The organism is Gellertiella sp. DMC107, from assembly GCF_056313605.1.
This window is the reverse complement of the sequence record NZ_JBQUZZ010000001.1, coordinates 340,702-454,195: the sequence shown is the minus strand read 5'-3', so window position 1 is coordinate 454,195 and position 113,494 is coordinate 340,702. Positions and strand designations below refer to the sequence as shown.

Annotated in this window: 102 protein-coding genes and 1 other RNA gene (2 of these 103 running past the window's edge); 66 read left to right on the top strand and 37 right to left on the bottom strand. The window is 62.4% G+C overall.

What is annotated here, in order from left to right; genetic code table 11:
- On the top strand, nucleotides 1–405 hold the 3' portion of the coding sequence (locus ACT54B_RS02045) for a heme-degrading domain-containing protein (protein WP_476042500.1). Its footprint begins 93 nt before the window's first position; the window shows 405 of its 498 coding nt (coding positions 94–498); its start codon lies off the left edge, out of view; it ends in the stop codon at nucleotides 403–405.
- A 9-nt stretch (nucleotides 406–414) separates the two neighbouring features.
- Here the strand turns inward: ACT54B_RS02045 and ACT54B_RS02040 are convergent, their stop codons facing one another.
- Nucleotides 415–1,656, bottom strand: a complete 1,242-nt coding sequence (locus tag ACT54B_RS02040) for an AGE family epimerase/isomerase (RefSeq protein WP_476042498.1) — start codon at nucleotides 1,654–1,656, stop codon at nucleotides 415–417.
- A 191-nt stretch (nucleotides 1,657–1,847) separates the two neighbouring features.
- Here ACT54B_RS02040 and ACT54B_RS02035 point away from each other — a divergent pair, with 191 nt between their 5' ends.
- Nucleotides 1,848–2,258 carry an ACT domain-containing protein gene (locus tag ACT54B_RS02035; protein WP_476042496.1) on the top strand — a complete coding sequence of 137 codons (411 nt, stop codon included), beginning with the start codon at nucleotides 1,848–1,850 and terminating at the stop codon, nucleotides 2,256–2,258.
- A 6-nt stretch (nucleotides 2,259–2,264) separates the two neighbouring features.
- Here ACT54B_RS02035 and ACT54B_RS02030 read toward each other — a convergent pair whose 3' ends face one another.
- The gene (locus tag ACT54B_RS02030) at nucleotides 2,265–4,262 is read right to left on the bottom strand and encodes a CocE/NonD family hydrolase (RefSeq protein ID WP_476042495.1); all 1,998 of its coding nucleotides are present in this window, start codon (nucleotides 4,260–4,262) and stop codon (nucleotides 2,265–2,267) included.
- 244 nt (nucleotides 4,263–4,506) lie between these two features.
- On the opposite strand from ACT54B_RS02030, the gene ACT54B_RS02025 reads away from it, so the two are divergent.
- Nucleotides 4,507–6,117: a SulP family inorganic anion transporter gene (locus ACT54B_RS02025; RefSeq protein ID WP_476042493.1), complete on the top strand. Its 1,611-nt coding sequence runs from the start codon at nucleotides 4,507–4,509 to the stop codon at nucleotides 6,115–6,117.
- Between the two features lie 213 nt (nucleotides 6,118–6,330).
- Nucleotides 6,331–7,794, top strand: coding sequence for a methyl-accepting chemotaxis protein (locus ACT54B_RS02020; RefSeq protein ID WP_476042491.1), 1,464 nt, complete (start codon nucleotides 6,331–6,333; stop codon nucleotides 7,792–7,794).
- Between the two features lie 91 nt (nucleotides 7,795–7,885).
- On the opposite strand, the gene ACT54B_RS02015 is transcribed toward ACT54B_RS02020, so the two are convergent.
- From ACT54B_RS02015 to bcoG, 5 genes are all read right to left on the bottom strand, one after another.
- Nucleotides 7,886–8,671, bottom strand: a complete 786-nt coding sequence (locus ACT54B_RS02015; RefSeq protein WP_476042489.1) for a carnitinyl-CoA dehydratase — start codon at nucleotides 8,669–8,671, stop codon at nucleotides 7,886–7,888.
- A complete protein-coding gene (locus ACT54B_RS02010) occupies nucleotides 8,668–10,734 on the bottom strand; it encodes an acetate--CoA ligase family protein (protein WP_476042488.1) in 2,067 nt (688 codons plus the stop codon). Before ACT54B_RS02010 ends, ACT54B_RS02015 begins: the two co-directional genes overlap by 4 nt.
- 7 nt (nucleotides 10,735–10,741) lie before the next feature.
- Nucleotides 10,742–11,902, bottom strand: a complete 1,161-nt coding sequence (locus ACT54B_RS02005; protein WP_476042486.1) for an acyl-CoA dehydrogenase family protein — start codon at nucleotides 11,900–11,902, stop codon at nucleotides 10,742–10,744.
- A 202-nt stretch (nucleotides 11,903–12,104) separates the two neighbouring features.
- Nucleotides 12,105–13,598, bottom strand: a complete 1,494-nt coding sequence (locus ACT54B_RS02000; protein ID WP_476042485.1) for a carnitine 3-dehydrogenase — start codon at nucleotides 13,596–13,598, stop codon at nucleotides 12,105–12,107.
- 271 nt (nucleotides 13,599–13,869) lie between these two features.
- The gene (gene bcoG, locus ACT54B_RS01995; protein WP_476042484.1) at nucleotides 13,870–14,772 is read right to left on the bottom strand and encodes a 3-dehydrocarnitine:acetyl-CoA trimethylamine transferase BcoG; all 903 of its coding nucleotides are present in this window, start codon (nucleotides 14,770–14,772) and stop codon (nucleotides 13,870–13,872) included.
- A 114-nt stretch (nucleotides 14,773–14,886) separates the two neighbouring features.
- On the opposite strand from bcoG, the gene ACT54B_RS01990 reads away from it, so the two are divergent.
- The gene (locus ACT54B_RS01990; protein ID WP_476042482.1) at nucleotides 14,887–15,858 is read left to right on the top strand and encodes a GlxA family transcriptional regulator; all 972 of its coding nucleotides are present in this window, start codon (nucleotides 14,887–14,889) and stop codon (nucleotides 15,856–15,858) included.
- An 8-nt stretch (nucleotides 15,859–15,866) separates the two neighbouring features.
- On the opposite strand, the gene ACT54B_RS01985 is transcribed toward ACT54B_RS01990, so the two are convergent.
- The 5 genes from ACT54B_RS01985 to ACT54B_RS01965 form a co-directional block, all read right to left on the bottom strand.
- Complete coding sequence (locus tag ACT54B_RS01985) at nucleotides 15,867–16,928, bottom strand: ABC transporter ATP-binding protein (protein ID WP_476042481.1); 1,062 nt, start codon at nucleotides 16,926–16,928, stop codon at nucleotides 15,867–15,869.
- Nucleotides 16,929–16,949: 21 nt separating this feature from the next.
- On the bottom strand, nucleotides 16,950–17,759 hold the full coding sequence (locus ACT54B_RS01980) for an ABC transporter permease (protein ID WP_476042479.1): 810 nt from the start codon (nucleotides 17,757–17,759) through the stop codon (nucleotides 16,950–16,952).
- The gene (locus tag ACT54B_RS01975; protein ID WP_476042478.1) at nucleotides 17,756–18,634 is read right to left on the bottom strand and encodes an ABC transporter permease; all 879 of its coding nucleotides are present in this window, start codon (nucleotides 18,632–18,634) and stop codon (nucleotides 17,756–17,758) included. The genes ACT54B_RS01980 and ACT54B_RS01975 overlap by 4 nt, the downstream gene beginning before the upstream one ends.
- Before the next feature lie 71 nt (nucleotides 18,635–18,705).
- Nucleotides 18,706–19,809, bottom strand: a complete 1,104-nt coding sequence (locus ACT54B_RS01970) for an ABC transporter substrate-binding protein (protein ID WP_476042476.1) — start codon at nucleotides 19,807–19,809, stop codon at nucleotides 18,706–18,708.
- 173 nt (nucleotides 19,810–19,982) lie between these two features.
- Nucleotides 19,983–20,855 (bottom strand): MurR/RpiR family transcriptional regulator, encoded by an 873-nt coding sequence (locus tag ACT54B_RS01965; protein ID WP_476042475.1) that lies wholly within the window; start codon nucleotides 20,853–20,855, stop codon nucleotides 19,983–19,985.
- Nucleotides 20,856–21,041: 186 nt separating this feature from the next.
- On the opposite strand from ACT54B_RS01965, the gene ACT54B_RS01960 reads away from it, so the two are divergent.
- The 9 genes from ACT54B_RS01960 (at nucleotide 21,042) to ACT54B_RS01920 (ending at nucleotide 30,351) form a co-directional block, all read left to right on the top strand.
- Nucleotides 21,042–21,809, top strand: coding sequence for an N-formylglutamate amidohydrolase (locus ACT54B_RS01960; protein ID WP_476042473.1), 768 nt, complete (start codon nucleotides 21,042–21,044; stop codon nucleotides 21,807–21,809).
- A 119-nt stretch (nucleotides 21,810–21,928) separates the two neighbouring features.
- Complete coding sequence (locus ACT54B_RS01955; protein ID WP_476042471.1) at nucleotides 21,929–23,464, top strand: amino acid permease; 1,536 nt, start codon at nucleotides 21,929–21,931, stop codon at nucleotides 23,462–23,464.
- A 165-nt stretch (nucleotides 23,465–23,629) separates the two neighbouring features.
- Nucleotides 23,630–24,994 (top strand): glutamine synthetase family protein, encoded by a 1,365-nt coding sequence (locus tag ACT54B_RS01950; protein ID WP_476042469.1) that lies wholly within the window; start codon nucleotides 23,630–23,632, stop codon nucleotides 24,992–24,994.
- Nucleotides 24,995–25,192: 198 nt separating this feature from the next.
- On the top strand, nucleotides 25,193–26,575 hold the full coding sequence (locus ACT54B_RS01945) for an aldehyde dehydrogenase family protein (RefSeq protein WP_476042467.1): 1,383 nt from the start codon (nucleotides 25,193–25,195) through the stop codon (nucleotides 26,573–26,575).
- The gene (locus tag ACT54B_RS01940) at nucleotides 26,575–27,720 is read left to right on the top strand and encodes an iron-containing alcohol dehydrogenase (protein ID WP_476042465.1); all 1,146 of its coding nucleotides are present in this window, start codon (nucleotides 26,575–26,577) and stop codon (nucleotides 27,718–27,720) included. Before ACT54B_RS01945 ends, ACT54B_RS01940 begins: the two co-directional genes overlap by 1 nt.
- A gap of 223 nt (nucleotides 27,721–27,943) precedes the next feature.
- Nucleotides 27,944–28,663, top strand: a complete 720-nt coding sequence (locus ACT54B_RS01935) for an AAA family ATPase (RefSeq protein WP_476042463.1) — start codon at nucleotides 27,944–27,946, stop codon at nucleotides 28,661–28,663.
- Between the two features lie 171 nt (nucleotides 28,664–28,834).
- Nucleotides 28,835–29,686: a 3,4-dihydroxyphenylacetate 2,3-dioxygenase gene (hpaD, locus tag ACT54B_RS01930; protein ID WP_476042461.1), complete on the top strand. Its 852-nt coding sequence runs from the start codon at nucleotides 28,835–28,837 to the stop codon at nucleotides 29,684–29,686.
- Between the two features lie 57 nt (nucleotides 29,687–29,743).
- Nucleotides 29,744–30,046 (top strand): type II toxin-antitoxin system RelE/ParE family toxin, encoded by a 303-nt coding sequence (locus ACT54B_RS01925; protein ID WP_476042459.1) that lies wholly within the window; start codon nucleotides 29,744–29,746, stop codon nucleotides 30,044–30,046.
- Nucleotides 30,043–30,351: an addiction module antidote protein gene (locus ACT54B_RS01920; protein ID WP_476042458.1), complete on the top strand. Its 309-nt coding sequence runs from the start codon at nucleotides 30,043–30,045 to the stop codon at nucleotides 30,349–30,351. The genes ACT54B_RS01925 and ACT54B_RS01920 overlap by 4 nt, the downstream gene beginning before the upstream one ends.
- Nucleotides 30,352–30,368: 17 nt before the next feature.
- Here ACT54B_RS01920 and ACT54B_RS01915 read toward each other — a convergent pair whose 3' ends face one another.
- Nucleotides 30,369–31,724 (bottom strand): L,D-transpeptidase, encoded by a 1,356-nt coding sequence (locus ACT54B_RS01915; RefSeq protein WP_476042457.1) that lies wholly within the window; start codon nucleotides 31,722–31,724, stop codon nucleotides 30,369–30,371.
- Nucleotides 31,725–31,924: 200 nt separating this feature from the next.
- On the opposite strand from ACT54B_RS01915, the gene ACT54B_RS01910 reads away from it, so the two are divergent.
- The 4 genes from ACT54B_RS01910 to ACT54B_RS01895 all read left to right on the top strand — a co-directional run bounded on the left by ACT54B_RS01910 (nucleotide 31,925) and on the right by ACT54B_RS01895 (nucleotide 34,072).
- Nucleotides 31,925–32,395, top strand: coding sequence for a MarR family winged helix-turn-helix transcriptional regulator (locus ACT54B_RS01910; protein WP_476042455.1), 471 nt, complete (start codon nucleotides 31,925–31,927; stop codon nucleotides 32,393–32,395).
- A 25-nt stretch (nucleotides 32,396–32,420) separates the two neighbouring features.
- Entirely contained in the window at nucleotides 32,421–33,254 is an 834-nt protein-coding gene (locus ACT54B_RS01905) for a DUF4432 family protein (RefSeq protein WP_476042453.1), read from the top strand.
- Nucleotides 33,255–33,361: 107 nt separating this feature from the next.
- Nucleotides 33,362–33,700 carry a protein tyrosine phosphatase family protein gene (locus tag ACT54B_RS01900; RefSeq protein WP_476042452.1) on the top strand — a complete coding sequence of 113 codons (339 nt, stop codon included), beginning with the start codon at nucleotides 33,362–33,364 and terminating at the stop codon, nucleotides 33,698–33,700.
- A gap of 30 nt (nucleotides 33,701–33,730) precedes the next feature.
- Nucleotides 33,731–34,072 (top strand): RidA family protein, encoded by a 342-nt coding sequence (locus ACT54B_RS01895; RefSeq protein ID WP_476042450.1) that lies wholly within the window; start codon nucleotides 33,731–33,733, stop codon nucleotides 34,070–34,072.
- Between the two features lie 78 nt (nucleotides 34,073–34,150).
- Here the strand turns inward: ACT54B_RS01895 and ACT54B_RS01890 are convergent, their stop codons facing one another.
- Nucleotides 34,151–35,704: a helicase HerA-like C-terminal domain-containing protein gene (locus ACT54B_RS01890; RefSeq protein ID WP_476043468.1), complete on the bottom strand. Its 1,554-nt coding sequence runs from the start codon at nucleotides 35,702–35,704 to the stop codon at nucleotides 34,151–34,153.
- Between the two features lie 244 nt (nucleotides 35,705–35,948).
- Between ACT54B_RS01890 and ACT54B_RS01885 the strand changes: the two genes are divergently transcribed.
- Entirely contained in the window at nucleotides 35,949–36,326 is a 378-nt protein-coding gene (locus ACT54B_RS01885) for a hypothetical protein (protein WP_476042448.1), read from the top strand.
- A gap of 5 nt (nucleotides 36,327–36,331) precedes the next feature.
- Here the strand turns inward: ACT54B_RS01885 and tam are convergent, their stop codons facing one another.
- The 5 genes from tam to ACT54B_RS01860 all read right to left on the bottom strand — a co-directional run bounded on the left by tam (nucleotide 36,332) and on the right by ACT54B_RS01860 (nucleotide 40,594).
- Complete coding sequence (gene tam / locus ACT54B_RS01880; protein ID WP_476042447.1) at nucleotides 36,332–37,150, bottom strand: trans-aconitate 2-methyltransferase; 819 nt, start codon at nucleotides 37,148–37,150, stop codon at nucleotides 36,332–36,334.
- Nucleotides 37,151–37,155: 5 nt separating this feature from the next.
- Nucleotides 37,156–37,830 (bottom strand): haloacid dehalogenase type II, encoded by a 675-nt coding sequence (locus tag ACT54B_RS01875; RefSeq protein ID WP_476042445.1) that lies wholly within the window; start codon nucleotides 37,828–37,830, stop codon nucleotides 37,156–37,158.
- Nucleotides 37,831–37,890: 60 nt separating this feature from the next.
- Nucleotides 37,891–38,985 carry a hypothetical protein gene (locus ACT54B_RS01870; protein ID WP_476042444.1) on the bottom strand — a complete coding sequence of 365 codons (1,095 nt, stop codon included), beginning with the start codon at nucleotides 38,983–38,985 and terminating at the stop codon, nucleotides 37,891–37,893.
- Between the two features lie 98 nt (nucleotides 38,986–39,083).
- Nucleotides 39,084–40,124: a zinc-dependent alcohol dehydrogenase family protein gene (locus tag ACT54B_RS01865; RefSeq protein WP_476042443.1), complete on the bottom strand. Its 1,041-nt coding sequence runs from the start codon at nucleotides 40,122–40,124 to the stop codon at nucleotides 39,084–39,086.
- 134 nt (nucleotides 40,125–40,258) lie between these two features.
- A complete protein-coding gene (locus ACT54B_RS01860; RefSeq protein WP_476042442.1) occupies nucleotides 40,259–40,594 on the bottom strand; it encodes a hypothetical protein in 336 nt (111 codons plus the stop codon).
- 233 nt (nucleotides 40,595–40,827) lie between these two features.
- On the opposite strand from ACT54B_RS01860, the gene ACT54B_RS01855 reads away from it, so the two are divergent.
- From ACT54B_RS01855 to ACT54B_RS01835, 5 genes are all read left to right on the top strand, one after another.
- Nucleotides 40,828–41,430 (top strand): superoxide dismutase, encoded by a 603-nt coding sequence (locus tag ACT54B_RS01855; RefSeq protein WP_476042440.1) that lies wholly within the window; start codon nucleotides 40,828–40,830, stop codon nucleotides 41,428–41,430.
- Between the two features lie 205 nt (nucleotides 41,431–41,635).
- Entirely contained in the window at nucleotides 41,636–42,280 is a 645-nt protein-coding gene (locus ACT54B_RS01850) for a LysE family translocator (RefSeq protein WP_476042439.1), read from the top strand.
- A gap of 91 nt (nucleotides 42,281–42,371) precedes the next feature.
- On the top strand, nucleotides 42,372–43,640 hold the full coding sequence (locus ACT54B_RS01845; protein ID WP_476042437.1) for a TCR/Tet family MFS transporter: 1,269 nt from the start codon (nucleotides 42,372–42,374) through the stop codon (nucleotides 43,638–43,640).
- Between the two features lie 136 nt (nucleotides 43,641–43,776).
- On the top strand, nucleotides 43,777–44,220 hold the full coding sequence (locus ACT54B_RS01840; RefSeq protein WP_476042435.1) for a c-type cytochrome: 444 nt from the start codon (nucleotides 43,777–43,779) through the stop codon (nucleotides 44,218–44,220).
- A gap of 70 nt (nucleotides 44,221–44,290) precedes the next feature.
- On the top strand, nucleotides 44,291–45,205 hold the full coding sequence (locus ACT54B_RS01835) for a c-type cytochrome (RefSeq protein WP_476042433.1): 915 nt from the start codon (nucleotides 44,291–44,293) through the stop codon (nucleotides 45,203–45,205).
- Here ACT54B_RS01835 and ACT54B_RS01830 read toward each other — a convergent pair.
- Both ACT54B_RS01830 and ACT54B_RS01825 read right to left on the bottom strand, forming a co-directional pair.
- Entirely contained in the window at nucleotides 45,186–45,776 is a 591-nt protein-coding gene (locus ACT54B_RS01830) for a DJ-1/PfpI family protein (protein ID WP_476042431.1), read from the bottom strand. The two genes, ACT54B_RS01835 and ACT54B_RS01830, sit on opposite strands and share 20 nt — an antisense overlap.
- Nucleotides 45,777–45,793: 17 nt before the next feature.
- Nucleotides 45,794–46,279 (bottom strand): N-acetyltransferase family protein, encoded by a 486-nt coding sequence (locus ACT54B_RS01825; protein ID WP_476042429.1) that lies wholly within the window; start codon nucleotides 46,277–46,279, stop codon nucleotides 45,794–45,796.
- 282 nt (nucleotides 46,280–46,561) lie between these two features.
- Here ACT54B_RS01825 and ACT54B_RS01820 point away from each other — a divergent pair, with 282 nt between their 5' ends.
- Entirely contained in the window at nucleotides 46,562–46,978 is a 417-nt protein-coding gene (locus tag ACT54B_RS01820; protein ID WP_476042427.1) for a hypothetical protein, read from the top strand.
- Between the two features lie 53 nt (nucleotides 46,979–47,031).
- On the opposite strand, the gene ACT54B_RS01815 is transcribed toward ACT54B_RS01820, so the two are convergent.
- Complete coding sequence (locus ACT54B_RS01815) at nucleotides 47,032–47,340, bottom strand: hypothetical protein (protein ID WP_476042425.1); 309 nt, start codon at nucleotides 47,338–47,340, stop codon at nucleotides 47,032–47,034.
- 324 nt (nucleotides 47,341–47,664) lie between these two features.
- Here ACT54B_RS01815 and ACT54B_RS01810 point away from each other — a divergent pair, with 324 nt between their 5' ends.
- A complete protein-coding gene (locus ACT54B_RS01810; protein WP_476042423.1) occupies nucleotides 47,665–51,972 on the top strand; it encodes a beta strand repeat-containing protein in 4,308 nt (1,435 codons plus the stop codon).
- A 48-nt stretch (nucleotides 51,973–52,020) separates the two neighbouring features.
- Here the strand turns inward: ACT54B_RS01810 and ACT54B_RS01805 are convergent, their stop codons facing one another.
- A complete protein-coding gene (locus tag ACT54B_RS01805; RefSeq protein WP_476042421.1) occupies nucleotides 52,021–54,114 on the bottom strand; it encodes a S9 family peptidase in 2,094 nt (697 codons plus the stop codon).
- Between the two features lie 166 nt (nucleotides 54,115–54,280).
- Between ACT54B_RS01805 and ACT54B_RS01800 the strand changes: the two genes are divergently transcribed.
- A complete protein-coding gene (locus ACT54B_RS01800) occupies nucleotides 54,281–54,895 on the top strand; it encodes a LuxR C-terminal-related transcriptional regulator (RefSeq protein ID WP_476042419.1) in 615 nt (204 codons plus the stop codon).
- On the opposite strand, the gene ACT54B_RS01795 is transcribed toward ACT54B_RS01800, so the two are convergent.
- Complete coding sequence (locus ACT54B_RS01795; RefSeq protein WP_476042418.1) at nucleotides 54,887–56,686, bottom strand: ATP-binding response regulator; 1,800 nt, start codon at nucleotides 56,684–56,686, stop codon at nucleotides 54,887–54,889. The genes ACT54B_RS01800 and ACT54B_RS01795 overlap by 9 nt on opposite strands.
- A gap of 189 nt (nucleotides 56,687–56,875) precedes the next feature.
- Here ACT54B_RS01795 and ACT54B_RS01790 point away from each other — a divergent pair, with 189 nt between their 5' ends.
- Both ACT54B_RS01790 and ACT54B_RS01785 read left to right on the top strand, forming a co-directional pair.
- Nucleotides 56,876–57,211: an ArsR/SmtB family transcription factor gene (locus ACT54B_RS01790; protein ID WP_476042416.1), complete on the top strand. Its 336-nt coding sequence runs from the start codon at nucleotides 56,876–56,878 to the stop codon at nucleotides 57,209–57,211.
- A gap of 6 nt (nucleotides 57,212–57,217) precedes the next feature.
- On the top strand, nucleotides 57,218–57,697 hold the full coding sequence (locus ACT54B_RS01785; RefSeq protein WP_476042415.1) for an SRPBCC family protein: 480 nt from the start codon (nucleotides 57,218–57,220) through the stop codon (nucleotides 57,695–57,697).
- A gap of 30 nt (nucleotides 57,698–57,727) precedes the next feature.
- On the opposite strand, the gene ACT54B_RS01780 is transcribed toward ACT54B_RS01785, so the two are convergent.
- The gene (locus ACT54B_RS01780) at nucleotides 57,728–57,988 is read right to left on the bottom strand and encodes a hypothetical protein (RefSeq protein ID WP_476042413.1); all 261 of its coding nucleotides are present in this window, start codon (nucleotides 57,986–57,988) and stop codon (nucleotides 57,728–57,730) included.
- 93 nt (nucleotides 57,989–58,081) lie between these two features.
- Between ACT54B_RS01780 and ACT54B_RS01775 the strand changes: the two genes are divergently transcribed.
- Nucleotides 58,082–58,435 carry a hypothetical protein gene (locus tag ACT54B_RS01775; RefSeq protein ID WP_476042412.1) on the top strand — a complete coding sequence of 118 codons (354 nt, stop codon included), beginning with the start codon at nucleotides 58,082–58,084 and terminating at the stop codon, nucleotides 58,433–58,435.
- Nucleotides 58,436–58,478: 43 nt separating this feature from the next.
- Nucleotides 58,479–60,278 carry a cation:proton antiporter domain-containing protein gene (locus ACT54B_RS01770; RefSeq protein WP_476042410.1) on the top strand — a complete coding sequence of 600 codons (1,800 nt, stop codon included), beginning with the start codon at nucleotides 58,479–58,481 and terminating at the stop codon, nucleotides 60,276–60,278.
- A 76-nt stretch (nucleotides 60,279–60,354) separates the two neighbouring features.
- On the opposite strand, the gene ACT54B_RS01765 is transcribed toward ACT54B_RS01770, so the two are convergent.
- On the bottom strand, nucleotides 60,355–60,672 hold the full coding sequence (locus tag ACT54B_RS01765) for a TraR/DksA family transcriptional regulator (protein ID WP_476042408.1): 318 nt from the start codon (nucleotides 60,670–60,672) through the stop codon (nucleotides 60,355–60,357).
- A 62-nt stretch (nucleotides 60,673–60,734) separates the two neighbouring features.
- Nucleotides 60,735–61,151, bottom strand: a complete 417-nt coding sequence (locus ACT54B_RS01760; protein WP_476042406.1) for a universal stress protein — start codon at nucleotides 61,149–61,151, stop codon at nucleotides 60,735–60,737.
- Between the two features lie 220 nt (nucleotides 61,152–61,371).
- Here ACT54B_RS01760 and ACT54B_RS01755 point away from each other — a divergent pair, with 220 nt between their 5' ends.
- Nucleotides 61,372–62,241, top strand: coding sequence for a VOC family protein (locus ACT54B_RS01755; RefSeq protein ID WP_476042405.1), 870 nt, complete (start codon nucleotides 61,372–61,374; stop codon nucleotides 62,239–62,241).
- 21 nt (nucleotides 62,242–62,262) lie between these two features.
- Here the strand turns inward: ACT54B_RS01755 and ACT54B_RS01750 are convergent, their stop codons facing one another.
- The gene (locus ACT54B_RS01750) at nucleotides 62,263–62,925 is read right to left on the bottom strand and encodes a polysaccharide deacetylase family protein (protein ID WP_476042402.1); all 663 of its coding nucleotides are present in this window, start codon (nucleotides 62,923–62,925) and stop codon (nucleotides 62,263–62,265) included.
- 354 nt (nucleotides 62,926–63,279) lie between these two features.
- On the opposite strand from ACT54B_RS01750, the gene ACT54B_RS01745 reads away from it, so the two are divergent.
- From ACT54B_RS01745 to msrB, 3 genes are all read left to right on the top strand, one after another.
- Entirely contained in the window at nucleotides 63,280–63,783 is a 504-nt protein-coding gene (locus ACT54B_RS01745; protein ID WP_476042400.1) for an N-acetyltransferase family protein, read from the top strand.
- A gap of 167 nt (nucleotides 63,784–63,950) precedes the next feature.
- Nucleotides 63,951–65,288: an acetyl-CoA hydrolase/transferase family protein gene (locus tag ACT54B_RS01740; RefSeq protein ID WP_476042399.1), complete on the top strand. Its 1,338-nt coding sequence runs from the start codon at nucleotides 63,951–63,953 to the stop codon at nucleotides 65,286–65,288.
- Between the two features lie 98 nt (nucleotides 65,289–65,386).
- Nucleotides 65,387–65,788: a peptide-methionine (R)-S-oxide reductase MsrB gene (gene msrB, locus ACT54B_RS01735; RefSeq protein WP_476042397.1), complete on the top strand. Its 402-nt coding sequence runs from the start codon at nucleotides 65,387–65,389 to the stop codon at nucleotides 65,786–65,788.
- A 56-nt stretch (nucleotides 65,789–65,844) separates the two neighbouring features.
- On the opposite strand, the gene ACT54B_RS01730 is transcribed toward msrB, so the two are convergent.
- The 3 genes from ACT54B_RS01730 to ACT54B_RS01720 all read right to left on the bottom strand — a co-directional run bounded on the left by ACT54B_RS01730 (nucleotide 65,845) and on the right by ACT54B_RS01720 (nucleotide 69,611).
- Nucleotides 65,845–67,500: a thiamine pyrophosphate-binding protein gene (locus ACT54B_RS01730; protein ID WP_476042396.1), complete on the bottom strand. Its 1,656-nt coding sequence runs from the start codon at nucleotides 67,498–67,500 to the stop codon at nucleotides 65,845–65,847.
- 170 nt (nucleotides 67,501–67,670) lie between these two features.
- Nucleotides 67,671–68,645 carry a DMT family transporter gene (locus ACT54B_RS01725; protein WP_476042394.1) on the bottom strand — a complete coding sequence of 325 codons (975 nt, stop codon included), beginning with the start codon at nucleotides 68,643–68,645 and terminating at the stop codon, nucleotides 67,671–67,673.
- A gap of 39 nt (nucleotides 68,646–68,684) precedes the next feature.
- Nucleotides 68,685–69,611, bottom strand: a complete 927-nt coding sequence (locus ACT54B_RS01720; RefSeq protein ID WP_476042392.1) for an alpha/beta fold hydrolase — start codon at nucleotides 69,609–69,611, stop codon at nucleotides 68,685–68,687.
- Between the two features lie 199 nt (nucleotides 69,612–69,810).
- Between ACT54B_RS01720 and ettA the strand changes: the two genes are divergently transcribed.
- From ettA to metF, 3 genes are all read left to right on the top strand, one after another.
- Nucleotides 69,811–71,460, top strand: coding sequence for an energy-dependent translational throttle protein EttA (ettA, locus tag ACT54B_RS01715; protein ID WP_476042391.1), 1,650 nt, complete (start codon nucleotides 69,811–69,813; stop codon nucleotides 71,458–71,460).
- 230 nt (nucleotides 71,461–71,690) lie between these two features.
- Nucleotides 71,691–72,716, top strand: a complete 1,026-nt coding sequence (locus ACT54B_RS01710; protein ID WP_476042389.1) for an ArsR/SmtB family transcription factor — start codon at nucleotides 71,691–71,693, stop codon at nucleotides 72,714–72,716.
- Between the two features lies 1 nt (nucleotide 72,717).
- A complete protein-coding gene (gene metF, locus ACT54B_RS01705) occupies nucleotides 72,718–73,626 on the top strand; it encodes a methylenetetrahydrofolate reductase [NAD(P)H] (RefSeq protein WP_476042388.1) in 909 nt (302 codons plus the stop codon).
- A gap of 503 nt (nucleotides 73,627–74,129) precedes the next feature.
- Here metF and ACT54B_RS01700 read toward each other — a convergent pair.
- The 3 genes from ACT54B_RS01700 to ACT54B_RS01690 form a co-directional block, all read right to left on the bottom strand.
- Nucleotides 74,130–75,065, bottom strand: coding sequence for a DMT family transporter (locus tag ACT54B_RS01700; RefSeq protein ID WP_476042386.1), 936 nt, complete (start codon nucleotides 75,063–75,065; stop codon nucleotides 74,130–74,132).
- 224 nt (nucleotides 75,066–75,289) lie between these two features.
- Entirely contained in the window at nucleotides 75,290–76,468 is a 1,179-nt protein-coding gene (locus ACT54B_RS01695; protein WP_476043467.1) for a lytic murein transglycosylase, read from the bottom strand.
- Nucleotides 76,469–76,637: 169 nt separating this feature from the next.
- Nucleotides 76,638–77,420 carry a glycoside hydrolase family 25 protein gene (locus tag ACT54B_RS01690; protein WP_476042385.1) on the bottom strand — a complete coding sequence of 261 codons (783 nt, stop codon included), beginning with the start codon at nucleotides 77,418–77,420 and terminating at the stop codon, nucleotides 76,638–76,640.
- 316 nt (nucleotides 77,421–77,736) lie between these two features.
- Between ACT54B_RS01690 and ACT54B_RS01685 the strand changes: the two genes are divergently transcribed.
- Both ACT54B_RS01685 and ACT54B_RS01680 read left to right on the top strand, forming a co-directional pair.
- Nucleotides 77,737–79,308 carry a putative bifunctional diguanylate cyclase/phosphodiesterase gene (locus ACT54B_RS01685; RefSeq protein WP_476042384.1) on the top strand — a complete coding sequence of 524 codons (1,572 nt, stop codon included), beginning with the start codon at nucleotides 77,737–77,739 and terminating at the stop codon, nucleotides 79,306–79,308.
- A gap of 88 nt (nucleotides 79,309–79,396) precedes the next feature.
- On the top strand, nucleotides 79,397–80,770 hold the full coding sequence (locus tag ACT54B_RS01680; RefSeq protein ID WP_476042383.1) for a serine hydrolase domain-containing protein: 1,374 nt from the start codon (nucleotides 79,397–79,399) through the stop codon (nucleotides 80,768–80,770).
- Between the two features lie 72 nt (nucleotides 80,771–80,842).
- Here the strand turns inward: ACT54B_RS01680 and ACT54B_RS01675 are convergent, their stop codons facing one another.
- The 3 genes from ACT54B_RS01675 to ACT54B_RS01665 form a co-directional block, all read right to left on the bottom strand.
- Complete coding sequence (locus ACT54B_RS01675) at nucleotides 80,843–81,937, bottom strand: transglycosylase SLT domain-containing protein (protein WP_476042382.1); 1,095 nt, start codon at nucleotides 81,935–81,937, stop codon at nucleotides 80,843–80,845.
- Between the two features lie 114 nt (nucleotides 81,938–82,051).
- Nucleotides 82,052–82,684 carry a hypothetical protein gene (locus ACT54B_RS01670; protein WP_476042380.1) on the bottom strand — a complete coding sequence of 211 codons (633 nt, stop codon included), beginning with the start codon at nucleotides 82,682–82,684 and terminating at the stop codon, nucleotides 82,052–82,054.
- Nucleotides 82,685–82,746: 62 nt separating this feature from the next.
- Complete coding sequence (locus ACT54B_RS01665; protein ID WP_476042379.1) at nucleotides 82,747–83,958, bottom strand: pyrophosphate--fructose-6-phosphate 1-phosphotransferase; 1,212 nt, start codon at nucleotides 83,956–83,958, stop codon at nucleotides 82,747–82,749.
- Nucleotides 83,959–84,344: 386 nt separating this feature from the next.
- Between ACT54B_RS01665 and ACT54B_RS01660 the strand changes: the two genes are divergently transcribed.
- From ACT54B_RS01660 to ligA, 26 genes are all read left to right on the top strand, one after another.
- Nucleotides 84,345–85,055, top strand: a complete 711-nt coding sequence (locus tag ACT54B_RS01660) for a TerB family tellurite resistance protein (protein WP_476042377.1) — start codon at nucleotides 84,345–84,347, stop codon at nucleotides 85,053–85,055.
- A complete protein-coding gene (locus ACT54B_RS01655; RefSeq protein ID WP_476042376.1) occupies nucleotides 85,052–85,819 on the top strand; it encodes an N-acetylmuramoyl-L-alanine amidase in 768 nt (255 codons plus the stop codon). The genes ACT54B_RS01660 and ACT54B_RS01655 overlap by 4 nt, the downstream gene beginning before the upstream one ends.
- 268 nt (nucleotides 85,820–86,087) lie before the next feature.
- Nucleotides 86,088–86,621 (top strand): lytic transglycosylase domain-containing protein, encoded by a 534-nt coding sequence (locus tag ACT54B_RS01650; RefSeq protein WP_476042374.1) that lies wholly within the window; start codon nucleotides 86,088–86,090, stop codon nucleotides 86,619–86,621.
- Nucleotides 86,622–86,671: 50 nt separating this feature from the next.
- An RNA gene (gene rnpB / locus ACT54B_RS01645) (RNase P RNA component class A) lies at nucleotides 86,672–87,096 on the top strand.
- A 422-nt stretch (nucleotides 87,097–87,518) separates the two neighbouring features.
- A complete protein-coding gene (mraZ, locus tag ACT54B_RS01640; RefSeq protein WP_476043465.1) occupies nucleotides 87,519–87,959 on the top strand; it encodes a division/cell wall cluster transcriptional repressor MraZ in 441 nt (146 codons plus the stop codon).
- Nucleotides 87,960–87,973: 14 nt separating this feature from the next.
- Entirely contained in the window at nucleotides 87,974–88,999 is a 1,026-nt protein-coding gene (gene rsmH / locus ACT54B_RS01635) for a 16S rRNA (cytosine(1402)-N(4))-methyltransferase RsmH (RefSeq protein ID WP_476042372.1), read from the top strand.
- A 2-nt stretch (nucleotides 89,000–89,001) separates the two neighbouring features.
- Nucleotides 89,002–89,520, top strand: a complete 519-nt coding sequence (ftsL, locus tag ACT54B_RS01630; RefSeq protein WP_476042370.1) for a cell division protein FtsL — start codon at nucleotides 89,002–89,004, stop codon at nucleotides 89,518–89,520.
- Complete coding sequence (locus ACT54B_RS01625) at nucleotides 89,520–91,253, top strand: peptidoglycan D,D-transpeptidase FtsI family protein (RefSeq protein ID WP_476042368.1); 1,734 nt, start codon at nucleotides 89,520–89,522, stop codon at nucleotides 91,251–91,253. The genes ftsL and ACT54B_RS01625 overlap by 1 nt, the downstream gene beginning before the upstream one ends.
- 80 nt (nucleotides 91,254–91,333) lie before the next feature.
- Nucleotides 91,334–92,794, top strand: coding sequence for a UDP-N-acetylmuramoyl-L-alanyl-D-glutamate--2,6-diaminopimelate ligase (locus ACT54B_RS01620; RefSeq protein WP_476043463.1), 1,461 nt, complete (start codon nucleotides 91,334–91,336; stop codon nucleotides 92,792–92,794).
- Nucleotides 92,791–94,224, top strand: a complete 1,434-nt coding sequence (locus ACT54B_RS01615) for a UDP-N-acetylmuramoylalanyl-D-glutamyl-2,6-diaminopimelate--D-alanyl-D-alanine ligase (protein ID WP_476042366.1) — start codon at nucleotides 92,791–92,793, stop codon at nucleotides 94,222–94,224. Before ACT54B_RS01620 ends, ACT54B_RS01615 begins: the two co-directional genes overlap by 4 nt.
- A 14-nt stretch (nucleotides 94,225–94,238) precedes the next feature.
- The gene (gene mraY, locus ACT54B_RS01610; RefSeq protein ID WP_476042364.1) at nucleotides 94,239–95,339 is read left to right on the top strand and encodes a phospho-N-acetylmuramoyl-pentapeptide-transferase; all 1,101 of its coding nucleotides are present in this window, start codon (nucleotides 94,239–94,241) and stop codon (nucleotides 95,337–95,339) included.
- A gap of 4 nt (nucleotides 95,340–95,343) precedes the next feature.
- Nucleotides 95,344–96,738, top strand: a complete 1,395-nt coding sequence (gene murD, locus ACT54B_RS01605) for a UDP-N-acetylmuramoyl-L-alanine--D-glutamate ligase (protein WP_476042363.1) — start codon at nucleotides 95,344–95,346, stop codon at nucleotides 96,736–96,738.
- Between the two features lie 14 nt (nucleotides 96,739–96,752).
- A complete protein-coding gene (gene ftsW / locus ACT54B_RS01600) occupies nucleotides 96,753–97,907 on the top strand; it encodes a putative lipid II flippase FtsW (protein WP_476042361.1) in 1,155 nt (384 codons plus the stop codon).
- Nucleotides 97,908–97,919: 12 nt separating this feature from the next.
- Nucleotides 97,920–99,044 carry an undecaprenyldiphospho-muramoylpentapeptide beta-N-acetylglucosaminyltransferase gene (gene murG / locus ACT54B_RS01595; protein ID WP_476042360.1) on the top strand — a complete coding sequence of 375 codons (1,125 nt, stop codon included), beginning with the start codon at nucleotides 97,920–97,922 and terminating at the stop codon, nucleotides 99,042–99,044.
- A complete protein-coding gene (gene murC, locus ACT54B_RS01590) occupies nucleotides 99,041–100,456 on the top strand; it encodes a UDP-N-acetylmuramate--L-alanine ligase (protein ID WP_476042358.1) in 1,416 nt (471 codons plus the stop codon). The genes murG and murC overlap by 4 nt, the downstream gene beginning before the upstream one ends.
- Nucleotides 100,453–101,415: a UDP-N-acetylmuramate dehydrogenase gene (gene murB / locus ACT54B_RS01585; RefSeq protein ID WP_476042356.1), complete on the top strand. Its 963-nt coding sequence runs from the start codon at nucleotides 100,453–100,455 to the stop codon at nucleotides 101,413–101,415. The genes murC and murB overlap by 4 nt, the downstream gene beginning before the upstream one ends.
- A gap of 143 nt (nucleotides 101,416–101,558) precedes the next feature.
- Complete coding sequence (locus tag ACT54B_RS01580; protein WP_476042354.1) at nucleotides 101,559–102,428, top strand: calcium-binding protein; 870 nt, start codon at nucleotides 101,559–101,561, stop codon at nucleotides 102,426–102,428.
- 190 nt (nucleotides 102,429–102,618) lie between these two features.
- Complete coding sequence (locus tag ACT54B_RS01575) at nucleotides 102,619–103,506, top strand: calcium-binding protein (RefSeq protein WP_476042353.1); 888 nt, start codon at nucleotides 102,619–102,621, stop codon at nucleotides 103,504–103,506.
- A gap of 581 nt (nucleotides 103,507–104,087) precedes the next feature.
- Nucleotides 104,088–105,014: a D-alanine--D-alanine ligase gene (locus ACT54B_RS01570; protein WP_476042352.1), complete on the top strand. Its 927-nt coding sequence runs from the start codon at nucleotides 104,088–104,090 to the stop codon at nucleotides 105,012–105,014.
- A 71-nt stretch (nucleotides 105,015–105,085) separates the two neighbouring features.
- Nucleotides 105,086–105,934, top strand: a complete 849-nt coding sequence (locus ACT54B_RS01565) for a cell division protein FtsQ/DivIB (protein WP_476043461.1) — start codon at nucleotides 105,086–105,088, stop codon at nucleotides 105,932–105,934.
- Nucleotides 105,931–107,262 (top strand): cell division protein FtsA, encoded by a 1,332-nt coding sequence (ftsA, locus tag ACT54B_RS01560; protein ID WP_476042350.1) that lies wholly within the window; start codon nucleotides 105,931–105,933, stop codon nucleotides 107,260–107,262. Before ACT54B_RS01565 ends, ftsA begins: the two co-directional genes overlap by 4 nt.
- A 56-nt stretch (nucleotides 107,263–107,318) precedes the next feature.
- Nucleotides 107,319–109,136, top strand: a complete 1,818-nt coding sequence (gene ftsZ, locus ACT54B_RS01555; protein WP_476042348.1) for a cell division protein FtsZ — start codon at nucleotides 107,319–107,321, stop codon at nucleotides 109,134–109,136.
- A 283-nt stretch (nucleotides 109,137–109,419) separates the two neighbouring features.
- The gene (gene lpxC / locus ACT54B_RS01550; RefSeq protein WP_476042346.1) at nucleotides 109,420–110,376 is read left to right on the top strand and encodes a UDP-3-O-acyl-N-acetylglucosamine deacetylase; all 957 of its coding nucleotides are present in this window, start codon (nucleotides 109,420–109,422) and stop codon (nucleotides 110,374–110,376) included.
- 212 nt (nucleotides 110,377–110,588) lie between these two features.
- The gene (locus ACT54B_RS01545; RefSeq protein ID WP_476042345.1) at nucleotides 110,589–111,434 is read left to right on the top strand and encodes an outer membrane protein assembly factor BamD; all 846 of its coding nucleotides are present in this window, start codon (nucleotides 110,589–110,591) and stop codon (nucleotides 111,432–111,434) included.
- Between the two features lie 11 nt (nucleotides 111,435–111,445).
- Nucleotides 111,446–113,119: a DNA repair protein RecN gene (gene recN, locus ACT54B_RS01540; protein ID WP_476042343.1), complete on the top strand. Its 1,674-nt coding sequence runs from the start codon at nucleotides 111,446–111,448 to the stop codon at nucleotides 113,117–113,119.
- Nucleotides 113,120–113,450: 331 nt separating this feature from the next.
- Nucleotides 113,451–113,494: the start of an NAD-dependent DNA ligase LigA gene (ligA, locus tag ACT54B_RS01535; protein WP_476042341.1), read on the top strand. It continues 2,128 nt past the right edge of the window; the window shows 44 of its 2,172 coding nt (coding positions 1–44); it begins with the start codon at nucleotides 113,451–113,453; its stop codon lies beyond the right edge, outside the window.

The following is a 113,494-nucleotide window of genomic DNA, read 5'->3' as shown; positions in this document are numbered from 1 at the left end:
TCGCTGCTGCAGAAAATGGCTTCCAGCCGCAAACTCGGCGTGGTGATCGACATCACGCTGCATTCCATGCCGGCTTTCTATGCGGCGCTGCCCGGTACGAGCGCCGATAATGCCAACTGGGTCCGGCGCAAGCGCAATCTGGTCCTGCGGTTCCTCACGAGCAGCTATGCGGTTGGGCTGCAATTGCAGCGGCAGGGCCAGTCGGTCGAGCAGAAATGGGGGCTTTCGCCGGCGGATTTCGCCCCGCATGGCGGCAGCTTTCCCATCCATGTGCGCAAGACGGGCGTGATCGGCGCGATCACGGTTTCCGGCTTGCCGCAACGGGAGGATCATGCGCTCGTGGTCGAGGCGCTGGCCATTTACCTCAAAGAGGATCCACTGGATTTCCGCATGCCGGAACCGTGAGGCTAAGCCTCAGGCCCGGTTTTCCTGCAGGATGACCCGGGTAAGGCTGCCTTCGGCGGGATAGAGCGGGATCAGGCAGGCCTGAAGGGCGTGGTAGATATCTGCCTTGCCGGTGAAGAGCGTGTATTCGGGTTTCAGATCGGCACTCAGTTGCTCGTGCCAGCCACCCTTTTCGTTGTCGATGAAGGAACCGGCAATGCGGTTCCAGATCCGGCGGTAGCTCTGCTCATGGAAGTCACCGGGGAAATGCGCATTGAGGAAGGCGGCTGCGCCGGCCCCTTCGCACAGTGGCCACCACAGTTTCGCCGGACGGGATGGGCGGTTTTCCCAATCGAGCGTGTAGTAGAAGCCGCCATGATCCCGGTCCCAGCCCAGCGACATGGACTGGAAAAACAAGGCCCGTGCCGCCTCGGCCATCCAGTCGCGATCCTTGCCCGTCAGCGCCCATAATTGCAGCAGCAGGCGAGCCCATTCCAACGAATGGCCCGGCGTCGTGCCGGAGGGACGGAACATCTCATGGCCGCTATAGGCTTCCTCCACCTGCCAGTTTTCGGTAAAGTGTTCGGGAAGGCGATAGCCGCACGCCTGGGCGTGGCAGCGGATGATCAGCTCCGCGATGCGTTCGGCCTTGGACAGATAGTCCCGCTCACCGGTGGCCTCGTAGGCGGCCATGAGGGCTTCCGTCAGATGCATGTTGGAGTTCTGGCCGCGATAGGGCCCCAGAGGACCCCAGTCGCTGGTGAACTCTTCCGCAATCGCGCCATGCGCCTCTTCCCAGAACCGGGTGTTCAGGATTTCCGTCACATCCGCCAGCATGGAGGTCGCAAGCGGATGGCCCACGAGGCTGGCCGAGGAGGCCGCGAGCAACACGAAGGCGTGGCCATAGCCCTGCTTCGTCGTATCCGCGGGGCCGCTTCCCCCGATTGCCCAGTGATAGCCGCCGGCGACCGGATCGCGGTGGCGGTTCCAGATGGTCGCCATGCCATGATCGATCATGTCCTGATGGCCCGGACGGCCCATCAATTCACCGATGACCGAGCAGTGGACCATGCGGGCGCTCATGTGGACGCCGCAGGTCGCCGACGGGTCACGCTTGACTTCGCCCTGCGCATCGCATTCGAAAAAACCTCCGGACGGATTGATTGTCCGGGCACCGAAGAAGGTCCACAGGCGCGCCGCCTGCTCCATCAGCCAGGCGCGGTGCGCGTGACGGCTGGCCCAGGGCAAGGTATCGGACATCGGCTCAGACATGGGTTGCTCCTCCTTGGATCACAGCAAGATGTAATCGATTGAAGAGGGCGTTTGAAGTGGGATATGAAGGGCGGACGCACTGCTTCACAATTTGATTCAGCCCGTTTGCGAATTGATTCCGGATAATCCCGTAAATATCTGATCTGGCGAAGAAACTAACTGGGTGATCGGTCGTGGAGCGGAGTGGTGTCGTGGGCGGAGAAACCGATCTAGCGAATCTTCTCAAGGGAATGCGCCCGGTTCTTCAGGACGGGGTTTTCGTCTTTGCCTGTCTCGGAGACGGCGAGGAAATCGCGCTCTTGCCGCGCCTGCAGCCGCTTGCCCAGTTCCGGGAAGTCGAAGGGCTGACAGTCGTGGTCGCCCGGGGTCGGGCCGAAGCCGCCGGCCTGTCGACGTCCGGCCCGATGCGCCAGATCACGCTGACCGTGCATTCGGCCCTTGAGGCGGTCGGTCTGACAGCCGCCTTCTCGGCCGCGCTGACCGAGGCCGGCATCAGTGCCAACGTGATGGCTGGCTTCTATCATGACCATATCTTCGTCCCGGAGCGGGATGCGGAGCGCGCGCTGGCCGTGCTGCTCGGCCTGTCCTCCGCCACCCCGTGAACCGGATCACATGAAATCGCGGGCGATCTTCTTTTCCCAGGACTTCTCGTATACCTGCTTGTCATCCTCGAAGGCGGTCACGCGGGCTGACATCAGCCAGTCAGTGGCGGTGGCGCGCAGGGAGGCCCGGCATTCGGTCCGCACCGACCAACCCGGTCGCCGGGCTTCCGTCGTCCAGTGGCAGTTGCCGGATGCAGACAGCGGATCATCGGGGGCAATCGCCCAGGTTTCGCGTCGGCATTCCCGGGTCGCCAGACCGGTTTGCGGGTGTTCGTTGAGGCCGGTATCTTCCAGAATGCGATATTCGGTGCGGTTGCGGGTGAGATCCCGATAGACGCCCCGCTGCGTGGCTGAGGGCGTGCGGCTGATGTATTTGGGCAGAGGATCGGGATTATCCGGCTCCTTCACCGTAATGCGCCGATGGCTGCCGAGGAGCGGAAGACCGATGCTCAGGGAGCCCTGGTCGAATGTAAGGCCCGGATCGGACGGCGGCGGCAGGATCATCGGCCAGTAGGCGCTGGATAGGGACAGGCGGATGCGGTGACCGCGGCGGAAGCGATAGCCGCAGGCATCCAGCACCATTCGCACCTCGACGAATTCGCCATTCGGCATGGTCTCCGGCTTTGCACTGGACGCGCGATGTGCGAGGTTCAGCACACCGAAGCTCACCCGGGTCGCGGTGCCGTCCGGATGGATGTCGACGATCCGTGCCGCCACGTTGGCGAGGCCCGATTTGGTGGAAACCCGGAAAGTCAGCACAGGCTCACCCAGATAATCCGCGTCTTCTTCCAGCTCCGGCGTTTCGAAGACGAGCGAGCCGGCATCGTCCAGCCGCTGGTCGCCCGCCATTTCGGCGTCGGGCTTCAGCGTGAAGAATTCGCCGGACATGGTGCCGGTATCGAGCGGAGACTTCAGAAAGACCGGTCGTTCCGCATTGCCAAGGGCCGGGCCTTCGCTCAGCCGGCCGTTGCTGTCGATATGGAGGAGCTGCAGGTCCGGCTTCGACCAGCTGTCCTTGGAAATCCAGAAACCCGGATCGGCGTCACGCCGTACCGCAGGTTTCGGGCCATCGAGAATATAGGCGCGCATTTGCGGCCAGTGCTCAACCCCCGTCTGCTCGCCCCGCAGCCACCGATTCCACCAGGCAATTGCCTCGCCATGAAAATCAGCGCGCGGCTTCGGATAGGCGAAGTGCGGATATTTGTGGACCCAGGGACCAATGAGGGCCTTTGCCTTCGAGCCCAGCCCCTCGATCGCCTTGATGGGCGTGTTGCGGTAGCCATCTGCCCAGCCGGCAATCACCAGCGTGGGGATCTCGATCTTTTCAAAGGCTTCGCAGACGGATCCGTGTTCCCAGAAACTGTCGCGGCGCTGGTGCTGCAACCATTCTTCCAGAAAGAAGGGTTCGTTCTGCAGGCGATGCAGCCACATGTCGCGCCAGCTATCGCCGACCAGAGCCGGGTCCGGCGAGCGGGATTGATAGGCCAGCATGGTGGCGGCCCAGGAAAGCTGTGCCGACAGATGGCAGCCGTTCTTGTAGTGAATGTCGTCGTTATAGCGGTCGACGGTCGAAGCGATGGATATGATGGCCTTGAGAGCTGGCGGGCGCATCGCGGCGACCTGGAGGCTGTTGAAGCCACCCCAGGAAATTCCCATCATCCCCACCGACCCGTTGCACCAGGGGCGAGCGGCGATCCAGGCGATCAGTTCGCAGGCATTGGCAAGCTCCAGCGGGGTATATTCGCCATCGATCACCCCTTCGCTCTCTCCCGAGCCACGAATATCCACACGCACGCCGGCAATGCCGGCGGCGGCGAAGACGGGATAGGTGGATTCGTCCCGCGGCGCGGTTCCGTCGCGCTTTCGATAGGGCAGGAACTCGAAGACGGCGGGAACCGGATGATCCTCCGCATCGTCGGGCAGCCAGATCCGGGCGGAGAGGCGTGTTCCGTCGGCCAGTGTAATCCACTGATTTTCGATGACTGAAAAGGGGCGATTGCTCATGCGTGGCCTTTATGCGCAGCTTTTAAAACGTCCCGCATTCAATCCATGGCTCGTCTCGATAGCAAGCCTTCCGGTCTTCTGTTGCAGGGGATTTTCAGCGAAATGCACAGTCTCGAACGGGTCCTTCGGGCAAAAGGCGTGCCGCACGGGGCGGTGCGGCTTTTCAACGAGGGCCGGATGGACTTTGCCCTGTTTTTCCGCCCCCCATTGACAGCGGGGCGGGAAAGGCGGTCATGGATTTTTCATGACACTCGATCTGCCCAGAAACCTGATCGCCGGCGCCTCGATCGCCGGATTGATGCTGCCGGAAGCCGTGGCCTATGCCGGCATAGCGGGACTTGAGCCCGCCCACGCCGTCATCGCCGGTATTGCGGGCGCCCTTGCCTATGCGGTCGTCGGGCAAAGCCGCTACGCCATCGTCGCGCCGACCTCTTCCTCGGCGGCCATTCTCGCGGCGACCCTCGCTGCGGTTCCCGGGGGATTGTCGGCCAAGGTGGGCATGACCGTCTGGCTGGTGGCGATCACAGGCCTTCTCTTTCTGGCGGCCGCGCTCCTGCGGCTCGGCAGTCTCAGCGGCTTCATCTCCCGCCCGGTCCTGAAAGGATTTTCCTTCGGCCTTGCCCTGACGATCATCCTTCATCAGTTGCCGGAACTCTTCGGAATCCGGGCCGAGGGTTCCAACCCCGCACGGTTTCTGGCGGATCTCTTCACGAAGTTGCCCTCTGCCCATGCCCTGACCCTGTGCATCGGCTCGCTGGCGCTTCTCACTCTCCTGTCGTTGCGCCGCCTGCCACGGGTACCCGGCCCGCTTCTGGTGCTGGTCACGGGTGCGGTGCTCGGCGTTGCGGTGGATCTGCCGGCTGCGGGGGTGGCGGTCACCGGAGCCATCGCGCTCGATTTCGGACCGCCGGAAGCGCCCCTCCTGTCATGGAGTGCCATCTCCGAGCTCGCGCAATATGCCGTGCCGCTCGTGCTGATCCTGTTTGCCGAATCCTGGGGAACAGTCCGATCTCTGGCCCTGAGAACAGGCGACCCTGTTTCGGCGAACCGGGAGCTCGCTGCCTTTGCCACGGCCAATCTGGCCAGCGCCGCCTTTGGCGGAATGCCGGTCGGGGCGGGATTTTCCGCGGGGCAGGCAGCGCAGGCCGCCGGCGTCAGCAATCGTCTCGGCGGTGTCGTGGCGGCCCTTCTCCTGTTGTTGCTGGTGACGGCCGGCGGCCCGCTGGTGGCCGCGCTTCCCAGAGCCATTCCGGCGGCCGTGGTGATTGCCGCTCTCACCCACGCCCTGGATCTCGGTCCGTTCCTCCGCCTCTGGCGGCTCGGTCGGGACCATTATCTCGCGCTCTTTACGGCGGCGGGCATCCTCAGCTTCGGGGTGCTGGACGGGATGCTGCTGGCCGTGATCCTGTCGCTCGTGGAGCTGCTGCGGCGCCTGTCCCATCCGGTGGTTACCCGGCTCGGACGGCTCGGCGAAACGCGGGACTATGTGGACGCCGCGCGGCACCGCGATGCGGTTACAGAAATCGGCCTCGCCATTTTCCGGCCCGCAGCGCCCCTTTTTTATGCCAATGCGGACTCCGTTCTCAGCGCAATCTCCCGGGCCACCGAGGAAGACCCGGCCGTTCATCGGCTGATCGTCAGCCTGGAAGAGAGTTTTGATCTCGATACGACCGCGCTGGACCAGCTGATCGAGTTCGATCGCCTGATGATCGCGCGCGGCTATCACCTTGCCTATGCCCGGGTTCACGACCAGCTGCGCGATCTTCTTCGTCTCGCGGGAGAAGGGGATTTTCTCGCCCGCTGCCACTATAGTGTGGATGACGCGGTGCGGTCCTTCCAGACATCGGGAGCGTGAAGGGGTTCGGTCTGTCCAAAAGCTCTTCCCGGCTCGGGTGAGACATCTGTGTTCGTATATAAGATGAGTGTTGCGATTTATACTTTAGTATAGTTTTTGTGGATACTTTTCCTATTTTGTTTGCGACAAATCATACCGGCTTGTTGAGGCTTGGTTAACCATTCTGCACTGACTCTTCTGCATCGATATTCTGCAAGCTGGGAGGCTTGAACGATGGGTGAGCGTGCGTTCGAGCCGCAGGCCGAGACGCTTGAGACGACAGATCCTCACGGGCGCGCTGTAGACGTTTCCGGGGCTCGCCTGCTGGCGGATGCAATACAGAAATTGTTTCAGGGGGCGTCCGAGCTCGGGCTCGATATTGTCAATGTTGCCGGCAATATCCAGCAAACGGCGGCGCAAACCCGTGAGCAGGCGCAGGCGCTGCAATCGCTGACCCGCGACGCGGAAGAGATCGCCCTTTCCAACCAGTCGCTGGCGACCGGCATGACGGATGCCGATGCTTCCGCCATCAGGGCAAGACAACTGCTCTCCCAATCCGCCGGCAACCTCAATGCCTCCATTACCGAGATCGATCAGATGCTCGTCACCACGGCAGGCATCGATACCGAGATTTCATCCTTTGCCTCCTCCATTGCGGATGTGGACAAGGTGGCGACCGAAATCAGTTCCATCGCACGGCAGACAAACCTGCTGGCGCTGAATGCGGCCATCGAGGCCGCCCGTGCCGGGGAGGCCGGCAAGGGTTTCGCCGTCGTCGCACAGGAAATCCGCGCGCTTTCTCTGCAGACCTCCCAGGCCACGGGCGCCATCCTCGAAACACTGAAGGTGCTGCGCACCGGGATTTCCCAGCTCAGCAGGTCCGGGAAGGATGTGACGGGCTGCGCCGTGACCGTCAAGGACCAGTCGATTGCCATGAGCGCGTCCTTCCAGGAGATGGAGCAGGGCATTCTGAGCATCCTCGACGGGACGACCACGATGGCGGGGACGACCACGGTGATCAATCAGCAAGCCCAGGGCTTCGTGAACGCCATCGAACGCATTTCCGCCGATGTCGCCCGTTCCAACGATGCGCTCCAGGATGCGGCCAAAGGGGCCGACCGGGTGGTGGACCTGTCGGAGCGAATGATCCAGTTGACGGGCAGCACAGGCGCGCGGACGGAAATCAGCCCCTGGGTCGATCTGGCCCAGCAAACCGCAGCCCGCATATCGGAGACCTTTGCGGAGGGCGTGCGGCGGGGGCAGATTTCGCTGAACCAGCTCTTCGACCATCACTATCAGCCGATTGCGGGCAGCGATCCGCAACAGCTGATGAGCGGGTTTACCCGCTTCACCGACATGGTGCTGCCCGACATCATCGAACCGGTGGCCGGTTCAGATGGCGCTATCGTGTTTTGTGCGGCAGTCGATACCAACGGCTATCTCCCGACCCATAACCGGAAATTTTCCCATCCGCAGAAGCCCGGCGATCCGGTGTGGAACAACGCCAATTGCCGCAACCGCCGCCTTTTCAACGACCGCGTGGGGCTGGCTGCAGGCCGGAGCAAGGAGCCGTTCCTCGTGCAGACCTACCGGCGCGACATGGGAGGCGGGGTCTTCGTGATGATGCGGGACATTTCCGCGCCGATTACGGTCAATGGCCGCCATTGGGGCGGCTTGCGGCTGGCGGTGAAGGTCTGAACCAGACAGCGATCAACGTCTTTCGAAACGAAAAAAGGGCGGTTCCATAAGGAGCCCGCCCTCGCTTTTCCGTCGGCTTGTGCGATCAGGCTTATTTGCCTTTCCAGACGGGATCGCGCTTTTCGGCAAAGGCGCGGGCGCCTTCGAGCTGGTCTTCCGAACCGTAGAGAATATCCACCGTGCGCAACTGGCGCTTGGTGATCTTGTTCATCGTATCCTGGAACTTTGCGCCTTCCGCCTCACGCACTACTTCCTTGATGGCGGCGTAGACGAGCGGCGGGCCGCTTTCCAGCAGGCGGGCGAGCTCCCAGGCGCGGTCCAGCAGCTTCTCGGCAGGCAGGATTTCGTTGACGAAGCCCCAGCGATGACCTTCCTCGGCATTCAGCCAGCGGCCGGTCAGCAGCATGTCCATCGCCACATGATAGGGAATACGCTTCGGCAGCTTGATCGAGGCGGCATCGGCCACCGTGCCGGAGCGGATTTCCGGCAGCGCGAACGTGGCGTGTTCGGCAGCGAGGATCATGTCGGTCGAAAGCGCGATCTCGAAGCCGCCGCCACAGCAGATGCCGTTGATCGCCGCGATGATCGGCTTGTTGAGGTCGCGCAGTTCCTGCATGCCGCCGAAGCCGCCGACGCCATAGTCGCCATCGACCGCATCGCCCGCGGCGGCGGCCTTCAGGTCCCAGCCGGGGCAGAAGAATTTCTCGCCGGCACCGGTGATGATCGCGACGCGCAGGGTCTCGTCATCGCGGAAATCCTGGAAGATCTTGCCCATGATCCTCGATGTCACGAGGTCGATGGCATTGGCCTTCGGACGGTCGATGGTGACTTCCAGAATGCCGCCTTCGCGGCGGGTGCGGATCGGTCCTTCGCTCATGCCTTTTTCCTCCTGATCAATGCGTCTGCCGCGACAGCGCCCTGGCCTTCCGGCAGCACCATCACGGGGTTGATGTCCAGTTCCTCGAAGGTGGCGGCATGGGCCGTCACATAGGCGGCAGCGCCCGCCACCGTCTTTACCAGTGCTTCGACGTCGCCCTTCGGCTGGCCGCGATAGCCAGCCAGCAGCTTGTTGATCTTCAGCCCGGCAATGGCTTTCCGGATTTCCTCTTCCGTGGCCGGAAGCGTCAGGATCGCCGCATCCTCGATGAGTTCGACCAGAATGCCGCCGGCGCCGACGGTCAATACCGGACCGGCGACCGGATCGCGCATGGCGCCGATGATGATCTCGGCGACGGGCTTTGCCACCATCTTCTCCGCGAGATAGCCCTTCGCCACATGGGCCATGGCTTCCGCAGCCTCCAGCACGTCCTCGCGGGTCCTGAGGTTGAGCTTCACGGCTCCGGCTTCGGTCTTGTGGGCGACGCCAAGGCCCTTCAGCGCCACGGGCAGGCCCATGCGGGTCGCGGCATCGGCAATCGCCGCCGGGGTGAGGGCGACGACGCCCTTCGGCACGGGCACGCCGAAGGCCTTCAGCGCTGCCTTGGCTTCCGCCTCGCTGAGTGTTTCGCTGTCGCCCTCCGCATCGGCGACCTTGATCAGGGGCGCGGGGGCGGGGGCCGCCCAGGCCGCACCGATATCGGCGGCAATTTCGGCGGCGGAAAGCGCCTCGTCGATGCCGCAGAGCGGCACCATGCCCATCTCCATGAGCTTGAAGGCCACGTCCTCATGCATGTTTTCGCTGATCGAGGCGACGAAGGCGGCGGGTACGCCGGCATTGGCCTTGCTGGCATTCTGCATGGCCTGAACGGTGATCCACCAGTCCTCGTAGGTGCAGCGGTCGGCGCGGGGGAAGTCGAGGATGATCATGTTCAACGCATAGCCGCCCGCCATCATGGCGGTGAAGGCTGCCGTCTGCCGCTCCAGATTGCCCCAGACGAAGGTGTGGTAGTCCAGCGGGTTGGCGAGCGTCACCATCTCGCCCAGGCTTTCCCGCAGCGGCTTCAGCTGGAAATCCTTCAGCGCCCGGAAATGCACCTTGCGGCCGACGGCGGTATCCGACACCAGCGAGGCTTCGCCGCCGGAACAGCTCATGGAAGAGATCTCGTAGGAGCTGAGCGGGCCATAGACATGCAGCAGCTTCAGCGCTTCCAGCATGACCGGCAGGCTGGAGACCTGCCCGATGCCAAGCCGCTTCAGCACGGCGGTGGAGACTGCGTGGTTACCGGCAAGAGAGGCCGTGTGGGAGACTGTCGCTTTCTGTGCGGCTTCCGACTTGCCCACTTTCAGCGCTACCACCGGCTTTTTGAGTTCGCGTGAACGCTGGGCGAGCCGCTCCAGCGCCTCGATGCTATCGATGCCTTCGATATGCAAGCCGAGGGCGGTCACGCGCGGGTCTTCGAGCGCGGCAATCGCCATTTCGGAAAGGCCCGTCTGCGCCTGGTTGCCCGCCGTCATGATATAGGCAATCGGCAGGCCCCGGGTCTGCATCGTAAGGTTCAGCACGATGTTGGAGGACTGGGTGAGGATCGCCACGCCCTTCTCCACCTTGATCAGCCCGTGCTGGTCCGGCCAGAGCAGGGCGCCATCGAGCGCATTGACGAGGCCGTAGCAGTTCGGACCGATGATCCGCATCCGGCCGGCGGCCTTCACCAGTTCAGCCTGAAGATCCGCGCCGTCGGCCAGTTCGGATTGCGCTTCAAGAAAGCCCGACGCATAGCAGATCGCGCCGCCTGCACCCCGTTCGGAGAGCTGGCGGACGATCTCGACGGAGAGATTGCGGTTCACGCCGACGAAGGCGGCATCCGGTGCCGATGGCAGGTCGGCCACCGAGCGGTAGCATTTGCGGCCATAGATCTCGTCTTCCTTCGGATGAACGGGCCAGATCTCTCCGGCAAAGCCCATCTTGTCGCATTGATAGATCACCCGGCGTGCCTCCTTGCCGCCGAAGACGGCAATGGTTTTCGGGCGCAGCAGACGGTCGAGGCTGTTGAGGTCGCTCATGGCTCGATCAGGCTCCGAGCGGCCGCAACAGGTCGCGGCTGATGATGTGCCGCTGGATTTCGGACGTGCCGTCCCAGATGCGCTCCACGCGGGCATCGCGCCAGAAACGGGCCAGCGGCAGGTCGTCCATCAGGCCCATGCCGCCATAGATCTGGATTGCCTCGTCGGTGACGCGGGCGAGCATTTCGGAGGCGTAGAGCTTGGCCGAGGCGATCTCGCGGTTCGAGGGCTTGCCCTGATCGAGCAGCCATGCACCGTGCAGCGTGAGGAAATCGGCGGCGTCGATCTCGGTGATCATGTCGGCGAGCTTGAAGGACACGCCCTGGTTCGCGCCGATCGGCTTGCCGAACTGCTTGCGTTCGGCGGCATAGGAGAGCGCGTAATCGAAGACGCGACGAGCACGGCCGACGCAGGAGGCGGCAACCGTCAGGCGCGTGCCATAGAGCCATTCATTGGCGAGGTCGAAGCCCTTGTGCAGCTCGCCGAGGATCTGGGCCGAGGGCAGGCGGCAATCAGTGAAATTCAGGATGCAGTTATGGTAGCCGCGATGGGACACGGAGGAATAACCCTCGCGGATCTCGAAGCCCGGCGTGCCGCGATCGACGAGGAAGCAGGTGATCAGCTTCTTCGGCCCGCGCGGGGTCTGCTCCTCGCCGGTGGCGATGAAGACGATGACGAAATCGGCCAGATCGGCATGGGAGATGAAGTGCTTGGTGCCATTCACCACCCAGTCGTCGCCATCCTTCTTTGCAAAGCACTTCATGCCGCGGACGTCGGAGCCCGCATCCGGCTCGGTCATGGCGAGCGCATCGAACTTGTCGCCCTTGACGGCGGGGATGAGGTAGCGCTCGCGCTGTTCTTCGTTGCAGCCCATCAGAATGCCGGAGGGGCGGCCGAAATAGGCGGCAAGGCCCATCGAGGCACGGCCAAGCTCGCGCTCCACCAGCGTGAAGGTGAGATTGTCCAGCCCAGCGCCGCCGACATCGGCCGGCATGTTGCAGGCGAAGAAGCCCAGTTCCTGGCTCTTGCGCTTGATCTCCTGCCCGATCTCCTTCGGCACGATGCCGGTCCGCTCCACCTCGTTCTCATGCGGATAGATTTCCGTTTCCACGAAGTTGCGGACGGTGGAGACGATCATCTCCTGCTCTTCGGTAAGGCCAAAATTCATCAGTCTGTTTCTCCGGTATGGCGTCATCGCCGGCGTTGCGGCGGTCAATTCCTCTGGTCGCTCCTGCACGCTCTGGGATAGCTCGGGCAGTAGGGGTGCCCGGCAGGAGCGGCCAGGGGAATTGGCAGGGGCGGGTCATTGGCCGAAATGCCCCCCTCCCGACGGTGTGGCCGAAGGGAAGGGGACCCAAGCTCTTTCCGGTTCAGCCCTTCTTCTGGCCGACCTGACGGCCGAAGCCATCCGGGACGGGCAGGCCTGCATGGGCGTCGGTGATGTCCTTGACCTTGGCGAGCACATGGGCGGGGGCAGGGCAGGCCTTGGACGCCTTGCTGTCCACATGCACCATCATCTGCTCGGCGGTGGCGAGGATGTCGCCGGTCTTGGCGTCATGGATGCGGCTGAAGTAATGGAGACGCTTGTCGTCATGGGAGACGAGCTGGAGGGTGGAATAGATCTCCTGGCCGAGCTTGGATTCGCCGAGATGGCGGATGTGGGTTTCGACCGTGTAGTAGGAATGGCCGGCTTCCACATAGTCCATGTCCACGCCGATCAGGCGCAGCAGCGCATCGGACGTATCGCCGAAGACCTGCAGGTAGCGGAACTCGGTCATGTGGCCGTTATAATCCACCCAGGCGGGCGAGACCTTGATGTCGAGGAGGCGCAGCGGCTCGGCCTTGACTTCGACCTTCGCCTTCGGGGCATTCTTCCAGAGATGCTCCTCGAACTCGGCGAGCAGCTTGCCCGCACCCCAGCCACGGCCTTCGTCGCCGGCCTTGAGCGCCTGCATGATGCCGCAGAGGTTCTGGTCGCGGATGCGTTCCAGCTCACGGATGCCGCGCGCGCCGGACTGGGCGTCCGACTGGTTGGCGATCTTGTCGATCAGCTCGTCGGTGAGATCGACCACGTCGGTCAGCTTGGTCCAGGGCCAGGAGAGGCAGGGGCCGAACTGGGCGATGAAGTGGCGCATGCCCGCTTCGCCACCGGCGATGCGGTAGGTCTCGAACATGCCCATCTGCGCCCAGCGCATGCCGAAGGAATAGCGGATCACATCGTCCAGCGTTTCGGTATCGCAGATGTCGTCCTTGATCAGCCACAGGCCTTCGCGCCAGACTGCTTCCAACAGGCGGTCGCCGACGAAGGCTTCGATTTCCTTGTTGATGATGACGCCCTTCATGCCGATGGGCTTCAGGCGGTCGCGAGCGGTTTCCAGCGTCGCGCGGGTGGTCTTTTCGCCGCCGACCAGCTCGGCGAGCGGCAGCAGGTAGACGGGGTTGTAGGGATGGGCGACGAAGAGGCGCTCGGGGTGCTTCATGTCGCGCTGGAGGTCGGTCGGCTTGAGGCCCGAGGTCGAGGAGCCGATCAGGGCGTCGGGCTTGGCGGCCGCGTCGATCTTGGTCAGAACGCCGCGCTTCAGGTCGAGCCGCTCCGGCACGGATTCCTGAATCCAGTCAGCACCTTCCACGGCTTCTTCAAGGCTCTGGCAGAAGGTGAGCGTGCCCTTCGGCGGCAGGGGTGCCATGGTCAGCAGCTTGTAGGCGCGCTCGGCATTGGCGATCACTTCGCCGACGATGCGCTGGGCTTCCGGATGCGGGTCGAAGACCTTCACATCGATGCCGGCCAGCAGGAAGCGGGCGATCCAGCCCCCGCCGATCACGCCGCCGCCGATGCAGGCCGCTTTCTGGATTTGAGTGGTCATGGGTTTGTGTCCGTTCTGTCAATTCGTGAAAACAATAAGCCGGCTTCTGCTGAGCCCCCTCATCCGCTTGGCCCGCACCTTCTCCCCGCTGGGGAGAAGAGACTTGGGGCGGCTGCCGCGAGCTTTTCCCCGGCCCGACGGGGGTTGATACCCCCACCCCTAACCCCTCCCCACAAGGGGGAGGGGGACTTGGGCGGCTGGCTCAACCTGCTCCCTCCCCCTTGTGGGGAGGGCTGGGGTGGGGGTTCAAGGAACGCGTCCGACGCTCTTCTTACCGCTTGGTCAGCTTCAGCTTCTTGCGCACTTCGGCCGGTCCGATGATGCTGGCGCCCATGCCTTCGATGACCGAGACGGCCTTGTCGACCAGCTGGGCATTGGTGGCGAGCTGGCCCTTGGCGACATAGAGGTTGTCTTCGAGGCCGACGCGGACATTGCCGCCGGCGAGAACGGCGGCCGCCGGGTAGGCAAGCGCGTTGCGGCCGATGGAGAAGGCCGAGAAGGTCCAGTTCGACGGGATGTTGTTGACCATCGCCATGAAGGTGTTGAGATCGTCCGGCGCACCCCACGGAATGCCCATGCAGAGCTGCACGAGGACCGGGTCCTCGATCACGCCTTCTTCAGCGAGCTGCTTGGCAAACCAGAGATGGCCGGTGTCGAAGGCTTCGATCTCCGGGCGGACGCCGAGATCGGTCATCATCTTGCCCATGGCGCGCAGCATCGAGGGCGTGTTGGTCATGACGTAGTCGCCGAGCGAGAAGTTCATGGTGCCGCAATCGAGCGTGCAGATTTCCGGCAGGCATTCGGCCACATGGGCGACGCGCTCGGTGGCGCCGGCCATGTCGGTGCCGATATCCTTCAGCGGCAGCGGGTTTTCCACGTCACCGAAAATCATATCGCCGCCCATGCCGGCGGTGAGGTTCAGCACCACGTCCACGTCCGAGTCGCGGATGCGGTCGGTGACTTCCTTGTAGAGCGACTGCTTGCGCGAGGGAGCGCCGGTTTCCGGATCGCGCACATGGCAGTGCACGACGGCAGCACCGGCACGGGCGGCCTCGATGGCGGATTCGGCGATTTCCTTCGGGGAGCGCGGCACGTGCGGGGACTTGCCGGCGGTGTCGCCGGAGCCGGTCACGGCGCAGGTGATGAAGACTTCGCGGTTCATGGAAAGGGGCACGGTATTCTTCTCCCAATGTTCGATGCTGCAATTTCGGCGGAAAGGGCAGCGCTTTGCTTTGCGAAATCGGATGAAAGTTTGACATAATCGGAACAGGCTTCTACGGATGAACAGATGCTCTCACCGACCGACCAGCGCCTCGATATCGACATCCTCGTGGTACCCGACACCAATCTCCTGCTCGTCGCCTCGGTGATCGAGCCCTTGCGCGCGGCCAATCGCATTGCCGGCATGGATCTCTATCGCTGGCGCATCTTCTCGCCGGACGGCCAGCCCATCGAAACGCGCTCCCGCATTCCGATCCCCGTCGACGGTCCGTTCCGCCCGGAGCGGGAAAGCCTGCCGCTCTTCGTCGTCTCGTCCTATAGCTGGCGGGATGCGGCCACCTCCTCGCTGAAGCGGCTCTTGTCGCAGACGGCGCGCACCCGGGAAATGGTGGCCGGAATCGAGTCCGGTACCTGGTTGCTGGCCGAAACCAGCCTGCTCGACGGCTTCCAGGCGACGGTTCACTGGGAGGATTTCGACGAATTCGCGGCCGCCTATCCGCAGATCGCGGTGACTCGGGACCGCTTTGTCATCGACCGCAAACGCATCTCCACGGGCGGGTCGCTGCCGACGCTCGACCTGATGCTGGAAATCATCCGGCGAAGGCAAGGCTATTCGCTGGCGCTCGAAGTCTCGCGCATCTTTACCTATGAGCAGACCGGCTTTCGCCCGGAAGCGACCGCGATGCCTTCGACAGGCAGCCTGCGCATGGTGGACGACCGGGTGCGCGCCGCAATCCGCCTGATGGAGGAAAACATCGAGCAGCCGGTTCTGCTCTCACGGCTGGCGAAGCGCGCCGGGGTGAGCGCCCGCCATCTGCAGACCCTGTTCCAGGAAACGATCGGGGTGGGGCCGCACGTGCATTATCTCGCCGTCCGGCTGAATGCCGCCCGCCGCAAGGTAATCGAAACGCGCCAGCCCTTCGCCGACATCGCACTCGCCACCGGCTTCAACTCCGCCTCGGCTTTCTCCCGTGCCTACAAGGCGCAGTTCCGCGAAAGCGCCAGCGAAACGCGGAAGCGGTTGCAGAAGCAGGGATAACCGCCTTCTTAATCCCGTATCACCAGCAGGTCGCGGGCCGCGAAGTGCAGGGTCACCTGTTCGCCCGATGCGGGGGGTGTGCGGCCGGGATCGTTGAACATGTCGAAGGAGATCGTGCTTGTCCCCACCTTCAGCCGGGTGCGGATGACAGAGCCAAGGAAGTGCGAGGAAAGGACCTCGCCGGGGATGGCGGCGTCGGTGCGGGGCGAGGCGGCGAGCGAGGCCGCTTCGGGGCGCAAAGCGACCGAAACCGTATCGTCCCCCTTCATCCCGGCAAGGGAATCCAGAATGACCAGCGACTGGTTGCCGATGCGGATGCGGTTCGCCTGCGGATCTTCCACCTTGGCCTCTATCAGGTTCAGCGTGCCGACGAAGGAGGCGACGAAGCGGGTCGAGGGGCGGTTGTAGATTTCCGACGGCGTGCCGATCTGGTCGGCGCGGCCGGCATTCATCACCACGATGCGGTCGGAGATGGAGAGCGCTTCTTCCTGGTCATGGGTCACGAAAACAGTCGTGATGCCGAGCTGGCGCTGGATGAGGCGGATTTCTTCGCGGAGCGACACGCGGATCTTGGCGTCGAGCGCAGAAAGAGGCTCGTCGAGCAGCAGCACCTGCGGCTTCGGGGCGAGCGCCCGGGCGAGTGCCACGCGCTGCTGCTGGCCGCCGGACATCTGGTAGGGGTAGCGGTCGGCCAGATGCTCGAGATGGATGAGGGACAGCATTTCCTTGACGCGGGCCTCGATTTCGGCGCGCGGCTTGCCCGCCACCTTGAGACCGAAGGCAACATTCTCGAACACGGTCATGTTCGGAAACAGCGCATAGGCCTGGAAAACCATGCCGATATTGCGCTGGTTCGGCTTCAGCGTCGTCTGGTCCTTGCCATTGATGACGATGGTGCCGTCCGACGGGGTTTCAAAGCCCGCGATCATGCGCAGGATGGTAGTCTTGCCACAGCCGGACGGGCCGAGGAAGGAGATGAACTCGCCCTTTTCGATCGCCATGTTGAAATCATGGACGACCTGCACCGGACCGAAGCTCTTCTTGATGGCGGATAGTTCGAGAAAGGACATGGAAATGGCTCTTCGTTTCGGTCAGGGCTTGGCCGGGCGGGCCTTGTTGAAGCGCGACAGGAATTGCAGGATGCCGACGCTGAACCAAGTGATCGCGAAGGCAATGATGGCGAGTGCCGGCGGCTCGTAGGCGCGGTTGGCACCGATCAGCTGGAGATAGGGGCCGAAAGCCGGCCGGTTCAGCAGCGAGGGCATGGTGAACTCGCCGATCACGATGGCGAAGGTGATGAAAGCGCCGGAGAGCACCCCGCTCATGACATTCGGAAAGATGCAGCGGAAAAGAATGGTGCGCCAGGGCGCGCCGAGGCTCTGGGCCGCTTCCGTCAGTGTCGCCACGTCGATGGTCCGCATGGCCGTATCGACCGAGCGGTACATGTAGGGGAGCGACAGCGTCATGAAGGAGAACATCAGCAGGATGTCCGTTCCGCGGGCGGAGCCGGTGAAGGGGATCCAGGACGAGGAATTGTAGAGCCGGAGATAGCCGAAGACGATGACGATGGCCGGAATGACCAGCGGCAGGAGGGTGACGAATTCCATCACCGGCCGGAACTGGGGCAGGCGAAGCCGCACCCAGTAGGCCGTCGGCACGATAAGCAGCATGCCGATGACGATGGTCAGGATCGCCATCACGATGGAATAGGTGAAGCTTTCCTGGAACTGCACGTCGCTGAAGACCGAGCGATAGGCCGCGAAGGTGTAGCCCTCGGTCTTGTAGAGCATGCGCAGGGAGAATTCGAAGGTCGCGACCAGCGGCAGGATGAAGTAGGTCGCACCGAAGGCGATGGCGGCCCAGGCACCGGTCTTTTGCAAAAGGTTTTTCCGTGTGCTCATTTCTGCCACCGTTCGGCGCGGATGCGCATCCAGATATAGACGAGGTTGGACAGGCCGGTGATCACGATCATGCCGAGTGCCAGCGCATAGCCGAGGTTGGGGTTATGCAGCACGTCGCCGCGGATCTGGGCATAGAGCTGAATGGGCACGATGTTGAACGTGCTGCCGGTCAGCGAATAGGCGGTGGCAATCGCGCCGAAGGCATTGGCGAACAGCAGCAGGAAGGTGCCGAGGATCGAGGGAAACAGGATCGGCAGCGCCACGCGCGTCCAGTATTGCGTGTTGGTCGCGCCGAGGATTTCGGCGGCCTCGCGCCATTCCTTCTTCAGTCCGTCCAGCGCCGGCGTGATGATCAGCACCATCAGCGGGATCTGGAAATACATGTAGGTAATGGTCAGACCCAGGAAGCTCAGCAGGTTGAAGCCGGTCGCATAGAGATTGATGCCGAACCAGTCGCGAAGCAGCACCGTTACGAGACCCGTTCGACCGAGCGTCGCCAGGAAGGCGAAGGCCAGCGGCACGCCGGCGAAATTGGAGGCCACGCCCGAGAAGGTCATGATGGCCGACCGGATCCAGGCAGGCAATCTGCCCAGCACCACGGCCCAGGCGAGGAAAAAGCCCACCAGCGTTCCGCCCAAAGCAGAGGCCAGGCTGATCTTCAGCGAAATGGAGTAGGAGGCCATGATCTTCGGCGTGAACAGGCCGGCGATGTTTTCGAGCGTCGGTTCCCCCGCCGCGTTCACGAAGGCGCCCGTGACGAGATAGAGCGTCGGCGCGATCAGGAACATGACGGCGAAAAGGGTAAAGGGTGCGACCCCCGCCCAGTCCATCAGCTTCTTCCGGTTGAGAACCGATTGTGTTGAGGATACCGCCATGGTTCCGAAATTCCCCCGAATAAAGAGGTCTTCCCGCGCATCCGGCGCGGGAAGACCGATGTCAGATCCCGTTACTGTACGTTAGCGCCGACGACGCTGTCCCAGCCCTTCGTGATGGTTTCCTTGTAGGCTGCCTGCTCGTCGAGCGTCGGGAAGACGGCCTTTTCATAGGCGGCAGCCGGCGGCAGCTTGTCGAGGAGGTCCTGCGGAACCTTGCCGTTCTTCACCAGATCGTTGAAGCGGATCGGGTGGCAGTAGCCCTTCAGCCAGCCGAGCTGACCTTCGTCGGAATAGAGATATTCCATCCAGAGCTTGGCAGCGTTCGGGTGCGGTGCGAAGGCGGAGATTGCCTGCACATACACGCCAGCGACCACGCCGGAAGCCGGGATGACGACATCCACGTCCGGGTTGCCCTTGAGCGTGTCACGGTCGGCCAGCGCGTTGTAGTCCCAGCGCAGGATGATCGGGGTGGTGCCCTGGGCGAGCGGGGCGGACTTGCCGATGACCGGCACGAAGTTGCCCTTGGCGTTCAGGTCCTTGAAGAAGTTGAGGCCTGCTTCGCCAGCCTTGGCAACATCGCCGCCCGAAGCGGAAAGACCGGCTGCAAACACGCCGGAAATGGCCTGGTTTGCCGTGCGCGGGTCACCGGCAAGCGCAACCATGTTGGCATATTCCGGCTTCTGCAGGTCGGCCCAGTCCTTCGGGCTTTCCTTGACGATGTCCTTGTTCACTTCAAAGGCCATCACGCCGTAATAGTCGCCGTACCAGTAGCCATCGGCATCCTTGGCGGTATCCGGGATCGAATCCCAGGTGGCAACCTTGTAAGGCTGGATCAGGCCATCCGCCTTGGCGGAGGGGCCGAAGGACAGGCCGACGTCGATCACGTCGGGGGCCTGGTCGCCCTTGTTGTCCTTGTTGGCCTTGATGGCTTCGATTTCATCGCCCGAACCGGCGTCCGGGTTCAGTTCGTTGACCTTCAGGCCGTACTTGGCCTTGAAGCCTTCGATCAGGGCGCCATAGCCGCACCAGTCGTGCGGAAGGGCGATGGTCGTCAGCGTTCCCTCGGCCTGGGCCGCCTTGACAAGGTCTTCCATCGAGTCTGCGGCGGCGATGGAGCCCGATGCAATGAGGGCGGCCGTCGACAGCGACAGGATTTTTCTGAGGTTGGAAAGCACTGTTCTTCTCCCTTTTGTCTGTTAACAGCGAGCGTGCTGTTACTTCCGTTGCATGAATGCTTTGTGACACTTATGGTGCATATAAAAGTTATAATATATAACTATATAGATGCACCGACACGTCTCGGCCGTATGGCCGAAACGGTATTCGATTCAGTATGTTAGTCCAGCATCTAGACCGGTTTCCGGAATAGTCTGGTCTGCTCGAACAGACCTTCGAGGGTCCTTATACGTTCGCGGGTTTCATCCCAGTTTGCATTCTGCACCGCCTCGATGAGCGCCTCGACCACGAACAGCGTCACGACGGAACTGTCCCAGGCCGAAGGTGCCTCGATGCGGCTTCGAAAGGTATGGCGGGCGTGCTTGGCGATGGGCGACACCCATTGGTCGGTAAAAAGCACGATCTCGACACCGCGGGCGCGGGCAAGCTCGGAAAGGGTTGCCATTTCCAGCTCGTATCGGCGGATGTCGAAGACCACGAGCACGTCGCCTTCGTTCATGTTCAGCACGTAATGCGGCCAGGAGCTGGAATTGGCCGCGATCATCACCGTGTCCTGGCGGATCACCTGCATGTGATTGTGGAAATAGTCCGCAATCACCCGGGTAATGCGGCCTCCGGCGAAATAGATGCTGCGCTTGCGGTCGGCCAGCAGGGCTGCCGCCTGGTCGAAGGATGCGGGCTCGATGTCGGAAAGCGTTTCCCTGAGGTTGTTCGTCACCGCGTCGGCAAAGCGGTTCAGCACATGGGTGCCCGGCGCGTTGGCGGCCCAGCGGTCATGCTTGGCGATGGGATTGGACAGGGTGGCTTCCAGCTCCTGGTGAAGGTGCGCCTGGAATTCCGCATAGCCCTTGTAGCCGAGCTTCTGCACCATGCGGGCCACCGTCGGCGTGGAGACGCCGGCGTTTTCCGCAACCGTGGTGATGCTGCCCAGTCCCGATACGGGATAGTTGTCCAGCAGACTTTCCGCGAGCTGCCTTTCGGCCCTCGTCAGTGTCTCAAACTGGCCGTTGATCACGTCCGAAACTGTTTTTGTCGTGCTGTTCAAGGCACTTATGCTCCCCGGGCCCAATCTGTCGCGGGCCTCTGTCACAAATTAAAAAACCGGATTGTGACAGGAGTCAATTGTCGTTTTGAAAAGAATCTTTCAGTTCCTGGATTGACAGGCGGCAAAAGCTGAAGAATTCTTTTCGTCATTCAGGAACTTTTAAGGTTTTGGGTAGGGCAGCAACTCATGCAGGGCGAAGCCGAGCTTCTGACGAAATCCGAGGGATCGCCGGTCGCGGTTGCCAATGCCGGGGGGCGGGGATCCGTGGTGCTCGTCTGCGAACATGCCTCGCGGCGGCTGCCGGCGCAGCTGGGGTCGCTCGGTCTTTCGGCCGAGGCGCTCGAAAGTCATATCGCCTGGGATCCGGGTGCGCTTGCGGTGGCCGAACAGCTCTCGGCCTCTCTCGATGCGCCCCTCGTCTTTCAGCGGTTCTCTCGTCTCGTCTATGATTGCAACCGGCCGCCGGAAGCGCCGGGGGCAATGCCTGAAACCAGCGAGATCTACGATATTCCCGGCAATCGAGCGCTTTCGACGGCGGAGCGCGACCGGCGCACGCAGGCGCTCTATCTGCCTTTTCATGCGGCGATTTCCGAGCTTCTCGACCGCCGCGCGGCGGAGGGACGGGAGAGCGTGATCGTGACCATGCACTCCTTCACGCCGGTCTACATGGGCAAGCCGCGCGCGGTGGAAATCGGCATCCTGCATGACGAGGACAGCCGCATTGCCGATGCCATGCTGGCGGCCGCCGAGGGGCGGACGCCTTACGAAATTCGCCGCAACGAGCCCTATGGGCCGGCGGATGGCGTGACGCATACCCTCATAAAACACGGTCTTGCCCGCGGGCTGAAGAACGTGATGATCGAGGTGCGTAACGACCTGATACGAAATGAGGACGGCCAACGGGTCATGGCCGCGCTTCTGGCAGATCTTCTGGGCAAAGCCCTGAAGGCCTGACCGAATACATAAAGACCCGGGGAGCAGTCATGCGGACGGCGGGATGAACCCGCCGCACTGAGGAAGAGGAAGTTTCCGCAATAGCGCGGAAACCTGAGGGACTATAGGGGCATCATGCCATGAGCAACCATCTAGACGATGATGCAAAACACCTCCACTCGATGGGCTACGCGCAGGAACTGGCGCGCAGCATGAGTGGATTTTCGAATTTCGCGATTTCCTTCTCGATCATCTGCATTCTGGCCGGCGGTATCGGCGCCTACACGGTCGCGCTCGGCGCAGCCGGCGGCGCATCGATCGGCATCGGCTGGATCGTCGGTTCGATCTTCGCCCTCGTGGTGGCTGCGGCCATGGGCCAGATCGCATCGGCCTATCCGACGGCCGGCGGCCTATATCACTGGGCGTCGATTCTCGGCGGCCGTGGCTGGGGCTGGGGAACGGCCTGGATCAACCTGTTCGGCCTGCTCTTCGTGGTCGCATCGGTCAATTACGGCGTCTACCTGCTGCTGAAGGACCTCATCCTGGTCGGCATGTTCGGCATGGATCCGAATTCCTTCACCGGCACGCACCTGACGATTGCCGTCGCCATCATCACCCTTGTTCAGGCCGTGATGAACTATGTCGGTATCCGCGTCACCTCGCTGCTCACCGACTTCTCGGGCTATCTGATCCTGGCGGTTTCCGTCATCATCATCCTCGGCCTGTTCTTCGGTTCGCCGGTTCCGCTGGATTTCTCGCGTCTCGTCACCTTCAAGAACTATACGGGTGACCCGGGTGCCGGAACCTGGCCGGCCACGCAGAGCATCTTCTATGCCTTCATCCTCGGCCTGCTGCATGTGTGCTACACCATCACCGGTTTCGACGCCTCTGCCCATACTTCGGAAGAAACGAAGGATGCGCAGCGCGCCGTGCCGCGCGGCATGCTGAACGCCGTGTTCTGGTCTGCCATCTTCGGCTGGCTGCTGGTCGCAACCATGCTGCTGGCCATGCCGAGCGTCGACGAAGGCGCGGCCAAGGGCTGGTCGGTTTTCGCCTATGTGCTCGACTCGAGCCAGATGCCGAAAATGCTCAAGGACGTCATCGCCATCGGCATCGTCCTTTCGAACTTCCTCTGCGCTCTGGCGGGCATGACGTCGCTGTCGCGCATGATCTTCGCCTTTGCCCGTGACGGCGGCATTCCCGGCGCATCGGGCTGGCTCAAGAAGGTGCACACCACGCACCGCACGCCGGGCAATGCGATCGTGACCGGTGCCGTTCTCTGCTTCATCCTCGGCCTCGTCGCCGGCAACAATGCCAACGCCTATATCATCCTGTCCTCGGGTTGCGCGGTGTTCCTGTACATCTCCTACATCATGCCGATCGGCGCGGGCATTCTCGCCGAAGGCAAGACGTGGACGAAGAAGGGTCCGTTCGATCTCGGCGTATGGTCGAAGCCGATTGCGGTCGTCGCCCTTATCGGTGGCGCAATCCTGGCCTTCGTCGGCTTCCAGCCGCCCTACGAACTGGTGGGCAAGTTCCTTGCCGGCCTGATCGTGGCTCTGGTCGTCGTCTGGTATGCCTTCGAGAAGCGCCGCTTCCAGGGCCCGCCGCTGACGGAAGACGCCGTAAAGGCCCGGCAGGCGGAAATTGCAACCGCCGAGCAGGCCTTCAACTGAGGCTTGAGCATATCCTGCAATGATCCGGAGGGCCGCGGCGAGGTCCGCGTCCCTCCACTCGACAATCAACAAGAAGCTGGGAGCAGGCGGGCATCCGGCCGCCGGCACGAGATTGCTGTTTGACCGGGCAAGGGCCTGGCCAGCGGAAACGGGCGAGAAAACACCATGAGCACATATTCGTTTGACGATCTGAAGAAAGATGTGGCCGAGGGCCGCATCGATACGGTTCTCGCCTGCCTGGTGGACATGCAGGGCCGCCTGATGGGCAAGCGCTTCCAGGCGGAATATTTCGTGGAAAGCGCGTGGGAAGAAACCCATAGCTGCAACTATCTGCTGGCGACCGACCTCGAGATGGAGACTGTTTCCGGCTACAAGTCCACAAGCTGGGAGAAGGGCTATGGTGACTACACCATGAAGCCCGATCTTTCGACGCTGCGTCGCGTGCCCTGGCTCGAAGGCACCGCACTGGTTCTTTGCGACGTGCTCGACCACCACACCCATGCGGAAGTGCCGCATTCGCCGCGGGCCGTGCTGAAGAAGCAGGTGAAGCGGCTGGAAGCCATGGGCATGAAGGCCTTCATGGCCTCCGAACTCGAATTCTTCCTCTTCGACCAGTCCTATGAAGATGCACGTCTGTCCGGCTATCGCGACCTGCATCTCGCCTCGGGCTACAACGAGGATTACCACATTTTCCAGACCACCAAGGAAGAGGATGTCATGCGCGCGATCCGCAAGGGTCTGCAGGGCGCCGGCATCCCCGTCGAAAATTCCAAGGGCGAAGCCTCTGCCGGACAGGAAGAAATCAACGTCCGCTATGCCGAGGCGCTCGACATGGCAGACCGCCATTCGATCATCAAGAATGGCTGCAAGGAAATCGCCTGGTCGCGCGGCAAGGCCATCACCTTCCTCGCCAAATGGAACTACAATGCGGCGGGCTCGTCCTCGCATATCCACCAGTCCCTCTGGAGCCTGGATGGCAAGCCGCTTTTTTATGACAAGGACGCCAAGTACGGCATGTCCGAGCTGATGAAGCACTATGTGGCCGGCCTGCTCACCCATGCGAGCGAGATCACCTGCTTCCTGGCGCCCTACATCAACTCCTACAAGCGCTTCATGGCCGGCACCTTCGCGCCGACCAAGGCCGTCTGGTCCAAGGATAACCGCACGGCTGGCTATCGCCTGTGCGGCGAGGCGACCAAGGGTATCCGCATCGAGTGCCGCGTCGGTGGCTCCGATCTCAACCCCTATCTCGCCATGGCGGCGTTGCTTGCCGCCGGTATCGACGGCATCGAGAAGAAGATGGCGCTTGAGCCGCAGTTCGAAGGCGATGCTTATGGCGGCAAGGGCATCCGCGAAATTCCGCGGACGCTGCGTCATGCCACCGAAGAACTGCGCAACTCCGCCATGCTGCGTGCCGCCTTCGGCGACGACGTCGTGGACCATTATGTTCGTGCTGCCGAATGGGAGCAGGAAGAATATGACCGCCGCATCACCGACTGGGAGGTGGCGCGCGGTTTCGAGCGGGCGTAAAGTCCGCTTCGCGCGCCTCTTCTTCGGAAGAGACAAGACACATCGGGCGGGCAGGGGTGACAGCCCTTGCCCGCGCTGCTGCCCCGGCTGCGACAGTTTGGAGCGTCCTGCATGGCGAAATCTCCCGGCAGGGTGCTTGAAACTGTCGCCCGGCGAGCCGATCAAGGTGGCGACAAGAATTCGATTGGAGCACGTGACATGACCATGATTCAATGTATCTCCCCGGTGAACGGGGAAGTCTATGCCGAGCGCGAGGCGATGAGCTTCGACGCTGCCAAGGCTGAAGTGATGCGCGCCCGCAAGGCGCAGAAGGCCTGGGCCCGCCGTCCGCTGGAAGAGCGTGTGCAGCTGGTGCTGAAGGGCGTTGCCCGCCTCAACGAGATGGCCGATGAGGTCGTGCCGGAGATCGCCTGGCAGATGGGCCGTCCGGTCCGCTATGGCGGTGAATTCCGCGGCTTCAACGAGCGTTCCAACTACGTGGCTTCCATCGCGGCCGATAGCCTGAAGCCCTATGTGGTCGAGGAAAGCGCGAATTTCGAGCGCCGCATCGAGCGCGAGCCGCATGGCGTCGTCTTCGTCATCGCGCCCTGGAACTATCCCTACATGACCGCGATCAACACGATTGCCCCGGCGCTGATGGCGGGCAATACCGTCGTCATCAAGCATGCCGCGCAGACGCTGCTCGTCGGCGAGCGCATGGTGCGCGCCTTCGTGGAAGCGGGCGTTCCCGACGATGTCTTCATCAATGTCTTCCTGACCCATGACGTGACTTCGGCGCTGATTGCCGATGGCAACTTCAACTTCATCAACTTCACCGGTTCGGTCGAGGGCGGGCGCGCCATCGAGCGGGCAGCCGCTGGCACCTTTGCCGGTCTGGGCCTCGAGCTCGGCGGCAAGGATCCGGGCTATGTGATGGAAGACGCCAATCTCGACGCGGCCGTCGATACGCTGATGGACGGCGCCTTCTTCAATTCCGGACAGTGCTGCTGCGGCATCGAGCGCGTCTACGTGCATGAAAGCCTGTTCGACGCGTTCGTCGAAAAGTCGGTGGCCTTTGCCTCCGCCTACAAGCTCGGCAACCCGCTGGAGCAGGACACGACGCTCGGGCCGATGGCCAACAAGCGCTTTGCGGCGACTGTGCGCGCCCAGACGGCCGAAGCCATTGCCGCCGGCGCCAAGCCGCTCGTCGATGGCAAGCTCTTCCCCGAAGATGACGGCGGCGCCTATCTCGCCCCGCAGATCCTCGTCAATGTCGACCATTCCATGCGCGTGATGCGCGAGGAAAGCTTCGGCCCGGTCGTCGGCATCATGAAGGTGAAGAACGACGAGGAAGCGCTGGCGCTAATGAATGACAGCCCCTACGGCCTGACCGCCTCGCTGTGGACCGGAGATGCCGGCCGCGCTGCCCGCATCGGCCGCGAGATCGAGACCGGCACCGTCTTCATGAACCGCGCCGACTATCTCGACCCGGCTCTCTGCTGGACCGGCTGCAAGGAAACCGGCAAGGGCGGCTCGCTCTCCGTGCTCGGCTTCCAGAACCTTACCCGTCCGAAATCCTACCACCTCAAGAAGGCTCTCTGATGTCTATTTCTGCTAACTGGAGCTATCCGACCGCCGTCAAGCTCGGCGCGGGCCGGATCAAGGAACTGGCCGATGCCTGCAAGAGCCTCGGCATGAAGAAGCCGCTGCTGGTCACCGACCGCGGCCTTGCTTCCATGCCGATCACGCAGGGCGCCCTCGACATTCTCGACGCCGCCGGCCTTGGCCGCGCGCTGTTTGCGGATGTCGATCCGAACCCGAACGAACTGAACCTCGAAGCCGGCATCAAGGCCTTCCGCGATGGCGGCCATGATGGCGTCGTCGCCTTCGGCGGCGGCTCGGGTCTCGATCTCGGCAAATGCGTGGCCTTCATGGTCGGCCAGAACCGTCCGGTCTGGGATTTCGAGGATATCGGTGACTGGTGGACCCGCGCGTCGGTCGAGGGCATTGCGCCGATCGTCGCCGTGCCGACCACGGCCGGCACCGGCTCCGAAGTGGGCCGCGCTTCGGTCATCACCAATTCCAAGACCCATGTGAAGAAGATCATCTTCCATCCGAAGTTCCTGCCGGGCGTCGTCATCGCCGATCCGGAACTGACGGTCGGCATGCCGAAGTTCATCACGGCCGGCACCGGCATGGATGCCTTCGCCCACTGCCTGGAAGCCTATTCCTCGCCCTTCTACCACCCGATGTCCCAGGGCATCGCGCTTGAAGGCATGCGCCTCGTCAAGGAATATCTGCCGCGCGCCTACAAGGACGGCGGCGATATCGAAGCCCGCACCAACATGATGTCGGCTGCCGCCATGGGCGCGGTCGCCTTCCAGAAGGGCCTTGGCGCCATCCATGCGCTGTCGCACCCGATCGGCGCGGTCTACAACACCCATCACGGCACCACCAATGCCGTCGTCATGCCGATGGTGCTGAAGTTCAACCGTTCCGCCATCGAGCAGAGGATTGCGAGCGCCGCTGCCTATCTCGGCATTTCCGGTGGTTTCGACGGCTTCTATGACTACGTGCTGTCTCTCCGCGCCGAACTCGGCGTTCCGGAAAACCTGACGGCCTTCGGCGTCGGCAAGGACCGGATCGACGAGCTGGCCGCCATGGCCATCGAGGATCCGAGCGCCGGCGGCAACCCGGTTGCCCTGACGCTCGAAAACACCAAGCAGCTCTTCCACGACTGCTACTGAGACTAAAAAAGGGGGTGGTCTTCGGACCGCCCCTTTGCCTTTTCGGGCGGGGCTGTCGCCTCCCGTTACGTCAATACTATAATTATAGTCTTATAAACTGATTATCTCCCTTTAGTATTTCGTTAACCATAATTGGTAAGAGTGTGTTTACCGGCACCGAATGGGGGGTGCAGCAAGGGAGCGATGACCCGGCTCCAATCCGATCATCAGGGGTTATCAATTCATGGCCATTATTTCACTGGCGAATGCCAAGGGCGGAGCAGGCAAGACGACGGCTGCCCTCATTCTCGCCACCGAGCTTGCCCGGCAGGGCAACCGCGTCGTCATCCTCGATGCCGATCCGCAGCGCTGGATCACCAACTGGTCGGAAACCACGGGACTGGTTCCGAACGTGACGGTGATTTCCGAGGTGACGGTGGCGTCGCTGCCCTACCACATCCTCGACCTCAAGGCGAAGACCGATCACTTCATCATCGACCTTGCGGGAGCCCGCGATGCGCTGGTGACGACCGCACTCGGTCTCTCCGATCAGGTGCTCATTCCCGTGCAGGGCTGCGCCATGGACGCACGAGGGGCAGCGCAGATCCTGGATCTGATCCGCCTGCTGGAAGAGAAGGCGCGGATTTCCATCCCGCATGCCGTCGTGCTCACGCGCGTCAGCGCCATGGTCACCACGCGGGGACTGCAGGCCATCAAGGGACTGCTCGCCTCGCGGGGGGTCAACGTGCTCAACACGATGATTGCCGAACGCACCGCCTTTCGCGACATCTTCGATTGCGGCGGTACGCTCTACACCATGGACCCGCAGCGGATCAGCAATCTCGACCGGGCACAGGAAAATGCCCAGGCGCTGGCCGCTGAAGTCACCGCCATGCTGCCGGTGCGCGTGATTGGCTCGCCGAAATCCCGCACCTTCTTCCGAATGGCCCATCGGGCCGCCTGAGCCGGCTTTTGCCGGGACCATCGGGCCGGGAGGGGGGCTTTCCGGCCCGGTGTCCTGTTTGACCAGGAATGCACTTATTTATTTAACATGTGAAGTGATTGATCTCGGTCAAGGCATCGATCCCGTGGTCGCGGTAGCGTCTCCTCATTGCTGAAGGAGGAGGAGCCCCGCATGAGCAAGCTGAAACTGGCTGCGAAGATCACCCATGTGCCGTCCATGTTCATTTCCGAGCAGCCGGGGCCGAATTTCGGCTGCCGCGCGGCGGCCATCGAGGGACTGAAGGAAATCGGCCGCCGCTGCGACGCGGAGGGTGTCGATACGATCGTGGTCTTCGACACGCACTGGCTGGTAAACACGGCCTATCACATCAATTCCCGCGCTCGTTACAAGGGCATCTATACCAGCAACGAGTTTCCGCATTTCATCCAGAACCTTGAATATGACTATCGCGGCGCGCCCGAGCTGGGTGACGACATCGCCCGTCGGGCCGGCGAGAAGGGCGTGCGGATGCTCTCGCACCACGTGGATACGCTCGAAGTGGAGTATGGCACGCTCGTTCCGATGCGCTACATCAATGCGGATGGCCGTTTCCGGGTGCTGTCGATTGCCGCCTGGTGCCCCTGGCACGAGATGGAAGACAGCGCGAAGATCGGCGCCGCCGTCCGCGAGGCCGTTGAGGCCGGTGACCACAACGTCGCCGTTCTTGCGTCCGGTTCGCTCTCGCACCGTATCCACGACAACAACGAGGCGGCGGCCGGCATCCACACCATTTCCGACGAGTTCTACAAGCAGGTGGACCTGCGCGTGGTGGATCTCTGGAAAGAGGGCCAAAACCGCGCCTTCATCGAGATGCTGCCGCTCTATTCGAAGGTTTGCCACGGCGAAGGCTTCATGCATGATACGGCCATGCTCTTCGGCGCGCTGGGCTGGGACGGATACAAGGGGCAGGCCGAAATCCTGACGGACTATTTCACGTCCTCCGGCACGGGCCAGATCAACGCAGTCTTCCCACTGGCCGCGTGAGGGCGGCGGCATTTAATTCAGGTGTTGCTAATTGTATTTTATCGAATACAATGCCTTATGCAGGTGGAGAAAACAGAGGAATTCGTTGCATGGATGCGGGCGCTGCCCGACGCCCGCGCCGTTGCCCGCATTTCCTTGCAGATTGACCGGCTGGTCGCCGGAAATCCCGGCCACTCCGCTCCGGTGGGTGAGGGTATCAGCGAACTCAAGATAGATTATGGGCCCGGTTATCGGGTTTACTATCTGCGTCGCGGAAGACTTTTGATCATCCTGCTGTGCGGTGGTGACAAGTCCTCGCAATCGAGAGATATTGGCGAGGCCCGGAGGCTCGCCCGGCAAGTGAAGAGAGAGGCGCCATGACCCTCAAGACGACCCCTTATGACAGCGCAGAATTTCTGGAGAGCGAAGTGGCTATCGAGGAGTATCTCGCGGGTGCGTTCGAGACCGGCGATCCGGCTTTTATTGCAAGATGTCTCGGCACCATTGCGCGTGCGCGCAACATGAACCAGCTTTCTCGCGATGTGGGAATGAGCCACGCCGAGCTCTCCAAGGCGTTAAGCGGTGAGGGCCAGCCTGCATTCTCGACCATTTTGAAGATCATGCAGGCGCTCGGCATCACGCTCATGCCCCGCACGCAACGGGACAGGAGGCCGGCCGCTGAATAACCGGCCGGTGCTTGCGCTCAATCCACGAATTCGACGGTGACGCCGGGCTTGACCATCTTGCCCAGCTCGGTCGCGTCCCAGTTGGTCAGGCGGATACAGCCATGGCTCTGGGTCTTGCCGATCTTGGAGGGTTCCGGCGTGCCGTGGATTCCGTATGTAGGCTTGGAAAGCGCAATCCAGACCGTGCCGACCGGGCCATTCGGGCCCGGCGGGATATTCAGGACCTTGTTGTTGTTGCCCTGCTGGAAGTTGATCTTCGGATTGTAGGTATAGCCGGGATTGAAGGCGATGCGCTGGACCTGCACCGTGCCGGAAGGCGAGGGCGTGTCGGCAGAGCCGATGGATGCCGGATAGGCCGCGATGAGCTCCCCGCCTTCACCATAGGCGAAGACCTGCTTGCGGGCCTTGTCGGCGAGAATGCGGGTGACGCTGCCGGTCTTGGGCGGTCCGGGATTGATCACCTTCACCGTTGTGCCGGGAATGGTGAAATCGACCCCCGGATTGATTTCCTTGAGGTAATTTTCGTCCATGTGGAAACGCTCGGCGAGCATTTCGGTGACGGACGTATAGTTCAGGCCCGGCAGCAGCGCCTTCTGCGAATAGTCTTCCGGGATGGCGGCCACGTAAGGGCCTGCCGCATCGGCCGGCGTGATCGTGTAGGTGGTGAAGGGCAGGCCACCCGAGAGGCGCAGGCGCTCCAGAATGTCGTCCATATTATTGGGGTCGAGCGTTTCGCCGTTGACCTGCTCCCAGGCCGCCAGGGCTTTCGCGACGTTCGAACCGTTCTTTCCGTCGACCACGCCGGGCGAAGAGCCGCCCCGATCCAGCAGCACCTGCAGGGCGGCGATTTCCGCCTTGTTCTTGCTGGTGATCGGAGCAGAGGCGACCGGGGGAATGTCGAGGCCGGTCGTGCTCGGGTCGACGCGGGTGCTATCGTCTGGCAGGGCGGCCAGGTCGTCGCCGGGCTCCCCGGGCGGCGGCAGGGGCTGGCCTTCCAGAGGCTGGCTATCCAGCGGCTCGTTGCGCATTTCGGGGATCGAGCCGGTGGAGAATTCCGGGTCATCCGGATAGGACGCGACCTGACCGTCATTGCCGCCGTCGACGCCGGGCAGATCGCCGTTGAAATAGCGATCTGCAGGCACCTCGATGGCAACCAGATTGCCGTAAGCATCCACCAGAACCCGTTGGCCGGCGCGATTATAGCGCACGCGGACCTCGTCCTGTGCCGGCACGTAATCGAGAAGGGAGCCATCGGGCGACATCAGCACCACGTCGCCACGCGCATAGGCTTCCTGCGCGCGCAGGGCGGGTGCGGACAGCAGGGCGGTGCTTCCGACAAGGGCGATCAGCAGGCTGGTACGGGCGCGACTCATCACGAGGATCTTTCTACATTCACGGTCTGTTAACGTAAGACACAGCAAATTCGACGCTAATATGGTAATCATGAAAACTTGGTGTACAAAGTTTTAATTCAGCCTTGCAAGATGGCGCAGACGATCCGCAATCGCCGCGCAAAACCTCCGGCTCACCCTCTAGAACGCCGGATCGGCTTGCAGGTTTCCGGGAGGTGCGGATGAGTGACAGCGCAAAGGCCGTCGATGCTTTCGAGCTCGAGCAGTTCCTTCCCTACCGCATGCAGAGGCTGACGGCCCTGCTGACCGCAGATTTCTTTGCCGGTGGCGGTGCCCGCGGCGTACTGGGCTGGACCGAATGGTACGTGCTGTCTGCGCTTGCGCGGGAAAATGGTGCGACGGCGACCGATATCCATGCCCGGTCCGGCCTCGGAAAGACGGCGATCAGCCGCGCCGTGTCCTCGCTCGAAGAGAGCGGCTTTCTGCATCGGGAGCGGGACACCGCAGATCGCCGGGTGGAGCGGCTGGAAATCAGCGCTGCCGGGCGGGCCGAACAGGCGGCGCTGCGCCGAAAGGCCGATGCCTATGCCGCGCGGCTTCTGTCTTTCTGTCAGGCGGAGGACCTCTATCGGATCGGAAGGCTGCTCGGTATCATCGAGGAGAATCTTCTTGCCGGGCGGACGCTCGGTTGAACCCTCCAAGCCACAGGTCCTGTTCATGACGCAGCCGCTTGTCCTCTCCCATCCCTCCGGCCTGGAGGTGGAGCTCGATCCCGGATCGGTTCTCGATCTGCGCGGCGTGCGGGCAGGGGGTGTGGATTTTGCGCCGGGCCTCGAGATTGTCGATGATGGCGATGCCCGTATCTGGCATTCTCTCCAGGGATTTCTCTTTACCTGCGGACCGGATCACATCCGCCATCCGGATGATTTTGAAAAGGGCATTGGCCGCTACCCCATTCATGGTTCTGTTGCGGGTCATCCCGCGACCCTCATCGATCATGCCCGTGACCGGGCGCGGGCGGAAATCCCGGTGCGCCTTGTCGAAGGCGGCGAGGCCCTGATCGAACGGGAATGGCGGATCGGCGCGGATGGCTGGGTCGAGCTGCGCGACCGGGTCGTCAATATCGGGGATGAACCCTTCGCCTCGATGACCATGTATCACATGAATATAGGCTGCCGGCTGCTGGGGCCGGAAACGCGGCTCGAAGGGGCCATGTTCGAGAATGGCGGCATGGCCTGGGAGTTCTTCGACGATCCCGGCGGCGTCTTCTGCGTTCCGGCTGCTCCTTTTGCGGACGCCGCGGGCCTTGCCCATGTGCGGCTTGGGCCGGTGGCCTCGGCAGGCGGTCTCTCGCTCGACTTGCGCTTCGATACGAAGACGCTTCCCTATCTGCAAATGTGGCGCGCGCGACGGGCCGGGGTGAACGTCATGGGCATCGAGCCCTGCACGCATCGCTGGGAAAGCCGCGCGGTTCTGCGGGAGGCGGGGGAGATCATCGACCTTGCCCGGGGCGAAAGCCGGGAATTTTCCCTGGCGTTCCGTTTCGTCTGAACCGGTCTCCTTCCACTTCCCCGTCATTGCCTGCGCTCAGCTGCGTTGACGCATCGGCGCGCCCCCTTTAGATGGAAGCTCGGTTTTCACAAGCGGAGGATGAGGGCATGGATATCCGGCCAATCGATTCAGACTATTCTGTCAGCGGGCAGATTACGGTGGACGATCTCGACGCCATCAGGCAGGCAGGGTTCCGCTCGATCGTCTGCCACCGCCCGGATCACGAACAGCCGGACCAGCCGGAATTCGCGACAATCGCTGCAAAGGCCGAGGCGCTCGGCCTGCAGATCACCCATATTCCGGTCGGTCCCATGGGTGTGACGGCGGATGCGGTGCAGGCCATGGTCGACGCGCTCGACACGATGGAACGCCCGATGCTGGGCTATTGCCGCTCCGGCGCCCGCTCCACCGCGATCTACCAGCAGACCGCCCATATCCGGAACTGATTTTACCATAAGCCCTCGAAGGAGCATTTCATGACCATCAAGCGTATCGAAAGCGGCAAGCGCATGAGCCAGGCCGTCGTTCACGGCAACACCGTCTATCTCGCCGGCCAGGTGGGCGAAGGCGCGACGGTTGCCGATCAGTGCCGCTCTGCACTGGCCGAAGTCGACCGCCTGCTCGCCGCTGCCGGTTCGGACAAGTCCAAGATCCTGCAGACCATCATCTACCTCTCCGACATGTCCACGTTCGGCGAAATGAATGCGGTCTGGGAAGCCTGGGTCGATCCGAACAACACGCCTGCCCGCGCCACCTCGCAGGCTGCGCTGGCCACCCCGGACTACAAGGTCGAATTCATCGTCACGGCTGCTCTCTGAGCTTTTGCCCCTTGGACGAATGCACAAACGCCCGGCGCAAGCCGGGCGTTTTCTTTGTCAGCCCGAGCCAGAACCGCGTCAGCGGCGGAGGCTGCCGAGGATGCCCCGGACCAGCGCCCTGCCGACGGAAGAGGCGACCGAGCGCGCCACGCTCTTCATCGCCGCTTCCACCACGGTTTCGCGCTGGTAGCCCGAACGGCGGCGCGGTTCGCCCTCGTCGTCCTGGGCAGGTTTGTCGCCGAAGCCCGGAAGCGTCCAGCGGCCGGCCGCATTGTCGTCCTTGCCGGCCTTTTCATCCGGGGTGGGTCCCGGCGCAGGCGCTGCGGTCTTGGCGGCGCGGGCCATCAGGATTTCGTAGGCGGATTCCCGATCCTCATCGACATCATACTGGTTGGCCACCGGGCTGACCTGCATCGCCTTCTGACGCTCTTCGTCCGTGATCGGACCCAGACGGGAGGAGGGCGGGCGGATGAGGGTGCGCTGAACCATGGACGGGACGCCCTTTTCTTCCAGCATCGACACCAGCGCTTCGCCGGTGCCCAGCGCCGTGATGGCGGTTGCACAATCGAAGGCGGGGTTCGGGCGGAAGGTTTCAGCGGCCGTCTTGACGGCCTTCTGTTCCCGGGGGGTATAGGCGCGAAGCGCATGCTGCACGCGGTTGCCGAGCTGTGCGAGGACGGTTTCCGGCACGTCCATCGGGTTCTGGGTGACGAAATAGACGCCGACCCCCTTGGAGCGGATGAGGCGCACGACCTGTTCCACCCGCTGGATCAGGACCGGCGGCGCATCGTTGAAGAGCAGATGCGCCTCGTCGAAGAAGAAGACCAGCTTGGGCTTGTCGAGATCGCCGACTTCCGGAAGGTCCTCGAACAGTTCCGACAGCAGCCACAGGAGGAATGTGGCGTAAAGGCGGGGGTTCATCATCAGCTTTTCGGCCGCGAGAACGGATATCGCGCCGCGTCCGTCATTGGTGGTGCGCATGAGATCCGAAATCTTCAAGGCGGGCTCGCCGAAGAAATTGGCTGCTCCCTGCTGCTCCAGAACGAGCAGGGCGCGCTGGAGAGAGCCGACCGAGGCCTTGCTGACGAGACCGAACTGCCCGGAGATTTCCTCCGCATTCTCGGCCATGTAATTCAGCAGCGCCTGCAGATCCTTGAGATCCAGAAGCGCCAGTCCGCCCTGATCGGCGATCTTGAAGGCGATGTTCAGCACCCCTTCCTGGGCTTCCGATGCATTCATCAGCCGGGCAAGCAGCAGCGGACCCATTTCGGCGATGGTGGTGCGGACCCGGTGTCCCTTCTCTCCGTAGATGTCCCAGAAGATGACCGGATACTGTTCGAACCCGTAGGGATCCAGGCCGATCTGCTGGGCCCGTTTCAGGAGGAAATCCTTTTCGACACCCATCTGCGAAATGCCGGCAAGGTCGCCCTTGATGTCGGCGCAAAAGACTGGCACCCCTGCATCCGAGAAGCCTTCCGCAAGGACCTGAAGCGTGACGGTCTTGCCGGTGCCGGTCGCGCCGGTCACAAGCCCGTGGCGGTTGCCGAAACGCAGATCCAGATATTCCGCCTTGTTGTTGGTGTCGTCAGGGTTGCGGCTCGTGCCGACATAAATCTTTCCATCCTGAAGCAGCACCTTGAAGTCTCCTTGTTCTTCCGGGGCGCGGTGGCGCCCGACGATCCGGCAAAGGTTATAGATCAGCGGGGGGCTCAGGCAAGCGCCGAGGAGGCCATCTGCGGCCTCAAGCATGATTGACAGCGATGATGGGTCGCATCCACCCTTCCAACCGTGAACAAGGCAGCGGAAGAAGGCTTGAGTTTCCGCCCGGTCTTCTTTACCTTGACGTTAACGTAATAGTTCAGCTCGGGAGATTTGCATGAACGAACTCGTCACACAGGTTGCCGATCGGGTGGGCATCGATCCGGCGACGGCCGAAAAGGCCATTGGCCTGATGCTTGCCTTCCTTCAGAAGGAAGGCGACGCCGATGCCGTGGGCCGGATGATCGGTGCCATTCCCGGTGCGGCCGATCTGGTTGCCAATGCGTCTGGCGGCGGCGGACTTCTTGGCGGATTGATGAGCGCCATGGGCGGTGGCGTGATGGCTCTTGGCCAGCAACTCATGGCGCAGGGTCTTGGAATGGGTGAAATTACCGGTCTGGCCCGCGAAACCATGGCGGTTGCACGCCAGTATGCCGGTGCCGAGGTGGTGGACGAGGTCGTGGCTTCGGTGCCCGGGCTCAGCCAGTTCGTTTAAGACCATCAGAGCCCCGCTTCGGCGGGGCTTTCTCCTGTTGCTGTTCTTTTCCGGGCCACGAGGAAAAGCCGCGGCATGGCCATCAGCACCGAGCCATCGGCCATCGGCGGATACGCCGCTTCCACGGCCTTGCGGTAGGCCTGCTTATACGCATCGGCCATGGCCGCTCCCCCCTCCCTTTCCACATGGCCGATCCAGGGACGCAAGCCGGCCCCGCCGACGAAATCCACGATCGCATCCGCATCCGGAAGCTGGTGGAAATAGGTGGTCCTCCACAGGGTGACCTCCAGTCCGGCCGCGCCGAGTGTTTCCATATAGGCGGCGGGCGTCGGCAGCGGATGACGTTGTGGCAGGCCGCTGGCGAATAGCGGCGACCAGGGGCCGTGACGTGCGGTTTCCTCCATCAGCAGATGGGTGGGTTCCCCCAGATTGTCAGGCATCTGAAGGGCCAGCGCGCCGCCGGGCGTCAGCCTGTCGGAAAGCCGGCTGAGGACGGGAAGGTGATCCGGTACCCAGTGAAAGACCGCGTTGGAGAAAATCAGATCGACCGGCGCCGGGGGGCTCCATCGTTCCACGTCCGCTTGCCGGATTTCAATTCCCGGCAGGCGGCGACGGGCCGCCTCCACCATGTTCGGATCGCTGTCGAAAGCGGAAATGGCTGCATCGGGGAAATGGCGGAGCAGAGCCTCCGTGGAGTTGCCGGGACCGCAGCCCGCATCCACGACAGTCATTCCCCTCAAGGCCCCGAGGGCATGCAGAAGATCCGCGACGGGCCGGTTTCTTTCCGCTTCGAACCGGCGATATTGCTCGGGGTCCCAGGCCATGGCGCTCACTCCTCGAGGGTGGATAATCCCGTCAGCGACGGCAGGACATGGCGCGGGGCCAGGTCGGCATATTCTCCCGGCAAAGCGCCCCGATTGATCCAGACCGGGCGGAAACCGAAAGCGGCGGCGCCGGCAATATCCCAGGGATTGGAGGACTGGAACGAAATGCTGTCCGGTGCGGCCGCGAAGCGCTCACAGACCAGGGCATAGGCGGCGGGAACCGTCTTGAACTGGCGAAGGCCATCGACGGACAGAACGGCATCAAGGTAGTCGGCAAGGCCCGCGCTTGTCACCGCGCGGGCGAGCATGGCGTCTGTGCCATTGGAGAGAATGGCGGTTCGGCAGCCCGCCTTCCGCAACGTCTGCAATTCCGGACGCACGTCGGGATAGGCGTCCAGTGTCGCATAGGCTTCCAGCAGAGCGTCCCGGACGGTCGGGTCTGCCGTGGGAAAACGGGCATAGCAATAGTCGAGCGCCTCTTCGGTCAGGCTCCAGAAATCCCGATAACGGCCCATCAGGGTACGAACCCAGCTATATTCCAGCTGCTTGGCGCGCCAGAGGGCCGAAAAGGCGTCCGCATCCACGCCGAGGCCGCTGCCGATCCGGGCCACGGCCGAATGGACGTCGAAGAGCGTGCCATAGGCATCGAAAACAAAGATGCTCCGCCGTCTGCCGCTCATGCGCCCTCCCAGCCTCTATCGAGGGCCGATGATAAGCACGGAACGCCTTTCCGCCAAGCCTCAGGCGAGGACCATGGCGCGCATCTCTTCCTCGCGCGACCGGAGCGACTGGTTTTCAGCGATGCGCCAGACCAGTTCATCGAGGATAGCGCTGTTTTCCGCAACAATGCGCTCTCCATCCGCCATCAGGCCGGCAATATTGCCGGGGCTCAGATCGTCCATCGCCACGTTTCCAGCCGAAAGAGCGCCATTGATGCGGTAATAGTTGAGCATGCCCCGGTTATGGCTCGTCAGACGGGTGGCGATGCCGTCGAAGCTTGCAAGGTCGCGGTTGATCAGGCTGTTCAGCATCTGCGCGGCCGGGCATTCGAGCTGGTGCGCCACATTGACGAGGTGTGGCGTCACCGACGTGAGACCCTGTCCATGATTGCCCGCATTCAGGGCGTCGAAATAGGGCAGGGGCTTGCGGTCGAGGCCGGCGCCGAGCGAAATCACGATGACCTGCGAGCCCGGCCGGGTCCAGCGCACACGGCTGGCCTCGGCATAGGCGCACATGGTCGGGTCGGATGCCATGGCGCCTCCCGTGAAGAAGGGCAGGAGCGGCGTTCCGCGTGGCCTGCTCTTGGCGAGGTTCTCCACCATGGCGGGGGCAAAGAACTCGGGCAAGGCACAGGAGCCGCGCAAAGCCTGCCAGACGTAAAAATTGGCGAAGCCGTTCTCCAGATTGGAGAAGACCACCGCCCGGCGGTTCATCATGTCATAGGCCGGCACCAGAATGCCGGTCTTCGCTGCGCTGAACGTGGTGGTGTCGCCGAAGCGCTGCTTGAGATTGTCCTCGAAGACGTTGGCGCTGTAGGGACCGGCCCCTGCCGTTACCTCCGGCGTCTGGTCGAAGACGAAATCATGATGGAAGCGAAGCATGGTCAGCACTTCGTCCGGCGTGCTCTGCGGCTCGTCCGCCTCATAGGGCTTGGTAAAGCAGAAGGCGGCGGCCATGACGGCCGCTATGCCGGTTCCGGCGAACAGATCCACATAACGATGAAGCGGTTCCCGGCACCCGACACGGTGGAGCCGTTTTTCCAGATCCTTGAGGATAAGGGCAGGGATCAGCGACCTGATCCCGCCATTGTCCAGGGAGAGAATCACTTTCATCATTTGGATGTCCTGTCTAATGATGTTTTCGTAATAAAATTCTTACTCTCTAATTTAAAGGACGGGAAGGGGGTTGCACAAGAGCGGCGACGGCAATTTACTTAAAATTTTGTTATGACCGAGATACCAGTCTCGGTTGCTTTGTCCAGCGCCATCAGCATGGGCACGGCCTCCTCGAGGCTGACATGCCGTCCGACCAGTTGTGCCGGTTTCAGACGACCGCCGGTAATCATGGCCAGCATGTCCTCGTATCGCCAGGCCTGCATGCCATGGCTGCCGTAAATTTCCAGCTCATGGGCGATGACCTGACCCATGGGAATGGCGGGGGCCGCATGGCTGCCGAGCATCAGTCCCACCTGCACATGGCGTCCGCGGCGGCGCAGGTTGCGAATGGAATTGCAGCAGGTGGCGGTGTGGCCGAGCGCATCGAGTGAGACATGGGCGCCTCCGCCGGTGACCTCGCGCACGGCGTCCACCACATCCGGCGTGGATGCACCGTTGATGGTGACCGCAGCGCCGGCCTGCCGGGCGAGCGCCAGCTTGTCTTCGGCAATGTCGATTGCCACGACATTTGCGCCGAGAGCCGACGCAATCATGATGGCGGAAAGGCCGACCCCGCCGGAACCGTGCACGGCGACCCATTCTCCGCCCTTTACCCGACCCTGATCGGCAACGGCCCGGAAGGCGGTCGCGAATCGGCAGCCAAGGCTCGCGGCGGTCGCATAATCCACCTCGTCCGGCAGTTTCACGAGATTGGTGTCGGCATAGGCAATCGACACATATTCAGCAAAGGAACCCCAATGGGTGAAGCCCGGCTGGAACTGGTCGGGACAGACCTGGTGGTTGCCGGAATGGCATTCGCTGCAGCGGCCACAGCCGGAAACGAAGGGCACGGTCACGCGATCGCCCAGCTTGTAGCGCATCACGTTCTTGCCCTTGGCGACAACCCGGCCCGCCAGTTCGTGGCCGGGCACATGGGGCAGCGAGATGTCGGGGTCATGCCCCATCCAGCCATGCCAGTCGGACCGGCAGAGACCCGTGGCCTCCACCTTGATCACCACGCCATCTTCCGTCGGTTCAGGATCCGGCAGGATGCGGATATCCGGCGTCTGGCCGAAGGCTTCGTAATACATGGCTTTCATACGGGCATTCCCTTGGGTTCGGTGCCGGAAGAGTGGCACGGCCGAAAGGCGCCTTGAAGCAGCAAGCCTGACATTCGCTGTCGCAAAACGGACAGGATGGCGGTTCTTTGATGGTTCAAGGCCCGCTTCACCGGTTATCGGTCGATCTTCAGCACGTCCGGTCCGAGTTCGCTGCCCACTTCCGCCTTGTGGCTCTGCTTGCCATAGACGCAGATCTGCGAGCCGGTGCCACCGGCCTTCAGCTTGCCGGTGACGATGGCCAGCCCATAGGTTTCGCTGCCATAGGGATCGACGATGACGCGCGGCTTGACATAGGTACCCTGCACGGCGGCCTTGCAGGCCTTTTCCACATCGCGGGCAAATTCCGCCCATGCATCGCCGGAGGAGGCGCGGGCAGAGGCGCTCAGGCCGATGGCGAGGAGGGTTGCGGACAGGAGCAGCACGGTTTTGCGGGAGGCTGTCTGGAACATCGTTCAATCCTTTTTTTCTGGTGCGATATCGGCGGGATCGCGATGGGGTCGGGCCGTCATGAGGTCATGGCGACGTTTGCGCGTCAAGCCGCACGCGCACTGTTCAGCCCCCGATGGACGACGGGCGATGGGGGATTTTGACGTTTGGAAGGTTGCCTCGGGATCGATCCGCACCTATGTTCCGGCATCGAAAGATGCCTCTTTAACGCATCCTGTTGCCAAAGGAGAAAACCATGGCCTTCGAATTGCCCGAACTTCCCTATGATTACGATGCGCTCGCACCGTTCATGTCGCGCGAGACCCTCGAATATCACCACGACAAGCATCACAAGGCCTATGTGGACAATGGCAACAAGCTTGCCGCGGAAGCGGGCATGGATGGCCTCTCGCTCGAAGACATCGTGAAGCAGTCCTTCGGCAAGAATGCCGGGCTCTTCAACAATGCCGGCCAGCACTACAACCACATCCATTTCTGGAAGTGGATGAAGAAGGGCGGCGGCGGCAACAAGCTGCCGGGCAAGCTGGAAGCAGCGATCAATTCCGACCTCGGCGGCTTCGACAAGTTCCGCGCCGATTTCATTGCCGCCGGCACGACCCAGTTCGGCTCCGGCTGGGCCTGGCTTTCCGTCAAGAACGGCAAGCTGGAAATCTCCAAGACCCCGAACGGCGAAAATCCGCTGGTTCACGGTGGCTCGCCGATCCTCGGCGTGGATGTGTGGGAACATTCTTACTATATCGACTACCGCAATGCCCGCCCGAAATATCTCGAAGCCTTCGTCGACAGCCTGATCAACTGGGATTATGTCCTCGAAATGTACGAAGCCGCTGCAAAGTAAGCGCTTTCGCCACCGAGAATTCGAACGACCCGGTTGCTCCTGCAACCGGGTTTTTCTTTGGCTGGAATGCTCCCGGCACCCATCCGGAAAACCTCATCCATCAGACCGGCGCACAATCGCATAAAATCATTTCATCCTTCTGCCCCTGTTTTCTGTTCACGTTTTGTGCCAGAACGGCAAGCATTGTGGAGCGAGGATAATGATCATGAGTTATGCGGCCAATCTCTGGCTCTTTTTCGTGCTGCTTTTCGGAATCATCATCGTGCCGGGCATGGACTCGCTGTTCGTGCTGGCCAATGGCCTGAACGGCGGTCGGCGCGCCGGCATGGCGGCCGTCGCCGGCATTGTCACGGGCGGTATCTTCCATTCCTTCTACGGGGTATTCGGCGCGGGCCTGATCGCGGCCAGGCTGCCGGCGCTTTATCTCGTCATGCTTCTGGCCGGCGGAAGCTACATGTTGTGGATCGGTTACACGCTGATCCGCAGCTCTATTCGCATCGATCATGTTCCCGACGATCTGGTCAGCCGGCGCGGCTGGTGGGGCATCTACCGGCAGGGCATGGTGACCTGCCTGCTGAATCCCAAGGCCTATCTCTTCACCCTGGCGGTCTTTCCCCAGTATATCCGGCCGGATTACGGGCCGCTCTGGCGGCAGGCGCTCGTCATGGGGCTCATGGTGGCGGCCACCCAGTTCGGCGTCTACGGCGGCGTGGCGGTTGCGGCCGGCAAGGCGAGGTCTTTCCTGCTGGGAAAGCCCGAGGCCACGATCTGGACCGGGCGCATCGCCGGCGCCGTCCTGATCGTGGTCACGCTCCTGACCTTGTGGAATGGCCTGAGCGGCCACCTGTAACCCGCCGCCTGCCAACGGCGTCCGGCGCGAGGCGCTTGACAATCGGCCGGCAGCCAATAGCGTTCACGGCCTTTCAGGAGGAACGATTTTCATGACCCAATCCATACCGGCGCCGGGCCGCCGTTCGCCGGCCCTGATCTTCATCTTTTTGACCGTGCTTCTCGACATGCTGTCGATCGGCATCATCATTCCGGTCCTGCCGAAGCTCATCCTGTTCTTCACGGGTGGCGAGTTCAACCGTGCAGCGGAAATGCTCGGCATCTTCATGTCCGTCTGGGCCTTGATGCAGTTCATCGCGTCGCCGGTCATCGGTGCGCTCTCCGACCGTTTCGGCAGGCGGCCGGTGATTCTCGCTTCCAATCTCGGTCTCGGGCTCGACTACCTGCTGATGGCTTTGGCGCCGGCCCTCTGGGTCCTGTTCGTCGGCCGTATCCTGGCGGGCATTTTTTCGGCCACGGTTTCGGCCGCCCAGGCCTATATTGCCGACATCACGCCGCCGGAAAAACGCGCCGGTGCCTTCGGGATGCTCGGGGCCGCCTTCGGTCTCGGATTCGTGCTCGGCCCCGCCGTCGGCGGCATTCTCGGCCATTATGACCTCCGGCTGCCCTTCTTCGCGGCTGCCGGGATGAGTCTGGCCAATTTTCTCTATGGTTTCTTCGTGCTGCCGGAATCGCTGAAGCCTGACTTGCGTGCGCCCTTCAAGCTCCGCTCGGTCAATCCGATCACCACGCTTTCCCTGCTCACGCGCACCGTGGAGTTGAAGCGGCTCGGTGTCATCGTGTTCCTGATTGCGCTTGCCCACCAGGTTCTGCCGGCCTGCGCCGTGCTCTATATGGGTCTGCGCTATGGCTGGCAGGAAAGGGAAGTGGGCTTCCTTTTGGCAGGCGTCGGCGTGGCGGGCATGATCGTCCAGGGCGGACTGGTCCGCCCCGTGGTCAAGGCCATCGGCGAAAAGCGCGCCATGCTGCTCGGACTTGCGGCGGGGGCCATCGGTTTCGCCCTCTACGGATGGGCGCCGACGGGCGCAATCTTCATGATGGGCGTTCCGGTCATGGCGCTCTGGGGATTTGCCCAGCCGTCGGTTTCCGCCCTGATGACCCGCGAGGTGCCCGCCGATGAACAGGGCCGACTGCAGGGAGCAAGCGCCAGCATTGCCGGCCTCTCGGGCATGGTCGGGCCGTGGGCCTTTGCCTATGCCTTCGCTTACGCGGTGGATCCGGCACAGGGGATCGATATTCCGGGCCTGCCTTTCTATGCGGCCACCGTTTTGATGGCGATCGGCTTGCTGGCGGGGTTCGGTGTCCGCCGCTCGGCCGGGCCTGGGGAGGATCTGGCAACCGGCCGCGCCGCTGCCGAATGAGGTCACGAAGACGTGATGGGCCTGAGGTCTCACAGGCTTGTGACTTCAAGCCGCCACAGAAGCTTGCCATCATGCGCGTCGTGAACATATGGCTGGCAGAAACGGATTCGCCGACGCCGCCGGAGGAGAGGACCCCATGAAACTGAAAACTCTGATGGCTGCCGCCATTGCCCTGAACATGGCTGGCGTTGCCGCCGCCACCGCTGCCGAACCGCAGGAAGTGCGCAAGGAAATGATGGAGAAGATCGGCAAGGCCATGGGTGGCCTGGTCGGTATCGTCAAGGGCAAGACCCCCTATGACGCGGAGGTCGTGAAGGCTTCGCTCACCACCATGTCCGAAACCATCAAGGGTTTCCCGGACCAGTTCCCCAAGGGCTCCGAAACCGGCCACAAGACCGAAGCTTCCCCGAAGATCTGGGAAAACTTCGATGACTTCAAGTCGAAGGCCGCCAAGCTCGGCAGTGATGCCGATGCGCTTCTCGCCGCCCTGCCGGCCGATCAGGCCGCTGTCGGCGCTGCGGTGAAGACGCTGGGTGCCGATTGCGGCGCCTGTCACGAGACCTATCGCCTGAAGGACTGATCGTCCGTTCCAGCCGATTGGCCGCGGCGCATCCCGGGTGCCGCCGCGGCCCCATTTCCGAGGGGAAGGCATGGTTTCGCTTGTTGCCAGACTGGCCGGTGTCGGCCTTGCCGCCGCGGTGGCGGGGTTCGGAGTTTTCATGCTCGTCACCGAGCCGAAACCCTTGCCCGACTCCTTCTTTGCCAGCGTGGGTACGCCCGACGTGAAGAACGGAGAGCGTCTATTCTGGACCGGTGGCTGCATCAGCTGTCATGCGCCGAAGGGCGCGTCCGACAAGGGCGATCTCACCCTGTCCGGCGGTGCGCCGCTTCCGACACCCTTCGGGACCTTCCATCCACCGAATATCTCGCCTGACGAGAACGCCGGGATCGGGGGCTGGACCCTCGCTCAATTCGGAAATGCGATGCTGCGCGGCGTCGATGACGAGGGCGCGCATCTCTATCCTTCCTTTCCCTACAGTTCCTACAGCCGGATGACCGCGTCCGACGTGAACGACCTGTTTGCCTATCTGAAGACGCTTCCGAAGAGTGCCGCCGAGGCACCGGAGCACGAGCTCGGCTTTCCCTTCGGAATCCGCAGGCTGCTGGGCGGCTGGAAATTCCTCTATTTCACCGATGCGCCGCGCGTGACGCTGGCCAGCGCGGATGATGCGGTCAAGCGCGGCCAATATCTGGTGGAAGGCCCGGGCCATTGCGGCGAGTGCCATACGCCGCGCGATGCCATGGGCGGATTCCTCAAGGGCAAATGGCTGGCGGGCGGACCCAATCCGGAAGGCAAGGGCAAGATCCCCAACATTACGCCGGGCGGCGAGCTGGGCTCCTGGAGCGCGGAGGACATTGCCGGCTATCTCGAGACAGGGATGACGCCCGACTTCGACTCCGTCGGTGGGACCATGGTCGAGGTGCAGAAGAACATGGCCCGGCTGCCGGCCGAGGACCGTGCGGCCATCGCGGCCTATCTCAAGGCTATTCCCGCGGTTCCGTAAATCGGGCGGTCCCGGCCTCCCGCGTGAAGAGCGCAAGGAAGCCGGCAAGGTCGGGGCTCTCAAAGCCCAGCGCTTCCAAGACATGGGCCGTGAAGCTCAGCGGTGCCGTTCCTGCGGCGGTGATCACCTTGCCATCCCGGCAGGCATCCGGCTGGTCTCGATAGAAAGAAGCTCCACCATAGCCGGTCCTCGCCAGCGTCTCCGCGCTGTTCGACGTGTGATGGCGTGCATCGAGCAAGCCGGCTTTGGCGAGGGGCACGGTTCCCGCACAGATGCCAGCGACGATCCTGTCTGCCGATGAAAATCGCATCAGGGCCGTCGAGATATCCGGCGAGGCGGGCGATTCCCAACTCATGCCGCCGCAGATGACCAGGGCATCCGTCTCGGCGGGGCTGACATCGTCCAGTCGGGCATGGGGCGTGACATGCAAGCCGCCCATGGAGGTCACGGGCAGGCCATTCGGCGTGGCGATGGTGAGGCCGCAATGAAGATGGGTGCGGGCAACGGCGCTCAGCAGCGCACATTCCCAATCGGCGAACTGGTCGGTGAGCAGGACAGCAATGGCGGACATGGTGCGCCCTCCCGGCCTCAGGCCTGAATAGACTGGTTATAGCGCATGCCCGTCACAGGACGCGGCGTGAAGGACAGGGTTTCGTAGAAGCGATGTGCCTTGAAATTGCCTGTTGCGGCGCCGACGGTCATGAAGCTGCATCCCAGCCGACGGGCTTCCTCGCGGGCAATGGCGACCAGGTTCTGGCCGATACCCTGATTGCGGAATGCGGCCCGGACATAGAGATGGTGGATGTCCAGCCCGCGCGCGCCTTCATTGGCCCGGTAGGCCGGTGCAAGAATCGTGTAGCCGATCGCCCGTCCGTCGCTTTCGGCGATCAAGGCCCGAATCCAGGGCTGGGGTCCGAAGAGATCCCGCGCCAGTGCATCCGCATCCAGCCGCACGGAATCGCCATGGTGGTCGGCCAGCTCCGAGACCATCGTCGCCAGGATTTCGAGATCCTCCTGCCGGACGGCGCGAATGCGCACCACGGGCAGTCGGTGGGCAAGGCTCATGTCGTTCATTGTCTTTCGTCCTTTTTGTAGCCTCGGGCGGACGGAGATCCCGGAAACAGAAAAGCCGCCCTGGAGGCGGCTCGTTGTCATGTGATGACGGGGCCGCTCCTATCGGAACAGCCAAAAATACGTCTGGGCGTGGTTCGTTTTCGTCATCATGGGCAGCAAGATGTATGACCGAAGACGCGCTGTCAAGAGCACGAAAATCTGTGGATCTGCAACCTGTCGTTCATGCTGCAGACAGAATCGCGTCGCTATCCTTCCGTTTCGTTGTATCGGTCGGGTTGTCTCATGTCGCCGCTCTCCAGGATTTCGGGTCTTGTCGCACTCATCACGCTGGGAGGCGCGATGCTGCCGGTCGGCGCACGGGCAGCGGAGGCCTGCCCGGTTCTCTCCTCCGGACAATGGCATGCATGGATCGACCGATTTCCGGGAAAGGGAATCAACCGTCTGGTTGTGACCGGTTCCATTTCGCTGCCGTCGCCGGGATATCGCTGGCGGATGGTGAAGGCAGGGGGCATTCGCGGGCGCCCGCCGCTGCAGGAACTGCGACTGGAGATCGATCCTCCGGAAGGAATCGTCGCGCAGGTGGTGACGCCGGTGGATATTCGGGGCGAAGCCAAAACGGCTTTCTCGAATCTGCGCGTGCTGGTCAGCTGCGGGGGAAAGCGTCTTGCCTATTTCGATGAAGTGGTCGTGACCGACTAGCCGGTCATAATCCCTGTACCAGGCCGTCCACCGGGCGGCCTGCCGAAGAATAACTATTCGAAATCGCTGGAAAATTGCATGTAGAGCGCGCGGATCTTGTCGGCGCTCTGCTCGTCTGACGCGCCGTATTGGGGAGCGGGCGAACCTCCCGTCCGAACTGTCACGTCGCCCGTTTCCAAGGCCCAGAGGGCGCTCGAAAGAGACGAGGACAAAAGGGTGCTGCTTTCAACCACGGGCGATGAGGAGGGCGCACGGGCCGGCTGCTGTACCACCTGTTGCGCCGGCTCGTCCTTGTCCAGTTCGGGACGGCGGAACCGACCCTGTTCGTAATAATAGCCCTGAAGACCACTGTCGATGCGCATTGTCGCTCTCGCTTTCTGATCCTTGTTAACTATTCATTAACCATTTTAACCTTGCGCGAAGCTTGCGTTGAGTGAAACCCTCCACTTGACAGCGAGTCCGACTTTTGGTCCCGCCTTCAGCCCGTCTCATCTGCTTCGGTGCGGTTTTCCCCTACCAGTCAGGGGCTTTAGCGCCGTGAGGGGACCATCGGCTGCGGTCAGCGTATCATTGATATTAAAACCAATTAATATTAAATAAAATAACATTAATAAATAAGCAGATATTAAAACAGAGTTAACTAAGTTTCTTTAGTATGGGCTAAATTCTCTTTTCGAGTCATGCTTATGCCCATCATCAGAAACGACGATACTGCCATTCCGCCGCTCGTATACCCGTCCATGACCAACGTGGCCGAGACGGTGACGGGTACTGCCGGGAACGACGTGATCGATGTCGAGCCGGATGGACTCAACGCGGGCGATATCATCGACCTGCAGGGCGGAACGGACACGTTGCGTCTGACCCTGCCGGGGACGATGAATCTGGTGCTGCCGACCTCCATCACCGGCGTGGAGATCCTCGAAGGCAGTAGCGGCGACGATCTGTTTGTCCTCACCCTGCCGCAGCTCGGGCTCATCCAGCAAATCAACGGCATGACCGGGTACGATGTCCTGCAGTTTGCAACAACCGGTACCTACAACCTTGCCAACCTGGGCCTGGCCGTGCTGGGCATCGAGGAATTCCGGGGTTCGGCTGGTGACGACACCATTACCGGCACGACGGGCAATGATCGCATCAGCGGTGACAGCGGCCGGGATACCCTGAACGGCGGCGCCGGCAACGATTATCTGGATGGCGGCGCTGGCGGCGACTACCTGCGGGGTGGCGCCGGCAATGACATCTACATCGTGGACAGCAGCATCGATACGGTCGATGAATCCGTCGCCGGCAGCGACGGCATCGACGAAGTGCAGTCGAGCATTACGCTGTCGCTGGTGGCGGGTTCCTATATGAAGGGAACCCTCGAAAACCTCACGCTGCTCGGCACCGCCAATATCAACGGAACCGGCAATGCCTCCGATAACGTGATCACCGGCAATTCCGGTAATAATACTCTCACGGGGAATGCGGGTAACGATACGCTGAATGGCGGTCTTGGCGACGACACTCTGGATGGCGGCGCAGGGGAAGATGCCATGGCAGGCGGCCAGGGCGACGATACCTATAGCGTGGACAATCTGAACGACACGGTGACCGAGGCGGACGGCGAAGGGCGCGATACCGTGCACAGCACCGTGAGCTTCACGCTTGGCGACCACGTGGAAGAGCTGGTTCTCGAGGGAACGGAGTCGCTGAACGGGACGGGCAATGCGCTCGCCAACCGGCTGACCGGCAACAGCGGCAACAACGTGCTCGACGGTTTGGGCGGCGCCGATACGATGCAGGGCGGGGCCGGTAACGACATCTATGTCATCGACAATGCCGGCGATGTCGCGGACGAGACCGGCGGTGGTGGAACGGACGAGGTGCGCAGCGTCTTGAGCTACCGGCTCGGTGCAGGGATCGAAAACCTGACGCTCCTCGGCCATGCCGCCATCGATGGAACGGGGAATGCCGATACCAATCGGATTGAGGGCAATGACGCAAACAATCGGCTCGACGGTGGCGATGGGGCGGACTGGCTGGCCGGTGGCAGCGGAGACGATACTTATGTGATCGACAATGCCGGAGACCGGGCGGACGAAGTGAGCGACGGCGGAACCGATTCCGTGGAAGCGTCAGTCAGCTGGACCCTGGGCGTCCATTTCGAGAACCTGCTTCTGACAGGCAGTCGCGCCATCGACGGCGTGGGGAACGAGGCTGACAACCGTCTGACCGGCAATGACCAGGCCAATCGGCTCTCCGGTCTTGGCGGGAATGACATTCTGGACGGCGGACGCGGTCAGGACATTATGTCCGGAGGTGCAGGCGATGACCGATACATCGTCGATGACAGCGGCGACGTGATCATTGAGGATGCCGATGCCGGCGCGGATGAGGTGTATGCCTCCGCCAGCTTCCGCCTCTCGGCCCATATCGAGAAGCTGACATTGACCGGGACCGCCGCGCTCGACGGCTGGGGCAATGGGGAAGACAATCTCCTGCTGGGGAATGCGGGGCGCAACACGCTTGCCGGCGGGGACGGCAATGACCGGCTGGATGGCGGCGCCGGAGCCGACCGCCTGCAGGGCGGGCGCGGCAACGACATCTATGTGGTGGACGATACCGGAGATGTGGCCGACGAGACCGGGGGAGACGGGCAGGACGAAGTCATCTCCAGCGTCGGCTTCACGCTGTCGGCAGGGATCGAGGCGCTGACCCTCGTCGGCCTGTCGGCCATCGACGGCGTGGGGAACGGAGAGGCCAACCGGCTGACCGGGAACGAGGCCGCGAACCTGCTCGACGGTGGAGCCGGTGCGGACCAACTTGCCGGGGGACGCGGAAACGATACCTATGTGGTAGACAATACGGGCGATCAGGTCACCGAGCTGGCGGGAGAGGGCGTCGATACCGTCCGCTCTTCGGTGAACTTTTTGCTCGGTGACAATGTCGAAAACCTCCTCCTGACGGGGTCGGGTTCGATCAGCGCGACAGGGAACGATCTGGCCAATCTTCTGGTCGGGAACAGCGGAAACAATCTGCTGAGCGGCGGCGGCGGCGCCGACATCCTGAAGGGCGGCGCAGGCAACGACACCTATGTGGTGGATCAGGCCGATGTGATTTCCGAGGTGGCCGGTCAGGGCGTGGATACGGTCGTTGCCGGATTCTCCTACCGGTTGCTGGCCAATTTCGAGAACCTGACGCTGAGCGGCTCCGGGGCGCTCTTCGGCTATGGCAACGCGCTCGACAACCGCATGACGGGCACAGCGGGCGATAACCTGCTTTCGGGCGGCGCCGGGAACGATGTGCTCGATGGCGGTCTCGGCAATGACCGGATGATCGGCGGCGCGGGCGATGACGTCTATTACGTCGATTCCGCAGGGGACGTTGTGATCGAGAACGCCAAGGAGGGTTTCGATACGGTGTATACGACACTCACCTCCCTGAAGCTGGCCAATATCGAATCGGTCGTTCTCCTCGGAAGCAAGAACCTGAACTTCTCCGGTGATTCCGGGAACAATCTCCTCAAGGGAAATGCGGGCGCCAATGCCCTCTCCGGAGGCGATGGCAATGATACGCTGGACGGCGCGGGCGGGCGCGATACGCTTTCGGGCGGAAAGGGGGACGACACCTATATCGTCGACACTCTGGATGTGCTTGTCGAACGGGCCGGGGAAGGACGCGACACCGTCAAGGCAGACTTCAGCTATGTGCTGGGGGCCAATTTCGAAGTGCTGGTTCTGACGGGCAGCCGCCATATCAACGGAACCGGCAATGGATCGAACAACGAGCTTCTGGGCAATGCGGGCAACAACCTGCTCGACGGGAGGGCCGGGGCCGACCGGATGGCCGGTGGTGCCGGGAACGACACCTATGTCGTGGACAATGCGAAGGATATCGTCGACGAGCGCAACGGCTCGGGTATGGACACGATCCGCACGTCGATCACGCTTTCCCTGAAAGCATCGACCATGCTGGGCCTTATCGAAAATATCGTTCTCGTCGAACCCGTGCAGAAACAGTACTCGGCCCGCCCTGTGCTGCCGGCGCTGAGCCTGCTGGGCGATAGCGGCAATTCGCCGGAAAGCAGTGTGTACAATTCACTTCTCGGTGATCCGCCGAGCGGGGCGAAAACCCCCACGACGCCCACCACCACGCCGCTGACCAATCCGGTCACCACGCCGTCGACAACCCCGGCGAAGCCGCCGACCACAACACCGACGACGACGCCGACCAAAACCCCGGTGACCACGCCGACGACGCCACCGACCAAGACCCCCGTGACCTGGCAGAATGCGACGGGCAACAGCCTCGACAACAGCCTGACCGGAAACACGCTGCGCAACATTCTGGACGGGGATGCCGGAAACGATCGACTGGATGGAAAAGGCGGCGCGGACAGGTTGATCGGTGGAAAGGGGAACGATCTCTATGTCATCGACAGTTCAGACGAACTGATCGAAAAGGCGGGCGAGGGCGTGGACACCGTCATGGCTGGATTCAGTTACAAGTTGCTCTCGCAGTTCGAGAATCTGCAGCTGACGGGCAAGGGCAACATTAACGGCACGGGGAACGACGCGGCCAATCGATTGACCGGCAATAGCGGCAACAACAGTCTTTCCGGCTTTGCAGGGAACGACATCATCGATGGCGGAGCTGGCAACGATATTCTGACCGGTGGCAAGGGACGGGATCATTTCGTCTTTTCCACCGCGCCGGATGCACGCGGAAACATCGACCGGATTACCGATTTCAATGCAACGGACGACCGCATCGACCTGGAAAATGCGATCTTTACCGGACTGGGCGCCAAGACCGGACAGTTGTCGGCGCTCGCATTCAGCCAGAATCTCAAGGGCATCGCCCTTCGGGCGGCAGATCGCATCATCTACGAAACCGATACGGGCAAGCTGTTTTACGATGCCGATGGAACGGGTAGCCAGAAGGCCATACAGTTTGCCAAGCTGGATGCCAACCTGCATCTCGCGCTGGCCGATTTCTGGGTCTTCTGACGGCGCGAAGGCAAACGGGCGGGTGGCGCAGACCACCCGCCGCAGGCCTTACAATTTGCCCATGACTTTCAAGGCGAAGGCCTGTTCGAGGGCTGTTTCCTCCAGCCGCTGGAAGCGGCCGGACGCGCCGCCGTGCCCCGCATCCATGTTGGTCTTCAGAAGAATGGGTGCGCTGGACGTGGTGTGGTCGCGCAGTTTCGCCACCCATTTTGCCGGCTCCCAATAGGTCACGCGCGGATCGGTCAACCCGGCAAGCGCCAGAATGGGCGGATAGGGGCGGGCGGCGATATTGTCATAGGGGGAGTAGGCGGCCATCCAGCCATAGTGTTCGGCAGAGACGATCGGATTTCCCCATTCGGTCCATTCAGGCGGTGTCAGAGGCAGGGAATCGTCGAGAATCGTGGTCAGCGCATCGACGAAGGGCACGGCGGCAATGAAGCCGCCGAATTTTTCCGGCGCCAGGTTCGCGACAGCGCCCATCAGCAGGCCGCCTGCAGAGCCGCCTTCGGCTATGATCCGCCCATAGGCGGTGAATTTCCCCTCAACGAGATGGTCGGCGGCTGCGATGAAATCCGTAAAAGAGTTCATCTTCTTGGCCATTTTGCCATCCTCGTACCACTGGTAGCCCTTGTCCTTGCCGCCGCGGATATGGGCGATGGCGTAGACAAAGCCCCGATCCACCAGCGAAAGGGCGTTGGTGTTGAAGCTTGCCGGAATGGTAATGCCATAGGCGCCGTAGCCGTAGAGCAGGCAGGGCGCGGTGCCGTCCAGAGGGGTTTCCTTGCGATACAGCAGCGTCACGGGCACGAGCGCACCGTCCTTTGCCGGGGCAAAGACGCGGCGGGTGACATAGTCCTCCGGATCATGGCCGGAGGGAATTTCCTGGGTCTTCAACAGCACCCGTTCGCGCGTCGCCATATTGTAGTCGAAGAGCTGCGTGGGCGTGGTCATCGAGGAGTAGGAGAAGCGGATCACGTCGGTGTCGTATTCTGCCGCTCCCTGGAGGCCCAGCGAATAGGCTTCCTCCGCAAAGGCAATGGCGTGTTCCTCGCCCGTGATCCGGTCGCGAACGACGATGCGCGGCAGGCTGTCCCGCCGTTCGAGCCAGACGAGATGGCGTTTGTAGGCGCCATGGTCGAGGATCAGCCGGCCGGGCTCGTGCGGGACGATCTCCGTCCAGTTTTCCTTGCCGGGCGCGTCGAACGGCGCGACCATGATCTTGAAATCCTTGGCGCCACCGTCATTGGTCAGGATGTAAAAGACGTCGCCGCCCTCGGTCAGGCTGTATTCGACATTGGCCTGCCGGGGTGCCACCAGCTCGGGTTCGGACATCAGGTCTGAGGTCCGGATGAGCCGAACCTCGCTTGTCTGGTGGTCGTTGCAGCCGATATAGATCACATCGTCGAGCAGCGACCCGGAAACGCTCATGAAAAAGGCCGGATCCAGCTCCTCGTAGACCAGCCTGTCCTCGGCTTGCGGCGTGCCGATAACGTGATGGTAGAGTTTTGACGGGCGATGGTTCTCATCGATCATGGCATAGAAGAAGCTCTTGCCGTCGGGGGCATATACGCCGCCGCCATCGGAATTCTCGATCCGATCTTCCAGGTCCTCGCCGGTTGCGAGATCGCGCACCCGGATGGTGAAATACTCCGATCCCTTGTCGTCGAAGCTCCAGAGGCCGGTGCGGTGGTCGCTCGAATGGTCGATCCCGCCGATGCGGAAATAGGCCTTGCCCGCCGCTTCCCGGTCGCCGTCGAGCAGAAGCTGCCGTTCCCCGCCGTCTCGCGGCGTCCGGAAGAAATGCGGCTGTTCACCTCCGGTCACATAAAGCGAGCCATAGGCAAAGGGACCGTCTTTCACGGGAACGGAACTGTCGTCTTCCTTGATCCGCCCCTTCATTTCGGCAAAAAGAACCTTTTGCAGGGCCTCCGTATCGGCCATGGCGGCCTTCATGTAAGCGTTCTCGGCGTCCAGGTGCGCGCGGATTTCCGGTTCCAGAATCGAGGTGTCGTGAAACAGTTCCTGCCATTCGGCCGCGCGCATCCAGGCATAGTCGTCCACCCGGGTCTGGCCGTGGCGTGTGTCGGAGAAAGGCTTGCGGGCAGGTCGCGGCGCGTCGGGCAAATCCTTGAATATGGACATCTTCACTCTTTCTTGATTCTGCAATGGAACAGTCTGTCATTAGGCTGAGAGATAAGCCCGGCAGAACAGCGTATCAAGCCCGCCCGCCTGTGGGGAAAACTGTCTTTCTTAAGCAAATTAAAAAATAAGTATTGAAATCAGAGCGTTTACCCGACATGAAAAAATCATGCCAAAATTGATCCTTGTAGATGATCACGCCATCCTTCGTTCCGGTGCCCGCGCACTGATCGAACGCCATATGGCCGATATGGATATTGCCGAAGCGGGCACGCTGGGGGAGGCGCTGGCCATTCTGGCCCATGGCTTCGATGCCGACCTGGCCATCCTCGACCTCATGTTGCCCGACGCCCCCGATGCCGAGGGGCTCAAGGTGCTGCGCCAGACCTATCCGACCATTCCCGTCATCATTCTCTCGGCTGCGGAGGAATTCCGCGATCGCATGATGGTTTCGGGCGCCTCGGCCTTCGTGGCCAAGAATGGCGAGGCGCTGGAAATCGTCTCCGCCATCCGTGCGGTCCTCGACGGCGATGTCTATGAACCCGGGCAATGCACCGATGCGCTTGCATGGCAGGCCTTGAGCCTGCGGCAGAGGGAGATTGCGCGTCTTTGCATGGAAGGGCACAGCAACAAGGAAATCGGGCGGCAGCTGGGCATCAGCGACAATACGGTGCGAGCCCATCTGACGCTGATCTTCCGCCGCTTCGGGCTGCGCAGCCGGAGCGATCTGTCGAACCTGATGGGCTCGACCCAGGAGGCGAGCGCCAAAGGTCAGTCAGTCTGAGGTCGCCGATCCGGGCGAGAGGGATTGCAGCCAGGCCTTGAGGCGGCCGGGCAGGAGCGGCTTTTTCATCAGGGCGATCCCCAGCAGGGCGGCTTTCGGCACCTTGTCGGCAGCACCCGTGACGATCAGCGCCGGGATTGCCCGGCCGAGACTGTCGCGAATCCGGGTGATTGCGTCCAGCCCCGACATGTCTCCGGGAAGGCGGAGATCGCTGATAATGGCATCCGGCTTCAACCCCGCCTGCGTCATGGCCAGAGCCACTTCTCCATCCGCGGCGAGTTCGGTTCGAAAGCCCCAGCGCGCCAGAAGTTCGGCCGTCACCGCCCGGATTTGGGGATCGTCCTCTACCACGAGCACGCAGGGGGCATGGGGTTCGATTTCCCGCTCCGGCGCCTGAATTGCCCGATCCCCTGCCGCCGGAAGCTCGTCCTTTTCGCGAAACGGGGCGGCGCAGTAAGGCAGGGTTACGTGAAAGACGGAACCGCGCCCCGGCTGGGAGCACAATCCGATCTCTGCATCGAGCACCTTTGCCATGCCCTCCACGATGGCGAGCCCCAGACCACGACCCTTTGCCGGATCGCGCTGGCGGTTTCCGATCTGATAGAAGGCTTCGAAGATCGCCTTGTGCAGCGATGGAGGAATACCCGGTCCGTCGTCCCACACTTCGATCCGCGCCTGGCCGTTGCGGCTGCGCACCGCCACGAGAATATGCCCGCGGGCATGCCGCAAGGCGTTTGACAGGTAGTTTCTCAAGATCTGCGTCAGGATGAGAGCGTCGGATTCCACCCAGCGATCGGTCTGCCGGAACGTGATCGTCAGGTTCTTCGCAGCCGCTTCCGATGCGGTTTCGAATTCCAGATTGGCAAGGAGCGCGGCCAGATCGACGGGTGCCCTGACCGACGCCAGCTGGCCGGAACTGGCGAGCGATGCCTCAAGCAGACGATCCAGCAATTCGGCCAGCGACTGCACGGAGGAGAGGCCCTGGTTCAGCGTCGGCCGCAGGGCTTCGGGCAACTGCTCGGACAGATCGGCCAGGGTCAGGGTAACGGCATGGAGAGGCTGGCGCAGATCGTGGCTGGCCGATTGCAGGAACCGGCTTTTCTGGTTGCTTTCCTCTTCTGCCCGTCCCCGCGCTTCCTGAAGACGGATGATGAGATCCGCATTCTCGAACCGAAGCGCGATGCTGCTGGTCAGCGTTCGCGAGAAGGAGAGCGCATATCCCAGATTGACGGCCAGATAGATGACCGCGGCGAAGGCATAGGTCACATCGCCGACGCCCGGTCGCAGCATGTAGAGCGCAATCACCGGCAGCACGGCAGGGATCGCAAAAGCGGCATAGACCCGGGGAAGGGTCGACAGCGAGCCGATCGCGCCGGACACCATGCCGCAGATGAACATCAGCGCCAGCAGCGGGTCGAGGCCGCGATTGGCCTCGATGGTCGCGCCGCCCATCAAGCCCCACAAGAGGCCGGACGCTGCCGATCCGATCACGAAGCCAGCCGCTTCCCGCCGCACGCGCCATGAGGGCGCATGTTGCGACGCCTGCAGGCGGCGCACCGCAATCCAGCGGGCTATCGTCAATAGTTCGATGGCCACACCCCAGGCCACGGCGCCCTGCCATGTCAGGGATCCGGCCAGCACGTAAGCCACAAAGGGAACCACAAGCATGTTGGCGCCCAGAACGAGCGGCATCTGACGCCTGAGATGGGCGATCCGTTCGGCAAAGATCCGGGGATCGGCCCGTTCCCCCTTTGGCGTTTCCGAATGCTCACTCGCCACGCTGTCGATCATGCCGCCCAGAACTCTCGCTCGCCATATTCGGCGCTGAAAATGCGCAATATCGCGGGAGCGCAGCGTGCTGTCGAGGCCCGCCTTTGCACTAGTCGTCCATGGGCGGGCGCCTAATACACCCGAAAATTCAGTTAGCCGTCTGGCTAAGTTTTGATTGACGGGACTGCCTGCGGATGATGGGTTAGCTATATGGCTACCTGTTCAGCAGACCTCGATCGTCGCTTCCATGCCCTCTCCGATCCGACCCGGAGAGCCATTCTGGCGCGACTTTCTCAGGGAGAAGCTTCGTTTTCGGATGTGACGGCGCCCTTCGCCATGGCCAAGCCGACACTTCTCAAACATGTGCAGGTCCTGGAGGATAGCGGTCTGATCCGGACGCAGAAGCGGGGCCGCATCCGTCTTTGCCGGTTGGAACCGGATGCCTTGAAAGCCACGGAGGATTGGCTGAACCGCCAGATCCGCCAATGGGAAACGCGGCTCGACCAGCTCGACAGCTATGTGATCGCGCTGCCAAAAGGGAGATGAGCGAGAATGACGAGCACTGAGACAGGCCAGCTGGATCTTGAATTCGAGCGTTTCGTTCCCGTGCCGCGCCAGCTGATGTGGCGCGCCTGGACCGAGCCGGAGCATTTGATGAAGTGGTTCTGCCCCCGCCCCTGGAAGGCGACGGAATGCGAAATCGATCTGCAGCCGGGCGGTCGCTTCTACAGTCGCATGCAGGGACCGAATGGCGAGGATTACCGCAATGAAGGCTGCTATCTGGAAGTGGTGCCCTTCGAGCGGCTCTCCTGGACCGATGCGCTTTCTGCCGGTTTCCGTCCCCGGGACGGCGGATTTCTGACGGCGGTCCTCGAGTTCCGCGAGACGGAAGGCGGGACGAAATACCGGGCCCGCGCCCTGCACAAGAATGTGGAGGACCGGGACAAGCATGCAGCGATGGGCTTCGAGGAAGGCTGGGGCACCGCACTGGACCAGATGATCGAGGTGATCAAGTCCGAATGGATGAAATGATCAGGGGAGGGGGCGCTGCGGCGCCCTTTTCTACATCAGGCGGATCGCCGGCTCGTCGTCGCGAAACAGGTGGATGATCGACAGGGCGCGGACATTGGCGATGGCAAGCGCCTGGATCGAAAGCTGCTGCTGCGCCTTGAGCGCGAGCAGGCGGACGCTTTCGCTGTCCAGCTCATCGTCGAAATAGACATCCTGATCGATGAGCATGCCAAGCGGCGCAGCTGCGTCTGCCAGCATTTCCGGCACCAGATCGGAACGGGTGAAGGGCCGTTGCACAGGCGATGCGGTCATTGACCGTGAAGCTGCCGTGGTGGCAGCGTCGGATTTCATCGGCGCGCCGTCCAGGCCGGCCGTCTGCGACGCGGGGCGGAGGCCGCTGGCCTGATGATCCGCACCGTTCAGAGCGTCGAGCGCTGCGCGAAGTATAACTATATCCGACATCCTATCCACCCTGACGTGGTTTCTGCTCGTCTGCCACTGCCGGATTCGCGCCTGCCTGTCTCCTCACGACAATTTTGTGTGGTCAAGAAGTCGTATCCGGTATTTATAAAATTTTTCATAATGCAAGGTTGCAAGTACGGCGCGAAGCCGGCAGATCAACGGCGAAATATTGCCTTTTTTCAATTTTGTTTGTCAAACGCCGGTGAAATCACGGATTTTTTCTTTTTCAACGGGCAATTGCCCGTTTATCCTGCTTTCGACACGATTCCACTCGATAGGATGGTTTCCCACAGTTGAACAGATGCACGTGGCTTCGGTGCATCGCAAGGAAAGGATGTGCATGGCGGTCGCAAGTGATCTCTCGAGCTATAGCGATGCGATGGTGGTACTCGCTGTCGCGGGTGTGGTGGTTCCCCTGGTCCGGCGTCTCGGCATCAATCCCATCCTCGGTTTCATCGGCCTCGGCGCCCTGCTCGGACCGCATGCATTGGGCGGTTTTCTCAAGGAGATGCCCTTCCTGTCCTGGTTCGTGGTGGTGGACGTCCACCGGGTGGAAGGGATTGCCGAACTCGGGATTGTGTTCCTGCTCTTCCTCATCGGGCTGGAGCTTTCCTTCTCGCGCCTGATGACCATGCGTCGGCTGGTGTTCGGCTTCGGTTCGCTGCAAATCCTGCTTTCACTCGGGCTGCTTGCCGGTCTGATGTATCTCGGCGGAATTCCCGCAACGCCGTCCATCATTCTCGGCGCGTGCCTGGCCCTTTCCTCGACCGCGATCGTGATCGAACTTCTTTCCGAGAAGGGCAAGATGACCACGGCGACCGGGCGCACCGGTTTTTCCGTTCTGCTCGCCCAGGACATTGCGGTCATTCCCATCCTGCTTCTCATCGGGCTTCTGGCGAGCGGCAGCGGCGGACTGTCCGCCAGTATCGGCAAGGCGCTGGGTCAGGCTGCGGCGGCGCTGGTGGTGATCACGGTGGCGGGCCGGGTCTTCATGCGACCGCTCTTCCGTCTCGTCGCCCAGCTGAAGTCGGCCGATGTCTTTCTGGCGACGGTGCTTTTCGTGGTGGTTGGCTCCGGCTTCGTCGCCGCTCTGTTCGGAATGTCCATGGCGCTCGGCGCCTTCGTCGGCGGGCTGCTGCTGGCGGAGACCGAATATCGAAAGGCGGTCGAGGCCCTGATCGAGCCCTTCAAGGGTCTGCTGCTCGGCATGTTCTTCTTCACGGTCGGCATGAGCATCGATTTGACGAGTGTGGTGGAAGCGCCCCTGCTGCTGGCGACTGCGGTGGCGGGCATCATCATCGCCAAGTCGGTGGTGGTGATCGGGCTTGGCCGGCTTTTCGGCATTTCCGCAGCCGCCCGGGTGGAGTCCGCCCTGCTGCTGGCGCCGAGCGGCGAATTCGCCTTTGTCGGGATCGGCTCCGCCACTGCGGCAGGGCTGATCGATCCTGCCCTTTCCAAGGTGGCGCTGACCTCGGTCGCCCTGACCATGGTCGCCTTGCCGCTCCTCGCATCGCTCGGCCATCGGCTGAGCATCCGGCTGTCCCAGAAGCAGGCAGCCGGCGAACCGCCCGAGCCGCCGCCCAGCATGCAGGGGCACGCCATCGTGGTGGGTCATGGCCGGGTCGGCAAGGTGGTGACGGGCATGCTCAAGCGTCACAACATTCCCTTCATCGCGGTGGACGGCAATGCGGCGGAGGTCGCGCGCGACCGTCGCGACGGCCAGGCCGTCTATTTCGGCGATGCGACCAATCCGGTGTTCCTGCATGCCTGCGGCATGGATACGGCCACGGCCGTGATCGTCACCACGGGTTCTCGCTCCGCCGTGGACCGGATCACCGAGCTTGCCCGCGGCATGCGGGCGGACATTCCGGTCATTGCCCGTGCCACCGATGCCACGCATGCGCGCCATCTCTACAAGATGGGCGTGACGGATGCCGTTCCCGAAACCATCGAGGCCAGTCTCCATCTCTCGGAAGCCAGCCTCGTGGAGCTCGGCGTGCCCATGGGCCTTGTGATCGCCAGCATTCACGAACGGCGGGACGAGTTCCGGGCCGAACTGCGGGAGCATTCCGGCGGCCGTCCGATGCCGGGTGACCGCGCCCGCAACAAGCTAGCGGCCCAGCCGGCTCGGGAGGCCTGAGCGCCAGCGCTCCGTTCTTCGGCAAAAAAAACGGCTGGCGAGGGAGCCAGCCGGAGAGGAGAGGGAGAGATTTTTGTCAGCCCGCGATGCATTCCTCGCAGAGGGCCGCTTCCGGAACAGCCTCAAGCCGGGCCTGTGAAATCGGTCCACCGCATTTGGGGCATGTGCCGTAGGTTCCCGCCTTGATGCGGGCCAGCGCTGCATCGATGGCCACCAGCTCTTTCTGGCCGACACCCCCCATTTCCTCGAGGACCTCGTCGTTTTCGCGCTCGACCGCCTGCTCTTCCAGATCGCGATCGACCGGTTGTTCCAGATCGTTTTCGATGCGTCCGAGGCGTTCGTTCAGTTCGCGCTTGCGGTCGACCAGACGCTTTTCGAAATGCGCAATATCCATGATGACTCAAGTCCTTTCTTTCTCGACAGAGGGGACCTCCTCGGGCCCGGTCTTCCGTCCGTTCAGTTCACCCGGTCCACCAGCACCGAGCAACCGGCATGGCGCACCACGCGGTCGGCGGTGGATCCGAAAAGATAGTTCGACAGATCCGGATGGTGCGACGCCACCAATATCAGATCCGCTCCATGCTCTTCCGCTGCCGCCAGGATTTCCCGGGCCGCGTGGCCGGTGCGGATTTCGATCCGCGCACGGCTGCCGCAGCGCAGCTTCAGGGCCGTCAATGCCTGGCGCGCTTCCTTGAGCGCCCCTTCGATCAGCCCTGCCGGAACATCGATGGCGAGATAGGAGGGCAGGTCCTCGACCACGTTGAGCAGGATGATGTCTCCATCCGCCTCGGCGATCTTTTCCGCCCGGCGGAGGATGGTTTCGCCCCGCTCGACCTGGGCGATATCCACGGGTACGATGATCTTGCGATACATGTCCGTTCTCCCTTCAATGGGGCGTCCCGCCTTCCGGTTCCATTCCCCGTTGAAAGAAGTCTCGCGCCTCGACCCGTCCCGTGCATTGATCAGGATCAAGACCACGGCGCCCTCCTTGGCGGATCGTTCAACTAAAGCGAACGGTCTTTCTGAATTTGTTGCTCTTTATTAAACGGCGAACAGGGGCCAGATTGGGAGCCTCATCTGGAGTATTCGACACATGACCACCATGAGCGCCACATCTGACTTTGCCTTCGACCGTCCTGCCCATGTGGGGGAAACCCGGCTTGCCGTTCGGGATCTGGCGCTCGTCCGGCGCTTTTACCAGGAGGCAATCGGGCTCGAAGTGCTTGAGAGCGATGCCCATGGGGCGGTTCTGGGCACGGGCGGAAAGCCCTTCCTGTCCCTCGTGTCGGGCAAGGATATCCGTCCGCAGCCGGAGCGCGCCTCCGGCCTGTTCCACACCGCCTTTCTTATGCCGGACCGGCAGGCGCTCGGACGCTGGCTGGTTCACGCCGCCCATTCAGGCATCCGTCTGGATGGGGCCGCCGATCACCTCGTCAGCGAGGCCATCTATCTCTCCGATCCGGAAGGAAACGGCATCGAGATCTATGCCGACCGTCCGCATGGGCGCTGGTCCTATGCCCCGGATGGCAAGGTGGCCATGGATACGCTGCCTTTCGATCTGCAGGCGCTTTACGACGAAACCCCGAAGGAACGGTTCGGCGGCATGGATGCGCGCGTTGCCATCGGCCATCTGCATCTGAAGGTGGGCAATCTGCCGGCTGCTGACGCGTTCTTCATGGATGTGCTCGGCCTCCAAAAGATGTGCGACTATCCGGGCGCGAGCTTTTATGCGACAGGCGGCTATCACCACCATGTGGCGGCCAATATCTGGCAGAGCCGGGGCACGGGCGCCCGTCAGGCCGACCAGTCCGGCCTTGCCCGCTACAGCCTGCATTTCAATGATGCGGCGGCGCTTGAAAAGGTCAAGTCGAGCCTGGAACGGCTGGAAATCGCCACGCAACGGAACGGCGGCGAAACCCGCTTCGTCGATCCCTGGGGTATGGACGTGGTGTTGACCGCCTGAACCACAGGCCTGAGGCTACCCTCAATGGCCGGTCCTGGCACCGGCCTCCTCGGCGGCATCCGATAACCGGACGAAGGTCACTCCACGAGCCTTCAGGACCATAATGCCCTTGGCAATACCTGCGCCTGCAGCCCGGTCCGGCTGGTTGATGTGAGCGATCACCACTGCACCGTCCTTCGCATTGGCAAGCCGCTTTTCGGCCGTTGCCGCCGAGACGGTCGCGCCGTCATCGCCGTTCAACGAAAAGCCCGCGACCCGGTAGCCCAGCGTGCCGATTTCCTCCATGGCGGAGGGCGTATAGCGAGCCGTGGCGCCGCGAAACCAGCGAATGGGCGAAAATCCCGCTTCGGCGAGAGCGTCCGCACCGCCCTTCACCTCGGCGGTGACGGCTTCGGCGGAGCCTGCCGCCTGGATGCCATAGACGGCGCCTGGCTTGTCCACGGCCGGGACGTGCATCGCTCCATGATTTTCCACTTCGAAAAGGTCCGGATGAGCCTTGAGCACGGAGACGGTCTGCGGATTGCGCTTCAGCCAGCGGGCGGTGGCAAAGATCGTGGCCGGGATGCGATTTTCAACCAGCGTATCGAGAATGCGGGAATCCGTCTTGCCGCTGCAGGCATCGAAGGTCAGGGCCACGCGAACCGGTGCATCTTTCAGAGGGGCGAGGGCCAGATGCGGTTCCACCAGTCCTTTGACTGTTGTCGCTGCCCTGGGTTTTACCGTCTTCGGTTTCGGGGCGATCGCCGGGGAAGGCGAAGCGATGCCAGCAGGCTTGGGCGCAGGTGGAAAAACAGTCGATGCCGGTCCCTGTCCAGCCATCGCCGTGAGAGGAAAAAGCGCGAGGAACGCGGAAAGGGCTGAGAGACGCATCGATGGGGTCCGGAAAAAGCGGTCTGCTGGCGCATGCCATCGGCGCCAATTGTGATCGCAGCATGGCAGAGTGGCATGAAAGCTTCCTGTGTGCCTCGGGACTTTCTAATCCGCCCAGAATCTGTCTTTCTGCCGCCGATGCTCCACGTCTCACAAAAGGAATTCCCGATGGCGAAGACCGTCCTGATCCGCGAAGCCGGCGAGGCCGATCTGCCCGCCATCCTCGACATCTATAATGACGCCGTGCGCCATACGACGGCGATCTGGAACGAGATTCTCGTCGATCTCGACAACCGTCGCGCCTGGATGACCGACCGGCAGGGGCGGGGTTTTCCCGTGCTCGTCGCCGAACTCGACGGCGAAACGGTGGGCTATGCGTCCTATGGGGACTGGCGACCGCATGACGGCTATCGCCACACGCGCGAGCACTCCATTTATGTCGCGAAGACCTGTCGCGGGCAGGGGATCGGCCGCCTGCTGCTGGAACGGCTGGTCGCCGAAGCCCGGAAGAACGGGGTGCATGTGCTGATCGGCTGCATCGAAGCCGGCAATGAAGGATCGATCGCGCTCCACACCCGCCTCGGCTTCCGCCATGTGGGCACCTTCCGGCAAGTGGGACAGAAGTTCGATCGCTGGCTCGATCTGGCCTGCCTGGAACTTGTGCTGGAATAGAGCCTGTCGATCAGTGGAAGGAACGGCGCCGCGATCGCGTGCCGGGACTATTCGACTGATGGATGATGTCGGCGGCGGGGTCCTGCTCTTGCCACCCGACAAAGTCTCTGCCTAAACTTGAATACAAGGGCGTGGAGGACGCGTTTTGACATTTGGGGGGATCGCGGATGGCATTCAGACCGGCGGCTGAAAAGGCGCGTGAGATTTCCGCGGAAGAGGCGGCCCGTCTCGTCAAGCCTGGCATGTGGATCGACTATGGGACAACGCTTGTGCAGCCCGATGTGTTCGATGCGGCGCTGGCGGCCCGCAAGGATGAGCTGCACGACGTGAAGATCCGCTCCTGCCTGTCCATGCGGCCGCGTGCGGTGCTGGAGGCCGATCCCGAGGGACGGCATTTCCACTGGTTTTCGATCCATTTTTCCGGTTACGACCGCAAGAAGCACGATGCGGGCATCGCCCACTACCTGCCGGTCAATCTGGGCGAGATCCCCGACTATTACCGTCGCTTCATCGATCCGGTCGACATCGTGGTGTTCAAGACCTGCCGGATGGACGAGAACGGCTATTTCAATTTCTCCGCTGCCAATCTCTGGCACCGGGCGATCATCGAACGGGCGCGCTGTGTGATCGTGGAGGTGACGGACGGCAACCCCTATGCGCTGGGGGAGACGAATGGCATTCACGTGCGCGAGGTCGATTACATCATCCAGGGTGACAACCGCCCGGCGCCGGAACTGCCGATGCTGGAGCCGACCGAGGCGGACCGGGCCGTCGGGCGCCTGATCGCCGGGCAGATCGAGGACGGCTCCTGCCTTCAGATCGGGATTGGCGGCATGCCGAATGCGGTGGCCGCGGCGCTGCGCGAATCCGGCGCGAAAGATCTCGGCGTGCATACGGAAATGATGACCGACGGGCTGCTGTCGCTTTACGAGGCGGGGCTGATCAACGGAATCCGCAAGTCGCTGCACCCGAAGAAGATCGCCTATTCCTTCGCGCTCGGGACGCAAAAGCTTTACGACGCCATTCATCGCAATCCGGATTTCTGGTGCTGTCCGGTCGAGCAGACCAACCTGCCGCACAATATCATGCGCAATGACCGCGTGGTGGCGATCAACAACACGACGCAGATCGATTTGCAGGGGCAGGCCGCTTCCGAGACGGACGGGCACCGGCATATTTCCGGCACCGGCGGCCAGCTGCAATTCGTGCGCGGCGGTTATGCCTCGTCCGGCGGCAAGAGCTTCATCTGCCTCTCCTCCACCTATGACAAGAAGGGGGAGCGCAAGAGCCGCATCGTGCTCGATCTTACCAAGGGCAATGTCGTGACCGTGCCCCGGACAGACATGATGTATGTGGTGACCGAGTATGGCATGGTGAACCTCAAGGGGAAGACCGTGGCGGAAAGGGCGAAGGCCCTGATTTCCATCGCGCATCCGGATTTCCGCGAGGAACTCGAGCGGCAGGCCTTCGAGGCACGCTTCATTCCCCGGCACGTCACGCTCTGACGCCAACCTCAAGGATTGTTGACCGGCGCGACGCATTGCCGGATGCGGGTGGGCACCCTATGTTTCCGCTTGTCAGAACAGCCGCAAAGGAAGCCCTCATGGATGCCAAGACCCTGCCGCAGACCGAAGCCGAGTGGCGCGAAAAGCTTTCGCCCGAGCAGTACCGGGTGTTGCGCGAGCATGGCACGGAGCGGGCCTTTACCGGGCCTTACTGGAACCAGTTCCAGACCGGCCTTTACAGCTGCGCCGGCTGCGGCGAGGCGCTCTTTCGCTCAGACACCAAATTCGATGCGGGCTGCGGCTGGCCGAGCTATTTCGAGCCCGTCAGGCCCGATGCGGTGACCGAGCACCGGGACATTTCGCATGGCATGGTGCGCACGGAAATTCGCTGCGGGACGTGCGGCGGGCATCTGGGCCACGTCTTTCCCGACGGTCCGCCGCCGACCGGTTTGCGCTACTGCATCAACGGTCATGCCATGACCTTCGAAGAAGGCAAGTAAGGATAAAGGCCGGGGCGGACCCCGGCCTTCTTCTTTTGTCCCTTCACAGTTTCCGCTTATGCGCGGTCGCGGATCTGCGACAGCGTGCGGGTCGGCGTGATGGCTTCCGGATCGAGTTTCACCTCGATGATTGCCGGCTTGCCGCTGGCACGGGCGCGCTCGAAGGCGGCGGCGAAGTCTTCGGTCCGTTCCACGGTTTCTCCGTGGCCACCGAAGGCGCGGGCATAGGCGGCGAAATCGGGATTGGTGAGGCCGGTGCCGCTGACGCGCCCGGGATATTCCCGCTCCTGATGCATGCGGATCGTGCCGTAGATGCCGTTGTTCACCAAGACCGTGATGATCGGCAGTTTATAGCGCACGGCGGTCGCAAATTCCTGGCCATGCATCATGAAGCAGCCATCGCCGGCGAAGCAGATCACGTCCCGCTCGGGATGGAGCTGCTTGGCGGCGACTGCGGCCGGCAGGCCGTAGCCCATCGAGCCGGAGCAGGGGGCTGCCTGCGTGGCATAGGCGCGGAAGCGGTGGAATCGATGCACCCAGGTGGCGTAGTTGCCGGCGCCGTTGGTGAAGATTGTGTCCTGTGCCGTGTTCGCTTCGATCCATTCCATGATCGGGCCCATCTGCACCGGTCCGGGGCCGCTCTTCGGCGGGGTGGACCAGGCGAGATAGGCCCTGTGCATGATTTCCGTGCGGGTCGCCCAGGCCGGTTCGCCGTCCGGCGAAAGACCGGAGAGGGCAGCGACGAAATCCCGGGGCGCAGCGACGATCGGCAGGTCCGGACGATAGACCCGGCCGAGCTCCGACGGATCGGGATAGACATGCACGAGCGTCTGCTTCGGATAGGGAATATCCATCAGCGTATAGCTGGAGGACGGCATTTCCGAATAGCGGCCGCCGAGAAGGATCAGGAGATCCGCATCCGCGACTTCCTTGCCGAGTGCCGGATTGATGCCGATGCCGCTATCGCCCGCATAGGATGGATGCAGGTGGTCGAACAGCATCTGTCGGCGGAAGGAGCAGGCGACGGGAAGCTTCCAGCGCGCCGCGAAATCCTCGAAGGCTTTTACCGATGCGGCGTCCCACCGGGTGCCCCCGAGGATGACCATGGGGCGTTTGGCCGTGGACAGCAGGCCGCGCAGCTTCTCGATCTGGGCCGGTCCCGGGTGGCTTTCGACAGGAACAGCAGGCAGGGCTTCCGGGGCCTCGACCTCATCCACCAGCATGTCTTCCGGCAGGGTCAGCACCACGGGGCCGGGCCTGCCGGAGGTCGCGACGGCAAAGGCGCGGGTGACGTATTCCGGGATGCGGGCGGCATCATCGATCTCGCCCACCCATTTGGCAAATTCCGTGAAAGCGCGGCGATATTCCACTTCCTGGAAAGCTTCGCGTTCGCGCGCATCGCGCTGGACCTGGCCGATGAAGAGAATCATCGGGATCGCATCCTGCCGCGCGATGTGCAGGCCGGCGGAGGCATTGGTGGCACCCGGACCGCGGGTGACCATGCAGATACCGGGCTCACCGGTCAGCCGTCCCCAGGCATCGGCCATCATCGCCGCGCCGCCTTCCTGCCGGCAGACCAGCACGTCGATATCCGTGTCATGCAGCGCATCCAGAACCGCCAGATAGCTTTCGCCCGGCACGCAGGCAATTCGCCTCACGCCATTGGCCTTCAGCGCCTCCACGACCAGTTGACCACCCGTACGCTTTGCCATTTTCCCCCTCACTCCCTTTGCATGGTGGCCCTCGGCCATCCTTCTTCTTTTCCTTCAACGCCCCTGTCGGGGTGTCCGGTACATCTGACAAATGTCAACAATTAGAGACACTTATCGTCTATTACTCGTTCTTTTCCGCATGGAATTCAACCATCGATTCAAGCCGTTCCTCAAGGATTGGGCAGCGGTTCGGCAAGTGCGATCAGCCGTGCGGCGCGCCGTTCCCGCCAGAGGATGTAGAGGCCCGAAGCGATGATGATCGCAATGCCGGCCCAGGTGAGCATGTCGGGAAAATCGCCGAAGATCGCCCAGCCGAGGACGGTGGCGGATATGATCTCGAAATATTGCAGGGGCGCCAGCGTCGAGGCGGGAGCATCCCGATAGGCGTAGACGGCGAACATGCCCGAGATCGTCGCGGCAAGGCCGACGCAGAAGGTCTGGGCCAATCCTTTTGCATCCGGCCATACCGGGTCGAAGAGTGCCGAGCCGGTTCCTTCGCCGAAAAAGAGAACGACAAGGCAGACGATCCCGCCCCAGAAGGCGGTCTGCAACTGCATGTTCCAGGGGTCTTCGCGGTGGGCGAGAACGCGGGTCATCAGGGCGAAGATGGCGACGCCGAAGGCGCAGACGACAGGCAGCAAGGCCACCCAGCCGAGGTGCTCGAAGCTCGGCCGGATGATCAGCAAGGCGCCCGAAAAGCCGACCGCGCAGGCGGCATAGCGCCTCCAGCCGATCTTTTCCTTGAGGAACAGCCCTCCGAGGATGGTGAGAATGATCGGTTCGACGAAGAAGATCGCGATGGCATCCGCCAGCGCCATGGCCCGCAGTGCGGTCACGAAGGAAATCATGCTGATGGCGAGAATCGCGCCGCGGATCATGTGCAGGCGGGTCTGGCGCCATCCGATGCTGCGGACTGTACCGCGCAGGAGGACGAGCGGCAGGATGAGCAGGGTCTGGAACAGGAAGCGCAGCGCGGACACCTCCGCCGTCGGCAAGGTCGTGGCCGCCAGCTTGGAGAACACGTCGATCATCGGCGCCAGGAAGACCGAGGCGGTCATCAGCGCCATGCCGAGACCGACATTGTCGGCGCGTTTCAGAAAGGGCGGCGCAGTCTCTCCGGGCTTCGTTCTCACCGCATCGTCCATGGCTTTACCCATCCTGCTGGGCCGGGAGGAAAAAGCGCCTCAGGCCGTAACCTTTCCACACCAGGCGACGAAACCCCTGATGGCAACCTGTGCGCCGAGATCGTTCAGGGTCTCGTGACGCGCGTCCTGATATATCTCCTTTGTTACTCTTGAAAAACCGGCTTTTTTCAGACTTGCGGCCAGCCAATTGATTGCTTTTGCGTTCGCGGTGGCCGGATCTTGCCCTCCGCCCACCAGATGGAAGGGCATTGTGGCCGGAAGCCGCGAGATCCATTCCCTTGCCGGCGCCCGGTAGGACAGTTCAAATATATCTTGCCAGAGAGACACGCTGGCATCGAAGCCGCAAAGCGGATCGGCGATATAGGCATCCACTTCGGACGGAATATGGCTCAGCCAGTCGAAGAGGGTGCGATAGCGCGGAATGGCCTTGCCCCAGGCCTGGAAGGTCAGTTTCGGCAGCATGGCGCTCGGCACATCGGAGCCAAGGATCATGCGTTCCACCGCAAGGATGGCCTGCGCTGCCCGGCCCGCGAGACCCACGTCGAAGTTGCTGTTCCAGACGGCCACACCCGCGAAGCTTTCCGGATGGGTCACGGCAGTGTTGAGGCTGATGAGCCCGCCCATGGAGTGGCCGAAAAGAATGACCGGAAGCCCGCCATGGCGCTCCTCGGCCAGCGCCCGCATGGCCATCACGTCCTCGATCACGGCTGTCACCCCGTCACGCAAGGCGAAGCGGCCGAGCGGCGCGTCTGGCGCGGTCGTCTCGCCATGGCCACGATGGTCATGCGCATAAACGTGGTAGCCGGCCGCCGCGAGGGCATCGGCAAAGCGGCGATAGCGCCTGGAATGCTCGGCGAGCCCGTGGCAGATCAGGATCACACCGCGCGCGGTGCCGCCGGCCGGCTCGTGATGATAGGCCAGGCGCGCGCCGGTGGGGCTGTTCAGGAAACGGGTCTCGGCAAACATTCGGGGCTCCGGAATGGCAGGATGCACAGGGAAACGGATTCTCGGGCGAACTGCAATCCTCGATTCGGGCCGAAGGCTGCCCTTTTCGATGCCAAAAGCCCTGTGAGCACCGGGCCCGCGCCATTGCCCCGGAAGCGCATTTCGCCTACATAGCGCCCAACGCTTTTTCCCTTACATGCGCGCGGAGCAGTTTAAGCCCATGGCACGTCAATTCATCTATCACATGTCCGGCCTCAACAAGGCCTATGGCAACAAGAAGGTGCTGGAGAACATCCATCTCTCCTTCTACCCCGATGCCAAGATCGGCATTCTCGGCCCGAACGGCGCGGGTAAGTCCACCGTGCTGCGCATCATGGCCGGCCTCGACAAGGAATTCACCGGTGAAGCCTGGCTGGCCGAAGGCGCGACGCTGGGCTACCTGCCGCAGGAGCCGCAGCTCGACGCCTCGAAGACCGTGCTCGAGAACGTCATGGAAGGCGTTGCCTCCAAGCGCGCCATTCTGGACCGCTATAACGAACTGATGATGAACTATTCCGACGAGACGGCGGAAGAGGGCGCGAAGCTCCAGGACATCATCGACAGCCAGAATCTCTGGGATCTGGAAAGCCAGGTGGAAATGGCCATGGACGCCCTGCGCTGCCCGCCGGGCGATGCCAGCGTCGACAATCTCTCGGGCGGTGAAAAGCGCCGCGTGGCGCTCTGCAAGCTGCTGCTTGCCCAGCCTGATCTCCTGCTGCTCGACGAACCGACCAACCATCTCGACGCCGAAACCATCGCCTGGCTGGAAAAGCACCTGCGCGAATATCCCGGTTCCGTGCTGATGATCACCCACGACCGCTACTTCCTCGACAATGTCACGGGCTGGATCCTCGAGCTCGACCGTGGCCGTGGCATTCCCTACGAGGGCAACTACTCGGCCTATCTGCAGTCCAAGTCCAAGCGCATGGAGCAGGAAGGCCGCGAAGAGGCCGCCCGCCAGAAGGCGCTGTCCCGCGAGCAGGAATGGATGGCTTCGAGCCCGAAGGCCCGCCAGGCCAAGTCCAAGGCCCGTATCCGCGCCTATGACGAGCTGGTGCAGGCCGCTGCCGACCGCCGTCCCGGCGACGCGCAGATCGTCATTCCGGTCGGCGAGCGTCTTGGCCAGGTGGTCATCGAGGCGGACAATATTTCCAAGTCCTATGGCGACCGCGTGCTCTTCGAAAACCTCACCTTCAAGCTGCCGCCCGGCGGCATCGTGGGTGTGATCGGTCCGAACGGTGCGGGCAAGTCGACGCTGTTCCGCCTGATCACCGGCCAGGAACAGCCCGACAGCGGGACGGTCACCATCGGTGAAACCGTGCATCTTTCCTATGTCGACCAGAGCCGCGATACGCTGGAAGGCAACAAGACGGTCTGGGAAGAAATTTCCGGCGGCAACGACGTGCTGAAGCTCGGCAAGCACGAAGTGAACTCGCGCGCCTATTGCGGCGCCTTCAACTTCAAGGGTGGCGACCAGCAGCAGAAGGTCGGCACGCTGTCCGGCGGTCAGCGCAACCGCGTGCACCTTGCCAAGATGCTGAAGTCCGGCGGCAACGTCCTCCTGCTCGACGAACCGACCAACGACCTCGATACGGAAACGCTGGCAGCGCTGGAAGATGCGCTGGAAAACTTCGCCGGCTGCGCCGTCATCATCTCGCACGACCGTATGTTCCTCGACCGTCTGGCCACCCACATGCTCGCCTTCGAAGGCGACAGCCATGTGGAATGGTTCGAAGGCAACTTCGAGGACTATGAAAAGGACAAGATCCGCCGCCTCGGCGCCGATGCGGTCAATCCGAAGCGGGTGACCTACAAGCGCCTGACCCGCTGATCTCCTTTCGCATCGATACGGAAAAGCCCGCTGAATCAAATGGTTCGGCGGGCTTTTTGTCGATGTGATTCTGGATGAAGGGACGCGTTCGAAGGACGACCCCAATGACGGTTGTTCGCGCTTTCCGTCAGCCGTGGCGCAACGAGCCAAAGGCGACATCCGATTTTCTGCTTGCGCCCGTTTCAAAAATCACATAAAGATATCTTTATATCTTGATTGGGTGCAGCGAAATGGTCGATCCGGTAAAATTTGGTCTCGATGATCTGGTAGATATCCTGAAAGCCGCAGGCGAGCCAACCCGTTTGCGGCTTCTGGCGCTGCTGGCTGCCGGTGACCTGACCGTGACCGACCTTACGGAAATTCTCGGCCAGTCGCAGCCCCGCATTTCGCGCCATCTGAAGCTGCTCGGCGAAGTCTCGCTGATCGACCGCTATCAGGAAGGCGCCTGGGCCTTCTTCCGCCTGAAGCAGGAGGGCAAGACGGCCGCGCTCGTGCGGCAGCTCCTGAGGGCGGCCTCCGAGAACGATCCGGTGTTGCTCCGTGACGGCGAGCGGCTTGCTGCCGTCAAGCAGGCCCGGGCAGAGCGGGCACAGGCCTATTTCAGCCGCAATGCCGCCGCCTGGGACGAACTGCGTCGTCTGCACGTTTCCGATGCGCAGGTGGAGGCCGAGCTGAAGACGCTGGTCGGCACGGAGAAGATCGAGGCATTGCTCGATCTCGGCACCGGCACGGGCCGCATTCTCGAGCTCTTCCAGCATCAGTATCGCCGCGCCACGGGCGTGGATGCCAGCCGCGACATGCTGGCGGTTGCCCGGGCCAATCTGGATCGCGCCGGCGTGCATCACGCTACGGTGCGGCTGGGCGACATCTTCAACCTGCCGCTCGAAGGTCAGGAATTCGATCTGGTGATCATCCATCAGGTGCTGCACTTCCTCGACCAGCCGGAACTTGCCATTGCCGAAGCGGCGCGAATGCTCAAGCCCGGCGGCCGCCTCGCCATCGTCGATCTGGCGCCGCACGGGCTCGAATATCTGCGCGACGACCATGCGCATGTGCGTCTGGGCTTTGCCCATCACACCATGGACGACTGGCTGGCCCGCTGTGGTCTCTCGGTCGAAGCCGCGGTGGATCTCAAATCCGACAGGAAGGACAGCCAGGCGTTGACGGTGACGCTGTGGCTGGCCCGCGACACGCGATCCATTCCGTCCCACGGGCGGGAAGGGCACAGTTCTGACAGCCTTGCCAGGAGCCGATGACATGACCAAAGTCACTCTCGACCCAGCCACCCGTGGCCGCCTTCGCTTCTCCTTCGAATTCTTCCCTCCCAAATCGCCCGATGCGGAAGACCAGCTCTGGACGACCATTTCCGAGCTTGCCAGCTGGAATCCGGATTTCGTCTCGGTGACCTACGGGGCCGGGGGCACCACCCAGGCGCCCACCCACGCCACCGTTTCGCGCCTCATCGAGGAAACGCCGCTGCGGACGGCGAGCCATCTTACCTGCGTCAGCGCCACCCGCGAGGAGGTGAATGCCGTTGTGGAGCGTTTCCGCGCCGCCGGATGCCGCCGCTTCGTGGCGCTGCGCGGCGATCCGCCCTCGGGTGTCGGCTCTGCCTACAGGCCGCATCCCGGTGGCTATGAGAATGCAGCCGATCTCGTCGCGGGCCTCAAGGCCATCGACCCGGATTTCGACGTTTCGGTGTCCGCCTATCCGGAAAAACATCCCGAAAGCCGCGACCAGGATGCCGATATCGACATGCTGGCGCTGAAGGCCGCCAATGGCGCCAACCGGGCGCTCACCCAGTTCTTCTTCGACAATGACCAGTTCTGCCGCTATCTCGATCGCGTGCGGGCAAGGGGTGTCGAGATCCCGGTCGTGCCCGGCATCATGATCGTGCAGAACATCACCCAGCTGAAGCGCTTTGCGGGGCTCTGCGGGGCCAGCATTCCGACCTGGCTGGAAGCCCGCTTCGAGGGGACCGAGGACAATGCCGCAGCGCGCGAGGCCATTGCCTGCGATATCGCCGCGCAGCAGATCGCCGAGCTGGCCCGCCGGGGCATTCATGAGTTCCACCTCTACACCATGAACCGGGCCGCGCTGGTCAACGGCACGCTGGAGCGCCTCGGCTTCCGCCGCATCCTTCCCCTGCATCTTTGCGCGGCCTGAGGAGTGGTCACGCATAAGAAAGGGGCGCCGGATTCTCTCCGGCGCCCCTTCTCGTGCAAACTGTACGGCCCCATGGGGTAGAGGCCGATGACCTGTCTTTATCCGCGCGTTTCAATCAAGGGCATGTCGTTTTCATTCCATAAACACATCCCGTATGCGCGGCTCTCCTAGATGAACAGCATTGCGGCAACGAAGACAAACGCAGCACCGACCAGAAGCGCATTGAGAGAATTGGTGAGTCCCATAGTGGCCTCCCTGGCTGTTGACCGTTAAAGGATATGACCGAAATGTGTCCGTCGCAAAGCACTTTCAATGGTGCGCTGCGAAGACAAGCGGGCAAAAACCCTTTGGACCTTTTGCAACCGATTGAAAAAACGTCAGGAAAAATTTGCGTGTCGGACATGCGGATTTTGCGGTGCAATATGGCGCCTTAATCTGCCCTGATTGCGACCTTGCCGGTTTGGTGCACACTCACGAATTGTTAATGGATATTACCGCAGCGATCAGGCGGAAGCGCCTGATCGACCGAAGAAAATTTGCCGCCAGCGCCCGTCGATAACGATGAGCCCGCCCGCAATCAGTGCCATGCCCACTATCGCATTTGCGCCAAGACGCTCGCCAAGGAAGACCGCGCCCAGAAGAATCGCACTGGGCGGGACCAGCAGGGTGACGAGGGCCACATTGGTTGCCCCGGCGAGTGCGATGATGCGGAAGAAGAGGATGTAGCCGAAGGCGGTGCACAGCAGCGCAAGGCCGAGGATGGCGCCGATCGTCGTTGCCGGTGGCATGGGCAGTGACAGCGGATGATCGACGAGCAGCGACACGGGCAGAACGATCAGCGAGGAGGCCGTCAGCTGGCCGGTGGCGGTGACGGGCGATGGCAAATGACGGAAGCGGCGGCCGAAAACTGCAGCAAAGCCGTAGGAAATCGATGCGCCGATCGGGAAGAGCAGCGCCCAGAAAGGAATGTCGGTCTTGGCAAGGGCCGCCGGTCCCAGAAGCACCGCCGTACCGGCCAGACCCGTGACGCAGCCGGCAATTTTCTGTCCGGTCAGCCGTTCATCGGAGGTCATGACATTGGCGATCAAAACCGTCCAGATCGGTGTCGTGGCATTGAGGATCGAGGCAAGGCCTGCGGACAGATGGATCTGGCCGATGAAGAGCAGGGAGTGGGGAAGCGCATTGTTCATCAGGCCGAGAAGAAGGAAGGGTTTCCAGTTGTCTCTGAGCGCGGCGTAGATGTTCATGCGGCCGGCGATATAGAGATGGAGCGCGAGCGCTGCGAGCGACAGGCGCAGAAAGACCAGCGTAAAGGGCGGGACGTGCTGGACCGCCACCCGGGCAAAAAAGAACGAGCCGCCCCAGATCAACCCCAGCAGCAGAAGCAGGGCCCAGGCCAGGGGTGTAAGCGTCTGCTGGCTCTTGTGGCTGTCGGTCATGATCCCATTCTCCCCTGTTTCCGGAAAGCGCGGCTCATAGCCCCGGGGTCCGCGATCCGCCACCCGAAACTTGTCCGCAAGGACAATCCCTCTCGCGGAAGACGGCCCTCCGGCGATAAGCAACCAAGGGAAGGCCGGGTGCAAGGTCTTCCGGCCATGGCCGGGCATAAAAAAACGCCCCCGGAGGTCCGGAGGCGTCAGCTTTACCTAATCCTGCAGTTTTCTCAGAGAGCGTCGAGCAGGGTGCGTGTTGCCCAGCCATCGGCGGGCATCCCCAGGCGAACCTGTTCCTTCTGGATGGCGACGCGGGTGCCGGAGCCGAGGATGCCGTCGATCTTGCCGACGTCGTAACCCTTGGCCTGGAGCTTTTCCTGAAGCTGCTTCATCTCGTCATTGTTGAGGCCGGGCTCGGGGTTGCCCTTCTGGTAGGGTTCCGCCCCCATCAGTCGCGTCGCGAAATAGGCGGCAGACGTGGTGTAGATGAAAGACTGGTTCCACTTCAGGTAAATGCCGAAGTTGGGGTAGGTGAGGAAAGCCGGGCCCTTGCGGCCCTGCGGCAGGACGAGCGCGGCGTTGAGATTGCCGAAGTCCGTCTTGCCATCGCGCGGGGTAACGCCGAGCGCAAACCATTCGGCTGCGGTCATGGTGCCACCGAGGCCGGATTTCTCCCAGGGGAGATTTTCCGGGACGCTCACTTCCTGGATCCAGGGCTCGCCGCGCTTGAAGCCCAGGCTCTGAATGAATTTGGCGGCCGTCAGGATCACGTCCGGCGCGCTTTCCTTGAGGCGCACATGGCCGTCTCCGTCGCCATCGACGCCATAGGCGATGATATCCTTCGGCAGCATCTGCACCTGACCGATTTCGCCAGCCCAGGCGCCGGTATTGGTGTCGGGGTCGAGATCGCTGTGCTCGGTCATCTTGATCAGCGCCATCAGCTCGGGCCGGAACAGTTCCGGCCGGCGGCAATCATGGGCGAGCGTCACGAGTGCGTTGCGGGTGTTGAAATTGCCCTGCACGGCGCCGAAATCGGTTTCCATCGCCCAAAAGGCGGTGATCACGCCGGGTGCGACACCGAATTCCTGCACTGCACGCGCGAAGACATCGGCATACTGCTTCATCTTCTGCCGGCCGATGTCCAGACGGGCCTGGCTGACGGTGCGTTTGGAGAATTCCAGGAAGGTCTGCTTGAACACGCCCTGTGCGCGATCCATGGACAGCACCTTCTGGTCGATCCGGGCATTGCCGAGGACCTTGGCGATGGCGGCGTCCGAAGACCCCGCCGCCTTGGCCTGCGAGGCGACGCCATCGAGGAAGGTCTTGAAATCGCCCCCGCATTCCTGAGCCGCAGCCGGTGAGGCGGCGATTGCAATCATGCCGAGAACGGCAAGGCCCGAAGCAAGCATTTTGTGGCGGGACGGGGCGACATTCATCATGGGTTCCTTCAATCCAATTGTCTGGGTGCGACAGCAATATCGCGCTCGCCGGGAGCTTTTCCAGAACATTTTGACGGAAGAAAGATATTCCACCCGCAAATGGGCTGCCGCACGCAAAAGGCGCGGCAGGGGTGTGCCCTTATTGCTGCTTCAGCTGGGCCAGCCAGGCCTGCCAGGCCTTTGGCGTCCCGGCAAAGGCATTGATATCCGTCGACCCCTTGATGCCCGGGACAACGCCCGTGGAGGTATATTGCCAGAAGGCGTAGCGGCGGGCTTCATAGGTCTTGCTGGGATGGGCGGCTACCGAGCGCAGCCAGAAGTGATAGCGGCGGAAATGCCCGACCAGATTGTCGCGGTGGAAGTCGACCGACGTATAGATGATCGGGCGCTTGCCGTAGTGGATTTCCAGCCGATCCATGAAACGCTGCATTTCGGCGCGAACCGTTTCCGGATCGGGCCGTGTGCGGCAGGTTTTCGACTCCCCATTCCATTCCACGTCGAGAACCGGCGGAAGGTCCATGGCAGAGCGCGGCACATTGGCGATGAACCAGTCGGCCTGCTGGTCTGCCGTCGAACAGAAGTAATAGAAGTGATAGGGCGCATGCGGAATGCCGACCGCATCCGCCTGGCGCCAGTATTCCTGAAACTTGGGGTCCGCACTGTCCTTGCCTTCGGTTGCCTTGATGAAGGCGAAGGAGACGCCGGACTGCTTCACCTTCCACCAGTCGATCTCGCCCTGCCACTTGGACACGTCGATGCCGTGCACACTGTGCTGGTTGGGGTGAAAATCGCCAAAATCCTGGGGGTCCGTATCCTTGAACTTGGGAGAAATGGATGCCGTCTGGACAAAATCGTAAGAAGCCGACGTGCAACCGCCGAGCGCGAGAAAGAGTGGCAATAAGCCGGGCAGCAGGCGTCGCATGTCCATCCCGTCGAAGACTCGTGAAACACATCCGCGGTCGTCCTGAACAAGGGTCGCGGAGAATACTGACCTGACTTTCATCACATCATCGTAAATATTGCGTTATTTCACAAGCGTTATCGAGACGAGCCGAAGAAAAAGCCTTGAAAATCAGCAAGGCAGCCGGAAAACCTGAGTTTGAAAGCTCTCCGCAGCGGCTCCAGCGAAGCGGGCTGCAGCAATCCTTCGGCCGGTTTCCACAGCCCCGTTTCCACGGCACCTAAGACAAGTTTAATAAAATTGCGCTTCTCTGGCCTTCACAGCAGGAGCATTTAACATGACGTTAAAAGCGTTTCTGCCGGGCAGGCCCACCCTGTATGCCATGGGCTGTTCGGCACTGGCCATGACGGTACCTATTCTGACTTACGGAAGCGGCATTTTTTCCGCCGTTCCGGCTGTCAGCTGCCTTCCCGAACCGGGACTGGTTCTGGCAGCGGTCGCAAGCGGGGCGGCCTTTCTCGGTTTTGCTTTCGGCCGCACGCGGGAACGGCTTCACGAAGCCCTCGCGACCATGGCCGAGCGCGAAGCGACCCTCTTGCACGATGCGCGCCACGACATGCTCACCGGCCTCATGAACCGTCATGCGCTCAAGGCGGACGTTGCCGATATCCTCGCATCCTCGGCGCCGACACGGCAGGCCCTGCTTCTGCTGGATCTCGACCGCTTCAAGTTCGTCAACGATACGCTCGGTCACGATGCCGGGGACGAGCTTTTGCAGAACCTGGCGGACCGTCTCGCCGGTATTCTGGGGCCGCTTGACCGCCTCTACCGGCTGGGTGGGGACGAATTCGTCCTGTTGATCGAGGATCCGGTCTGCAAGGGCAACCTGGAGGCCCTGTGCCGCCGGGTGGAAAGCGTGACGGAGGAACCGCACGATCTCGCCAAGGGGCGCGTGGCGACCGGTGTCAGCATCGGCGTGACCTATCTTACGGATCACGATGCGGATGTGGCCGCGGGGCTCAAGCGGGCGGATCTTGCCCTTTACAAGGCGAAGGATACCGCAGGGTCTGCCCATGTCTTCTACACGGAAACACTGGCGCGCCAGACCGCCTTGCGGGCCGAGCTGGAGAGGGATCTCAGCCGGGCGCTGAAGGACGGGGAATTCTGCCTGGAATATCAGCCGATCGTCGGTGTGGAATCGGGCGCTGTCCGCTCCTTCGAGGCGCTGGTGCGGTGGAACCATCCGGAGAAAGGCGTGATTGCGCCGCAGAGCTTCGTTCCGCTGGCCGAGCGCACCGGACTGATCGTTCCGCTTGGTCGCTGGGTGATGCGGGAAGCGTGTCTAGAAGCCGCCAAATGGCCTTCCCCGACGGGGGTGGCCGTGAATGTGGCGGGCGACCAGTTCAAGGACCGCACCTTCGTGCCCTATGTCCTGTCCTGTCTGCAGGAAGCCGGCCTTTCGCCGGGGCGCCTGACGATCGAGATTACCGAAAGCCTCTTCACCATCGACATCGAGTCACTGGCGGAAAACCTCGCGCAACTGCGGTCTCACGGCATCCGCATCGCCCTCGACGATTTCGGCACCGGTTTCTCCTCGATCAATAATCTCAAGAATTTTCCGCTCGACCAGTTGAAGATCGATCGTTCCTTCGCCCATGCCATGCTGGCCGACAGTCGCGACCGGGAGCTGGTGGAGCTGATCCGCAAGCTCGGCGAGACATTCCGTGTCTCGACGACGATCGAAGGGATCGAGACCGAAGGGCAGCTCGAATTCATTCGGGGGCTCGGACTGGCCGAGGCGCAGGGGTTCCTGATCTCGAAGCCCATCCCCGCCGATCAGGTTGCCGCCTTCTGCTCAGGCTGGAATTCCGGAGCCGCAGGATCCGGGGAAGCGGCGGCCTCTGCGTGAAATCGTGGATTTCAGGCCATCAAGCCTTTCCTGAAAGGGCAAATCCTGCTTGATTTCCTGCGAGCCGAATGGCTCGCGGGAGATTTTCATGTTTTTCAGGTTCTTTCGGTGGCTTTTCCTTACCGTTCTCGTGGTGCTCGGTGGTCTTGGCATATGGCTCGCCGTCTCGCCGCCCGAGCTTTTGCTCGTCGGCGACAGTTACAGTGCGAAGATCATCTGCTCGAACCGCTTCATCGCCCATCGCGATCCGCAGGCGGTGCTCAGCCTTGATGTGCAGGCGCCCGGGCATCCGTTGCTGAAATTCGTCAGCGCCACCGTGGATGACGAGAAGCAGACGGTCACGACGCATATTTTCGGTTTCTTCGCCGAGGCAAAGGCGGCCTACCGGGATGGCCTCGGCTGCACGAACCTGCCGCGCGGATACGATATGTCGGCGCTATCCGGGCTCTCGCCCGGGCCGCAGCCCTTGCCGAAGCCCACCGACTTGCCATGGCCGGACGGCAATGGTCCGATCCCGGCCGATGTCGCCCGCAACGAGCTCGCGCCGATCCTTGGCGATACGACCCTGCTCGGACCGGGGGCCCGTTCCGTCGTGGTGATCAAGGACGGCAAGCTCGTCGGCGAATTTTATGCAGAGGGCTTTTCCAAGGAGACCCCGCTTCTCGGCTGGTCGATGACCAAGTCGGTCAATGCCGCCATTGCGGGCCGTCTGATGACCGAAGGGCGCCTTTCGTTCGATGACACGAACCTCCTGCCGGAGTGGTCGGGCGACGACCGGAAGACGATCCGCCTCGGCGATCTGATGGGCATGGAAAGCGGTCTGCGCTTCAACGAGGATTATGGCGACGTGAGCGACGTCACGCGCATGCTCTACCTGGAACCGGATATGGCCGGTTTTGCCGCGGGCCAGCCCATGGAGGCAAAACCCGGAACGGTGTTCCGGTATTCGACGGGGACGAGCGTTCTCATTGCCCGCATCTGGATGAACCGCATCGGGGATTTCGGTGAGGCGACGGCTTATCCGCAGAAGGCGCTTTTCGCTCCGCTGGGCATGACCAGCGCCGTCCTGGAAACCGATGTGGCCGGGACGCTTGTGGGTGGTTCCTATCTCTACGCCACCGCGCGGGACTGGGCACGTTTCGGACAGTTCTATCTTCAGGACGGCGTGTGGGAAGGGGAGCGACTGCTTTCGGAGGACTTCATGAAAGCCGTTCGCACGCCCTCGAAGGCCTCAGCCGGGCTTTATACCGGGGCGCAGACATGGCTGGCCGGGCCCGACGACAAGCCGAGCGCCGCCTATGGGCTGCCGGGGGATACGATCTGGATGCAGGGCCATGACGGCCAAACCGTCGCCATCATCCCTTCGGAAAAGCTCGTGGTGGTGCGCATGGGACTGACCCCGAGCAAACTCGGCTGGGTGCCGCAGCCACTGGTCAAGGCGGTGGTCGATGCCCTGCATTGACGGCTCCGGCCATGCACAAAGAAAACGGGCCCGAAAGGGCCCGTCATTCGTTCCGGCGCTCGTCGCGAGGTCTTACTGGACCTGTGCCAGAAGGCCCTTGCGCTTGGCATCGTAATAGTAGCCGCGCGCATAGAGGCGCACCGCATTGTCGTGGTTGTTGTCCGCAACCATGAAAGCGCCGCGCAGATATTTCACCGCATATTTCAGGTTGGTTTCCGCATCGAAAAGGCCGGAAGGAGAGCCGGTGTAGCCGAGCGACTTCGCCGTGTTGTAACGGATCTGCATCAGGCCGTAATTGCCACGGCTGTAGGCGTTCGGGTTATACATGCTCTCGCGGCGCACGACCCGATGTACCAGCGCTTCGGGAACCTGGTAGAGCTGCGCATATTTCTTGATAAGGCCCTGAAGCTTGCCGCTCGGCGCCAGACCGGGTTCTTCGGTCATCTTCTTCGGCGCGCTGGTGTCGAAGGCATCCTTGGCCATCATCTCCGGCGTGTTCGCATAGGCTTCCAGGCCCATGGGCTTCACATCAGGACGCGGTGAGGGGATGGCGACAGCGGTCAGCAGCGGGTTCGGCATGGCCGTTGCCGGTTCTGCGCTCGCCATCCGTTCCTGCATGACCTGCAGATCCTTGTCGGCAGCACTCATGCCGTCCGGCGCATCCGGTCCGCCGGCCGTCGGAATCGAGTTGGCAGCGGCGATGATATCGGGGCGGGGCTGCGGCACGGCGACGACCGTCGGCGTGGCATAGGCGAGCTCCATACCCGGGGTCGTCACGGCCTGGGCCAGCGGGTTACCGCTGGTATCGGCCATGGCGACCGCAGTCGCGCCGGGCTGGCCGGCAACGGGAAGCGGCTGGCCCGGCAGGGCAGCCGTCGGCTGACCCGGTGCAGGCTGCATCATCATTGCCATTTGCGGATTGTTCGGATTGGGGGTCGGCAAGGGAATGCCGGTCGCAAGTGCCGCGGCCTCAACCGTGGGGCCGCCTGCCGGAGCCATGCCTGCATAAGCGGTTTCGGACGCCTGCTGCGGCATGGGAACCACCTTGCGGTTCTTGCCATCGGCGAGCTTGTTATACTCGACGCTGGTGCAGCCGCTCAATGTGGCTGACAGCGCGGCCGCGAGAAGGAGAGTGCCTTTCGGGCCGGCAAATCGGGTCGATGCCATGCAGTTATCGTCCTCGAATGGGGGCGTTGCAATTCTTAACAGATCGCAATCGTCCGTTTCAAAAGATGCACCGTGTTAACCGATTTGTGATCTTGCCGCAAGCTGGAAGCCCGTTCAGGCGGCTTTGCGCCGGTAGCTGATGCGGGTCTGGCCGTGCTGGTGCAGCGATCCCATGCTGCTTTTCAGGGCTTTTCGCCGTTCGGGAATGAGGTTCAGAAAGGCATGGGCACGGGCCGGCAGAAGCGCGAAGAACGCGGCGGACACGAGGGTTATGCCGGCAAAAATGGCGCCGGCGATGAGGAGCTGCGGCAGGGGGCCGCCGTCGCTGTCGATGAACTGGGGAAGGACCGCTGCGACAAGCAGGGCGACCTTTCCGTCGAAACTGCGCAGGGCCGTTTCGCGAATGACCCGGAATGCGCCCTTTACGGGGAAGTTGTCGTTGGCGGCCAATGGACGATAGGCGATGGAGGGCGACAATGCGCCGGCGGTCGCCAGCCAGAAGAGCACGGCCAGACCGGCCCAGCGCCAGAGTATGACCATGCCCGGCGACAGATTGAGCAGGCCGAAGGCCGTGAGCAGGGGCAGGGCGGCTATGGCCAGGCTCGAGAGGATCCATCCCGCGATCGCAGCCGTGGCAGAGACAAGGTCACCCCGGCCGAAGGCGGTCAGTTGCCGGGCCCGTTCGCCGGGCCAGGCCAGAACCAGAAGAGCGAAAAGGGAAAGCATTACGGCGGTCGCTGCGGTCATGTCAGTCTTTCTCCTTTCCGTTCCCTGTCCCTGGGCGGGAGGCGGGCCTCCCAGTCCCGTTGTCAGCCGGCCTTGTATCCCTGGCCGATATGGTTCATCAGCGCGCCGAACCAGGGCGTCGACAGATCGAAATGCTTGCCGCCCTTGATCCGCGGAAACTCGATCGTGCGAAGCTTGCCGTTCTGCGCCTCGTCATGGCCGGTTACGCCGGAAACCTTGTTCAGCGCGCTTTCGACCGCCAGGTCGACCATGCTCTGGATCAGCCGCAGATCGTCGCCATTGGCCGGTGCCGAACGGGCATAGTAACCGGATTTCTGCACCATAGCACGTTCTGCGCCGATAAGCGCGGCGAATTGCTTCGAGAACCAGTTGCCCACATTGATCGTGTCGATCTTGACGTGACCGAAGGCGTCGCGCTTGACGCTTTCGCCCGCCGCTTCGCGCTCCGAGACGATGGCATCCAGGCAGGCGCCTTCCGATACGAAAACGGTGACGAAACCGGCCGTGTCCATGATCTTCTTGAGGCGCTCGGCCTCTTCCTGCAGGCTGAAGGCCATTTCGGGCAGATAGATGCCGTCGATGTTCTTCATCTGCGTGTTCATCATCAGGCCTTCCACATATTCATTGTGGCGGGTGCGGTCCACATAGGCCTTGGCGGTCGCCGCCGTCAGCCAGCCGCAATGGCGGCCCATGACTTCGTGCACGACGAGGGTGCGCGGGGCGGCGCTCTGCTCGTTGCTGACATGGTCGAAGAAGCCCGCGCCCACTTCCGCAGCCGTCCATGCGCCCAGCGACTGACGGATCGGCACCACATCATTGTCGACGGTCTTCGGCAGGCCGACCACGGTCAGGTCGTAACCATTGGCGCCGAGATAGGCCGCAAGATCGGCCGCAGTGGTGTTGGTGTCGTCGCCACCGATGGTGTGGAGGATCGTGATGCCGTCGGCGGCCAGCTGTTCGGCGGCGGCCTTCAGCGGGTTGACGCCTTCCTTGACGAGGCCGCGCTTGGCGCAGTCTGCTGCATTGGTCAGCTTCACGCGGCTGTTGCCGATCGGCGAACCGCCATAGCGATGCAGGAGATGGGCCTTTTCGCGCATGTCCTTGCCAATTTCGATCCGGTCGCCGAGGAGCAGGCCCTGGTAGCCCGAGCGGTAGGCCACGAGTTCGATATCGGGGGCAATATCCGTGTAGCGCTCGATCAGTCCGCCGACCGCGGAAGAAAGGCAGGGCGCAAGGCCCCCTGCGGTCAGCATTGCGACTTTCTGTTTGGCCATTCGTCCTCCTTCAGGCGTCCCGACCGCGGGCGCCTACATCAAAATTCTGCCAGATGGATGCGCCACCCTCTCATTTCTGTAAAGGGCGTTTCTCGTTCCGGAACGCCTTTTCGGCCGGTCTTCCGCGTCATGCAAGAAGGCGTCGCGATATAATCGGTTTGAGGGTTCGAAAGCGGTCATCCGCGTGTGGATAATGTCGCACCGCCGTCACGGGCGCGCGAAAGGCGCGTTGAACCGACCTTCAGCAAAACAGGATGGCGCACCCCCAGCGCCCTCTGGTAAGAGAAAGGGAAAGACCGCATTCACCGAAACGGGCCGTAGGGCTTGCCAACCGGGCGAAAAATCGGTCAAGCTTGAACATCTGAGCGGTGCAAACGGATCAACCGATGACTTTCTGGGAAAAATTGCTGGGTGCGGTCGCCGATACGGCCACCAATGCCCTGGGCGCCGTGGTCGAGGCGATCCGGACCGTGTTCGAAGGCGATCCGGAAACCCGGCGCAAGGTGGCCTTCTCGGTTGCCATCATCGCGCTCTCCGCCAAGATGGCGAAGGCCGATGGCATCGTCTCGGAAGCGGAAGTGGCCGCGTTTCGCCGGATCTTCGAATTTCCCCCGGAAGAAGAGAAGAATGTGGCGCGGCTCTACAATCTGGCCCGACAGGACGTGGCCGGCTTCGAAGCCTATGCCGAGCGTCTGGCCGGTCTTTGCGCAACCTGCGCCTCCAATTGCCCGGTGCTCGAAGACGTCATCGACGGCCTGTTTCACATCGCCAAGGCGGACGGGCTCATCCATGAGTCCGAATATGCCTTCCTGACCCGGGTTGCGGAGATCTTCGGCATCGGCGAAGCGCATTTTGCACGCATCACGGCACGGCATGTCTATGTGGAGGGCAGGGACCCCTATCATGTGCTCGGCGTTTCGCCCTCGGACGATTTCGCCACGATCCGCCGCCATTATCGCGGGCTTGTGTCCGAACATCATCCGGACCGGCTGATCGCGCGGGGCGTGCCGGCAGAGTTCCATGCCATCGCGAATGACCGCATGGCGCAACTGAACGCCGCCTACCGCGCCATCGAGCGGGAACGCCGCGCCGCATGAGCCGCTTTCCTCCCGACTTCAAAGGCGCTTCGGTCCATCCGTCGCCCAATCACGGTCCGCGCGTCGGCAACGGCGAGGCGGGACCCGACATGATCATCCTGCACTATACCGGCATGCCGACGGAGGATGGCGCGATCGACTGGCTGTGCCGGCCCGAAAGCGAGGTATCCGCCCATTACGTGGTGCGGGAGAACGGCGCGGTGGTGCAGCTCGTCCCCGAAGGACGCCGCGCCTGGCACGCAGGCAAGAGTTTCTGGGCAGGCGAGACCGATATCAATTCCCGCTCCATCGGCATTGAAATTGCCAATCCCGGCCATCCCGGAGGTTTGCCGCCCTTTGCCGACCGGCAGATCGATGCGGTCATCGAACTCTGTCAGGATTGTGTCGATCGCTGGGCGATTCAACCGGAAAGGGTGCTTGCCCATTCGGATGTTGCGCCCGTCCGCAAGGTCGATCCGGGGGAGCGGTTTCCGTGGGACAGGCTGTTCCGGGCCGGGATCGGTCACTGGGTAGAGCCCGCGGAGATTGCCGGCGGCCGCTTCTTCCAGAGAGGGGATTGCGGCCCGCCCGTGGAAGCCCTCCAGACCATGTTGTCGCTTTATGGCTATCGCACGGAAATCACGGGCGAATTCTCCGATGCCATGGCGGGCGACATCGAGGCGTTCCAGCGCCATTTCCGGCAAGAGCGGGTGGATGGCGTGGCGGATTCCTCCACCATCGATACGCTGCACCGCCTGCTGTCCGCCCTGCCGCGCTACAGCTGAGGGCCAAGGCCCGCACGGGGTGCGCTGAAGGTCGTTCGGGTTGCAAAATGCCGTCTGCCACGGTCTTTCCCTATTCTCTCCCCATTGGGCTGCTTTAACTCCAGCCGTCATCGGACGCCTCGACCGGTTGCCTCCAGGCTGACCACGACGTCCAAAGCTCAACGACGGTGGACCGAACCCGCAGCTGTCCCAGCGCGGCTTACGGCAGGAACGACAGGCGCCAACCGGCGGTCCCCTGCGTCCACCTCAATGGAGATCTATTGCTTACATGATCAGACGGTCACTCGCTGCCGCGGCAAGCATCGCCCTTCTTTTGTCCGCCTTTTCCCAGGCTTCTGCCGGAGCGCTCGACAGGATCGAGACAGGCTCCATCGCTCCCCCCGCCCGGGCCGGCAAGGCTTCCGTGCCCGCCGCCCGTCAGGCGGACACCAAGCCCTTCGAAGCCATCATCGACCGCTACGCAGCCCTGAACGGCGTGGATGAGGACCTTGCCCATGCGGTCGTTCGCATCGAAAGCAACTACAACCCCAAGACCCGTGGATCGGCGGGGGAGGTGGGCCTCATGCAGATCAAGCCTGCGACCGCCCGCATGATGGGCTACCGCGGCTCGGTGAAGGGATTGTACGATCCCGAAACCAACATCCGCTACGGCATGAAATATCTCGCCATGGCCCAGCAACTCGGCGGTGGAGAGACCTGCAACACCATCCTAAAATACAATGCCGGCCACGGAGCGAAGCGGATGAACCCGGTTTCCAAGCGCTATTGCGGCAAGGTGAACGTGCTGATGGCCGAGAGCTGAGGCGCATTTGGGGCTGGCCAAAGGCCGCGATCCCCGCTAAGGACGCCTCACCAGTCGGCCGGGCAGCCGCGCTTCATCAATGCCGAAAGGCGATGGGGTGAGGAAAGTCCGGGCTCCACGGAAAAACGGTGCCGGATAACGTCCGGCGAGGGCGACCTCAGGGAAAGTGCCACAGAAAACAGACCGCCCCGCCTCCCTTTCTCTCCGACGGAGGGAAAAGGTGGCGGGGCAAGGGTGAAAAGGTGGGGTAAGAGCCCACCGCGGGCCTGGCAACAGGAACGGCATGGCAAACCCCACCGGGAGCAAGACCGAATAGGGATGACACGCGGTCGCGCAAGCGGCCCAGCCCTTTTTCCGGGGTCGTCATCCGGGTGGGTTGCGAGAGGCCTTGCGCAAGCAGGGTCCCAGATGAATGGCTGCCACGTTCCGCGCAAGCGGGGCCATACAGAACCCGGCTTACAGGCCGACTGGTACTTTCCCCAAGACAGCGTTCGAAACCGCCAAACACATTTTTCCGCTTTTCAGCCTAACGGTCTGTTTTTCAATCATAAAAACTTTGTCTTCCCGCGCTTTCGAAAGCGCGGAAAAAGAGCGGGCCGGTGCTCTAAAACACTGATTTCCTAACCTTTCGTTAATCTTAACGGCTTATGAATATACGATGCGTCCGGGGTCCATCCACGGCTCGCTCCCATTGACGCCCATGTGGTCCCATGGTATCCCAAATGCACACACGCCAAGGGCTGAAACATGCCCATCCATCGTCCAAGCGGTTGCGGTTCCGGAACGGAACAGCCGCAGGCCATGCGGCCAGCGGACGGGTGGCGTGCGTCTTGAATGTGGTGGTGCGGAAGGGATGCGTAAGCGCCGTTCCGCCAGGGGAAACGGCTGTTGAGCGTCATGAACCGCTTCCTGTCCCATGCAACCAACCGGATCGATGCGAAGGGGCGCGTGTCCGTGCCAGCGCCGTTCCGGTCCGTTCTTCAGGAGCGGCAGATACAGGAGCTGTACGGTTTTCAGGATTTCGTGTTTCCGGCGATCAGCATCGGGGGTCCCGAACTGATGGAGCGGATCGAGCGCCAGTTGGGCGGGCTCGACGGTTTCTCGCAGGAAGCGCATCAGATGTCGCTGCTGGTTCACGGCGGGGGCGTCTTCATGAAGCTCGATACGGAAGGTCGGCTGATGGTGACGGATTTCATCCGCTCCTTCACCGGGATCACGACGGACGTGACCTTCGTCGGTCGAGCGGACTATTTTCAGTTATGGCAGCCGCAGGCATTTCAGGATGCCCAGTCGGCGGCCCGGCTGGCGCACCAGCGGCGGAGCGCGCCAGCCAACTAACACGAGGTTACGCGATGGCGTCAAAAGCGGACGGGGAGCAATCCCGGCCCGGGGAGGAGGCTGCGCGCCACATCCCCGTCATGCTGGCGGAAGTGCTTCAGGCACTGGAACCGGCGGAGGGCAAGGTCATCCTGGACGGCACCTTCGGGGCGGGCGGCTATACGTCCGCCATCCTGCGGGCGGGTGCACGGGTTGTCGCGCTGGATCGCGACCCGACGGCAATTGCCGGCGGGCAGGGGCTCCTGGCGGCAAGCGCCGGCCATCTCGATCTCATCCATTCCGAATTCTCCCGCCTGGCCGAGCACGCGCCCGATGGGGGACTCGACGGCGTGGTGCTGGATATCGGCGTCTCCTCGATGCAGATCGACGAAGCCGATCGGGGCTTTTCCTTTCAGAAGAACGGCCCGCTCGACATGCGCATGTCGGGCGCGGGCGTTTCGGCGGCGGATGTGGTGAACCGGGCAAAGGTGTCCGATCTCATCCGCATCTTCGGGTTCCTGGGCGAGGAAAAGCAGGCCGGGCGCATCGCCCGCGCCATCGAGAAGCGGCGTGAGCGGGAGCTTTTCACCACCACGCGCGATCTGGCCAATCTCATCGAACTGACCACGCCCCGCAAGGCGAAGGACAAGATCCACCCGGCCACGCGGGTGTTCCAGGCGCTGCGCATCTTCGTGAATGACGAGCTTGGTGAACTGGGCCGGGCGCTGCTCGCGGCGGAGCAGGCCCTGAAGCCGGGCGGACGGCTCGTCGTCGTCACGTTCCACTCGCTCGAAGACCGTATGGTCAAGAAATTCTTCGCCGACCGCTCCGGCAAGGCTGCCGGTTCGCGGCACATGCCCATGGTGGAGGATCGACCGGCGATCTTCACCCCCGTGGGCAAGGGTCTTGTCGTGGCGAGCGAGGCGGAAGCCGACCTCAATCCCCGGGCGCGCTCCGCGAAGCTTCGGGCGGGAATCCGCACCGAGGCTCCGGCCGGCAAGGCCGATCTCTCCCTCTTCGACCTGCCGTCGCTTGCGACGCTTGAAAAGCTCGGAGGCTGATCATGCTCAGAACCTTTGACATCATCCTCGTCGTGGTCATGACCGGCGCCGCCACCGTGACCTATTCGATCAAGCACCGGGCAGAGCTGAAGCTCGAGGAAGTGCGCAAGATCGAAGCGGAAATTCGCCTGGAAAAGGATACGATCGATCTGCTCAAGGCCGACTGGGCGCTGCTTTCCCAGCCAAACCGCCTGCAGAAGCTGATCGATGCCTACAGCACCGACCTCGCCCTGGTTCCGACCGCCTCCACCCAGCTCGCCCGACCCAACGAGCTTCCCATGCTCAAGGCGGATGTTCCGCCTCCGCCGGAAGACAAGAAGAAGGGCAAGGATGGCAAGACCAAGGGCGGCGCGTCGGCCACGGGCGTTCCGGTCGCATCCGCCAAGGGGGTGCCGGCGCAGGATGACGTGGCCGCCATCATCTCCGGCGGCCAACAGCCCGCTTCGCATGAACAGGCTCCGGCAAACTCCGGCGCCGAATATGAAACCGACGATATGTCAACCGGATCGGTGGAACAGTAATGTCTTTTCTCTCCCGTATCATGGTGGTCAAGAGCAAGGCGCATTTCTCTGCCGGAGGCAGCCGCGCTCCCGAAGCCTTCGAGGGTGCCCGCAAGAAGAAGCAGAAGCAAACGCGCAGCCGTCTGGTCATCATGATGGGCGCGTTTTTCGTTGCCTATGGCATCATCGGCGGACGGCTGGTGCAATTCGGCGTGACCTCGCCGGAAGAGGTCTCGGCCATTCCGCCGGCGGACCGGCTGATGGCCTCGCGTCCCGACATTCTCGACCGGAACGGCGAAGTGCTGGCCACCGATGTCCGGACCGTTTCGCTCTATGCCGAACCCCACAAGATCGTCGACGTGGATGAGGCTGTGGAGCTCCTCAATTCCGTCCTGCCCGATCTCGACGTGAAGGGGACCTACAAGAAACTGTCCTCCAAGTCGCACTTCCAGTGGCTTCGCCGCCAGCTGACCCCGAAGCAGCAGAACCAGATCCTGGCGCTCGGCATTCCCGGCATCGGCTTCCGCCCGGAAAAGCGCCGCTTCTATCCGGGCGGTCCGACGGCTTCGCATATCATCGGCCATGTGAACATCGACAACCGCGGTATTGCGGGCATGGAAAAATATATCGACGGACAGGGACTGGCCGATCTCGCAGCCGTCGGGATGACGAGCAATGCGCCGCTGGAGCCCGTCAAGCTGTCGCTCGATCTGCGCGTCCAGAACATCCTGCGTGAGGAGCTGGTGTCGGCGAAGGAGCGCTACAAGGCGCTGGCCGCCGGTGGTGTGGTCCTCAACATCCATACGGGCGAAGTCCTCGCCATGGCGTCGATCCCGGATTACGACCCGAACAATCCGGTGCAGGCCCTCGAGAAAGACAACATGAACCGCATGTCGGCGGGCACCTATGAGATGGGCTCGACCTTCAAGACCTTCACGACCGCCATGGCGCTGGATAGCGGCAAGGTCAAGCTGACCGACAGCTTCGACGCCCGTAACTCCATTACCATCGGTGGCTTCACCATTCACGATTTCCACGCCAAGCATCGTATTCTGAGCGTGCCGGAAATCTTCATCTACTCATCGAACGTCGGCACCGCCCGCATGGCGGATCTGGTGGGGATCGATGCTCACAAACACTTCCTGACCCGCATGGGGCTTCTGTCGCGTATGCAGACGGAGCTGCCGGAAGTGGCGACCCCGACCCAGCCGAAGGTGTGGAAGAAGATCAACTCGATCACGATTTCCTTCGGCCACGGCGTCTCCACGACGCCGCTGCAGACGGCGGTTGCCGCCGCGGCGCTGATGAACGGCGGCAAGCTCATTCCGCCGACCTTCCTGCCCCGGACCGAAGAACAGGCGGACCAGCTTGCCGAGCAGGTGGTCAAGCCCACGACTGTCGAGGACATGAAGACCCTCTTCCGGATGAATGTGACCAACGGTTCGGGCAAACAGGCCGCGGTGGCCGGCTTCGACGTGGGCGGCAAGACGGGCACGGCCGAGAAGGTCGTCAACGGGCGCTACAGCTCCGACCAGCGGTTCAACGCTTTCCTCTCGGCGTTCCCGATCGACAAGCCGGAATATATCGTGCTGGTGGTCGTCGATAATCCGCAACCGGAAAAGCCGGGTGTGGGCGCTACGGCCGGTTCCAATGCGGCACCGACGGTTGGCCGCGTGATCAGCCGTACGGCAGCCCTTCTCGGCGTCAAGCCCAAGTTCGGGCCGGATGGAAATGCCTTGCTGATGTCTTATTGAACGATAGACAATCGCGAGGATCGATTCGGGCCCGGAAGACCTCTCTTCCGGACCTTCAAGCAAAAGAAAAGTGCATGGCGATGAAACTGAAAGACCTGTGCGGAAACCATTTCGCTGAACTTCAGCCACAGCTGACGGGTTCCGCAGGCGATATCGATGTGACGGGCCTCAGCGCCGACAGCCGGGACATCAAGCCCGGCATGCTGTTCGTCGCTCTCTCGGGTTCCAAGGCGGATGGTGCAAAGTATATCGAAAGCGCGGTCAAGAACGGCGCTGTTGCCGTCGTGGCCTCCGGCGACCAGTCTGCTCCGGTGCCTGTGCTGAAGGTTGCCAATCCGCGCCTCTATCTCGCCCATGCCTCTGCACGCTTCTTCGGTCGTCAGCCGGAATGCATGGTGGCTGTTACCGGAACGGCCGGAAAGACCTCGGTTGCTTCCTTCACCCGGCAGATCTGGGCGCATGCGGGGCACGCCGCCGCGCAGATCGGCACGACCGGCGTCATCTCTCCGAAGCGCAACGATTATGGTTCGCTGACCACCCCCGATCCGGTGTCGCTGCACCGGCTGCTTGCGGAACTCGCCGACGAGGGCGTGACCCATGCGGCCATGGAAGCCTCAAGCCACGGTCTCGACCAATATCGTCTCGACGGCGTGCGGCTTGCGGCAGGGGCTTTCACCAATCTCGGCCGCGACCATATGGATTATCACCCCGACATGGACGATTACATGCGGGCGAAGATGCGGCTTTTCGTCGATCTTCTGCCGAAGGGTGCGCCAGCGATCATTTTCGCGGACGACCCCTGGACGGAAAAGGCGGTTGCCGCCGCCCGGCAGGCCGGATGCGACGTGCGCACCGTCGGTCGCAACGGCGATTATATTTCGCTGAAGCGCGTGGAGCATTTCCGTCACAAGCAGGTGGCCGAAGTGCATGTGGGCGAAGAAATCTTCGAGGTTCACATTCCTCTGGCCGGCGATTTCCAGATCGCAAATGCGCTCGTCTCGGCCGGGCTTGCCATGTCGACCGGCGTTCCGGCTGCCGTGGCCATGAAGGCCCTCGAAAAGCTGGAAGGCGCCTCGGGGCGTCTCGAACTGGTCGGCAAGACCCGGGATGGGGCGCTGGCCTATGTGGATTATGCCCACAAGCCGGATGCGCTTGCCAATGTTCTTTCTTCCGTTCGTCCCTTCACCACCGGTCGGGTGATCGTCGTCTTCGGCTGCGGCGGTGACCGGGACAAGGGCAAGCGGCCCCTGATGGGCGAGATCGCCACCCGTCTGGCCGACGTGGCCATCGTGACGGACGACAATCCGCGCACCGAAGTGCCCGCGACCATCCGGTCCGAAATCATGGCCGCCGCCAAGGGCGCCCGGGAAATCGGCGATCGGGCAGAGGCCATCCGCCAGGCGGTCGCCATGCTGAAATCCGGCGACACGCTGATCGTCGCCGGCAAGGGACACGAGGAGGGGCAGACGATCGGCACCGAGACATTCCCCTTCTCCGATCATGCGGAACTGCGCAAGGCGCTGGAGGGTCTGGAAGAATGACGCTGCTTTGGACCTGCGATGAAATGGTAAAGGCCATGAATGGCCGTCCGGTGGGGCAGATGCCGGCCGGTATCACGGGCATTTCCATCGACAGCCGTTCCATTGCCGAGGGCGAGGCCTTCTTCGCCATCAAGGGCGACCGGGTCGACGGCCATAATTTTGCGTCCGTCGCGGTGGCCAATGGCGCGGCCCTGCTCGTCGTGAGCGAGGCAAAGCTGCCTGCGCTCGGCCGCCTGACGGTTCCGATGATCGTGGTGGACGATGTGCTGGAATCGCTGGCCCGTCTCGGCGTGGCCGCGCGCGAGCGCATCCCGGGCAAGGTGATTGCCGTCACCGGCTCGGTCGGCAAGACGACGACCAAGGAAATGCTCCGCCATGTGCTCACACCCTCTGGCAAGGTGCACGCCTCCGTCGCCTCCTTCAACAATCACTGGGGCGTGCCGCTGACGCTGGCCCGCATGCCTGCCGATACGGATTTCGGCATTTTCGAAATCGGCATGAACCATTTCAACGAGATCCGGCCGCTGGTGAAGCTGGTGCAGCCGGATATCGCCATCATCACCAATATCGGCGCTGCCCATCTGGGCAATTTTTCCAGCCTGGATGACATTGCGGTCGCCAAGTCCGAGATCTTCGAAGGCCTTGTTCCCGGCGGGACGGCCCTGATCAATCGCGACAGCGCGCAATTCGAGATCATGGAACGCGCGGCGCAGGTTGCGGGCGTCTCTCATCTGCTCACCTTTGGGGCCAATGCCCGGGCAGACTACCGCCTTGCCGAGTTCGATGGTTCCGCCAGCGGGTCGACCGTCTGGATGCAGACCGGCGGAGCCACCTACGAACTCTCCGTCGGAGCGCCCGGCCGGCATATTGCGGAAAATGCGGTGGCGGTCCTTGCCATTGCTGCGCTGGCCGGTGCGGATTTCGAGCGCGCAAAGGCCGCTCTCGCCACGCTGAAGCCGGAAAAGGGCAGGGGTGCGCAGCACCGTCTGTCGATCCCGGGCGGCACGATCACGCTGATCGACGAAAGCTATAATGCCAATCCCTCCTCGATGAAGGCCGCGATCGCGCTTCTGGCCGGAACCGCGCCGTCAGGAGAGGGGCGTCGCGTCGCCATTCTGGGCGACATGCTGGAAATGGGCGAGTTTTCACCGCACCTTCACGCCGAGCTCGCCGAACCGCTGAAGGAAGGCGGGATCGAGGCTGCCTGGCTGGCGGGGCCGGACATGTCCTATCTTCGCGAAGCGCTGACCGCTCCCATCGATGTCGAATACCGGCCCAAGGTCGAGGATCTCATTCCCTTCGTGCTGACCTCTGTCCGCCCCGGCGACGTCCTGATGGTCAAATCCTCGAAGGGAACGGGCTGCGGCCGGATCGTCGATGCACTCATTCAACAGTATCCCGCCGCATCGTCGCCGGGCGAAACCGCTTAAGGGGAAGGGCAAGAATGCTCATCTGGCTCGTGCAACTGGAGGCCTATATCCAGGCCTTCAACCTGTTCAAATACATCACCTTCCGGACTGGCGGCGCGCTTTTCACCTCCGCGCTTGTGGTTTTCCTCTTCGGGCCGCGCATCATCGATTCGCTTCGCATTCGCCAGGGCAAGGGCCAGCCGATCCGCGCCGACGGGCCGCAGACCCATTTCAAGAAGGCGGGCACGCCGACCATGGGCGGGCTGATGATCCTTGCGGGTATCGTGGTTTCGGCGCTTCTGTGGTCCGATCTTTCCAACGTCTACGTGGTGACGACGCTGCTCGTGACGCTCGGCTTCGGCGCCATCGGTTTCTATGACGACTATCTGAAGGTCACCAAGCAGAGCCATCTCGGCCTTTCGGGCAAGGCGCGCCTCGGCATCGAATTCGCCATTGCCGGCATTGCCGTCTATTTCATGATGCAGTCGGCCTATCATTCCGGCCCGCGCGGCCCGGAATTCGCGACGGCGGTTGCCTTCCCCTTCTTCAAGGATCTCTTCCTGCATCTCGGCATCTTCTTCGTGGTCTTCGGCGGTTTCGTCGTCGTTGCCGCCGGCAATGCGGTGAACCTCACCGACGGACTCGACGGTCTTGCCATCGTGCCTGTGATGATTGCGGCTGCCTGTTTCGGCGTGATCGCCTATCTCTCGGGCAATGCGGTCTTTGCGAATTACCTGCAGATCAACTTCGTGCCCGGAACGGGGGAACTGTCCGTCATCCTCGGCGCGGTCATCGGGGCCGGCCTCGGCTTCCTGTGGTTCAATGCGCCGCCGGCCGCCATCTTCATGGGCGACACTGGTTCGCTGGCGCTCGGCGGCCTGATCGGCTCCGTCGCCGTCGCCACCAAGCATGAGGTGGTCATGGTCATCATCGGCGGCCTCTTCGTGATGGAAACGCTCTCGGTGATCATCCAGGTCGGCTTCTTCAAGATGACCGGCAAGCGCGTCTTCCTGATGGCGCCGATTCACCACCATTTCGAAAAGCTCGGCTGGACCGAAAGCCAGGTGGTGGTGCGTTTCTGGATCATCGCCGTGGTGCTGGGCATGATCGGCCTCTCCACCCTGAAGCTGCGGTGAGGCCATGATCCCGATTTCCACCTTCCGCGGCCGCAAGGTCGCCCTGTTCGGTCTCGGCGGTTCCGGTCTTGCGACGGCGCGTGCGCTCGTTGCCGGCGGGGCGGATGTGATCGCCTGGGACGACAATCCGGACAGCGTGGCGAAGGCTGCCGCTGCCGGTATCGGCACGGCCGACCTGCGCGGGATCGATTGGCCCGCACAGGCGGCCTTCGTGCTGTCGCCGGGTGTGCCGCTGACCCATCCGAAGCCGCACTGGACGGTGGATCTGGCGCGGGCCGCAGGCGTGGAAATCATCGGCGACGTGGAGCTCTTCGTGCGGGAGCGCCGGGCGATCGAGCCCGGTTGTCCGCTGATTGCGATTACGGGCACCAACGGAAAGTCGACCACGACAGCCCTGATCGCCCATATCCTGAAGGCCGCCGGGCGCGACACGCAGTTGGGCGGCAATATCGGCACGGCCATTCTGACGCTCGACCCACCGGCGGCGGGCCGCTACTACGTGATCGAATGTTCGTCCTACCAGATCGATCTGGCGCCGACGCTCAATCCGACGGCGGGCATCCTCCTGAACCTTACCCCCGATCATCTCGACCGGCATGGCACCATGCAGCACTATGCCGATGTCAAGGAACGGCTGGTGGCGGGCAGTGATGTGGCCGTTGTCGGCGTCGACGACAGCTATTGCTCGGTGATCGCCGACCGGATCGAGAAATCGGGCCGCAAAGTGGTGCGGATCTCGCGCCGTCACCCCCTGCCGATGGGGCTCTACGCGGAAGGCTCCCATATCCTCAGCGCCGAACAAGGGCGCGTGGAGCGTATTGCGGATCTCGATGGTATCCAGACGCTGCGCGGCAGCCATAATGCCCAGAATGCCGCTGCCGCCATCGCGGCCTGTCTGGCCGTCGGGCTGACGGCTGCGGACATTTCTGCCGGCCTAGCCTCGTTCCCCGGTCTCAAGCATCGGATGCAGCCGATCGGCCGAATCGGCCATACCGTCTTCGTCAATGACAGCAAGGCGACCAATGCGGATGCGGCGGCGCCCGCCCTTTCGAGCTACGAACGGATCTACTGGATCGCAGGAGGCCTGCCGAAGGCGGGCGGTATCGCCAGCCTTGCGCCTTTCTTTCCGCGGATCGCCAAGGCCTATCTGATCGGCGAGGCGGCGCCCGAATTTGCGGCGACGCTGGGCGAAGCCGTTCCTTACGAGATTTCCGGCACGCTGGAGCGGGCGGTCGCCCATGCGGCGGCGGATGCGGCGGCGGACGGGCAGGCCAGCGCGGTCATGCTCTCCCCGGCCTGCGCAAGCTTCGACCAGTACAAGAATTTCGAGGTCCGGGGCGATGCCTTTGTCGTCCATGTGGCGGCGCTTGAGGGCGTCACCATGCTGATCACGTCCTGAAGGGGGTAAGAACAATGGTAAGCCGCGCGGAACGGGGACCGATTGCCGACTGGTTCTGGACCATCGACAGGTTTTTCCTGGCAACCTTCATCCTCCTGATGGGGATCGGGTTCATGCTGTCCTTTGCCGCCTCTCCGGCGGTGGCGGAGCGCATCAATCTGGAGCCTTTCTTCTTCGTCAAGCGCCATGCGGCCTTCCTGCTGCCGGGTCTCGGCTTGATGATCGGGCTTTCCTTCCTGACCCCCCGGCAGGTGCGCCGCACGGCCATCATCCTGCTCATCGTCTCGCTGGGCATGATGCTGCTGGCGCTGTTCTTCGGGCAGGAAGTGAAAGGCGCGCGGCGCTGGATCACGCTGGCCGGCATTTCCATCCAGCCTTCGGAATTCATGAAACCGGCCTTCGTGGTCGTCTGCGCCTGGCTTTTTTCCGAGCATGCGCGGCAGCCGGAAATTCCCGGCAATCTCTTTGCCATCATCCTGTTCGGTATCGTCGGGGCGCTCCTCGTCGCGCAGCCGGACCTTGGCCAGACCATTCTCACCAGTGCGGTCTGGGGCGGCATGTTCTTCATGGCCGGCATGCCCTGGCTCTGGATCATCGTGCTTGGTTCGCTCGGTGTCGGCGGATTCGTGGCGGCCTATTATGTCTTCCCGCACGTGGCCGGCCGTGTCGACCGCTTCCTGACGGGGGAGGGCGATACGTTCCAGGTGGACACCGCCCGCGAGGCGATCATCCGCGGCAACTGGACCGGCCAGGGGCCGGGCGAAGGCGTGGTGAAGCGCATCATCCCGGACGCGCATACCGACTTCATCTTCTCGGTGGCGGCGGAGGAATTCGGCATCATCTTCTGCATGATGCTGGTGGCCATCTTCGCCTTCGTGGTGCTGCGCGGCTTGCGTCATGCCTTCCGGGAGCAGAATGATTTCAATCGCTTTGCCGTTGCCGGCCTCGTGCTGCAGTTCGGCATCCAGTCGATGATCAATATCGGCGTGAACCTGCAGCTGCTGCCGGCCAAGGGCATGACCCTGCCGCTGATTTCCTACGGCGGATCGTCCATGCTGGCGATCTGCGTGACGGCCGGCTTCATTCTGGCGCTCACCCGCCACCGCCCGGAAAAGCGGTCGCTGGACCGCAGCCTGTTCCGGGCCGTGCAGGGCGTTCCCGCCGAATAAGGACTTTCCTCCATGACCCAACCCCTCATTCTTCTTGCCGCCGGTGGTACCGGCGGCCATCTGTTTCCGGCCGAGGCGCTGGCGCATGCCCTGAAGGCGGAAGGCTACCGGGTGCATCTCGTCACCGACAGCCGCGCCGAGCGCTTTGCCGGGAAGTTTCCCGCCGACGAGATCCATGTGGTGCCTTCGGCCACCATCGGTTCCAAGAACCCGGTGGCGCTTGCGAAATCCTTGTGGCAGCTGTGGAGCGGCTTTCGAAAGGCCAAGGCGCTGATCCGGCGGCTGAAGCCTGCGGCCGTGGTCGGTTTTGGCGGCTATCCCACCGTGCCGCCGCTGATGGCTGCAAGCGGGCTTCGCGTGCCGACCCTGATCCACGAGCAGAATGCGGTGATGGGACGGGCGAACCGGCTGCTCGCATCCCGCGTCAACGCCATCGCGGGCGGATTTCTGCCGGAAAATGCCGGGGAATTCGCGGCGAAGACGGTAACGACCGGCAATCCGGTGCGACCCGCGGTTCTGGCCGCCGCCGAAAGGGCCTATATGCCCTCGGGCGGGGACGAACCTTTCCATCTGGTCGTGTTCGGCGGAAGCCAGGGCGCGCAGTTCTTCTCGTCCGCCATTCCCGAAGCGATCGCGCTTCTCGATGCCAGCCAGCGCCAGCGGCTGCGGCTGACCCAGCAGGCCCGGCCCGAGGACCAGCAGGCGGTCATCGAGCGGTATGCGGGACTTGGGATCAAGGCGGAGGTTTCGCCCTTCTTCGGCGACATGGCGGAGCGGATCGCGGCGGCGCAGTTCCTGATCACGCGCTCCGGCGCTTCCACGGTGTCCGAGATTTCCGTGATCGGCCGCCCGGCGATCCTCGTGCCCTATCCGCATGCGCTCGACCATGACCAGGCGGCCAATGCCGCGACGCTGGCGGCCAAGGGTGGCGCGAAGGTGATCCCGCAGGCGCAGCTTTCGCCGGAAACCCTGTCAGCGCTGATTCACGACGCCATGAACGAGCCGGAACGCATGGCAAAAATGGCCGCCCAAGCCAAAGCCGCCGGCAAACCCGATGCCACCGGCTTGCTTGCCCGGCTGACCGGGTTTATTGCGGCAGGTAAGACCATGACGGAATTCAAGAGGGTTAGAACATGAAGATGCCGAAGGCCATCGGCCTTGTCCATTTCATCGGTATCGGTGGTATCGGCATGAGCGGCATTGCCGAAGTGCTTCACAATCTCGGCCACAAGGTGCAGGGATCCGACCAGTCCGACAGCGCCAATGTGCAACGGCTCAGAGACAAGGGTATTCCCGTCTTCGTCGGCCACAAGGCGGAAAACCTCGGCGAGGCGGAAGTGGTGGTCGTGTCCACCGCGATCCGCAAGGACAATCCGGAACTGGTGGCTGCCCGCGAAAAGCTTCTGCCGGTCGTGCGGCGCGCCGAAATGCTGGCCGAGCTGATGCGGTTCCGCAATGCCATCGCCATCGGCGGCACCCATGGCAAGACCACGACCACCTCCATGGTCGCGACACTGCTCGAAGCCGGCAATCTCGACCCCACCGTCATCAATGGCGGCATCATCAATGCCTATGGCACCAATGCCCGCATGGGCGAGGGCGAGTGGATGGTGGTGGAGGCCGACGAGAGCGACGGCACCTTCCTGAAGCTGCCGGCCGACGTGGCTGTCGTCACCAATATCGATCCCGAGCATCTCGACCATTACGGCAATTTCGACGCGGTGCGGGCGGCCTTCCGCCAGTTCGTGGAAAACGTGCCCTTTTACGGCTTCGGCGTGATGTGCCTCGACCATCCGGAAGTGCAGTCGCTGGTGGCCAAGATCGAGGACCGCAAGGTCATCACCTATGGCGAGAACCCGCAGGCCGACGTGCGGTTCATGAATGTGCGCTACGAGGGCACGCGCTCCGTCTTCGACGTGGAAATCCGCCGTCGACGCACGGGCAAGACCTTCCTGCTGAAAGAGCTGGCCCTGCCGATGCCCGGCCGGCACAATGTCTCGAACGCCACTGCAGCGGTGGCGGTCGCCAACCGTCTCGGCATTTCCGACGAGGATATCCGCAAGGGTCTGGCGAGCTTCAGCGGCGTCAAGCGCCGCTTCACGCTGACCGGCGAATGGAACGGCGTCCAGGTCTTCGACGACTATGGCCACCACCCGGTGGAAATCCGCGCCGTCTTGAAGGCCGCCCGCGAAGCCTGCAAGGGCCGGATCATCGCCGTGCACCAGCCGCACCGCTATACCCGCCTGTCCTCGCTGATGGAGGAGTTCTCTGGCTGCTTCAACGATGCCGACAGCATCATGATCGCCCCCGTCTATTCGGCGGGCGAAGAGCCGATCGAGAACGCCAATTCCGAAGTGCTGGTCTCGCGCATCAAGGCGGGCGGTCACCGCGATGCCCGTTTCCTGCCATCGCCGGACGGTCTGGCGGAAATCGTGGCACAGATTGCGTCGCCGGGAGACTTCGTCGTTCTTCTCGGTGCTGGTAACATCACTGCCTGGGCGGCGGCACTGCCCAAGGAACTGGCAGCCAAGGCAGGGCAGAAGGCATGAGACAGGTGAATGGTGAAGAACTTCTGGCGCGGCTGGGATCGGGCGTGGACACGCTGCGCGGGCGGCTGACGCCCGATGCCCCGATGGACCGCATGACCTGGTTCCAGGCCGGCGGCCCCGCGGAACTTCTCTTCCAGCCGCAGGACGTGGACGATCTCCAGACCTTTCTGAAAATCCTCCCCGAGGACGTGCCGCTGACCGTGGTCGGCGTGGGCTCCAACCTGCTCGTGCGCGATGGCGGTATCAAGGGTGTCGTGGTCCGGCTGTCCGCCAAGGGCTTCGGCAGCATCGAGGATGCGGGCGAAAACCGCCTGCGCGCGGGCGCCATCTGCCCGGACAAGAACGTGGCCGCCCATGCCATGGATCGCGGCCTCGGCGGCTTCCACTTCTATTATGGCATTCCCGGTTCCATCGGCGGGGCGCTGCGTATGAATGCGGGTGCCAATGGTGCCGAGACCCGGGAGCGGGTCGTGGAGGTCGAAGCACTTGATCGCAAGGGCAACCGGCATGTGCTGACCAATGCCGACATGGGCTACAGCTATCGCCATTCCTCCGCGCCGGCCGACCTGATCTTCACCCATGTGACCTTCGAGGGCTATCCGGAAGACAAGGCGAAGATCCGTGCGGATATGGATGCGGTGCGCCATCACCGGGAAACGGTGCAGCCCGTGCGCGAAAAGACGGGCGGCTCGACCTTCAAGAATCCCGAGGGGCATTCCGCCTGGCGTCTGATCGACGATGCCGGCTGCCGGGGGCTGATGATCGGCGGCGCGCAGATGTCGTCTCTTCACTGCAATTTCATGATCAATACCGGGCAGGCCACAGCCTACGATCTCGAATATCTCGGCGAAACCGTCCGCCAGCGCGTGTACGAAACATCCGGGATCCTGCTCGAATGGGAAATCAAGCGTCTCGGCAAATTCATTCCGGGTCGGGAAGTCCTGGCTTTCCAGGCGTGATATCAGAAAGAACCGGCCGGACCTCGGAAACCGGGGTCCGGCATATTTTATTTTAAATTACGCAAAAACAATATAATGTGTTGATTTGAGATCGGCGAGCGGCCGCTCCGTTGCGGAAGCGCGATACTTCAGGAGAAATTTTCATGGCTACCATTACGGCTTCTTTTCAGTTCGACATGCAGTCGCTCAACCTGAACCGGCTGTCGGCAGGTACTTACGATTTCTGGGACAATGAATATGCCGCTTATGGAAACAAGGTCTATCAGGATGTCTTCAGCTTCAATTATGCCGCCTATCGCTACGGCATATTCGGTGGAACCGGATTTGCCGTCGACCTGTTCAATCGGGTGAGCGGCACCGTTCAAGGCTATGCCGAACTCTATGGACAGAGCACGCTCTTCACGGTCGAGAACTTCAGCTACAGCGCTGCAGCGATGCTCAAGGCCATTTACAGCCCTTCGACCGTGGATGACTTCGCGATTTTCCGTGCCATCCTTGCCGGGGCAGACAAATTCTACCTTTCTTCCGGCAACGACCGTGCCCATGGCTATGGCGGCAACGACATGATGCGTGGTTATGGCGGGGCCGATCAGCTTTACGGCGATGCCGGCCAGGACCAGCTTTATGGCGAAGGCGGCGATGACTGGCTCTCGGGCGGCGAGGGCAACGATACCTTGGCGGGGGGCTACGGCTTCGACAGCTTCGTCTTCGATACGCGGCCGAATTCCGCGAGCAACCGGGATACGATCCTGGACTTTCTTCCCGGCGTGGATGCCATCGAGCTGGAGAATGCGATTTTCACCCGGCTCGCCTATACGGGTTCCTTGCGTGCGGGCCATTTCGTCAGCAATCTCAGCGGTGTGGCGCGCGACGCCAATGATTACATCGTCTACGAGAAGGACACCGGAAAGCTGTTTTACGATGCCGATGGCAATGACAAGGGAGCTGCGATGCTGATCGCCATTCTTTCCAACAAGGCCTATCTGACCGCGGATGACATCTTTGTCATCTGAACGGGTGGGCCCGTTCCTATTGTCCATGGAGTCAACGGCAAGCCGTGGTTGCGGCGCAGGTCGCAGTTCCCTGCCAGGGGCCGCAGGGTAAACCATATTTCGAAATCACTTATTAAGGAATATTGAATCTTCCAAAGCGAGCCGCTAGTGTCCCTCCCGTGTTCAACACCTACACATTTTGGAGAGAGTTATGGCGACCATCATTGCAAATCAGGCCTTCAATTTCGACAACCTCGATCTGAACCGCTTCGTTCGTTACGGAACGGGGCAGGACCTGGTACAGGGTGCCAATGTCACGTTCAACAATATCAGATATGAGGACGTGTTTCAGTTCGACTACAATGCCGGGGAAAACCGTAGCGGTCTTTTCGGCGGCACCAATATCACCGCAGAAGAAGGCAAAGGGCTGACCGGTGGCACCGTGACCGGCTATGTGGAGCTGGATGCCAAGGGCAATCTTGCCTGGGCCGTGCAGGGCATGGAGATCAAGGCGACCGATCTGCACGCCACCATTATCACGGAAAGCACCAAAGACGATTACGCCCTGTTCGGCCAAATCCTGTCCGGCAACGATACCTTCCTTCTCTCCAACCAGAACGATCTTGCCATCGGCGGTGCCGGTAACGACCTGATGGAAGGCAATGGCGGCAATGACATCCTGGACGGAGACGTGGGCAACGACACGATCAATGGCGGTCTTGGCGACGATTGGCTGTTCGGCGGCGCCGGCAACGACACGTTGCGCGGCGGCGAAGGAAAGGACGTCTATATCTTTGACGCGGATCTGAACGGCAAGACGAACGTGGACACGGTCGTGTTCTACAGCGCCGTCTATGACACGATTGCACTGGAAAACTCGATCTTCACGAAGCTGAAGAAGACGGGTGAACTCAATCCGGGCAACTTCGCCAGCAATTCGGCAGGTGTCGCCAAGGATGCAACGGACTACATCGTCTATGAAACCGACACGGGCAAGCTTTTCTACGATGCCGACGGCAATGGAAAAGGCGCAGCCATTCTGTTCGCACAGCTGTCGAACAAGCCGGTGCTGGCCGCGTCCGACTTCCTCGTCATCTGATATCGTCTCTCCATCGACAGGGAATCGGCTGCCGGCGTGAAAACGCCGGCATATTTTCTGCGGCAGCCCTTGGTCGTCTCGATCCGGCCGGCGCTGGCTTCATGGCGGATTTTCCGGGCCGCACCGCCGATCCGGAGCGCCGCCCGGCCCGTCCACCGGGGGAGCGGGACTGTCCGTAGACCCTGCGGCGCCGTGCCCCTCGCAGGCCGCTTTCTTCCTCCGGCAGGTCTCGCAATTCGCCGCGCGGACAGGGGCCACCCAAGCGGTCCATTGGTATCGTTTTTCCTTGAACCAGCCACAACTCTCTGATTCTAAGGCAGGAATCGTCAGCGCCATGATTCGGTGCTGTTTCCTTCGGTTTGTCCGTGGCCGCGTTTTGCGGGAAGGGTCGGGTGACGTTGGGGGAGGCTTGCGAAAGCACAAAAAAATCTCGCATCCGGCCGCGGCGGTTAACGAAAGTAAACGCTTCATTAACCTTAATCAGGCTTTAGTGAGCTTTAAGAGTATGCGCCCATTCCTTCCAATCAGGTTGGCGCAAGAGCAGGGGACTAAACCGCAAGGTCGGTTTCAAGGAGTTCTGGATGAGTGCGAAGCATGTCGCTGTCCTGATGGGCGGATTTTCGTCGGAAAGGCCCGTCAGCCTTTCCTCCGGAAACGCCTGTGCGGATGCGCTGGAGGCCGAGGGCTTCCGCGTCACCCGCGTGGATGTCGATCGTGACGTGGCGTCCGTTCTCGGCGCGCTCAAGCCGGATGTGGCTTTCAACGCGCTGCATGGCCCCTATGGCGAGGACGGCACCATTCAGGGTGTGCTCGAATATCTGGAAATCCCCTATACCCATTCCGGCGTCCTGGCCTCTGCGCTTGCCATGAACAAGCAGGTGGCGAAAAGCGTCGTGGCAGCGGCGGGTATTCCCGTGGCCGAAGCACTCGTCACCGATCGCCATGCGATCGGTACGGAGCATCCGATGAAGCCGCCTTACGTGGTGAAGCCGGTCAACGAAGGCTCTTCCTTTGGCGTGGTCATCGTCAAGGAAGACCAGTCGCACCCGCCTCAGGTCATTACCTCTCCGGAGTGGCGTTATGGCGACCGTGTCATGGTGGAGCGTTATGTCTATGGTCGCGAGCTGACCTGCGGCGTCGTCAACGGCCGGGCGATGGGTGTTACCGAGATCATTCCGGTCGGCCACAATTTTTATGATTACGATGCCAAGTATGCGGCGGGCGGGTCGCGCCATGTGATCCCCGCAGCGATCCCGGAAGCCCTCTATGCGCGCATTCAGGAGCTCGCTGTTCGCGCCCACGAGGCCATCGGCTGCCGGGGCGTGAGCCGTTCCGACTTCCGTTACGACGACCGGTTCGGCGAAGATGGCGAACTGATCTGGCTCGAAATCAATACCCAGCCCGGTATGACGCCCACGTCTCTGGTGCCGGAAATGGCGGCGCACGAAGGAAAGAGCTTCGGCGCCTTTCTTCGGCTTCTCGTGGAGGATGCCTCATGCGCGCGCTGAAGAACGGTTCGAACCGGTTTGACGATCAGCCGGATGCTTACGCCGCTCCTCGCGAAAGGGAGCTTTTCGTGATGCCGCGCCCCTTCCGGCGCGCTTTCCGCTTCTGCATCAATCTGGCCTCGGGCCGGATCCATATTCCCAATCACACGGGCACCTTCTCAGCCTTCGCCTTCCTGGCGGCAACAGGCCTTTACGGCATGTCGCTGGGCGGCCATTCCCAGTCTGTCGCGCAGGCGACCACCACCGCCGCCGGCTTTGCCATCGAGGATGTGAAAGTCTCGGGCAACAGCGAGACGTCGGAGATCGACATTCTTGAAAAGCTCGGGCTGGACGGTGAAACCTCGCTGGTCGCCCTCGATATCAATGCAGCGCGCGCCCGGCTCGCCGAGCTGCCCTGGGTCGAGCAGGTGGAGCTGCGCAAGGTCTATCCCAGGACTGTCGAGGTCAATCTCAAGGAGCGCAAGGCCTATGCGATCTGGCAGCATGGCCAGGAGCTGTCCCTGATCGAGAAGAACGGTTCCGTCATCGAACCGCTCCGCGACAACAAGTTTACCGACCTGCCGCTTTTCGTCGGCCGGGATGCCGAAACCGCCGCCGCCAAGTTCGAGAAGGATTTTGCCGGTTGGCCCGCTATTCGCGATCAGGTCAAGGCCTATGTCCGCGTCGCCGGACGCCGCTGGGACCTGCATCTGAAGAATGGTGTGGTGGTGAAGCTTCCGGAAGTGGGCGTCGATCAGGCGCTGGCGCTTCTGACCCGCATGGATACGGAACAGCGTCTGCTGGAGCGCGACATCGTGGGTGTCGATCTTCGTCTGCCTGACCGCACTGCGATCCGTCTTTCACCGGGTGCCGTGGAGCGCCGCCAGGCCGCACTCGATGCCCGTACCAAGGCGCTGAAAAAACTGGGGAACCCGACATGAGCATCTTCGGCTCTTCTCATTTTGGTCTTCCGCGCCTGAAGCCGCTCTCGTCGCGGCGTTCGCATATCGTGTCGGTGCTGGATATCGGCTCGACCAAGACCGTCTGCATGATCGGCCGGCTGACTCCGCGCGAGGAAAGCGAAATCCTGCCGGGGCGCACCCACAATGTCGAGATCATCGGCATCGGCCACCAGCGTTCGCGCGGCATCAAGGCCGGCGTGATTGCCGATCTGGAAACGGCGGAAAGCGTGGTGCGTCTGGCGGTGGACGCCGCCGAGCGCATGGCGGGCCTGACCGTGGACAGCCTGATCGTCAATGTCACGGCCGGCCGTCTGGGTTCGGACATCTATACGGCGACCATCGATCTCGGTGGCCAGGAAGTGGAAGCGAGCGACCTGCGCAAGGTGCTCTCCGCGGCCTGCCAGCAGTCCATCCAGAACGACCGGGCGGTGCTGCATTCCATTCCCACGGGCTATTCCCTGGATGGTGAGCGCGGTATCCGCGATCCGCTGTCCATGTTCGGCGAAGCCCTCGGCGTCGACATGCATGTGGTGACGTCGGAGCGTACGGCACTGAAGAATCTCGAGCTCTGCGTCAACCGCGCCCATCTGTCGGTCGAAGGCATGGTGGCCACGCCCTATGCGAGCGGCCTTGCTGCCCTTGTCGACGATGAAGTGGAACTCGGTTGCGCCGCTATCGATATGGGCGGCGGCACGACGACGATTTCGGTCTTTGCCGAAGGGCGGCTGGTTCACACCGACGCCGTCAGCCTCGGCGGCCATCACGTCACGACCGATCTGGCTCGCGGCCTTTCCACCCGCATCGAGGATGCGGAGCGGCTGAAGGTGGTTCATGCCTCGGCGCTGCCCAATGCGGGCGACGAGCGCGACCTGATTTCCATTCCGCCGATCGGCGAGGACGATCGCGATCAGCCGACGCAGGTGCCGCGCGCGCTGGTTTCCCGTATCGTCCGGGCCCGAATCGAAGAGACGCTGGAACTGATCCGTGACCGCATCCAGCGTTCCGGTTTCAGCCCGATCGTCGGCAAGCGCGTGGTGCTGACCGGCGGCGCAAGCCAGTTGACCGGCCTGCCGGAAGCGGCGCGCCGCATCCTCGCCCGCAATGTGCGCATCGGCCGGCCGATGGGCGTTTCGGGCCTGCCGGCCGCGGCCAAGGGCCCGGCCTTTTCGACCGCCGTCGGATTGATGATCTATCCGCAGGTCGCGGAAATCGAGACACACGCGTCGCAGGGCGGTCTGCTCACGGCGCTTGGGGGTAGCAACAGCCGGATTGCCCGCATGGGCCAGTGGCTGAAGGAAAGTTTTTGAGATTGCATGAATTGGCCAGCATGGCGATGCGGCCATAAAGAGAAGGAATGGGTACGATGACCATTAAGCTGCAGAAGCCAGACATTACGGAGCTGAAGCCCCGCATCACCGTATTCGGTGTGGGCGGCGGCGGCGGCAACGCCGTGAACAACATGATCACCGCAGGCCTCCAGGGCGTCGATTTCGTCGTCGCCAACACGGATGCCCAGGCGCTGACCATGACGAAAGCCGAGCGCATCATCCAGCTCGGCGTCAATGTCACCGAAGGCCTCGGTGCGGGCTCGCAGCCGGAAGTCGGCCGCGCGGCTGCCGAAGAGTGCATCGATGAGATCGTCGATCACCTGAACGGCACCCATATGTGCTTCGTCACCGCCGGCATGGGCGGCGGCACCGGCACCGGCGCTGCACCGGTCGTGGCCCAGGCCGCCCGCAACAAGGGCATCCTGACGGTTGGCGTCGTGACCAAGCCCTTCCACTTCGAAGGCGGTCGCCGCATGCGCCTTGCCGAATCCGGCATCCAGGAGCTGCAGAAGTCTGTCGATACGCTCATCGTCATTCCGAACCAGAACCTCTTCCGCATCGCCAACGACAAGACGACCTTTGCAGACGCCTTCGCCATGGCCGACCAGGTTCTCTATTCCGGCGTCGCCTGCATCACCGACCTGATGGTCAAGGAAGGCCTCATCAACCTCGACTTCGCCGACGTTCGCTCGGTGATGCGCGAGATGGGCCGCGCCATGATGGGGACGGGCGAAGCGTCCGGTTCCGGCCGCGCCATGCAGGCCGCCGAAGCCGCGATTGCCAACCCGCTGCTCGACGAAACCTCGATGAAGGGCGCCCAGGGCCTGCTGATCTCGATCACCGGCGGCCGTGACCTGACCCTGTTCGAAGTGGACGAAGCGGCCACCCGTATCCGCGAGGAAGTGGATCCGGACGCCAACATCATCCTCGGCGCCACCTTCGACGAAGCGCTGGAAGGCATCATCCGCGTCTCCGTCGTTGCCACCGGCATCGACCGTGTCGCCGGCGAACAGCCGCACCAGACCTTCGACCCGCGCCTGGCGCAGAAGACGATTATTCGTCCCTCCGCGGCCGTTGCACCTTCCGCATCGGCCGCACCTCAGCCTGCGCATGTCATGCAGGCACCCAAGACCGTTGTCGACCCGATCGCGCACACCATCCGTCAGGCAGAAGCCGAGATGGAGCGCGAGCTGGATATCGCTCTCCGTCCCGTCGCCGCTGCCCCGCAGCCGGTCGCTCCGCAGCATCATGAGGACAGCTTCCGTCCGCAGAGCCGTCTCTTCAGCGGCGCTGCTCCGATCGATGCCCCGGTCGCCGTTCCGGTCAGCCCGGCTCCGGCCTTCCATGCCCAGCCGGTTCAGGCTCCGGTTGCCGCACCTGTGGCAGCGCCGGTCGCCGTTGCTCCGCAGCCGGCCGCTCCGGTCATCAGCCAGCCGCAGCCTGCTCCGCAGGTCATGCGCCAGGCCCCGGTTGCCGCTCCGGAAATCCGCACGACCATCGAAACGGCCCGCATGCCCCGCGTGGAAGATTTTCCGCCGGTCGTGAAGGCCGAGATGGATCACCGGGCACAGCCGCAGGCCCCCCAGGCCGAGGATCGTGGTCCGATGGGTCTGCTGAAGCGTATCACCAACTCGCTCGGCCGCCGCGAGGAAGAGGATCATGCCCATAGCGACATGACCGCCTCCGCTCCGAGCGCGGCTTCGCAGCAGCGCCGCGCGCTCTCGCCGGAAGCCAGCCTCTATGCACCGCGTCGCGGCAATCTGGACGATCACGGCCGTCCGGTCCCGCAGTCCCGGTCCAGCGAGGACGACCAGCTGGAGATCCCCGCCTTCCTGCGCCGCCAGTCGAACTGAGGCGTCAGGCGAGTCGAACATTGAAAGCCCGGACCCCACACGGTCCGGGCTTTTTTGCAATCTGCCGGTAGAGGGCAAAATGTTGATGAAAATCAAAACTTTGCTTTCGTAACAATTCGATAGAAACAGTGATTTGGAATGGACCAGTCCTTTCCGGTAAGTAGAGCGTCAAGGGAGTCGGCGGCAGAACGGATCGGGGGCGATCCATCTGTTTCGGGACAACAACAGACCGCGAGGGCAAATCTTGCACAGGACGCGGTCAGGGACTGAGAAGGCATTGAGTATGGCCGCAGGGCTGCTTGGATTTCAAACCACAATCGCGGAACGCATCACGCTGTCAGGTATTGGCGTGCATTCCGGTGCGCCGGTTTCCATCACGTTCCACCCCACCGAATCGGGGTCCGGCATCATCTTCCAGCGCTTTGCGGGGGAAGAGCTGCTGGGCGAATACCGGGCCATTTCGGCTGAAGTGGGCAATACCGATCTCTGCACCGTTCTCGGAACGCATCCCCACCGGATGATTGCGACGGTCGAGCATGTCATGGCCGCCCTTTACGCTGCCGGCATCGATAATGTGGTCGTCGAGGTCCAGGGCGCTGAAATGCCGATCATGGACGGCAGCTCGGCCGCTTTTGTCGAGGCTATCGAGCAGGCCGGCATTCGCCAGCTGGGCGCCAAGCGTCGCTATATCCGGGTGGTCAAGCCCGTCCGGATCGAGGCTGGCCAGTCCTGGGCGGAGTTCCTGCCCTATGACGGTACCCGCTTCGACGTGGAAATCGATTTCGAAACACCGTTGATCGGTCGCCAGCGTTGGCAGGGCGATCTGACCCTCTCCACTTTCCGGGACGAGCTGTCGCGGGCGCGCACCTTCGGGTTCATGCGTGATGTGGAACGTCTGTGGGCGGCAGGCTTCGCGCTTGGTTCGTCGCTGGAAAACTCCGTGGTGATTTCGGACGACCATACCGTGATCAATATGGAAGGCCTGCGTTATGGCCATGACGAGTTCGTGCGCCACAAGACGCTCGATGCGGTCGGCGATCTCGCGATGGCGGGTGCGCAGTTCATCGGTTGCTACCGTTCCTATCGCGGCGGTCACAAGATCAACGCGCATGCGCTCAAGGCCCTGCTGAACGACCGGACCGCCTATGAAGTGGTGGAAAGCGCATCGGCGCGGCCGCGGGCAGGGGCTCGCGATTTCATCGCGGTGAATGCGCCGGAATTTGCGCCCTGGTCCGCTTGAGGCCAAGCCTGGAAAGACACAAGGGCCGCTTCAAGAAGCGGCCTTTTTTCTTGTTGGCGGGGGTCGGCATCGATGGTCGCCATAAAAATGCGTTAAAGAATCGACAATGCGTTGTTATCGAGCGCCCTTTGCTCTAGAAACGCCACACAGGTCCGCTCGGTCGGGCCGCTGTTTGAACCGGGTCCGAATAGGTAGTGCAAGGTTTGTCCAAAATGAATAAAACTGCGCGTGTGCTGCTGGTATCTCTTCTTCTCGCCGGCACAGGCACGTTTCTTGCCAGCTGCGAAACGGATCAGGACATCGACATTTCCAAGATCGGCATGGAATCCGATCCGCCGGAACTGCTCTACAATCAGGGTCTTGCCAACTTCAAGGCGGGCAATTCGACCGAAGCGCAGCGCAAGTTCGACGCCATCGACCGCCAGCATCCGTTCTCCGACTGGGCGCGCAAGGCGCTCGTCATGAGCACCTTCCTGAAGTATCGCGGCGGCGACTATGATGAGGCGATCACGACCGGTACGCGTTACATGCGCCAGTATTCCAACACGGAAGATGCCGCTTACGTGCAGTACCTGATCGGGCTTGCCTACTCCAAGCAGATTCCCGACGTCACCCAGGATCAGCGCGCCGCCGCGCAGACCATCGACGCCATGCAGAAGGTGGTCGATAACTATCCGAAGTCCGAATATGTGGAAGACGCGCAGACGAAGATCCGCTTCGCGCGCGACAACCTGGCCGGCAAGGAAATGCAGGTCGGCCGCTACTATCTGGAGCGCAAGGAATATCTGGCGTCTATCCAGCGCTTCCGCGTCGTGGTCGAGAAATATCCGAACACGAACCAGGTCGAGGAGGCCCTTGCCCGTCTGGTCGAGGCCTATTTCGCTCTCGGCATCGTTCAGGAGGCCCAGGCTGCTGCCGCCGTTCTTGGCCGGAACTATCCGGACAGCCAGTGGTATGCGGACAGCTACAAGCTCTTGCAGACCGGTGGTCTCGAGCCGCGCGAGAATGCGGGTTCGTGGATCAGCCGTGCGGCAAGCAAGATCGTTCTCGGCGGCTAAGACCGGACATCATGCTCGTACAGCTTTCGATCCGCGACATCGTCTTGATCGAACGTCTCGATCTCGGCTTCGATCGCGGTCTCTCTGTGCTGACGGGCGAAACCGGGGCCGGAAAATCCATTCTGCTAGACAGTCTTTCCCTCGCGCTCGGTGGGCGCGGGGATGGCGGCCTTGTGCGCCATGGGGAGGACAAGGGGCAGGTCACGGCCGTTTTCGATGTGCCGATGGATCACGGTGCGCGCCGCCTGCTGCGGGAAAATGGCATCGACGACGATGGCGACCTGATCTTCCGCCGCGCGCAGTCGGCCGATGGGCGCACCAAGGCCTATGTCAACGATCAGCCGGTCAGCGTCCAGCTGATGCGGCAGGCGGGACAGATGCTGGTGGAAATCCATGGCCAGCACGACGATCGCGCCCTTGTCGATACGGATGCGCATCGAACGCTGCTCGATGCGTTCGGCGGCCTGTCCGAAGAGGCGCTCTCCGTCGGCGGTCTTTATCGCACCTGGAAGGATGCCGAGCGTCAGCTGCGCAAGCACCGGGAAAAGGTGGAGGCCGCTGCCCGGGAAGCGGATTTTCTTCGCTCGGCTGTGGAGGAGCTGGGAAAGCTTTCTCCGACCGATGGCGAGGAAGAGGAGCTGGCAGAGCGCCGCCAGCGGATGATGAAGGCGGAGCGGATCGCAGGGGACATTGCGGAAGCTTCCGAATTCCTCAATGGCAATGCCTCGCCGGTACCCCACATTGCGTCGCTGGTGCGTCGGCTGGAGCGAAAGTCCCATGAGGCGCCCGGCCTTCTTGAGGAAACCGTCACCCTGCTCGATGCCGCGCTCGACCAGTTGTCGAATGCGCAAATGGCCGTGGAAACGGCCCTCCGGAAGACGGAATATGATCCGAAGGAATTGGAGCGCGTCGAAGAGCGGCTGTTTGCCCTTAGGGCCGCATCCCGGAAGTTCTCCGTGCCTGTTCCAGAACTGCCGGCGCTTGCGGTGCGGATGACGGCGGATCTCGCCGATCTGGATGCGGGCGAAGAGCGGTTGAAGCAGTACGAGAAAACGCTCGGCGAGGCGGAGGCGGCCTATTTTGCGGCGGCGGACAGCCTCTCGGCGAAGCGTCGCAAGGCGGCGGATGCCCTGGCCGAAACCGTGATGGCCGAACTGCCCGCGCTGAAGCTCGAGCGCGCGCGTTTCATGGTCGAAATGGACTCCCGGCGGGAGAATGCCGGGTCCGGTGGCATCGATATTGCAGAATTCCATGTGCAGACCAATCCGGGCACGCGCCCCGGATCCATCATGAAGGTTGCCTCCGGGGGGGAGCTGTCCCGGTTTCTGCTGGCGCTCAAGGTGGCCCTGGCGGATCGTGGCTCCGCTCCGACGCTGGTTTTCGATGAGATCGATACGGGCGTGGGTGGCGCTGTCGCGGATGCTATAGGGCAGCGCCTGAAGCGGCTTTCGGAGCGGGTGCAGGTGCTTTCCGTCACCCATGCACCGCAGGTCGCGGCCCGTGCGGCAACCCATTTCCTGATTTCCAAGGGACCGGCTGCCGGCGACGCCGCCAAGATCGCCACCCGCGTGGCCGTGATGCTGCCGGAAGACCGGGCGGAAGAGATTGCCCGCATGCTGTCGGGTGCCTCCGTGACCGACGAGGCCCGCGCGGCTGCCGCGCGGCTCATTGCCGGGGCAGGCTAGGGTCTTTTGTCTTTCTTTCGGGATTTCTTGGGGTTCCCGGAGGATGCTGTAACAGGCGCCGGGGCGCGCGGGTTTTCTTCACGATCAGCGTGATGGCTATCGGGAAAACCCGCATCTCATGCACCTCCCCATATACGGCAAGGCTTTTGCCTGTGGCGGGGAGCCCGTCTTCCCGGTCCACGCCTCCCGGCAAGGAGCCTGTCGTTTCTGCTGGATATGCAGATAAACTAACATTCATTCGTCCGGATCCAGGGCCACGCAGGTTTGGGCGCTTTGCAACGCATGGCTCCGTGATCTAAAACCGTCCAAGAGATTCCTGATGAGGCGGTTCATGCAGTTTCAGTTTCAAAAGCCGGTCGACACATTGAGCGAGGA

Coding starts and splice junctions, on each gene's coding strand:
- murB (WP_476042356.1), top strand. CDS start 100,453: ATGAGACAGGTGAATGGTGAAGAACTTCTGGCGCGGCTGGGATCGGGC.
- ACT54B_RS01975 (WP_476042478.1), bottom strand. CDS start 18,634: ATGGCGGTATCCTCAACACAATCGGTTCTCAACCGGAAGAAGCTGATG.
- ACT54B_RS01920 (WP_476042458.1), top strand. CDS start 30,043: ATGACCCTCAAGACGACCCCTTATGACAGCGCAGAATTTCTGGAGAGC.
- ACT54B_RS01580 (WP_476042354.1), top strand. CDS start 101,559: ATGGCTACCATTACGGCTTCTTTTCAGTTCGACATGCAGTCGCTCAAC.
- ACT54B_RS01770 (WP_476042410.1), top strand. CDS start 58,479: ATGGCGGTCGCAAGTGATCTCTCGAGCTATAGCGATGCGATGGTGGTA.
- hpaD (WP_476042461.1), top strand. CDS start 28,835: ATGAGCAAGCTGAAACTGGCTGCGAAGATCACCCATGTGCCGTCCATG.
- metF (WP_476042388.1), top strand. CDS start 72,718: ATGACCAAAGTCACTCTCGACCCAGCCACCCGTGGCCGCCTTCGCTTC.
- ACT54B_RS01830 (WP_476042431.1), bottom strand. CDS start 45,776: ATGTCCGCCATTGCTGTCCTGCTCACCGACCAGTTCGCCGATTGGGAA.
- lpxC (WP_476042346.1), top strand. CDS start 109,420: ATGGCCGCAGGGCTGCTTGGATTTCAAACCACAATCGCGGAACGCATC.
- ACT54B_RS02000 (WP_476042485.1), bottom strand. CDS start 13,598: ATGACCACTCAAATCCAGAAAGCGGCCTGCATCGGCGGCGGCGTGATC.
- ACT54B_RS01985 (WP_476042481.1), bottom strand. CDS start 16,928: ATGTCCTTTCTCGAACTATCCGCCATCAAGAAGAGCTTCGGTCCGGTG.
- ACT54B_RS02040 (WP_476042498.1), bottom strand. CDS start 1,656: ATGTCTGAGCCGATGTCCGATACCTTGCCCTGGGCCAGCCGTCACGCG.
- ACT54B_RS01725 (WP_476042394.1), bottom strand. CDS start 68,645: ATGGACGATGCGGTGAGAACGAAGCCCGGAGAGACTGCGCCGCCCTTT.
- ACT54B_RS02020 (WP_476042491.1), top strand. CDS start 6,331: ATGGGTGAGCGTGCGTTCGAGCCGCAGGCCGAGACGCTTGAGACGACA.
- ACT54B_RS01895 (WP_476042450.1), top strand. CDS start 33,731: ATGACCATCAAGCGTATCGAAAGCGGCAAGCGCATGAGCCAGGCCGTC.
- ACT54B_RS01820 (WP_476042427.1), top strand. CDS start 46,562: ATGTCGCCGCTCTCCAGGATTTCGGGTCTTGTCGCACTCATCACGCTG.
- ACT54B_RS01680 (WP_476042383.1), top strand. CDS start 79,397: ATGTTTTTCAGGTTCTTTCGGTGGCTTTTCCTTACCGTTCTCGTGGTG.
- ACT54B_RS01775 (WP_476042412.1), top strand. CDS start 58,082: ATGATCCGCACCGTTCAGAGCGTCGAGCGCTGCGCGAAGTATAACTAT.
- ACT54B_RS01765 (WP_476042408.1), bottom strand. CDS start 60,672: ATGGATATTGCGCATTTCGAAAAGCGTCTGGTCGACCGCAAGCGCGAA.
- msrB (WP_476042397.1), top strand. CDS start 65,387: ATGGATGCCAAGACCCTGCCGCAGACCGAAGCCGAGTGGCGCGAAAAG.
- ACT54B_RS01790 (WP_476042416.1), top strand. CDS start 56,876: ATGGCTACCTGTTCAGCAGACCTCGATCGTCGCTTCCATGCCCTCTCC.
- ftsA (WP_476042350.1), top strand. CDS start 105,931: ATGAGCATCTTCGGCTCTTCTCATTTTGGTCTTCCGCGCCTGAAGCCG.
- ACT54B_RS01935 (WP_476042463.1), top strand. CDS start 27,944: ATGGCCATTATTTCACTGGCGAATGCCAAGGGCGGAGCAGGCAAGACG.
- ACT54B_RS01925 (WP_476042459.1), top strand. CDS start 29,744: ATGCAGGTGGAGAAAACAGAGGAATTCGTTGCATGGATGCGGGCGCTG.
- ftsZ (WP_476042348.1), top strand. CDS start 107,319: ATGACCATTAAGCTGCAGAAGCCAGACATTACGGAGCTGAAGCCCCGC.
- ACT54B_RS02025 (WP_476042493.1), top strand. CDS start 4,507: ATGACACTCGATCTGCCCAGAAACCTGATCGCCGGCGCCTCGATCGCC.
- ACT54B_RS02015 (WP_476042489.1), bottom strand. CDS start 8,671: ATGAGCGAAGGACCGATCCGCACCCGCCGCGAAGGCGGCATTCTGGAA.
- murD (WP_476042363.1), top strand. CDS start 95,344: ATGATCCCGATTTCCACCTTCCGCGGCCGCAAGGTCGCCCTGTTCGGT.
- ACT54B_RS01840 (WP_476042435.1), top strand. CDS start 43,777: ATGAAACTGAAAACTCTGATGGCTGCCGCCATTGCCCTGAACATGGCT.
- ACT54B_RS01855 (WP_476042440.1), top strand. CDS start 40,828: ATGGCCTTCGAATTGCCCGAACTTCCCTATGATTACGATGCGCTCGCA.
- ACT54B_RS01870 (WP_476042444.1), bottom strand. CDS start 38,985: ATGATGAAAGTGATTCTCTCCCTGGACAATGGCGGGATCAGGTCGCTG.
- ACT54B_RS01950 (WP_476042469.1), top strand. CDS start 23,630: ATGAGCACATATTCGTTTGACGATCTGAAGAAAGATGTGGCCGAGGGC.
- ACT54B_RS01850 (WP_476042439.1), top strand. CDS start 41,636: ATGAGTTATGCGGCCAATCTCTGGCTCTTTTTCGTGCTGCTTTTCGGA.
- ACT54B_RS01615 (WP_476042366.1), top strand. CDS start 92,791: ATGACGCTGCTTTGGACCTGCGATGAAATGGTAAAGGCCATGAATGGC.
- ACT54B_RS01730 (WP_476042396.1), bottom strand. CDS start 67,500: ATGGCAAAGCGTACGGGTGGTCAACTGGTCGTGGAGGCGCTGAAGGCC.
- ACT54B_RS01905 (WP_476042453.1), top strand. CDS start 32,421: ATGACGCAGCCGCTTGTCCTCTCCCATCCCTCCGGCCTGGAGGTGGAG.
- ACT54B_RS01700 (WP_476042386.1), bottom strand. CDS start 75,065: ATGACCGACAGCCACAAGAGCCAGCAGACGCTTACACCCCTGGCCTGG.
- ACT54B_RS01835 (WP_476042433.1), top strand. CDS start 44,291: ATGGTTTCGCTTGTTGCCAGACTGGCCGGTGTCGGCCTTGCCGCCGCG.
- ACT54B_RS01795 (WP_476042418.1), bottom strand. CDS start 56,686: ATGATCGACAGCGTGGCGAGTGAGCATTCGGAAACGCCAAAGGGGGAA.
- ACT54B_RS01780 (WP_476042413.1), bottom strand. CDS start 57,988: ATGACCGCATCGCCTGTGCAACGGCCCTTCACCCGTTCCGATCTGGTG.
- rsmH (WP_476042372.1), top strand. CDS start 87,974: ATGGCGTCAAAAGCGGACGGGGAGCAATCCCGGCCCGGGGAGGAGGCT.
- ACT54B_RS02010 (WP_476042488.1), bottom strand. CDS start 10,734: ATGAGCGACCTCAACAGCCTCGACCGTCTGCTGCGCCCGAAAACCATT.
- mraZ (WP_476043465.1), top strand. CDS start 87,519: ATGAACCGCTTCCTGTCCCATGCAACCAACCGGATCGATGCGAAGGGG.
- ACT54B_RS01860 (WP_476042442.1), bottom strand. CDS start 40,594: ATGTTCCAGACAGCCTCCCGCAAAACCGTGCTGCTCCTGTCCGCAACC.
- ACT54B_RS01960 (WP_476042473.1), top strand. CDS start 21,042: ATGCAGGGCGAAGCCGAGCTTCTGACGAAATCCGAGGGATCGCCGGTC.
- ACT54B_RS01665 (WP_476042379.1), bottom strand. CDS start 83,958: ATGGCCAAACAGAAAGTCGCAATGCTGACCGCAGGGGGCCTTGCGCCC.
- murC (WP_476042358.1), top strand. CDS start 99,041: ATGAAGATGCCGAAGGCCATCGGCCTTGTCCATTTCATCGGTATCGGT.
- tam (WP_476042447.1), bottom strand. CDS start 37,150: ATGGCCTGGGACCCCGAGCAATATCGCCGGTTCGAAGCGGAAAGAAAC.
- ACT54B_RS01570 (WP_476042352.1), top strand. CDS start 104,088: ATGAGTGCGAAGCATGTCGCTGTCCTGATGGGCGGATTTTCGTCGGAA.
- ACT54B_RS01815 (WP_476042425.1), bottom strand. CDS start 47,340: ATGCGCATCGACAGTGGTCTTCAGGGCTATTATTACGAACAGGGTCGG.
- ACT54B_RS01740 (WP_476042399.1), top strand. CDS start 63,951: ATGGCATTCAGACCGGCGGCTGAAAAGGCGCGTGAGATTTCCGCGGAA.
- ACT54B_RS01675 (WP_476042382.1), bottom strand. CDS start 81,937: ATGGCATCGACCCGATTTGCCGGCCCGAAAGGCACTCTCCTTCTCGCG.
- ettA (WP_476042391.1), top strand. CDS start 69,811: ATGGCACGTCAATTCATCTATCACATGTCCGGCCTCAACAAGGCCTAT.
- ACT54B_RS01810 (WP_476042423.1), top strand. CDS start 47,665: ATGCCCATCATCAGAAACGACGATACTGCCATTCCGCCGCTCGTATAC.
- ftsL (WP_476042370.1), top strand. CDS start 89,002: ATGCTCAGAACCTTTGACATCATCCTCGTCGTGGTCATGACCGGCGCC.
- ACT54B_RS01990 (WP_476042482.1), top strand. CDS start 14,887: ATGCTCTCACCGACCGACCAGCGCCTCGATATCGACATCCTCGTGGTA.
- ACT54B_RS01655 (WP_476042376.1), top strand. CDS start 85,052: ATGAGCCGCTTTCCTCCCGACTTCAAAGGCGCTTCGGTCCATCCGTCG.
- ACT54B_RS01575 (WP_476042353.1), top strand. CDS start 102,619: ATGGCGACCATCATTGCAAATCAGGCCTTCAATTTCGACAACCTCGAT.
- ACT54B_RS01885 (WP_476042448.1), top strand. CDS start 35,949: ATGAACGAACTCGTCACACAGGTTGCCGATCGGGTGGGCATCGATCCG.
- ACT54B_RS01690 (WP_476042385.1), bottom strand. CDS start 77,420: ATGCGACGCCTGCTGCCCGGCTTATTGCCACTCTTTCTCGCGCTCGGC.
- ACT54B_RS01625 (WP_476042368.1), top strand. CDS start 89,520: ATGTCTTTTCTCTCCCGTATCATGGTGGTCAAGAGCAAGGCGCATTTC.
- ACT54B_RS01660 (WP_476042377.1), top strand. CDS start 84,345: ATGACTTTCTGGGAAAAATTGCTGGGTGCGGTCGCCGATACGGCCACC.
- ACT54B_RS01875 (WP_476042445.1), bottom strand. CDS start 37,830: ATGAGCGGCAGACGGCGGAGCATCTTTGTTTTCGATGCCTATGGCACG.
- ACT54B_RS01650 (WP_476042374.1), top strand. CDS start 86,088: ATGATCAGACGGTCACTCGCTGCCGCGGCAAGCATCGCCCTTCTTTTG.
- ACT54B_RS01825 (WP_476042429.1), bottom strand. CDS start 46,279: ATGAACGACATGAGCCTTGCCCACCGACTGCCCGTGGTGCGCATTCGC.
- ACT54B_RS02005 (WP_476042486.1), bottom strand. CDS start 11,902: ATGAATTTTGGCCTTACCGAAGAGCAGGAGATGATCGTCTCCACCGTC.
- ACT54B_RS01745 (WP_476042400.1), top strand. CDS start 63,280: ATGGCGAAGACCGTCCTGATCCGCGAAGCCGGCGAGGCCGATCTGCCC.
- ACT54B_RS01545 (WP_476042345.1), top strand. CDS start 110,589: ATGAATAAAACTGCGCGTGTGCTGCTGGTATCTCTTCTTCTCGCCGGC.
- ACT54B_RS01900 (WP_476042452.1), top strand. CDS start 33,362: ATGGATATCCGGCCAATCGATTCAGACTATTCTGTCAGCGGGCAGATT.
- ACT54B_RS01720 (WP_476042392.1), bottom strand. CDS start 69,611: ATGTTTGCCGAGACCCGTTTCCTGAACAGCCCCACCGGCGCGCGCCTG.
- ACT54B_RS01695 (WP_476043467.1), bottom strand. CDS start 76,468: ATGCTTGCTTCGGGCCTTGCCGTTCTCGGCATGATTGCAATCGCCGCC.
- ACT54B_RS01940 (WP_476042465.1), top strand. CDS start 26,575: ATGTCTATTTCTGCTAACTGGAGCTATCCGACCGCCGTCAAGCTCGGC.
- ACT54B_RS02030 (WP_476042495.1), bottom strand. CDS start 4,262: ATGAGCAATCGCCCCTTTTCAGTCATCGAAAATCAGTGGATTACACTG.
- ACT54B_RS01910 (WP_476042455.1), top strand. CDS start 31,925: ATGAGTGACAGCGCAAAGGCCGTCGATGCTTTCGAGCTCGAGCAGTTC.
- ACT54B_RS01685 (WP_476042384.1), top strand. CDS start 77,737: ATGACGTTAAAAGCGTTTCTGCCGGGCAGGCCCACCCTGTATGCCATG.
- ACT54B_RS01785 (WP_476042415.1), top strand. CDS start 57,218: ATGACGAGCACTGAGACAGGCCAGCTGGATCTTGAATTCGAGCGTTTC.
- ACT54B_RS01800 (WP_476042419.1), top strand. CDS start 54,281: ATGCCAAAATTGATCCTTGTAGATGATCACGCCATCCTTCGTTCCGGT.
- ACT54B_RS01945 (WP_476042467.1), top strand. CDS start 25,193: ATGACCATGATTCAATGTATCTCCCCGGTGAACGGGGAAGTCTATGCC.
- ACT54B_RS01755 (WP_476042405.1), top strand. CDS start 61,372: ATGACCACCATGAGCGCCACATCTGACTTTGCCTTCGACCGTCCTGCC.
- murG (WP_476042360.1), top strand. CDS start 97,920: ATGACCCAACCCCTCATTCTTCTTGCCGCCGGTGGTACCGGCGGCCAT.
- ftsW (WP_476042361.1), top strand. CDS start 96,753: ATGGTAAGCCGCGCGGAACGGGGACCGATTGCCGACTGGTTCTGGACC.
- ACT54B_RS01760 (WP_476042406.1), bottom strand. CDS start 61,151: ATGTATCGCAAGATCATCGTACCCGTGGATATCGCCCAGGTCGAGCGG.
- ACT54B_RS01670 (WP_476042380.1), bottom strand. CDS start 82,684: ATGACCGCAGCGACCGCCGTAATGCTTTCCCTTTTCGCTCTTCTGGTT.
- ACT54B_RS01805 (WP_476042421.1), bottom strand. CDS start 54,114: ATGTCCATATTCAAGGATTTGCCCGACGCGCCGCGACCTGCCCGCAAG.
- ACT54B_RS01565 (WP_476043461.1), top strand. CDS start 105,086: ATGCCGCGCCCCTTCCGGCGCGCTTTCCGCTTCTGCATCAATCTGGCC.
- ACT54B_RS01955 (WP_476042471.1), top strand. CDS start 21,929: ATGAGCAACCATCTAGACGATGATGCAAAACACCTCCACTCGATGGGC.
- ACT54B_RS01915 (WP_476042457.1), bottom strand. CDS start 31,724: ATGAGTCGCGCCCGTACCAGCCTGCTGATCGCCCTTGTCGGAAGCACC.
- ACT54B_RS01620 (WP_476043463.1), top strand. CDS start 91,334: ATGAAACTGAAAGACCTGTGCGGAAACCATTTCGCTGAACTTCAGCCA.
- ACT54B_RS01845 (WP_476042437.1), top strand. CDS start 42,372: ATGACCCAATCCATACCGGCGCCGGGCCGCCGTTCGCCGGCCCTGATC.
- mraY (WP_476042364.1), top strand. CDS start 94,239: ATGCTCATCTGGCTCGTGCAACTGGAGGCCTATATCCAGGCCTTCAAC.
- ACT54B_RS01980 (WP_476042479.1), bottom strand. CDS start 17,759: ATGAGCACACGGAAAAACCTTTTGCAAAAGACCGGTGCCTGGGCCGCC.
- recN (WP_476042343.1), top strand. CDS start 111,446: ATGCTCGTACAGCTTTCGATCCGCGACATCGTCTTGATCGAACGTCTC.
- ACT54B_RS01865 (WP_476042443.1), bottom strand. CDS start 40,124: ATGAAAGCCATGTATTACGAAGCCTTCGGCCAGACGCCGGATATCCGC.
- ACT54B_RS01710 (WP_476042389.1), top strand. CDS start 71,691: ATGGTCGATCCGGTAAAATTTGGTCTCGATGATCTGGTAGATATCCTG.